Below are 112,401 nucleotides of genomic sequence, written 5' to 3'. Positions count from 1 at the left end.
CCTTCATAGGTGCCGGCGGGATAGACGCCGCTCAACACCTTCATCAGCGTCGACTTGCCGGCGCCGTTTTCGCCGACGAGCGCGTGGATCTCGCCTTCGCGGACCTTGAAGCTGACATTGTCCAGCGCCTTGACGCCCGGGAACGTCTTGGTGATGCCCCGCATTTCAAGAATGATATTGTCCATGTTCAGTCATTCCAGCGGCAGTCTGCGAGAGAGTACCGGCTCCGTCTTCTGGATAAAAGGGCCCGCGCGCTTGCACGGGCCCTTCCCGTTGAAAAAGATCAGTTGTTGATCTGGTCTTCGGTGTAGTAGCCCGAGCTGACGAGCACGTCCTTGACGTTGGACTTGTCGACGGCAACCGGCTTCAGCAGGTAGGACGGAACGACCTTGACGCCATTTTCATAGGTCTTGGTGTCGTTCACCTCAGGCTCCTTGCCTTCCATGATCGCGTTGACCATGCCGACCGTTACCTTGGCGAGTTCGCGCGTGTCCTTGAAGATCGACGAATACTGTTCGCCGGCAAGGATCGACTTGACCGACGGCAGCTCGGCGTCCTGGCCGGTGACAACCGGCATCGGCATGTCGCCCGAGCCGTAGCCGACGCCCTTCAGCGCCGAGATGATACCGATCGAGAGGCCGTCATAGGGCGAAAGCACGCCATCGACCTTGGCGTCGGTGTAGTTCGACGACAGCAGGTTTTCCATGCGGGCCTGGGCGACAGCACCGTCCCAACGCAGCGTGCCGACCTGGTCCATGCCCTTCTGGCCGGACTTGACGACGATCTTGCCGCTGTCGATCAGCGGCTGCAGAACCGACATCGCGCCGTCGTAGAAGAAGAAGGCGTTGTTGTCGTCAGGCGAACCACCGAAGAGCTCGATGTTCTTGGGCTCGGTTGCGCCATCGAGCTTGAGGCCCTGCACCAGCGACGTCGCCTGCTGCACGCCAACCTGGAAGTTGTCGAAGGTGGCGTAGTAGTCGACATTGCCAGAGTCACGGATCAGACGGTCATAGGCGATAACCTTGACGCCGGCGTCATGGGCCTTCTGCAGGATGTCGGAGAGCGTCGTGCCGTCGATGGCGCCGATGACCAGAACCTTGGCACCCTTGGTCACCATGTTCTCGATCTGGGCGAGCTGGTTCGGGATGTCGTCGTCAGCGAACTGCAGGTCCGGGGTGTAGCCGGCTTCCTTGAACAGCTTCTCCATCGTCTCGCCGTCGGAAATCCAGCGGGTCGACGTCTTCGTCGGCATGGAAATGCCGACCGTGCCCTTGTCCTGCGCAAATACGGGCGCAGCGAAGGACGCGATCGAAATCGCAGCGGCTGCGAGAAGCGAAGTCATCAATTTCATCAGTTCTCTCCCAAAAAAGTTGAAGCCGGCAGGCAGAGCCTTTCCGTCTATGCGCAGCAATCCGCGGACCGGGATCTCGTCTCCGGCCGCGGATCAAGGTGAAGGAGAGGCCTCCCCGCCTCGCATGCTCCTACATGCGCTGGCACATGAGCAAAAACTGGAATCAAAACATATAACTGTCAAATACAATATTACTTTGAACGCATACCAAAATTGTTATAGCACGTGCGAACAGTGTGATTTTTGAAAATATTTGAAAACCAAAAAAACCACAGGGGTTGGAAATGCGTGACCAGAAGGCAAGCGCCACCGGGACGGCCGGCGAACTCTTCGATTCAGCACTCTTTCGCTCCGGCTTGAAGATCAGCCACCTCCGGCTGATTCTTGCAATTGACGACCACAGGCGCATCAGCGCCGCCGCGGAAGCTCTCGGGATTTCGCAGCCGGCAGCCTCGCGTATGCTGTCGGAAATCGAGACGATGCTGAAGGCGCCGGTCTGCGAACGCATTGCCCGTGGCGTCGAACTGACGCCTTACGGCGAAGCGCTGGCACGGCGGGCGCGCACGATCTTTCTGGAGCTTCGAGAAGCCTCGCGCGAGATCAACGAGCTCAAGACGGGCAGCGGCGGCTCGGTCTCTCTGGGTTCCGTCACCGGCCCGGCGCTCAATCTCGCCGTCCCCGCCATTCGCCAGGTGATCACCGCCTATCCCGGCATCGAGATCAACGTCCAGATCGAAAACAGCAACGTTCTGGCAAGGGAGTTGCTTGCCGCGCGCCACGATTTCATCATCGGGCGCATCCCCGACGACCAGCCGCCGCGGCTCTTCAACATGGTGGAGATCGGGTTTGAAGAAGTCTGCCTGATCGTGCGCGACGGCCATCCGCTGCTCGACAAACCTGTGGTCGGCGCCGAGGACCTGCCCTCCTACGACTGGGTGTTCCAGCCGCCGGGCACGCTGCTCAGGCGCGCCGTCGAGGATAGTTTCGTGGCGGCCGGCGTGAGATTGCCGGCGACCGTCATCAACACCTCTTCGATCATCCTGACGCTGTCGATCGTGCGCCACACCAATGCGATCGCGCCGGTGGCGCTCGACGTCGCCAACCTGATTGCCGGCAACGGCACACCGGCCGGCGAAATCCGCATCCTGAAGACCGAGATCCCGATCCGCATCAAGCCCTATGGCCTGATCACGGCCGAGGGACGCGCGCTGCCGCCGAGTGCCAAGCTGCTCTACGATCTCATCCTGAAGCAGGGCCGTGCGTGATCAGCCCGGCATGATCGAAACGTTCAGCCCGGCATGATCAAGTGATCAGCCCGGCATGATCATGTGATCAGCCCGGGATAACCTCCGCCTGTCATGGTTTCCTTCCAATTGGAGGCGTCATGTTCGGAATGTCGGTGTTTCAGTCGGTGCTCGAACGGCTGAAGACGGAAGAGGAATACGAGCCGGATCCGGCCGAAGCGTCCCGTGTCACGACGCCGTACGCGCCGGTGTTTGCCAGCGCTCTTTCGGCCGAAAGCGTCGGCGCGGCCTCCTTCGGCGCGGTCGAGCGCGCCTATCTCGATGCGGCTTTCGTCGAGCCGCCGCCTCCGCCGGTCATGCCTGACTATCTCAATCGCACTGGCCTTGCAGAGGTGGCCGAAGAACTGGCGCTTGCCGACGGCGAAACTCAAGTGACGCTCGCGGCAAAGCGGCGTGCCTTCGCCGCCCTGAACCATCCGGACCGCCTGCCGGCCGCCTTCCGCGCCAATGCGACCGTGCGTATGAAACTCGCCAACATGCTGATCGACGAAGCCTCGCAGCAGATACGCGCAATCAACCCGGCGGCGTGATCGTCAGCCCGCGGCGCCGTCCCCGTCGCTCTTGCCTTGCTCTTCGTCCGCGGCTTTATCCACGCTCTTCTCGCTCGGCTTATAGAAGACCAGCAGCGCTGCCGAGGCATAGGCCGTCATGGCCAGGAAGATCATGCCCCACATCGCCTGTTCGCCCAGGAACTCGACCACCGTCCAGACGGCGCAGAAGGCCACGATCAGCAGGCGGACCCATAGCGGGCGGTAAAAGGGGTGGTCCGGGTCGATGAACTTGAGCATTCTGTCCTCTGGTGGCCTTATCATGTGCGCCCCATTTACGGGATATTCATTGAAGACAGCAAGTCCAGCGGTCCTCACGCCCCTTGACGGACGCAACTAAAATGGAATAAAAATTCCGAAATGACCCGCGTCGGCTACTTCATTCCAAATGAATGGACGGGCCGACTGGGTGCGGAGGTACCAAGGGAGAGGCGCCGGCGCAGCGTTCCAACACGCGATTTTTCGTGGCAATTCTCCGATCGATTCGCGGAATCAGTGTTCCGCGGCGCCTTTGCGCGATGAGCGCCGATCATCACGCCCCTTCCCGGTCGCGAGCCGGAATTCGAGAGAAACTGAGATGACAGTCAGATTTGGTCTTCTGGGCGCCGGACGCATCGGCAAGGTTCACGCGAAAGCCGTCAGCGGCAATCCGGATGCCGTGCTCGTCGCCGTTGCCGACGCCTTCCCTGCCGCCGCCGAAACCATCGCCAAGCAATATGGCTGCGATGTGCGCACCATCGAGGCGATCGAAAAGGCTGACGACATCGACGCCGTCGTCATCTGCACCCCGACCGACACCCACGCCGACCTGATCGAGCGTTTCGCGCGCGCCGGCAAGGCGATCTTCTGCGAAAAGCCTGTCGATCTGGATGCCGAGCGCGTCAAGGCCTGCCTCAAGGTTGTCAACGAGACCAAGGCCAAGCTGATGGTCGGCTTCAACCGCCGCTTCGACCCGCATTTCATGGCCGTCAAAAAGGCGATCGACGCCGGCAAGATCGGCGACGTGGAAATGGTGACCATCACCTCGCGCGATCCGGGCGCCCCGCCGGTCGATTACATCAAGCGTTCGGGCGGTATCTTCCGCGACATGACGATCCATGACTTCGACATGGCCCGCTTCCTGCTCGGCGAGGAGCCGGTCTCCGTGACGGCAACCGCCGCCGTTCTCGTCGACAAGGCGATCGGCGAAGCCGGCGACTATGACAGCGTCTCGGTCATCCTGCAGACGGCTTCCGGCAAGCAGGCCATCATCTCCAACTCCCGCCGCGCCACCTATGGCTACGACCAGCGCATCGAGGTGCACGGCTCGAAGGGCGTCGTCTCGGCTGAAAACCAGCGTCCGGTCTCGATCGAGATCGCCAATGGCGAAGGCTACACCCGCCCGCCGCTGCACGACTTCTTCATGACGCGCTACACCGAAGCCTATGCCAACGAGATCGAGAGCTTCATCGCCGCGATCGAAAAGGGTGCGGAAATCACGCCGTCGGGCAAGGATGGTCTCGCCGCACTGGCCCTCGCCGACGCCGCCGTGAAGTCGGTTGTCGAGAAGCGTCAGATCAGCGTCGCCTGAGGCTACGGCCGGTAACACATCAAATGGAAAAGCCGGGCGCCACACGCCCGGCTTTTTTCATGTCACCACTCTGGCAAACCGGCATCCGCGCAGGTGCCTCAGCCCTCAGCGCATACCGGCATCTTCTCCCATCGCGGCGCTTCCCGGCCGGTGCTGGGCGCAGCGCCCGGTCGGCCGGAGAGATACCCTTGGATCTGCAGGCAGCCCTCCTCCACCAGGATCTGCCTCTGCCGTTCGGTTTCGACGCCTTCGGTCACGACCGCGAGCCTGAGGCTGTGGCCGAGCGCGATGATGGCGCGGACGATCGCCTGTGCGGAAGGGTCCTTTTCGAGGGCAGCGGTGAAGCTGCAATCAATCTTCAGCTTGTCGAAGGGGAAGGTCTGCAGGTTGCTCAGCGAAGAATGTCCGGTGCCGAAGTCGTCCATGACGATCCGGACGCCGAGGACGCGCAGGCGAACCAGCACCGCCAGCACATCCTCGCGATTGTGCATCAGCGCCGCCTCGGTGATTTCGAGCTCCAGCCGCCAGGGATCAAGGCCAGTCCGACGCAATATGCTCGCGACCTGATCGAAGAGATTGGGCAGAAGGAACTGGACCGGCGAGATATTGACGGAAATCGGCAGCGGCTCGTTCCATTTTGCCGCTTCCGTGCAGGCCTGTTCCAGCACCCACTCGCCGATCTGGATGATCGAGCCGCTTTCCTCCGCGATCGGGATGAACACGTCAGGGCCGATCAGCCCGCGCTGCGGATGGTTCCAGCGCAGCAATGCCTCGTAGCCGATGATCCTGTCGCTCTGGACTTCGACCAGCGGCTGGTATTCTAGAAAGAACTGGCGGCGAAGCACCGCATGGCGCAGGTCGTTCTCGATCTGCCGGCGGGTGCGAACCGCCTCATCCATTCCCCGGTCGAAGAAGCAGGCGATGCCCTTGCCGCTCTGCTTGGCGCGGTAGAGTGCCGTGTCGGCATTGTTGCGCAACTGATCTGCCGTCTGCCCGTCGACCGGATAGAGCGCAGCACCAATGCTGACGCCGACGGCGGTCGGATCGCGATTGGTATCCATTTCCGCGGCAAACAGCGCCAGGATGCGGTCCGTCAATTGGCGCGCCGCCGCCGGCCGCTTGCCGCCCACGTGGATGATTGCGAACTCGTCACCGCCGAGCCGGGCGACCGTGTCGTGCTCTCCGGCAGCCTGGCGCAGGATATCGGCAACCTTCTTCAGGATGCGGTCGCCTTCGCCGTGGCCGAAGATATCGTTGACTGCCTTGAAGCGGTCGAGGTCGAGGCAGAGGATTGCCAACTCTTCGCCCCGCGCAGAGGCCGCCGCCAGCGTCTGGGCCAGCCTGCGGTCGAAGAAGGCGCGGTTCGGCAAATCGGTGAGCGCATCATGATGGGCCAGATGCTCGATCGTGCGCTCGGCTTCCTTCCGTGCCCTCAAGTCGCGCACGAAGATCACTTCGCATTCGCGGCCACGATACTCGATCGTCCGGCACATGAATTCCACCGGAATGGTGCGCCCATCGGCGTTGAGAAGATCGATCTCGCCGGGACCATCCCCGCGCCTGTGTCCCTCGAGCCCTTCCTCGCCGAAGACGAAGATCTCCGACGGGCGGCGCACGGACAGATCGGAAAACGTCCGACCGGTGAGGCCGGAGAAGCGCTCGTTGGCTTCGACGATGACGCCATCGAAAACGATCGCCATGCCTTCGAGCGAGGCGTTGGCGAGCCCTCTGAGATCGGTCAGCTGCCGATCGACGAAGAGGGCGCCGAAGGCGAGCACGATCAATGTCGTGGAGGCTGCGATGACCCCGCCGGCGAGCCAGGCGGGATGAATGGTGCCGGCGACAGCCACATTGGCCTCCGGCATGAGCGTCACGCCGCTCATCGACGTGAAGTGCATGGTGCAGATTGCCAGCACCAGCAGCAAGGAGGAGACGACCAGCCGCCGCATGCTGCGCAAGGCATGAAAAGCATGAAGCGCGGCACCCGCCAGCAGCGTTCCCACGACGAGCGCCGAAACAGTCGCTTGCGGATCGTAGCTTATGTGCCCGTGGATCTCGATCGCCTGCATGCCGGTGAAATGCATCGCCGCGACGCCGGCGCCAAGCACGAAGCCACCGCAGGACATCGAGAGACGTGAACCACCACCGAGGCCGATTGCAAAGGCGACCCACGACGCGGCTATGGCGACGACCACCGACAGAGCGGTGCCCCAGAGGCCGTAAGCAACCGGCACACCACCATCATAGGCCAGCATGGCGATGAAATGCGTCGACCAGACACCGACACCGCAGGCAAAACCGCTGGCCGCGATCCAGAGGCTGCGCTGGCTACCTTCGCTTCGCCGGGCGCGCAGCAGCAGCAACATCGTTGCGACACTGCCCGCCAGGCAGACGATCGCGGCGGCCACGATAAGGCGCCAGTCATGGTCATCACGTATGCATGCAATCACTGAAAACATGAGTGTCTCCCGCGTCACAGCCACATTGACAAGGAGTCGCTAAATAACTGTAAATTGCATTACTAGAGGTGCTCACCTTCGATACAACCCCAAAAAAAGGTTGCGTCAGGCGATGCACTTCAACCGTGCATCAGGAAACGCCGGTGGCGGTAATATCGGCGTCGATCGCGCCCAGCGCCCGCTCCAGATGTCCCTCGAAGACGAGGCGTTGCTCGTCGGGCGCGACCGATATTTCGGGAGCGCCCTGAAGGCGGACCTGCATGGACTGGGCAAGTCCTTCTTCGATCCCCGGCAGCATGAGATCGAAGTATCGGATGCCGGGCCCGGTGACGTGGACAGGCATGCGCTCGTAGAGGCTCAGCATGCGCGAGATGCCGTTGCCGAGCGCAATGCCCGCCTGGCGGAACGCGTAGCCGGCCATGCGATGTCCCTGCCGCGCGCTGGCCGCGATCTTGTCGAGCTCGGCGACGGGAACGAACTTGGCGGGGATGGTATCCGCCGGCACCTCGAAGGCGGCACGCAGAATCCCATAGAAACCGGCTGCCGCCTCGATGCAGCCATAGGCGCCGCAACGGCAGAGGCCCGCTGACGGCGCGTGCAGCATGTGGCCGAAATTCGGCGCGCTGACATCCATCTCGCCGCTCTGGCTCTTGCGGGCAACGCCAAGGCCGATGCTGTGGCCGAGAGAGATCGCCGCAAGCGCCCTGAACCCACCTTCCGGTTTGCGTTCGGCTTGTGCTGCAAGCGCCTGCGCGACCAGCAGAGTCTCATTGCTGAGCATGACTTTCGCGCGCCATTGCGGCGCAAGCAGTGCAGCGAAATCCAGCTCTTCCCGACCGAAGACCGGCGACCACAAAAGCCGCGCCGTGTCGCTGTCGACCAGCCCCTTGCTGCTGATCGAAACGGCGAGCACGCGATCCCGCTCCAGCCTTGAGCGCTGCAGCAGACGTTCGAGCGCGTCCACGAATGCGCGAGCGAAAGGGATCGTGCCGCGCTCGTCGTGGTTTCGCGATTCGTCGAAGCGGTCGAGAAGCGTGCCGCCGTAATCGATCAGCGAATATTGCACGATGTCGGAGGAGATCCTGACGACCACGAGATGGCCGTAGTCGCGCCGCGGCGTGAAGAGGACACGCGGCCGCCCTCGCCCACCCTGCACCTGGTGCTCGGCCTTGGCGAGCACCCCCGCCTTTTCCAACTCCGCCGTGATCGCGGAAACGGTCGCCGAGGCAAGCCCCGTATCAGCAGAAATTTCCGTATGGGAGAGATTGCCGGCGCGCCTGAGCGCCGCAAGGACCAGCGCGCTGTTTTGCTGACGCACGAGCTCAGTGCTGGACTTGGTCAGCATGAGACGTCCCTGTCAGTGGCGGATCCTTCGAACACATGCCCCTCCCAAAGCATCTGTTGAACGGCAAGACAAGGCGCCGGACGCCTTGTCGACAGCCTTGTGGCACGGATTTTGTCGGCGGCCGAGAAACAACGGACGCGACCGCTCGCTAAGCACCTTGTTGATGCCGCAACCACCGCATTCACGCCGTGTTGACAGCCTCAAAAATCCATGACATTCATTTTCTCGACTGTCGAGAAAATAATTCCGCACGGTGTAGCGGCACGATCTACGACAGCGTTCCAAGGCTGGCGGAGGATGTGCGGGAGGTTCGCACGCTCAGCCGGCCCTCACTCGGGAGGATGAAATGAAATCCGTTTTGAAGCTGATGGCAGGTGTTGCCGTCATCGTTTCCCTGCATTCCGTTGCCCAGGCAAAGGACCTGGTCGTCGGCGTGTCCTGGTCCAACTTCCAGGAAGAGCGTTGGAAAACCGACGAAGCCGCCATCAAGGCAGCACTCGAAGCATCCGGCGACAAGTACATCTCCGCTGACGCACAGTCGTCGGCCGCAAAGCAGCTGACCGACATCGAGTCGCTGATCGCCCAGGGCGCCAATGCACTGATCGTGCTTGCCCAGGACAGCGACGCCATCGGCCCGGCAATCGAAAAGGCCGCTGCCGAAGGCATCCCGGTCGTCGGCTACGACCGCCTGATCGAAAACCCGGCCGCCTTCTACATCACCTTCGACAACAAGGAAGTCGGCCGCATGCAGGCCCGCGAAGTGTTCAAGGTGAAGCCGGAAGGCAACTACGTCTTCATCAAGGGTTCTTCGGCTGACCCGAACGCCGACTTCCTCTTCTCCGGACAGATGGAAGTGCTGAAGGAAGCCGTCGATGCCGGCAAGATCAAGAATGTCGGCGAAGCCTACACGGATGGCTGGAAGCCTGAAAACGCCCAGAAGAACATGGAGCAGTTCCTGACCGCCAACGACAACAAGGTCGATGCGGTCGTCGCCTCCAACGACGGCACCGCCGGCGGCGCGATCGCAGCCCTCGATGCGCAAGGCCTCGCAGGCTCGGTCCCGGTCTCCGGCCAGGATGCAGACAAGGCGGCGCTGAACCGCGTTGCCTTGGGCACGCAGACCGTTTCGGTCTGGAAGGATAGCCGTGAACTCGGCAAGCGCGCCGCAGAAGTCGCCGTCGAACTTGCCGGCGGCAAGAAGATGGAAGAAGTCGCCGGCGTCACCACCTTCAACGGCGGACCGAAGGGCGTGGCCATGCAGTCGGTCTTCCTTGCACCGCTGCCGATCACCAAGGACAACCTGAACGTCGTGATCGACGCAGGCTGGATCTCCAAGGAAGAAGCCTGCCAGGGCGTCAAGGGCGACGTCGCGGCTTGCAAATAAACCGCATCAGCAGAACTGAGCGCTGACGTCAGACAAGCGCCGCAACGCAACCCGTTGCGGCGCTTGCGCAAGGTGCGTGCCGGGCGGACAATGCCAGACGCACAACCAGCGCAGCTCAACGAAAACGCTCGATCTCTGCCGTCGCACCGGACTTGTCGCGTCGATCCGGCTCTTGGTGCCACCTGACGCGACGACATCAACACAAAAAGTGGGGGAAGGCACGTCCATGGCCGACATCACACAAGGCAACACGCAGGGCGCACAAGCAAACCGCGCCCGCACAGCGGACGAAAACCCGGTGAAGCGCTTCTTCCGCGCCACCGAAATCGACACCCGGCTGCTCGGCATGGTCGGCGCGCTCGTCATCATCTGGATCGGCTTTCAGATCATGACCGGCGGCCTGTTCCTGACGCCGCGCAACCTGTGGAACCTGACAGTTCAGACGTCTTCCGTCGCCGTGATGGCGACCGGCATGGTGCTGATCATCGTCACCCGCAACATCGACCTTTCCGTCGGCTCCGTGCTGGGCTTCTGCGGCATGGTCATGGGCGTCATGCAGGTAAAATTCCTGCCGCAGTATCTCGGCCTGGAACATCCGGCCATCTGGATCATCACGCTGTTGAGCGGCATCGCCGTCGGTGCCGCTATCGGCGCGCTGCAGGGCTCGATCGTCGCCTTCCTCAACGTGCCCGCCTTCATCGTCACGCTCGGCGGCCTGCTCGTCTGGCGCGGCGCCACCTGGTTCGTGACCAGCGGCCAGACGGTCGCACCGATGAATACCACCTTCCGTCTGATGGGCGGCGGCACCGAAGGCTCGATCGGCGCGACGGCAAGCTGGATCGTCGGCATCCTCGCCTGCATTGCCATCGTCGCTGCCATCCTCAATTCGCGAAAGCAGCGCAAGCGCTTCCGCTTCCCGTTGCGCCCGGTCTGGGCGGAGTACTTCCTGGCGATCCTCGGCTGTATCCTGGTGCTGGGCGCAATCACCGTCGCCAATAGCTACTACTGGCCGACCAACATCGCCCGCAAATATGCCGACGCCAACGGCATCGCCTGGCCGGAAGGCGGACTGCAGATCTCGCACGGCATCGCCATTCCGGTTCTCGTCGCCATCGCCGTCGGCATCGTCATGACCTTCATCGCCACACGGCTGCGCTTCGGCCGCTACGTATTCGCGCTCGGCGGCAACCCGGAAGCAGCCGAACTTGCCGGCATCAAGACGCGCTGGGTCACCGTCAAGATCTTCACGCTGATGGGCATACTGTGCGCCATCGCCGCGGCAATCTCGACCGCCCGCCTCAATGCGGCGACCAATGCGCAGGGCGAGCTCGACGAGCTCTATACGATCGCCGCCGCGGTCATCGGCGGCACCTCGCTTGCCGGCGGCGTCGGCACGATTGCCGGCGCCATGATCGGCGCGCTCGTCATGCAATCACTACAGTCGGGCATGGTGCTCCTGGGGATCGACAGTCCGTTCCAGCGCATCGTCGTCGGCGTGGTTCTCGTCGTCGCCGTCTGGCTCGACACCATCTACCGCGCCCGCGCCAAGTAAGGAGTACGATCCATGAAAGACCAACGCACTCCGCTCGTGGAAATGAAGAACATTTCCATCTCCTTCGGCGGCATCCACGCGGTGGACAACGCCTCCGTCGATCTCTACCCCGGCGAAGTCGTGGCGCTGCTCGGCCACAACGGCGCCGGCAAGTCGACCCTGATCAAGATCCTCTCCGGCGCCTACAAGCGCGATGCCGGCGAGATCCTGATCAATGGCGAGGCTGCGGACATCAACAACCCGCGCGACGCCAAGAAATACGGTATCGAGACGATCTACCAGACGCTCGCCGTCGCCGACAATGTCGATGCCGCCGCCAATCTCTATCTCGGTCGCGAGCTCAGGACCCCCTGGGGCACGCTCGACGACGTGGCGATGGAGGCCAAGGCCCGCGAAGTCATGGGGCGCCTCAATCCCAACTTCCAGCGCTTCAAGGAACCGGTGAAGGCGCTTTCCGGCGGCCAGCGGCAATCGGTGGCGATCGCGCGCGCGATCCTCTTCGACGCCCGCATCCTGATCATGGACGAGCCGACGGCAGCGCTCGGGCCACAGGAAACCGCCCAGGTCGGTGACCTCATCAAGCAACTGAAGCGCGAAGGCATCGGCATCTTCCTGATCAGCCACGACATCCACGACGTCTTCGACCTCGCCGACCGTGTATCGGTGATGAAGAACGGCCAGGTCGTCGGCCAGGCCCGCACCGAGGACGTGACCAAGGACGAGGTGCTCGGCATGATCATCATGGGCAAGGTGCCGCCAAAGGCGATCCCCGGCCCCGGCGCCATGCAGGTGGCATGAACCAATACTCGGCGGCGCGCCTCACGCCCGCCGCCGAGCCCTTTTTGTCGACCGGCAGAAGCAGGGCAAGCAGTTGCATTTTCAGCAGCAACCACAAATTCCCCTGCGAACTCCGCCTTTTCACCATTGATGCGGCGCCAAAGCTAAGCTATGAACCGCTCACAGCCTGCTTCGGCGGCCCTGCCGCCAACGGATGCACCCGTAGCTCAGCTGGATAGAGTGTTGGATTCCGATTCCAAAGGTCACAGGTTCGAATCCTGTCGGGTGCGCCATTTTTGCCGAATTTACGACTTCTCGCGATCGGCTACGCGCAGGCCATCTGACAAAATTCGTTGTCGCATGAAAGGCGATGTTCGGCGGCGAAGGGCGTTACTCTGCTCTTCCTGAGCGCTTCGCGCCTGTTCTATTCAAGGGCCTACTGCATGTTTCCTTTAATCGTAGCCGATTGAAGGACAAAAACATGCAGCAATTCAAAGTGCTACAGCGACCTTTGCGCGTCAGTAAGACGCGTGGCGCTGTAGGGCCCGCCGCAGGCGAAAGACGCGCTTCGCCCGACATAGCAAGTTTGAAAAACACCGGCAGCGGCTTAAACTCGGCGACCGAGCTTCCAGCAGGAAGTTCGTCCGCCCTTTCCTGACCCGCCGGCCGAACATACGGATGTCGTTCGGGAAAGTTGCTTCCCCTGGAGGTGTGGCATGCCCAACAAACCCAGCATTGTCTTCGCACATGGCCTCTGGGCCGACGGATCCTGTTTCAGCAAGGTCATCGAACTGCTGGTTGCCGACGGCTACGAAGTGATCGCGACGCAAAACCACTTGAATACCGTCGCCGACGACGCCGCGGCAGTTCGCACGTCGCTGGGCCGTGTGCGCGGTCCGGTTGTTCTGGTCGGACATTCCTATGGAGGTACCGTCATCACCGCTTCGGGCACCGATGATCGCGTCAAGGCGCTCGTCTATATCTGCGCGCTGGCGCCGGAGAACGGTGAAACGACGGCGGCCGACCAGACAAAATTCCCCCAGGCCCCCGTCTTCCAGCATATCGAGGTGGCGGACGGCCGGCTGTTTCTTCGTCCTTCGGGGATCCCGGAATTCGCCGGCGATCTGCCTGAAGCAGAACAGAGGCTCGTCTGGGCCACGCAGATGGGGCCACTGGCAGACCTGTTCGATCAACCCGTTCCGGGGGGCGTGGAAAACAAAGCCGACATACTACATCGTCGGTACCGAAGACCGGACAGTTCAGCCCGACCTGCAACGCTTCCTCGCCAAGCGCATGAATGCAAAGGTGACGGAACTGGCCTCTAGCCACGTCCCGATGCTGTCTCAACCCCGCCGCGTCTACGAGGTGATCCGCGAGGCCGCCGACAGGGTGCAGCAATCGGCCGGATAATGTCTGCCTGCCGTTCCGTTCGATTGATACGCTCTGGACCAGTCAAGCGGGCGCCGTCGAATGACGGCGCTGTTGGCGACTGGATCGATGGTGAGGCTGGCGAGGTTAGTCTCGCGCACGCATCGGCAAGGCGACGTTCCCGCCGCGTGCGAATACTGGGACGCAACGGGTACGATCACCTACGGCGGACTTCGTTGAAGGGGTATCGCGACGCTGTGTCGATCGCAGTCGGACACATCAACTACCTGCATTGGGAGCCCGAAACGATCGCCGTGCGGGTGCACGGAGACTCGCCGTGATCCGCTATTGCGCGCAGCTTGAAGTGATCTTCGGCGGGCACAAAGTGCCGCTCAGTGCCTACTGGCACACGGACACGTATGAATGCAGAGACGGGCAATGGATGGTGGTCTGGTCGCAGGCAACTGCCGTTCAATAGCGAACGGCCCACCTGTTCCTCAAGCCTCTGCCATGAACGCGAAGGGTCCGATTTCGGCTGGCCAAGAGACGCCGAGGCGACGCGCGATCAAATCGCGTCGCGCTCCGTGCGCAGATTGGAGACGACGCGGCGGTTCTGTACCTTGCAGGAGCGCTCCGTGCAGTCGCGCACCTCGCGGTCGTTTCCATACCCCTTGGCCCACATGCGGTTTGGGTCCACGCCCTTCGAGGCGAGATAGGCCATCGCTGCATCGGCGCGCTGCTGCGACAACGTCGCCATCTTCGATGCGGAGCCGCTGTCGTCGGAAAAGCCCTGCAGCTTGACGAGCCAGCGCGGGTTGCTGTTGAGCCAGATGGCCTGCTTGTCCAAGGTTGCCTTGGCGACGGGATCGAGCGTGGCCGAGTCCTGGGTGAAATAGGTCCGGCGGCCGACATTGAGGATGAAATCCTCTTCGCTGCCGGCCGAGACAGTCTCGAAGCCGGGCGCCGGATCGTCGGTTTTTCCGGTCATCGGCACCACGGTCGGTTCTTCGACCGCGGCAATCTCGGTGGTGTTGCAGGCGGTCAGCGTCAGCAGAATGGCCGCAGCAGAAAGCAGCCTCGTATATCCGGGCGTAGCGGGCATCGGGGTGGTATTCCTCATTCGACCTGGGTTGCGACCGGGGTTGCTTGGCTGACCTCGGGGGCCTTGTCGGCAATGTGCGGCAGGACTTGCACGGCGGTGCCGATGGGGCACCGCTGATAAAGATCGATCGCGTCCTCGTTGAACATGCGGATGCAGCCGCTGGAAGCATCCTTGCCGATGCTGCCCGGCTCCAGCGTACCGTGGAAGCGATAGCCGGTATCGACGCCATCACGAAGCAGGTACATGGCGCGCGGGCCAAGCGGGTTCTTCGGCGAGCCTCCCTCGACGAACTCAGGCAGTTCGGGGTGACGCTCGCGCATTTCCGGCGGCGGCGTCCAGCGCGGCCAGAGCGATTTGCGGTCGATCGTAGCGCGGCCATACCATTTGAAGCCCTCGCGCCCGACGCCGACGCCATAGCGGATAGCTGTCTTGTTCTCCATGATCAGGTAGAGAAAATGGTGCCGGGTATCGACGACGACCGTGCCGATCGGCTCGGTGCTGAAATACTTGACGACCTGACGCTGCCATTTCCTGTCGATCTTGGCGAAATTCGTGCTTCGGTAGGTCACGCCATTATCGACTGCGGGGTCGGAAAAATAGGACGCCGCGGCAGCGAAGGCCGGTTTCTGGGCTGCGCCTGCGCTAAGCAGCGCCAAACCACCAAGCATAATATCCCTGCGGGTGCATTCCATCGGCAATATCCCCCGAAAAGCCAAGCAGCGAGCCGCAGTAAATCAGATTTTTCATTTGCCACAACGGAAAATTATCAGGCACCGATTCTTTCAATGACTGTTTTGCAAGAAGCGTTTCGCCGATAGTTGCAGACTATCACGCGATTTTGCCTGCTCTGCAGGTCTAGGGGATAGGGTCTATCGCCGGATCGATCGCCCCCGTGAGCAACACCGGCAAGTGACGCTTGCGAAGCGCCATAATCGATTGGCTCTTCTCAGTAGTCGCAACAATGGCACATTGGTTATTGTCGAATTTCACAACATTGGGTGACGACAATTGGGCGAACATACCCTCGCGGCATCTTGGGAACCAAGGCAGCGGTTGTCGATCATGTCACCTGCAACAGGCTCGTTGGCGAGCGCGGTCCTAAAGCCTGTCGCGCAAAAGTGCGCAGCGGTTTTGCGATAACGACACGCGAAATATCAAAAACTTAAAGCGCAAGGAGCGAATCTGAAAGATCGCGACGCGCTTTAGTTGGCCCTGATGTCCCGCGCCTGGCCCGATTCTCTCAGCTCTTCGACCGTCTTGCCGAGGCAGCTTCCGCCCTGTTCGGTGCCCACGGCCTTTGCCCCTCCGCCCAGGGTAATCGTCCCGGCGAAGTTGTCCGAGGCCAAGTAGGTCGCCGTGCCATCGGCCGTTACCTTCGACAGGTAAAAGGCATGCTGCGTGCCCTTGTATTCGCAGGCGACAGCGAACGGAAACTGATCGAACAGATTGCCCTCCGCGAGGGCAACGGATCCGAAAGCTGGAGCGCTGGCCGCAACCAGCAGCAGTGTCAGAGACTTGGACATATTCGTAGAGCGTATGCGCACCATCGATCCCCCCAACCCGGTATAGATAAGGTGTCCGTCGAAAAGGATGGTGACGCCAAGCCCCCGCTTTGACAAGCCCGACAGGCTGCATTCGAACTCGGCAATGTTCGACCGCAGGTGGGCTGTCATCTCCGACCCAAGAGAACGGCGCGCGAAGGCGGCCGCCGGCGAACCGCCGGCTTGGCATATTCTCTGAGCGGCCGTCAGGCCGGGTGGCTGAAGCGGGCGATCTGCGCACCCTTCATCAGGTTGCGGAAGTTCGATCCGCTCATGTGCACCAGCGTCCTGTGGTCGCCGCCCTCGAAGTAGACGTCGTTTACGTCGCCCAGACTTTCGTCGAGCAACACCGGCACGTCATAGGCCGAGCCGATCGGCGGCACCGCGCCGATATCGCAATCGGCGAAGAGGTTGCAGACTTCCTCTTCCGAAGCGAGACCGAGGCGCCGGTCCATCACGTCCTGCAAGGTGGAGAGCTCAACCCGGTGCGTGCTCGGCACAACGGCAAGCACGTACCCCATCTCGTGGTGAACGACCACGGACTTGGCAAGCCTGCTGCCGGGCACATGTGCCGCTCTCGCCGTCTGGCTGGTGGTGGCTGTGCGGTGATGGGCGACGGTGTCATAGGCGACACCCGCACCATCGATATAGTCTTGTAGTTTTCTGGCGATCGTCATCGTCGACACCCCTTCTTCCGTGGTGGCGCGGAAAGGTTATTGTCCTCCCATCCACCACGAAGTCAACGACGGACGGGACCGACGATCAGCGCTCGTCCTTCAGCATCGCGAAGGCCTGGTCACGCGCCGACATCTGGGCCACCGGCAACGGCCAGGCGATCGCGAGCCTCGGATCCAGGGCATTGAGCCCGCCCTCGGCATCGGGCGCATGGGGCTTGTCGTGCAAATAAATCAGCTCACAATCAGCGGAAAGCGTCTGGAACCCGTGCGCGAAACCGCCGGGGATCATCATCGACCGGCCGTTTTCAGCGCTCAGGACCTCGCCATGCCACTGAAGATAGGTCAGGGAGTCCGGCCGCATGTCGACGGCGACATCGAAGATTGTGCCCGCGAGACAGGAGACAAATTTCGTCTCGTCATGCGGCGCGCGCTGGAAATGCATGCCGCGAACCGTGCCTGCCACCCGCGTAAGCGTATGATTGATCTGGGCAATAGAGCCGCCGGCGCCAAAATCGGCGAGTTCCTCGCGGCAGAAGAAACGTGAAAAGAAGCCGCGATCGTCGCCAAAGCGCTGGCGTTCGACAACAACGAGACCCGACAGGGGTGTAGGAATACGGTCAAAACGCGACATTGAAACTTCCACGAGTGAGCGAGGCGCCCCCGCTTTCCCCCCTTAAGAAACCGGCCTTGACCGTATTTGCAATTGTCGACATGAAAGCGTTCACAGGAAAGCGTTACGAATCGACGAGGCTTCAAGATCGCGAATCGTGACCTGCGGCGTATCCGAATAAAGGGTAGCAGTTATGGCAGCAGCAGACGATCGTCTCGCATTCGAGGCTCACAAGAAGGAAATGTCGCTCGCGCTCGGCAAGGACGAGGACGCCTTTCGCCAGTCGCTCGAGACATTGGTGACGCTCGACAAATACGACTATGCCTATCTCTGGTCGTTCATGGGCGTGCCGATCATCCAGATGCCGGCCGATGTCATGGCAACCCAGGAAGTGATCTGGAACAGCAAGCCGGACGTCATCATCGAAACGGGCGTCGCCCGCGGCGGTTCGGTGATCTTCATGGCCGCGATGCTGCAACTGATCGGCAAGGGCAAGGTCATCGGCGTCGATATCGACATCCGTGCGCACAATCGGGATTCGATCGAAAAGCATCCGATGTCGTCGCGCATCACACTGATCGAAGGCCCCTCGACGGCGGCCGAGACGCTGGCGAAGGTGAAGGCGGAAATTCCTGAGGGCGCCTCGGTCATGGTCGTGCTCGACAGCGACCACAGCCGCGACCACGTGCTGGATGAACTGCGCACCTATGGCCCGCTGGTCACCGAAGGCCAGTACATGGTGGTGGCGGATACGGTCCTTGGATGGGCCGATTCATCGCAAACACCCACCAAACGCTCGAAAATCTGGCGCGCCGGCGACGAGCCCTATGCGGCGCTCAAGGCGTATATGGAAGAATCGACCCGCTTCGAGACCGATGAGGCCCTGAACGGCAAGCTTGTCCTTTCAAGTTCGCCGCGCGGCTATCTTCGCTGCATCGAAAAGTAGGGGCACGAAAAGAGCGGCTCGACCAGGCCTTCGTGCCGCTCGCCAACTCTCGATCGCGAAAACACGAACACTAGGCAAGTACCGGATGACTCGGAATATTGTCATCTCACAATCCATGTACTTTCCTTGGGTTGGGATGCTGGAGCAGATCAAACTGGCGGACGTGTTCGTCCACTACGACGATGTGCAGTTCTCGCGCGGCAGCTTCACAAACCGCGTACAGATCAAGACCCAGAACGGCGTCCGCTGGCTGACCGTGCCCTTGAAAGACCTTCGCATGGGGCAGCGGATCGATGAAGTGCTGATCGACAATCGAGACGACTGGCGGGCCCGCCACCGCGATATCCTCCGGCAGGCCTATATGAAGGCCCCCTTCGCCAAGGATATGCTGGAACTGGTCGACGATGTGTTCGCAAAGGACGCATCGACGATTGCGGATGTTGCACGCAATTCCATGCTCGCGCTTGCTGCCTACTTCAATCTGGACAGACCGAAGTTCGTCTCGTCGGACACGCTGACCATTGGCGGTGCGAGCAGCGAGAGAGTATACGACATCACTGCGCATCTCGAAGGGACGGTTTACATCACCGGCCACGGCGCACGGAACTATCTCGATCACGATCTCTTCAATCGCAACGGAATATCGGTTCAGTACATGAACTACGAACGTACACCCTACCCGCAGATGCACGGAGAGTTCACCCCTTATGTGACGGCATTGGACCTCGTCGCCAATTGCGGTACCAAGGGCGCAAGTGTCGTGCATTCCGGAACTGTCGATTGGAGGGAGTTTACCAAGTGAAATCCGAGAACCTGGATAACGTGGCGTCGGAATATCTTCCAAACGCAGTCACATCGATCGAGAACAATCTCATTCTCAACTGGTATCCGCAGCGCATGGTCGAACGCTTTGGCAAATGCCAATCGCTGCTCGATCTTGGAATTGGCCACGGCTACACCCCTCACCTTTTCAACAAGGTCTGCGACCGCCACGTAATCGTGGAAGGCTCGCAGTTCGTCATTGATCTTTTCAAGAAGAACAGCCCGGACTTTTCCGGCGAGATCGTCTTCTCCTATTTCGAAGACTTCGAAACGGAAGAGCGCTTCGACGTCATCATCATGGGTTTCGTTCTCGAGCATGTCGACGATCCGGGCCTCGTCCTCGACCGGTTCCGGCGCTTCCTGAAACCCAATGGCCGTCTGTTCGCCGCGGTGCCGAATGCCAAGTCGTTGAACAGACGACTGGGCGTGGAACTCGGCAAGATCGACGACATCTACAGCCTGAACGCCAACGATCTGGCGCTCGGCCACAAGCGCCAATATTGCCGGGACACTTTCCGCGCCGAACTCGAAAATCATGGCTTCCGCGTGGTGCACGAGGAAGGCATCTATCTGAAGCCTTTGCCATTGCCCGTGTTGCAGACGCTGCCCGATTTCGAGGCCAATCTGCATGCCATGCTCAAGGTCGGCATTGAGTTCCCCGATCTTTGCGTCGGCCTGTTGATGGAAGCAGAACTGGCATGAAGACCGCCGCCATCATCGGCACGCGCTCGATGTTGGGGGGCCAGCTTGTCGCGCGCCTGCGGAACATGGGCGTCGAGACCATCAGTGTCGGCCGGGCGAAGACAGATGACATCTTCTTCGACATCGAAGGCGGCTCGGCAAAGGCACCGGATGGCCTGACCGCGGACGTGCTGTTCCATTGTGCAGCGAGCTTCGCCGACGACGGTCCATCGGGGACACAGCAAAACTTTGCGGCAAATGCCGCAAGCGCGCTTCACGTCGCCGAGCTCGCCAAACGGCTGCAGACCAGGGCGGTCATATACGCCGGATCGCTTTCCTCGGACGCGACGCTGGATGCGGCACCCCTGACATCCTACGGACTCACCAAGCAACTGGCAGAGCAAATGCTGGAATGGAGCTCGCAGAAACTGGGCTTTCGCTTCTGCAGCCTTCGCTTCTCGCAGCTTTATGACGTGGAGGGCCGCTGCTGCGCCCACCAGCCGTGGATGGGGCGTATCATCGCCTACGCGTCCCGTGGGCTCGACCTTCGCATGCCTGCTTCCCATGGTGTGCGCAACTTCCTGCACGTGCAGGACGCGGCAGATATGATGATCCGCGCGGCCGAAACGGGCATATCCGGTGTTTGCAATGCGGTTCACACGGAGGCGATGACCTGCGACAGGATCGCTGAAATCGCCTATGAAACCTTTGGGCTCGGGGGCAATGTCGTGATCGCGGCGGAGAAGGCTCCCTTTCGGAAGGTGAATTTTCCTGATGGTGCGGAAACACTGGCCGAGTTGGGCATGCCGCCTCTGATCACGATGCGAGACGGGATTGCCATGATCAAATCAGCCGGAACCGCCGAAGCATTCGGCCCGATGGACGTCAAGTAATGCACGACGACACAAAGCAATCGAAACAGCCGATTACGGTCGTGGTGACTGCGGTAGGCGCAATCATCGGCCAGGGTATCGTCGCGTCGCTCCGCCGATTGGAAGCACCGATCCGTATCATCGGCATCGATCGTGATGCCAATGGCATCGGTCGACACTTCTGCGACGACTTCGTCGCCAAGCCATCATGCGATGAGACCTCTCCCGTATATCTGGAGTTCTGGCTGGAACTGCTTCGGCGAGAAAACGTCGCACTGGTGCTACCCGGCCTGGAACTCGATGTCCTGTTCTTCAATGACAACCGTGCATGCTTCGAGGCGACCGAGACGCGCGTCGTCTTGAACAGCTCGCCGCTGATCGCGCTGGCGCAGGACAAATGGGACATGGGCGAGGCACTGCTGCAAGCGGACCTTCCGGCCATTCCGAGCACGCTTAGCCGCAGCCTGGAAGCTTGCACCCGCGAGCTCGGCCCCTTGCCGCTGCTGCTGAAGCCCCGTCGCGGCAACGGCTCCCGGGGAATAGCACTCCTGCGGGACGCGGCCGATTTCGATTATTGGACCCTGAAGAGCGCGGACGATTTCCTCATCCAGAAATTTGTGGGCAGCAACGACCAGGAATACACGGTCGGCGCGTTCGGATTTGGTGATGGCACGACGCTGCCGCCGATCGTCTTCAAGCGCAAGCTGTCCGTCGCCGGCAACACCCAATATGCCGAAGTCGTCGACGAGCCGCTCCTGACCGAGGCCGTGCGCAGGCTATCGCAACACTTCAAGCCGCTCGGACCGACGAACTATCAGTTCCGGCTGGAAGGCACGATCCCCTACCTGCTCGAAATCAATCCTCGCTTCTCGAGCAGTACCTCACTGCGTGCCGCCTTCGGCTACAACGAGGCGGCGATGGCGCTCGACTACTACGTTTACGGGAGAAAACCCGAAGCACCGGAGATCAAGACGGGCCGGGCCTGGCGCTACTCCGAGGACCTGGTGGTTCTATGATCGCCATCATTTCCGATATTCATGGCAACCTTCCCGCACTCGAGGCGGTGCTCGCACGCATCGACGAACTCGGCTGCAGCTCGATCCTGTCGCTGGGTGACGTCGTCGGATACTACGCTCAGCCGGGCGAGTGCGTAGACGTGCTGAAAGCACGCGGCATCGCAAACATCCTGGGCAATCACGATTATTACATCGTCAGCGGAGAAGGCTGCCCGCGATCGAAGATAGTCAATGACATCATCGAGTACCAGAGAGGCATCATTTCGGCCGATCAACGCGCCTGGCTCGCCGGATCGCAAACCTACGTCGTCGATGGATCGACCTATTTCGTTCACGGCAGCTGGCAGGATCCGATCGACGAATATCTCTACAAGGTTTCGGAGGCGCAGTTTCCCGACGGCTGCGAACGGCTTTTTGCCGGACACACCCATGTGCAGGTGCGCCTGGAGATCGGCGGCAAGGTCTTCTGCAATCCCGGCTCGGTCGGGCAACCGCGCGACGGCGACCCGCGCGCCGCCTTTGCGACGCTCTCGCCGGCAGGCATCGAACTCCACCGTGTCGCCTACGACATCGACAGGACGGCCCACCACATGCGGCAGGCGGGCTTCCCGGAGCGCTTTTACGAAAACCTCTATCTCGGCGCGCAGATCGGCGGCCGGATTGACAAGATCGTTGCCGCAGACGCAACCAACGACCGATCGGCTTGAGCACAGGCGACCCACATGACGAAACCTCGCATTCTCTACACCAAGCCCTCAATCACCGAACGCGAAGTCGCCTATGCCACCGATGCAGCGGCGAACGGCTGGGGCGAGCGCTGCTACGATTACATCAATCGCTTCGAGTCTGCCTTTGCCGCACATCTCGATGTCACCCATGCGATTTCGACATCGAGCTGCACCGGCGCGCTGCACATGGGCCTTGCCGCTCTCGGCGTCGGGCCGGGTGATGAAGTCATCCTGGCTGACACGAACTGGACCGCATCCGCCGCCCCGATCGTCCACCTCGGAGCAAAACCGGTCTTCGTCGATGTGCTCGCCGACAGCTGGTGCATCGACCCTGACAAGGCCGAAGCGGCCATCACGCCGAAGACCAAGGCGATCATGGCCGTGCATATCTACGGCAATCTCTGCGACATGGACCGCCTGCTCGAAATCGGTACGCGGCACAACATCCCCGTTGTCGAAGACGCAGCCGAAGCACTCGGATCGGAATGGCGCGGACGCAAGGCCGGTTCGCTCGGCGCCTTCGGCGCATTTTCCTTCCACGGCACCAAGACCATGACGACGGGCGAAGGCGGCATGTTCGTCACCAGCGACAGCAAGCTCTATGAAAAGGTGCTGACCCTTTCCAATCACGGCCGGGCACGCGGACAAAAGAAACAGTTCTGGCCGGACGAAGTCGGGTTCAAGTACAAGATGTCGAACCTTCAGGCGGCCGTCGGCCTGGCGCAGATCGAACGCGTCAACGAACTGGTCGAGCGCAAGCGCGAGATCTTCTACGCCTACAGGGAACAGCTCGCGGGCGTGAACTCCATCTCCATGAATCCGGAACCGGAAGACACGAAGAACGGCTTCTGGATGCCGACGGTCGTCTTCGCGCCGGAAACCGACGTCACGCGCGAGAAGCTTCAGGGTGCTTTCGCCGCCGAAAACATCGACGCCCGCGTCTTCTTCTGGCCGCTGAGCTCGCTGCCGCCCTTCGAAGGTGTGTCGGCAAACACCGTTGCCTATGACCTTCCCGGCCGGGCGATCAATTTGCCGAGCTATCACGACATGACGTCTGACGAGATCGGCCGGGTCGTGCAGGTCCTGCGCGACTGCGCAGCACATTGATGGCCGAACTCAGCGAAGCGATAAGGCAGACCGGAATTTCTGCCTGAGCGCCCGTTTGTGCGTCTTGAACCAGGGGGCGACCCGGAGGTCCATGTGCAGCTCAAGCGCGCGCTTCATCGCCTTCAGCTCGGCGGCCGACCATTGTCGTTCTGCAATCATCTCAAGTGCAATTCGTTTGTAGCGCCTGCGCGCTTCCAGCAGGTCTAGCGGCGGCAGGTGGTAGTCGGCCTGGCGCTTGATGCGCTGAATGAAACGCCCTTCCTGTGACAGGGCGACCGCATTGTCGAAAATCGCAGGCAGCAGCGCGAGATGGTCCGCAGCCCACGCGAACCCGTAGTCGGGAAGACGCCGCAGGGCCACGCCTGTGGCCTCTCGGCGCCATAGGCCGTAGAACCAGCTCGGGTGGCAGCCGAGAAGGATGTCGCGAATGCGCAGCGCTCGCTCCCCCGATAGCTGAGACGGCAGGCCGTAAAGTCGCTCGATCCGCTCCGGCAGCTCTACTATCCTCAACACCGGCGAAACGGCAAGCGAGGCATGCGGCTCCCTGTCCAACGCCGCGACGAGACCGGCAATGTGGATCGGATCGGCAAGGTCATCGTCGGCACGCCAGCAGAAATAAGGAGCGCTGCTCATAGCGTGCGCTCTGTGGAAGTTCTCAGTTGCCGAAACCGTCTCACGGTAGAATACATGCCGAAACCGCGTGTCGGTCTTCACGAAATCCGCGCAGATGTCGGAGGTGCCGTCGGTCGATCCGTTGTCCGAGATGAAGACCTCAAAATCCTCGAACGTTTGGTCCCGAAGGCAGGCGAGGCACTCAGCGATGAAATCCGCGCCGTTATACGTTGGCAGCCCGATACCCACCCGCGCCATTTCCGTATCCTTCCCGGCAATTGATTGAGCCGGCAAATCGTGCAATGAACCGTGCGCGTCCGCCCCGAAAGTCGCGTTTCCGGCTGTGATAATTCGATCGCCTGGATTGTCAACATCGCACGAGCGATCCACGCGCAAGGTAGCATGGGTTATCTCAACGGGAGGAATGCGTCGCGCGCTGTACGCGCGTCACTGTGAGGTAGCTGCATGAAAGTCGTCATACTCGCCGGTGGTTACGGCACGCGCATCTCGGAAGAGAGCCATCTGAGACCCAAGCCGATGATCGAAATCGGCGGGCGGCCGATCCTCTGGCACATCATGAAGATCTATAGCCACTACGGCTTTTCGGATTTCGTGATCTGCCTCGGCTACCGCGGCTACATGATCAAGGAATACTTCTCCAACTACATCCTGCACTCTTCCGACGTCACCTATGACATGGCGACCGGCGAGACACTCTTCCATTCCAACAAGGCCGAGCCGTGGCGCGTGACGCTCGTCGACACCGGCACGGACTCAATGACCGGCGGGCGCCTGAAGCGCGTCGCCGATCACCTGGGCGATACCTTCTGCCTCACTTACGGCGATGGCGTTGCCGACGTGAACATCAAGGCGCTTACCGATTTCCATCGCAGCCACGGCCGCGAAGCGACCGTGACCAGCGTCGTTCCGCCGGGGCGTTACGGCGCGCTTGCCGTCAGCGACGGGCGGGTTCAGAGCTTCATCGAGAAGCCCGCCGGCGACAACAACCGCATCAATGGCGGCTTCTTCGTCCTCAACCGGTCCGTGCTCGATCGCATCGAGGGCGACCACACCTCGTTCGAAACCACGCCGCTCGAAGGCCTGGCCAGTGACGGCCAGTTGATGGCCTTCCCGCATGACGGTTTCTGGCGACCGATGGACACGCTGCGCGACAAGAACCAGCTCGAAGAACTCTGGCAACACGGTTCGGCGCCCTGGAAAGTCTGGTCATGAGCCGGCTTGCCAACCCCGCCTTCTGGGCCGGCAAACGCGTGCTTCTGACGGGCCACACCGGCTTCAAGGGAAGCTGGGCGCGGCTCTGGCTGGCGCAGATGGGCGCCCGCGTTGCCGGCTATGCCTTGCCGCCTGCCGCTGAGCCGTCTCTGCACGCCCTGCTCGGGCCAAGCGAAACCGCAGGCGAACATCTGAGCGATATCCGCGACGGCGATACGCTTGCGACGGCCATCCGCCAGTTCGACCCGGAAATCATCCTGCATATGGCGGCCCAGCCGCTGGTGCGCGAAAGCTACCGGACACCGGCCGAGACCTTCGATGTCAACGTCATGGGCACGGTGCGCCTGCTGGAGGCGGCCCGCACGGCGCCCGCGCTCAGAACGATCGTCGTCGTGACCACCGACAAGGTCTACCGCAACGACGAAAGCGGCCGGCATTTTCCGGAAGAGGCCGCACTCGGCGGCCATGACCCCTACTCCGGCTCGAAGGCTGCCTGCGAACTGGTCGTTTCGACCTGGCGGGATTCGTTCCTGCGCGAGCGCGGCATCCGGGTCGCGACCGCCCGCGGCGGCAATGTGCTGGGCGGTGGCGACTTCTCCGTCGACCGATTGGTCCCCGATATCGTCCGAGCTGCACTATCGGGCGAGATGCTCGATATCCGCAGCCCCATGGCGACCCGGCCCTGGCAGCACGTGCTCGATTGCCTCAACGGTTACTTCGTCTATGCCGAAGCGCTGCACGAGGGCCAAACCGATGTTGCAGCACTGAATTTCGGCCCCTCCCCCGCAGAACGGCAGATCCCCGTGCGCGATGTCGCCGGCGCAATCCAGATCGCCATGGGTCTGCAGACAGGATGGCGCGACAGTTCGTCTGAGGATCGGCCCCGCGAAATGCAGACGCTCGGCCTCGATCCGGCCCTTGCGCTGAAGGCCTTGTCCTGGACCGCGCGGCTCTCGCAGGATCAGGCGATCGCCTGGACCGCGCACTGGTATGACGGCTGGCGTCGCGGCGGCTCCGCCCGCGACCTGACGCTCGGCCAAATCGACGCTTTCATGAGAGGCTAACGACTTCGATGCCCCACAACTGCCGTTTCTGTTCGACGCCGCTCACGACCGTCGTCGCCGACCTGGGATCGACGCCCTGGTCGAATTCGTTCCTGGAGCCGACAGAGGAAGCAATCGCGCGCGAACGCTCGTTTCCTCTGAAGGCCATGGTCTGCTCCGAATGCCTGCTGGTGCAGACAACGGAGACCGTGCCGGCCGACGAGATCTTCACCGACGGTTACGCCTATCTCTCGTCGTTCTCGACCAGTTGGCTGGAGCACGCCCGCCGTTACGCCGAGACCATGACCGAGCGCTTCGGACTCGGCAACGCGTCACAGGTGGTTGAGATCGCCTCGAATGACGGCTACCTGCTGCAATATTTCGTCGCCAAGGGCGTGCCCGTGCTCGGCGTCGAGCCCGCCGCCAATGCGGCACGGATCGCCGAAGACCGCAACGTTCCGACCGAGGTGGCCTTCTTCGGCCGCGAAACCGCGACGGCGCTCGTCAATCGCGGCATCCGCGCCGACCTGACCGCCGCCAACAACGTGCTGGCCCATGTGCCCGATATCGCGGATTTCGTCGGCGGCTTCGCCATCCTGCTGAAACCCGATGGCGTGGCGACGTTCGAGTTTCCGCATCTGTTGCGTCTCATGGAAGGCGTGCAGTTCGACACGATCTACCACGAACACTATTCCTACCTGTCGCTGGCCGCCGTCGAACGGATCTTCGCAAACGCCGGCCTGAAGGTCTTCGACGTCGAGGAACTCGCGACCCACGGCGGTTCGCTGCGGGTCTTTGCTCAACTGGCCTCCGGTGCGCGCGAAGCGACCGAAAGGCTAGCAGCTGTCCGCGAGAAGGAAGCCGCAGCCGGCCTGATGCGGATGGAAACCTACGCTGCCTTCGACGACCGGATCGCCGCCGTCTGCAAAGGATTTCAAGAGTTCCTGGCGCGTGCCAAGGCCGAAGGCAAGACGGTGGCCGCCTATGGCGCCGCCGCCAAGGGAAACACTTTCCTCAATGTCTGCGGCGTAAAGCCGGGCGACATTGCCTTCGCGGTCGACCGCAACGATCTGAAGCAGGGCAAGCTGTTGCCGGGCACCCATATCCCGGTGCACGCACCGGCCCACCTGCAGGTTGCGAAGCCCGATTATCTCGTCATCCTGCCGTGGAACCTGACCACGGAAATCGTTGCGGACAATGCCGCAATCCGCGACTGGGACGGACAGTTCGTCGTTGCAATTCCGGAGCTGAAAATCTTCTGATTCCCGGCGCCGGGCGGAGAAAATGTGGACATGCTTCCGCCCGGACCCCACACCAAGCAGCGAAAATCCATAATGTATATCGCCTGGGGTTGGTCTGCCCCAAATTTGACGTGTTCAGATTGAAATTCGGCGATGGCGTGGGTTCCAACAGTTGCAAATTAGCACCCTAAGGAGGTGCAATGTCCACTATTGACCTATGCCTTGTCGCCACCCGGCGACCGGACCTGCTTGCCCAGACGCTGGCCAGCTTCCGGGACAGGATCTTTCTCAGGCTCGAGCTGCGCGGCGCCTATCTCAACCTTGATCCGATCTTCGGATCGCCCGAGGATCACAGCACTTGCGTGGAGATCTTCCGCAGCCACTTCCCCGACGGCATCGTCTTCCAACCGGAGAACCCCGGCTTCTGCGCGGCTGTCGCGAGACTCTGGTCGTCGACCAGCGCCGACTGGGTCTTCCATCTGGAAGACGACTGGATTGCCCTGAGGGACATGGGAGAGGAATTGCTGGCACCCTTTGCCGATCCGGCGATCACCCAGGTGTCATTCCATACGGCGGACCAGAACTGGGATATCCGCCGCAAGGGTCACTTCCACCGGCGAAACGAGTATGCGCGTTTCCTCGGGATCAAGATCCCGCTGTTTCGCACCTTCCCGAAATTCACAACGTCTCCCTCCATCCTTCGCGGCGGCTTTGCGCGCCATTGCGCCGGGCTGATGGATTTTTCTCGTGACCCCGAGAAGCAGTTCTATTCCGGCGTAAATCCGGCAATGGAAACCTACGTCGCCCGGTGCCGGAACTACATCTTCTCGCCGGAGGCCCGCCCGGTCATCAAGGACATCGGACGGGAATGGCGCGAACAGCGCCGCATCCGGAAGGTGATCACCGACTCGGCCTCGATCTGGCGGCAAAGCGCGTAAACGTGCCGGCTCTACTGCATGTTTCCTTCAATCGTACCCGATTAAAGGACAAAAACATGCAGCACTTCAAAGTGCTACAGCGACCTTTGCGCGTCTGATAAGACGCGCGGCGCTGTAGGGCGCGGTTCCCCCCAACAAGGGTTACGCAAGCGGGATGCTCGTCCCGCTTGCGCTGGTACCGTCACGCGGTCGCGGCAGCGTCCTTGCGCTGGAACCCCTTGCTCGCCACCATCAGGCTGCGCGTATAGTCCTCGCCGATCCGCCCGGCGACGAGATCGCCGGAAGACAGGTACTCGACGACGCGCCCGCCCTGCATGACCGCCAGCCGGTCGCACATATGGGTGACGACGCCGAGGTCATGGCTGACCATGATGAAGGTGAGCTTGCGGTCGCGCCTGACCTGCTCCAGTAGGTTCAGGACCTCTGCCTGCACCGAAGCGTCGAGCGCCGACGTCGGTTCGTCGAGAAGCAGGGTCGAGGGCTCGAGGATCAGCGCCCGGGCAATGGCGATACGCTGGCGCTGCCCACCAGAAAGCTGATGCGGATAGCGGAAGCGGAACCCCGACCCGAGACCGACTTCGTCGAGCGCCTTGAGGATGCGGCGTTCGCCGTCCGCCACGCCGTGGATAGCCAAAGGCTCAAGCAGTTGCCGGTCGATCGTCTGGCGCGGGTGCAGCGAGCCGTAGGGATCCTGGAACACCATCTGCACGGCGCGATAGAAGGCCTTGTCGCGCTTGGCACCCTTGAGCACCCGATCATGGACGCGGATGGTACCGCCCGTAACAGGCGCAAGACCGGCGATTGCCCGGAGCAAGGTCGACTTGCCCGATCCGGACTCGCCGACGAGACCAAAGGACTCGCCCGGCGCAATCTCGACGCTAACGTCGTTCAGCGCCTTGAATTCGTCATAGGTGACGGAGAGATTCGAAACGGAAACGGCTGATGTCATTGAGCCCACTCCGGCTTGCGGTCGAGAACCGGCAGGGGATGGCGATCGGATCCGATCGCCGGCATGCAGTTCAGCAAACCTTGCGTATAGGGATGCTTGGCGTTGGCGAGTTCGGACGCAGCCAGTTCCTCCACGATCCTGCCGGCATACATGACAATCACCCGGTCGCAGAAGGACGAGACGAGCCTGAGATCGTGCGAGACGAAAATCAGGCCCATGCCGCGCTCGGCAACCAGCTTGTCGAGGATACCAAGCACTTCGAGCTGCACGGTGACGTCAAGCGCCGAGGTCGGTTCGTCGGCGATCAGCAGTTCCGGTCCGGCAACCAGCATCATCGCGATCATCGCGCGCTGGCCCATACCGCCCGAAACCTCGTGCGGGTAGAGATCGTAGACACGCTTCGGATCGCGGATCTGCACGGCCGCGAGCATGTCGAGCGCCCGCTCCCGGGCTTCGCCGCGGCTGACACTCTCATGCTGCCTGAGCGTCTCGACGATCTGCCGGCCGATGCTCATGACCGGGTTCAGCGAATATTTCGGGTCCTGCAGGATCATCGCGATGCGCTTGCCCCGGAGGTCCCGACGGACCTTTGGCGATGCCGAGAGCAAATCGATACCGTCGAAGGACAGTTGCTTGGCCGTCACCTGCGCATGGCCCGGCGTCAACCCCATGATCGCCCGGCCCGTCTGCGACTTGCCGGAGCCGCTTTCGCCGACGATGCCGAGGCGTTCGCGGCCGAGCGTGAAGGAGACGCCACGTACCGCCTCGATGAGGCCGGTACGGGTCGGGAACGAGACCTTGAGGTCTTCTACCGTCAGCAGCGTACTCATTGGCCGCTCTCCCGGGGATCGAGCGCGTCGCGCAGGCCGTCGCCGAGCAGATTGAAGCCGAGGCTGACGATCAGGATCGCAATGCCGGGCATCGTTGCAACCCACCACTGATCAAGGATGAAGCGGCGGCCCGAGGCGATCATCGCACCCCATTCCGGCAAGGGCGGCTGGGCGCCGAGGCCGAGGAAGCCGAGGCCAGCGGCCGTCAGAATGATGCCGGCCATGTCGAGCGTGACGCGCACGATCAGCGACGACATGCACATCGGCATCACGTGCCGGAAGACGATGCGGATCGGCGACGCGCCCATGAGCTGCACCGCCGAGATATAGTCCGAGTTGCGAACCGTCAGCGTCTCGGCGCGGGCAATGCGTGCATAGGGCGGCCAGGAGGTGATCGCGATCGCGATGACAGCGTTTTCGATCCCCGGTCCGAGCGCCGCGACGAAGGCGAGCGCCAGCACCAGCTTCGGGAAGGCAAGGAAGATATCGGTGATGCGCATCAGCACCGCATCGACCCAGCCACCGGCATAGCCGGCGACCGCGCCGACGATCAGGCCGATCGGCGCTGCGATAACAGCGACCAGCAGCACGACGGCAAGCGTCAGCCGCGAACCATGGATCAGCCGCGAAAGGATGTCGCGACCGAGATCGTCGGTGCCGAGCAGGTAGCCGGGGCTTCCTGGTGGCTGCAGCCGGGCGTTGGCAAGATCGCCGATATAGGGCGAGTGCGGCGCCAGGACATCGGCGAAGGCCGCAACGAAGACCAGCGCCAGCAGGATGATGAGGCCTAGAACGGCAAGCCTGTTGGCGGCAAAGCGCTGCCAGGTCATGTAGGCGCGGCCGAGACGGGCCTGGGTGCGCGACTGCGGGCGATCGGACAGCAGCCATTCGCGCCGCGTCATCGGGCGTGTCGGGGGACGTGTTTCGGTAACGGTGCTCATCGCTGGCGCGTCCTCGGGTCGAGCGTCCGGTAGAGAAGATCGGACAGGAGATTGATGCCGATGAAGACCGAACCGATGACGATGGTGCCACCAAGCACGGCGTTCATGTCGGCATTCTGCAGCGAGTTGGTGATGTACAGGCCAAGGCCCGGCCAGGCGAACACGGTTTCTGTCAGCACCGAGCCTTCGAGCAGGCCGGCATAGGAAAGCGCAATCACGGTCACGAGCGGCACCGCCGCGTTTCTGAGCGCATGACCCCAGATGATACGGGTCTCGGAAAGGCCCTTGGCGCGCGCGGCGACGATATATTCCTGCTGCAGCTCATTGAGCATGAAGCTGCGCGTCATGCGGCTGATATAGGCGAGCGAGAAGTAACCGAGCAGCGACGCCGGCAGGATGATGTGGCGGAAAACGTCCCACAGCACGTCCCACTGCCGCTGCCAGAGCGCGTCGAACAGGTAGAAGCCGGTGATCGGCGTGAACGTATATTCGAAGACGATGTCGATGCGGCCGGGATAGGCGACCCATTTCAGCCGCGCGTAAAAGACGAGCAGCGACAGGAGCGCCAGCCAGAAGATCGGCACCGAGTAGCCGACGAGGCCGATGACGCGGACGATCTGGTCGGCGATGCTGCCGCGCTTGACGGCGGCGAGAACGCCGAGCGGCACGCCGAAGATGGCGCCGATGAGGGTGCCGAGCGTCGCAAGCTCCATGGTCGCCGGGAAGACGCGGCGGATGTCGGTCATGACGGGGTTCGTGGTCAGCACCGAAACGCCGAAATCGCCGGTCAGCGCCTGGCGGACATAGATGAAGAATTGTTGGTAGAGGGGCAGGTTCAGCCCCATCGCCTCGCGCGTCCTTTCGACGACGTGCGTCGGCGCCCGGTCGCCGAGAACGGCCAGAACCGGGTCGATCGGGATCACCCGGCCGATGAAGAAGGTGACGGCCAGAAGGCCGAGATAGGTGGTGACGACAACGACAAGAAAGCGCAGCACGGCTGACACGATCTTGCCGGGACGGGCGCGTTTGCGCCCGTCCACTGTCCCTGTTGCGCTCATGCTCAAGGGAACGATCCTTTCGGTTTATTCCTTCGAGACGGCTTATTCTTTCGAAATTCCGGCGACGAAGTTGGTGTCGAAGCTCGGACCAAGCTTCAGGCCCTTGACGTTGCCGCGGTAGCCGGCGACTTCGGTCTGCTGGAAGATGATGACGAACGGGCTTTCGCCCAGAACGGTCTTCTGCAGTTCCTTGTAGGTCTCGGCACGCTTGGCGCTGTCGCGCTCGAGCAGAGCGTCCTTGGTCTTCTTCGTCAGCTCCGGAACGTCCCAGGCATTGCGCCAGGCAAGCGTCTTGTTCTTGCCTTCGTCGGAATTGTCAGGGTTGCTGGTGAAGGTTTCAGCGTTGGAGTTCGGATCGAAATAGTCCATGCCCCACTGGCCGATATACATGTCGTGGTTACGAGCACGATACTTCGTCAGCGTCTGCTTCCCGTCGCCCGGGATGATTTCGAGCTTCACCCCGGCCTGGCCTAGCGTCTGCTGGAAGGATTCGGCAATACCGGTGACCGGCTGGCCGTTGCGAACGTCCATGGTGACGGTGAAGCCGTCGGCAAGGCCGGCCTTCGTTAGCAGTTCCTTCGCCTTGGCGACGTCGAGCTTGTAGGGGTTCTCGTCGAGGGCACCCAGAACGCCCTTCGGCAGGAAGCTCTGGTGGATCTCGCCGATGCCCTTGATGAGCGTCGAGCCGATCGCATCATAGTCGACCAGATACTTGAAGGCTTCACGCACTTCAGGCTTGGCGAGGTTGGCGTTCTTCTGGTTGAGGCTGATGTAGTAGACCGTGCCCTTCGGCGCATTCGTCGTGGCGAGGTCGGCGTTCTTCGAAACGGCGTCGTAATCGCCCGGCTCGAGGTTGCGTGCGACGTCGATATCGCCCGCTTCGAGCGCCAGGCGCTGGCCCGAGCTTTCCTTCATGTGGCGATAGATGACGCGGGCGAGCTTGGCCTGTTCGCCATAGTAGTTGTCGTTGCGCTCGAGCACGATAACCTCGTTGGCGCGCCACTCGCGCAGCTTGAACGGACCGGAGCCGGCGTAGCCGGTCTTCAGCCATTCGTTGCCGAAGTCGTTGTCGTACTTGAAGTCGTCGCTCGGCGTGACCACTTTGACGTGTTCGAGAACGAGTTTCTTGTCGAGGACTGCGCCCACGGTCGCCGTCAGGCAATTCAGAACAAAGCTCGGAGCATAGGGCTGGTCGACGGTAAAGACGAAGGTCGTCTCGTCGGTAGCCTTGGCCTTTTCCGTCACGTTGTCGCCGTTGAGGCCAAACTGGGTGAGGATAAAGGCGGGGCTCTTGTCGAGCTTGACGGCGCGCTCGAACGACCAGGCGACGTCCTCGGCGGTTACCGGGTTGCCGGAGGCGAACTTAAGGCCGGACTTCAGCTTGAACGTATAGGTCAGGCCGTCATCGGACACGGTCCAGCTGTCGGCGAGGTCGCCGACGACCTTGGTTGTGTCGTTGATGTCGAGGCGCACCAGCATGCTGTAGGTGTTGCCGGTGATTTCGGCCGCGGTCAGCTCGAAGGCTTCGCCCGGATCCATGGAGATGACGTCGTCGATCGCAAAGGCTTCGACCAGCGTGTCCTTCGGCGTTTCGGCAAAGGCCGGTGCGGTCGCGGCCATCACCATGGCAAGCGCCGCAGAAGCGGTCAGAAGACGAAGACGTCCATTGAGCTTGTGCATCATTTTTTGCAGTTCCCTCGTTTGCGCCCTTTTGGGCCCTTCTTCATGGGTTCAGGCGGCCTCGTGCCAAGCCTGCCCCAGAACTCTCCACCAGTTCTCCCGGCATATCTTTGCCAGTTCGGCGTCACCATATCCGGCGCCTCTCAACGCAGTAACGAGCGCATGGTTACCGGCTGCGTCAGCGATCCCCACGGGGATCGTTGCGCCATCGAAATCCGATCCGAGCGCCACGCATTCGATGCCCATGCGCTCGACCATGTAGTCGACATGGCGAACCATGTCGGAAAGCGGCGTCGCGGCATTTTCCTGGCCGTCGGCGCGCAGCATCGTTGTCGCATAGTTGAGCCCGACGAGCCCCTTGCTTTCGCGGATGGCGTCCAGCTGCTTGTCCGTCAGGTTGCGCGCAACCGGCGTCAGCGCATGCGCGTTCGAATGGCTGGCAACCAGCGGCTGGTCCGTGGTTTTCGCGACGTCCCAGAAGCCCTGCTCTGTGATGTGGGCGAGGTCGATCAGGATGCCCAGCCGGTTGCAGGCACGCACGAGTTCGAAACCCGCATCCGTCAGCCCCGGCGCTGTGTCCGGCGACTTCGGATAGGAGAACGGCACGCCATGGCCGAAGACGTTGTGGCGGCTCCAGACCGGCCCAAGCGAGCGCAGGCCGGCGGCATAGAAGGTTTCGAGCGCCGACAGATCCGCACCAATCGCCTCGCAGCCTTCCATGTGGAGCACCGAGGCGAAGACACCTTTCTCGACCGCTCCGCGGATTTCGGCGGTCGAGCGGCAAAGCTTCCAGGCCCCTGCCCGGTCGAGGCGAACGGCGATGTCGGCGAGCTCGATGGCGATCGCCAGCGACGGCAAGTGTTCGAGGGGCGCGGAGAGCGGCGTTTCGTAATGGCCGTTTTCATCCGGCGGCTGCAGGACCAGATCGCCCGAGGGCACGTAGATCGCCGAAATGCCGCCGATGAGGCCGCCCGCTTTGGCGCGCGGCGCGTCGATGTGGCCCTCGCCGATACCGTCGACGAATTCGCGGACCGGGTCAGCCCCCTTTCGGGCGTTCTGCCACAGGCGCAGAAGCACGTCGTTATGGCCATCGAAAACCGCCTGCATTCCTGAATTCCTTCATCATTTCAGGGAGATCGAACGGAGCACCTACGGCCGCGTCCGGGGAAAGGTTGTGGCGATGCTAGTGAAAGGCCAAAGCCTTTTCAATGAATATCAGGGGGTTTTACCCAGGGCTGCCTGTAGCGAAATGTTGCATGATTGTCGCAATCTCGCCGTCAAACACAGCGGCGACAGGTGTGCAATGCCGATCAAGGGATGAAAATCTGGCGTTTCTAATGCAAGGAATTGGCTCGGTCCCGCTCGCAGGGATGTCGCACCGCATGATGCGGTACTGGGGGTTTGGTTGCTGCGTCCGTTTTCACTCGCAGGTTCGCAAGGGCATTGGAGCCGCATCGCCGCCACGCTCCTCCTCGCCGTAACCCTTGCGGCCTGTGCCGGCCGGCCGGTCGGCGTGCTCGTTCCTTCGGGCACGACGGGTGGCGCCTCCCAGGTCGACCTGATGATCGCGACAACGCGCGCGCCCACGGCGGAACCGGGCGTGCTTTTCAGCGGCGAACGGTCGGACCAGCTTTCCCTGACGGAAATCGTCGTTTCAATTCCGCCGGAGAAAAACCGGCAAGTCGGCCAGGTGCAATGGCCGAAGAAGCTTCCGGCCAATCCGGAGCGCGACTTCTCCACGGTCAGCGTCACGCCATTGCGTGAGGGCAACGACGTCCAAAGCTGGCTGAAGGGTAACCTGCCGAAGAGCCGGCGCGTGCTGATCTTCGTTCACGGTTTCAACAACCGCTACGAGGACGCGGTCTACCGCTTTGCCCAGATCGTCCACGATAGCGGCACGGACGTCGCCCCCGTCATCTTCACCTGGCCCTCGCGGGCCAGCATCTTCGACTACAATTACGACAAGGAAAGCACCAACTATTCGCGTGACGCGCTGGAGGAACTGCTTCGGCGTGCGTCGAGCAATCCTCAGGTCGGCGAAATCACCGTCATGGCCCATTCGATGGGCTCATGGGTGACGGTCGAAGCTCTGCGCCAGATGGCGATCCGCGACGGACGCATCGCGCCCAAGATCACCGACGTCATCCTAGCCTCGCCCGATCTCGACGTCGACGTCTTCGGCCAGCAGATCCGCGCCATGGGCGACAAGCGCCCGAAATTCACGCTGTTCGTGTCGCGCGACGACCGGGCGCTGACGCTCTCCAGGCGCATTTCCGGCAATGTCGACCGTCTTGGCCAGATCGATCCGACCGCCGAGCCCTATCGCACACAACTCGAACAGGCAGGTATCAGCGTCATCGATCTGACGGCGCTGAAGGGCGGCGACAAGCTGAACCATGGCAAGTTCGCCGAAAGCCCGGAAGTCGTGCGCCTGCTTGGCAACCGGCTGATCGCCGGCCAGACCGTGACCGATTCCGATGTCGGGCTCGGCGAACGTCTGGGCGCCGTCACGCTCGGCGCAACGCAGACCGTCGGCAGTGCCGCAAGTCTCGCGGTCTCGACGCCGATCATGATCTTCGATCCCAACACCCGCAAGAACTACGACGCGCAGCTGCGCCGTCTGGGTCAATCGATGGAAAACACCGTCGGCTCGGCAGTGACCCCTTGGGTACCGCCGGAGGGCGGTGAAGCTGCCAAAAGCAGCTCCCCCGACCGTCACTCACGTTAGACGGGCAGCTCGCGCCGCTCGGCTTCCGTCACCATCGCGAGGTCGAGCACCTTCTGCAGGTTCGCCGCGTGACGAAACCCGGGCTCTTCGGTCTTGCCCTCGCGGACTGCCGCAACGAAGCGCTCATAGTTGGTCAGAACCGTACCCGCGTCGACATCGCGCCAAGTCGCGGTTTCAACGTCAGTGCCGAGGCAGGCCCGGAGCGTCGAGCCATCGGGCGTGTGCACCACTTCGAGCGCACCCTTGTCGCCGTGCAGCCTGAGCCTGAGCTCGTTCAAGTGCCCGGTCGCCCATCGGCTGGCATGGACGACGCCCATGGCGCCGTTGCCGAACTCCGCCGTCATGACGAAGCTGTCATTGGCATCGAGATCATACTCGCCGATGCGGTTATCAGGTGCCTTGTCGAAGGTCTTCAGACGGGCGAAAACCCGCGACGCGTCGGTGCCGGCGCCGTAGCCGGCGAAGTCGAGAATGTGGATGCCGACATCGCCGAGCACGCCGTTCGAGCCGTGCTTGGTCGAAAGTCGCCACAGCCATTGCGATTCCGTTGCCCAGTCGCCCCAGGCCTTGGAGACGAGCCAGCTCTGCAGATAGGACGCCTCCAGATGCCGCAACTGGCCGACATCACCTGCGAGCACCATCGCCCGTGCCTTCTGCAGCGGCGCGACATTGCGATAGGTGAGGTTCACCATCGTCACCAGGCCGGAACGCTCGGCCGCGTCCGCCATCTCCGCCGCCTTGGCGTAGTTTTCCGCAAGCGGCTTTTCGCAAAGCACGTGCTTGCCGGCGGCAAGCAATGCTAGCGTCGTCGGGTGGTGCGCCTTGTCGGGCGTCACGTTCGTCGCCGCATCGAACTTGCCCCAAGCGATCGCCTCGTCGAGCGAGGTGAAGGTCTCGGCAATGCCGTGCTTGTCGGCAAAGGCACGCGCACGCTTGGGGTCGACATCGACCGCGCCGACCATCTCGACGCCTTCGATTTTGGCAAAGGCCTGGGCATGGCTGTTCGCCATGCCGCCGGTTCCAACTACAAGAAGACGCATGATGCTCACCTGTATCCTGCTTCGCCGGCCTGGTGCAGCCGGGGGCCACGCTCGACGATCGGCTCCAGCGCCTTTTCGACCGGCACGTTCGGCGCATCGTGGATCGCCGTGTAGCGGTTATCGGCGTTGTAGGCCCACTTCACCGAATTGCGCAGCACCTTCTGGACATTGGCGTCGTGATAGGTCGGGTAGGTCTCATGACCGGGGCGGAAATAGAAGATGTTGCCGGCGCCACGGCGCCAGGTGAGCCCCGAACGGAACACTTCGCCGCCGGCAAACCAGGAGATGAACACGGTTTCGAGCGGCTCGGGCACCGAGAACTGCTCGCCATACATCTCCTCGTTCTCAAGTACGAAGTTCTCGTCAAGCCCCTCGGCGATCGGATGGCGCGGGTTGATCGCCCAGACGCGCTCGCGTTCGCCTGCCTCGCGCCACTTCAGTGCGCAGGGCGTTCCCATCAGGCGCTTGAAGATCTTGGAGAAGTGGCCGGAATGCAGCACGATCAGACCCATGCCTTCCCAGACGCGCTTGGCGACCCGCTCGACGATTTCGTCGCTGACGGCGCCGTGGTCCTTGTGACCCCACCACAGAAGCACATCGGTATTGGCAAGGCGCTCGACACTCAAACCATGCTCCGGCTCCTGCAGCGTCGCCGTCGTCGCCTCGATCGCGCTTTCCGTGTTCAGCGCCGCCGCGATCGTGTTGTGCATCCCGTTCGGATAGATGCTGCGGACCACCTCGTTGGTCTGCTCGTGGATATTCTCGCCCCAAACAACTGTTCTGATAGGCACGTTCATTCTCCTTAGCGTTTGCCCTCACGGGCATGTCGTCCTGCGATTGATGGGGTCGCCAGGAATTGGCGACCCCGAAGCTCCAGGTTCGCCTGAGCTTTCAGGCAGCCCCTCTCATGGGCGCACGACCCAAAGCCAGCCCCGCCGCATCGAAGCGGTGAATGTTGTCGCCGACCGGCGAGATCTGCACTGTGTCTCCCGGCTGGTGGTGCGAGGTGCCGCCTTCCCGGACGATGACCGGTTCCGCGGCACCGATGTCGAGATAGATATAACTGTCGGATCCCAGCATCTCGGAGTGCACCACCGTCCCTGACCACCTGCCGTCGCCCGACCTGATCTCCAGATGCTCGGCCCTGATGCCGATCGTGTGGGCGTCATAGGGAGCAGCAAGAGCACCAGAGAGAAAGTTCATCTTCGGCGAACCGATGAAGCCGGCGACGAAGACCGAGTTCGGGCTCTCGTAGAGTTCGAGCGGCGTGCCAATCTGTTCGACCCGGCCATCTCGTAGCACGCAAATGCGATCAGCCAGTGTCATCGCCTCGACCTGGTCGTGGGTGACATAGATCATCGTCGTGTTGTGCATGCTGCGATGCAGTTTCGCGATCTCGATCCGGGTCGCAACCCTAAGCGCTGCATCGAGATTGGAGAGCGGCTCGTCGAAGAGAAAGACCTTGGGATCGCGTACGATCGCACGACCGATGGCGACGCGCTGGCGCTGGCCACCCGAGAGCTGCCGCGGCAGCCGCTGGAGATAGGGGGTCAGTTGCAGCATCTCCGCTGCCGCCTCGACGCGTTTCCTGCACTGCTCCTTATCCTTGCCGGCGAGTTGCATGCCGAAGGACATGTTCTCGAAGACGGTCATATGCGGGTAAAGCGCATAGGACTGAAACACCATCGCGATGCCGCGCTTGGACGGCGTCAACTGATTGACCACCTGTCCGTCGAAGGAAAGCGTGCCCGAAGAGATGTCTTCAAGCCCGGCGATCAGGCGCAGCAGCGTGGACTTGCCGCAGCCGGAAGGTCCGACGAAGACCATGAACTCGCCGGCCCGGATATCCATGCTGACGCCCTTGATCACCTCGAAGGCACCGAAGGACTTGCGGATGTTGCGCAATTGAAGCTCTGCCATGTTTTTTCCCTTTATCCTTTGACGCCGCCGGCCGTGAGCCCGGATATGATCCGCCGCTGAAAGATCAGCACGAGGATAACCAGTGGCACGGTGACGATGATCGATGCGGCCATGATGTTGCCCCAAGGGACTTCGTACTCACTGCTGCCGGACAACAGCGCGATCGCGACCGGCACGGTGCGCTGGCTGTCTGATGACGTGAAGGTCAGCGCGAACAGGAACTCGTTCCAAGCGGCGATGAAGGCGAGCAGCCCCGTCGTCACCAGTGCCGGCCACATCAGCGGCATGAACACGCGCGTGATGATCACCCAGGGCGTCGCACCATCGACGATCGCCGCCTCCTCGATCTCGACCGGCAGATCGCGCATGAAGGTGGTCAGCACCCAGACGGTGAAGGGCAGCGTGAAGATCATGTAGGAAAAGATCAGCGCCAGGGGGGTGTTGAAGATGCCGACGGCGCGGATCAACTCGAACAGGCCGGCAAGCACCGCAATCTGCGGAAACATCGACACCGACAGGATCGTCAGGAGCAGAAGTCCGCGCCCGCGAAACCGCACCCGCGCCAGCGCATAGGCGGCGGTAACCGCAAGCAGCAGCGACACGCAGACTACGATGGTCGCGACCATCAGCGAGTTGGCGAGGTTGCGCAGGAAGCCGCTGCTCGTGACGATGCCGGCGTAGTTGTCGAAGGAGATCTCGGTCGGCCAGTAGTCGACCCGGAACAGCGCCGTTCCGGATTTGAAGCTCGTCAGCACCGCGTAGTAGAACGGGAAGACGGCCATGATGATGATGGCGGCGACGAGAGCGTAGAACGCCGTGCGCTTGGCAAAGGTGGCAACCATCAGCGCTCTCCCCCTTCGAGGTTGACGCGGCCGAACCACATGTAGGCGACGGTGATCGCCGCAATGATCAGGAACAGCATCGTCGAGGCAGTGGCGCCATAGGCGAACTTGTCGAAGTCGAACAGGTTCTCGCGCGCCAGCACCGACATCGTCTTGGTCTGTGCGTTGTTGGGCGTCAGCACGTAAATGAGATCGAAGATGCGCAGCGCATCAAGCATGCGGAAGATCACGGCGACCATCAGCGCTGGCCGGATCAACGGCAGCGTCAGCCGCCAGAAGACCTTCAGCGGATGCACGCCGTCGATCTTGGCCGCCTCGTAAATATCCGTTGGCACCATCTGCAGGCCGGCAAGGATGAGCAGCGCCATGAACGGCGTCGTCTTCCAGACGTCGACGATCAGCACCGCGACCATCGCGGTCTCCGGATTGGCCGTCCAGGCGATCTTCTGGCTGATCAGGCCAAGGCCGAGCAAAAGGTCGTTGAGAATGCCGAACTGGTCGTTGAGCATCCAGGCCCACATCTTGGCGGAAACGATGGTCGGGATCGCCCAGGGGATGAGGATCGCCGCCCGCACCAGCCCGCGCCCCGGGAAATTAGCGTTCAGCACCAGGGCGACGATCAGCCCCAGCACCGTCTCAATGGTGACGGACATCGCCGAGAACTTCAGCGTGTTCCAGACGGCATTCCACCAGGCCGGATCGGCAAGCAGGCCATTATAGACCGTGCGCCCGCTCTTCAGCGTGATCCAGCTCAGATAATTCTTGAAGCCGACGAACTCGGCACCTTCAAGATTGGTCAGCGACGCATTGGTGAAACTGAAATAGACGGTGCGTATGAGCGGCCAGCCGGCGACGAGCGCGAGCACCAGCAAGGTCGGCGCGAGAAAGATCCAGGCGGAGCGAATGCGGCTGGCGTTGAGGTCGGAACGGATCCCTGCCTGTTGTCCGAGGACGGAAGGGGGATCTGCGAGTGAAAGATCGGTCATTGTCTTGGCTCACTCTTGCCATTCGGCGCGCGGCCGAGCGGTTGGCCCGAGAGGAACGACGCCACCAGGCAATTCCAGGAAAGTGTGAAGCGTTTTCCCATCCAGAATTGCTTGCTTTCAAAGCACTTGTTCAGAGCGCTGGGCGTCGTCGGCGATTGCTCGGTGGAGCGAGGGAAGGCCCGGAGGCGCTCCCCTCGCCCCCGGGAGGATTACCAGCTATCGCCCTTCATCTCGGTGAGCTCGACTTCGAGCAGTTCCAGGTTTTCCGCAGCCGTGCCGTTGCCGGAGAGCGAGTTATGGACCGCATTCCAGAACTTGGCCGAAACCTCGTTGTACTTGACCTTGGTGACCGCCGACGGGCGCGGCACGGCGCTCTCGAAGATCGGCTTCCAGGCCGGCATGAACGGCTGGGCCTTGGCGACCTCCGCGTCGTCGTAGAGTGCGGCAATCGTCGGCAGATTGGAGAGCTCGATCGCCCTGCGCTTCTGCACCTCTGCCGAGGAGAGGAATTTGGCAAGCGCGATCGCTGCTTCCTGGTCGTCGGAATATTTGGAGACGGCGACGTTCCAGCCGCCGAGCGTCGAGGACGGCTGATCGCCATCGGTCGCCGTCGGCAGCGGCGTCACGGCAAACTTGCCTTTCACCGCGCTGTCGTCACCATTGCCGAGCGCATAGGCATAGGGCCAATTGCGCATGAAGACGGCATTGCCCGTCTGCCAGACGCCGCGTGATTCCTCTTCCTGATAGGCGAGCACGCCCTGCGGCGAAATCGTGCCGACCCACCCCTTGATGCGGTCGATCGCTGCGGCCGCCTTCTCGTTGTTGATCGAGATCGTGCCATCAGGCTCGACGATCTGGCCGCCGCCGGACGATTTGATCCATTCGAGCGCATTGCAGGTCAGCCCTTCATAGGCGTTGCCCTGGAAGACGTAGCCCCAGAGGTCGGCCTGGCCGCCGGCGCGTTCCTTCTCCTGGATTTCCTTGGCGGTCGTCGCCAGTTCATCCCAGGTCTTCGGCGGCGCCTTGCCGTACTTTTCCAAGAGGTCTTTGCGATAGAAGAGCGCCGGCGCATCGGTGAAAGCAGGCAGGGCCACGAGACGGCCGTTGACCGTCTGCGAGGCGATGATCGACGGGAAGTGCTGTCCGGCGACATCCTTCGCCGCCTCCGTCAAGTCGACGAACTGGTCGGCAAGCTGCGGCGCCCAGACGACGTCGGTCTGGTAGACGTCCACATCCTTGTTTCCGGCGGCGAGCCATAGACGGTACTGGCTGAACTGCTCGCTGCTCGACGGCGGCATGGTGACCAGGCTCACCTTGTGCCCCGTCTGCTTCTCGAAGATGGCGAGCTGCTCGCGGATGAAATTGACGTTCTTGCCGGTCGTGTTGGCGGCGAGCGAGAGCTCGGCGGCGCTGGCCGTTCCGGCTGCAACGATTGCGGCACAAAAACTCAGGGCATTGAGCATGGTTGTCATTGGGTCGACTCCTCCTGTTCCCCCTCCACCGCACGAAAGCTCCTCAGCAAATTCGAAAGCGGTTTGGATTGAAAAAAGTTGGCAGAAGACGGAAAAACTGTCAATCCATACATCAGAAAAAGTCGTTCGGCCGTAAATCATTTAAAATAATTATTTAATTTCAATATTATAACGGCTGAGGAGAAATTTCACCCGCACCTAACAACAACCCATAAAATCAAAGGGGAACTGCATTAATTTAAAACGGTTTGGTAAAATTCCATCGCGGTTCGAGGCGCTGCATGCACGCGACAAACCGATTGTTACCGGCAACGAAGGTGTATACTTCTGGGACCGGGCTAGGCTGAGGAAACGCATACCGAATGAAACTGAGGGAGTTCGCACAACAACTGGGCCTTTCGCCGACCACCGTCAGCCGAGCGCTGAGCGGCTATCCCGAGGTCAGCGAAAAGACTCGCAAGCGCGTGGCCGAAGAGGCAACTCGCCTTGGCTATCGTCCGAACATCAATGCCGTGAGGCTCGCTACCGGTCGCGCCGGTGCGATCGGCGTCGTCATGGGGCGCTCCGGCGAATTCCATTTCTCCGAATTCATGGGCGGCCTGGCCGAGCGGCTCGGCACCGAGGACATCGACATCCTCGTCAGCCCGATGGATGACAAGAACCCTACGGGCGAAATCCAGCTTTACAGCCGGCTCGCCGTCAGCGGCCGCGTCGACGCCGTGATCGTGCATTCTCCCGAGCCGAACGACGAGCGCATCGCCCTCCTGCATAAGCTCGGCATGCCCTTTCTCGTGCACGGCCGATCCGATATCGACGTGCCGCATGCCTGGCTCGATATCGACAATGAAGGCGCCATCCGCCGCGCGACCTCGCACCTCATCGATCTCGGCCATCGCCGCATCGCCATGATCAACGGCAGGCAAGGACGCACCTTCTCGCTTCACCGCGACAAGGGCTACCGCGACGCGCTCCAGGCGCGCGGGCTCCCGTTCGATCCGCGCCTCGTTGCCCACGGCAACTTCACCGACGAACTCGGCTTCCGCTTCGCACGCTCCTTCCTGGAACAAACGCCGCGGCCGACGGCCTTCGTCGCAGGCTCGATGATGACGGCCCTCGGCATCTATCGGGCGGCGCGGTCCATAGGCCTGGAAATCGGTCGCGAAGTCTCGGTCATCGCCCATGACGACGTGTTCCCCTACCTCACCGCGGAGAACATGGTGCCGTCACTCTCGGCGACCCGGTCTTCGATGCGCGCCGCCGGCGCACGCTCGGCCGATCTCGTGCTGCAGCTTCTCTCGGGCCGGCCGACCGAGGAGGTTCACGAACTCTGGCCAGTGGAACTGATCTTGCGGGAATCGACCGCACCCCCGCCAGAGAGCGCCTGAGGACAGGCTGCTGACCGCCTCAGTGGAAGGTGGATTTGGAGAACAGGTTGAGCACAACCACGCCGGATATGATCAGGCCCAGTCCCAGGATCGCCGCCAGGTCGAGTTTCTGCCCAAAGGCGAAGTAACCGACGAGCGAAATCAAGACGATCCCGAGCCCGCTCCAGACCGCATAGGCGATACCGACGGGGATGAAGCGCAGCGTATAGGACAGGAAGAAGAAGGCGATCGCGTAGCAGACCACCATCAGGACCGTCGGCCCCAGGCGGGTGAAATGCTGCGCTGCCTGCATCGCCGAGGTGCCGAGCACTTCGAAGACGATCGCCGCAACCAGGACGGTATAGAGCATGGCGGGGTTCATCGGGGACTCCATCCGGGTTACTGCGCCGAAAGCGCCTTGAGATTTTCAGCCAGACCGGCCCGCGCCTCGGCATCGAGATCGTGGCTCTGCATCAGATCCGCCAGCCAGACGCCGTCGCAGGCAAAGCGGGCAAGCACGCAGCCGGTCGAGGCGTCCGTTTCTGCGAACTCCGCCGAACGCCGGCTGACCCAGTCGCGCCAGCGGCTCTTCAGATGCGGCTCGGCAATGAGCGCGATTGTCAGCATGCGCCAGCCCGGCACGTCGGTCGTCGGATCAAGCGCGAAGCAGACGTCGATATAGGCACGGGTAAACCGCCCCTTCGCCACCGGATCGTGCGCCATCGCCGCCTCGATCTCACGATCGAACCGCGTCACCAGGTCGTCGAACAGCCCATCGAGCAGAGCGAGCTTGTTCGGGAAGTGGTGCAGCAGCCCACCCTTGCTGACGCCCGCCGCCTGCGACACGGCATCGAGGGTGATGCCTGCCACCCCCTGCTCATGCGAAAGGCGTGCAGCAACCTCCAGCAATTGCTGGCGCACCTGTTCCGGTTGTTTCTTGCGGCGATGAGCTTCGGTCATGCCTCATAAAGATACCGTCTGGACGGTTTGTCAAGAGGGACCTTGATCGACCGCGATGAAACGCCGCAAACCGGTACTCTGAAAATCGTTGTCCGCCCCGTCGCCGCACGCTAGGACCGCAGGGAATGAAGGACGCGAGCATGGCGGAAACGGAAACCACGACCCTCTACGAAGCGATCGGCGGCGACCCGACGGTTCGCGCGCTGACCCGCCGCTTCTACGAGCTGATGGACACGCTGCCGGAAGCGGCACGATGCCGCGCCGTGCATCCGCCCGACCTTTCGGGCAGTGAAGAGAAATTCTACGAGTACCTGACCGGCTGGCTTGGTGGACCGCCTATTTATGTCGAGAAGCGCGGCCATCCGATGCTGCGCCGCCGCCATTTCGTCGCCGAGATCGGCCCCGAGGAGCGTGACGAATGGCTGCTCTGCTTTACCCGAGCGCTTGAAGAAGCGATCGCCCATCCGAAGCTGAGGCAGATCATTCTCGACCCGATCACCCGCCTCGCCCTTCATATGCAGAACAAGGAATAGCCGTGATGTCGCACAGCGGATTTCGCGCAACGACGCTTTTTGTTGCCGGTTTGATGGGCCTGACCGGCGTTGTCAGCGCGGCCGCCGCTTCGCACGGCGACGATCCAAGATTGCTCGCCGGCATTTCCGCGATGTGCCTGGCGCATGCCCCGGCCTTGATCGCGCTCTACGCAGCCTGGCCGAGCTTTCGCACGGCGGCCGCTGCGGCCTTGCTGATTGCAGTTGGAACGGCGCTGTTCTCGGCGGATCTCGCCATGCGCCACATCTCGGGTCACGGCCTGTTCCCGATGTCCGCTCCGCTCGGCGGCACGACGATTATGGCGGGCTGGCTTGCCGTTTCCCTCGGCGCCTTCCTGCCGCAAAAGTCAGCCTGAGAAAAAATTCACCTCCCGAATGGACCCATTTGGGAGGTAAATGGCATGTAAAATCAAAACATTACGCGGCAGATCGCGCGCGAGGCCGCCTGATCAGGCGCCTTCGACTGCCGAAAAACCTTCGAACTTCGGCGGACCGAGATACATCGCCTTGTTCTCGCCGGCATTCCTGTGCGCCGCGCGAAAATTCTCCGACTTCGTCCAGGCTGAAAACGAATCCCTGTCCTTCCAGACCGAATTCGAAACGAAGAGTGTGTAGCCCTCCTCCGGCACGCTGTCGCCGCGCAGCAGGTGGAAGGAAACGAAACCGGGCATCTCAGACAGGCTGGAATCGCGCCCTTTCCACACGGCCTCGAAGGCCTCTTCATGGCCGATGGCGATACGGAAACGATTCATGGCTACGAACATCATGCTCTCCTACAGCGACCTTTGAACTACTGCATAATTCCGGACGGAAAACCGCTTCGCACTTTTCCTGGAGCTGCTCTTAGGCGCTTTCCCTCTTGCGGGCGGCATCGTTTGCAGCCCGCGGAAAGGCGAGAATAGTTCCTTCCTTCGGCTCTGCAAGACCGAGAGGGTCGCGAACCGGCGGGCGCGTCTGCCAGGTTGGAAACTCGGCGACGTTGGCGTCGTCCAGCATGCGCGCGCGGCGCGTCAGGATCTCGTAGAGTTCAGGCACCAGGCCATCGCCATGCTGCGCCGCCAGCTTGTGCAGACCGATCATCATGCACAGGTCAGGACGTTCTTCGTTCATTGTGCAAACTCTCGTCTTGTCTTGGGAGGGTTACCGCTCGTCGCGGCTGGCGGTGAGGTCCTGAAGTGCCCGCTCCAGGCTCGATTTCGAGCCGTTGCGCAGCGGCACGAAGGCCTTGCCCCACTTCTTGCAGCCGGTCTTCACGCGAAGACATGCGTCATGGCTGATGCAGTCGATCGGGCAGAAGACGCAGTCGACCGATGGCAGCACCCGGTCGATCCGCGAGACGGCTTCGCGCAGACCGCCATCATGGTGAAGCAGCTCGGCGCCAAAGGAACTGGCGATTTCGCGCAGATGCGCCACCTGACAATCGCGGCCGCCGACATAGAGAAAACTGCGCCCTTCGAGCGTTGCCTTGCCGGCCTCCTGGCGGGCTTCGGTCGGTTCTGAACCCGAACGACCCTTGCCATTTTTCGCCGCATTCTGGTGACGCTTGCCGCGCATGCAATCCTCTCCGCGTGATCGTGCGACAAGGGCCTTCACAGGCAGCCGGTCGCATCGGGACATCATCTCGACACACGCCCTTCGGCTGCGTGACGAGGGCAACCTATTAAACTTGATAATCCGAGTAAAGTATAAACATGAGTTTTTTCATCATATTTCTTTCGCCAAATCCCGGCCCGCACGACAAGGCGTACGGAACGGCGCCCGCCTCAGCGGACGCTGGCAACCATCGGAACGATGAAGGATTTGGAGCTCGGCCCCCCGGCAGGAAAGGCCGGGAACGGCGCCGCATTGCGCACGGCATCGACGGCTGCGTCGTCGATGGCGGGAGAACCTGAGCTGCCGGCGACGTTTACCCGCGTCAATTCACCGTTGGCGGTCAATGTGAAGCGGACGGTCGCCGTGCCGGAAACGCCTTCGCGCCTTGCCGAAGACGGCACCTTGAATCTCCGCATGATCTTCCTGCGGACCTTGCCGTCATAATTTTCCATATTGGCATTGCCGACCTCCGATGCGCGGCTATTGCCGGTCGCGGCTGCGGCACTGCCGCTTTCCTGGCCGTCCTGCTTGCCCTTGACCTGGTTCTGCGCCTGCTCGCCCTTGTCACCCGTCTTCTTGCGGGTCACTTTCTTCTTCTTGACCGGCTCCTTCTTCGGTTCCGGCTTTTCAACCTTCTCCTTCTTGGGCTCTTCGATCTCGGGCTTTTCTTCAGGCACCACGGTTTCGACCGGCGCAACACTCGCCGTCACGACGGCCTCGGCGACCTGAAGGGTCGGCATCTCTTCAGCCGGCAAAATCACGTCAGCCTCGGTCGCGGTCAGATCATGCGGCTGTTCGGCAACGATTTCCTGAGTTGTCGACGTGAGATCTTCGAGGGGCGATATCTCCTCCGGCTTGACCTCATCCGGAACGTCCTCGGTCGGCTCGACGATCTCCGCGGGATCGCCGGATTGTAGTGTCTCTTCAAAGGCATCGCCAAGGATCGCGACCTCGGTCGCCTCTCCGCCGAGCATGAGGGCATGCTCTTTTTCCGGCGGCCTTGGGCCAAACAAGGTAGCAAGCACGACGCCATGCGTTGCAAGCGAGATGATGGCGGCCCCAGCCCAGATGACGATACGCTTCATTACAGCCTTACCTTCGCCGCACCGGGCGGCGCAAACTTCACGCTCCGAAGGAGCGGCTTAGCCCTTGAGTTCCACCGCCGATTTCGAGCCGGTCTTGATCCCGCTCATGCAGGCGCCCGGCTGCACGCCGTTGCCGACGCAGGCCGGCGCATCATTGATCAGCAGGCTCTTCACCGCATCGCAGTTGGTGCCGGGGAGATCAAACTGGCGAACCTTGGTCTTGCCGGCAGGCAGATCGCGGAAGTCAAGCACGGCCACGCGCTCGACGAGGCCCTTCTGATCGAAGATCACGAACTCGAAGGAAACCTTGCTCAGCGACAGCGCAAGCGCGTTGCCGGCGACAAAGGTGAGCTTGCAACCCTTCTGCGACGGCGCGACGTCGTTCAACTCGATCGTCAGCCCGGCGGCGGGCACAGCCTCCTGGGCGTTGACACTGCCCGCAGCGATAAGGGCCGCAAGAGCAGCGGAAACAACTGGAAGGCTGGAAAACTTCATATCGACATCACCCCAAAGGTTGCAGCGAACCACCGAACGAGGTCCGCACGCCCTTGTCCACAAGCCGGCAATAACTAACTTGAGTGCATAAGTCCGGTATTGCGTCCATAAATAAATATGAGTAATGAAGTCAAGATAGTAAACGAATTGCATGGCAGGAAATGCTGGAAAAACAGCGCGGCCTGCCCTCTCGAAACGGCCAAACGCAGTGACCAACGACAGTGACCTTGCACGCCCATCCGAGCCGCCGATCCTGGCCGGGCGCACGCAGCGGATTATCGAAAGTCGCGAACTTTTCGGCAGCGAAAACGAGATCCTCATTTCCCACGACGGCGCGATCTACCGCATGAAGATCACCCGCCAAGGCAAACTGATCCTGAACAAATAGGCAGATGAAAATGACCGAGAGCCTCCGCCCCACTGCTTCCGAAATCCGCGCCTACCGCGCCGAGAACCCGAAGATGCGCGAGCGTGATATCGCAGCCCAGCTCGGTGTTTCCGAAGCCGCTCTCGTTGCTGCCGAATGTGGGCTGACCGCCGTGCGCATCGATGCCGATGCCAACCGCTTCCTCTCTCGCGTCGAGGAACTCGGCGAAGTCATGGCGCTGACCCGCAACGAAAGCGCGGTCCACGAGAAGATCGGCGTTTACGAGAAGATCACCACGGGCGAGATGGCGAGCATCGTGCTCGGCGAGCAGATCGACCTCCGGGTCTTCCCGAGCGCCTGGGCACACGCTTTCGCCGTGACGAAGACAGACGACCAGGGTGAAGCCCGCAAGAGCCTGCAGTTCTTCGACAAGTGGGGCAATGCCGTGCACAAGGTGCATCTGCGCCCGGAATCGGATGTTGCGGCCTATGACAAGATCGTCTCGGACTTCCGCCTTGCCGACCAGACGCAGGACTTCAGCGCCGACGTGAGCGTGCCGGCAGCCGACGACAAGCCGGAAACCGTGGTCGATGTCGTCGAACTGCGCGACCGCTGGACGAAGATGACGGACACGCACCAGTTCCACGGCATGCTGCGCAAGCTGAAGATCGGCCGTCGCCAGGCGCTCAGCAACATCGGCGAGGATTTCGCCTGGCAGCTCGACCCCTCCAGCATCGAAGCGATGATGCGCGCGAGCGCCGAAATCGAACTGCCGATCATGTGCTTTGTCGGCAACCGCGGCATGATCCAGATCCATTCCGGTCCGATTGCCAAGATCGCGCCGATGGGCCCGTGGCTGAACGTCATGGACCCGACTTTCCATCTGCATCTGCGCACCGATCACATCGCCGAACTCTGGGCCGTACGCAAGCCGACGGCCGACGGCCATGTCACTTCGATCGAGGCGCTCGACGCCAAGGGCGAGATGATCATCCAGTTCTTCGGCAAGCGGAAAGAGGGTCTCGCGGAACGGCCGGAATGGCGCTCCATCGCCGAAGGCCTGCCGCGTCTCGACACGACTGTCGCCGCCTGAGGACAGGATAGGACACTCAGATGATCAAGGGTCTCGACTTCCGTCGCCTTCGCCGCTGGGAACTGGTGCTCGCCGCCTTCGCGCTTTCGGCTCCCTTCCTGTTGCCAGCGGTGGCACCCGGTGCCCCCTCCTTCATCCGGCCGGCGATGGCCGAGGACATGCAGAAGGCCGACGTCTCGCGCGTCGTATCGGTCGGCGGAGCGATAACCGAGATCATCTATGCGCTCGGCGAGGAAGGTCGCCTCGTCGGTCGCGATTCCACCAGCACCTATCCGGAAGCGGCAAAGGCGCTGCCGGATGTCGGCTACATGCGCCAGCTCGCACCGGAAGGCATCATCGCTGCCAACCCGAGCGCAATCATCGCCGTCGAAGGCAGCGGTCCGCCGGAGGCGTTGGCGGTGCTAAAGGAAGCGAACATCGCCTTTACCAGCGTGCCCGAGGCCTTTGACAAGGCCGGCATCCCCGCCAAGATCCGTGCGGTCGGCACCTTCCTCGGTGTCGAGGAAAAGGCCGAAACCCTGGCAAAGAGCGTCGAAGCCGATCTCGATGCGGCAGTCTCCGAGAATGCCGCCCGTCCGGAAGCCGAACGCAAGCGTGTGCTCTTCATCCTGAGCACGCAGGGCGGCAAGGTCATGGCATCGGGACAGGGAACCGCGGCCAACGGCATCATCGAGCTCTCGGGCGCCATCAACGCGGTCGGCACCTTCCCCGGCTACAAGGCCCTGACCGACGAGGCGATAATCGAGGCCAAGCCAGATGTCGTCCTGATGATGGACCGCGGCGGCGAACATTCCGCCGAGGCGGACGAACTCTTCGCCCTGCCGGCGCTCAGCCTTACCCCTGCCGCCAAGAACAAGGCGCTGATCCGCATGGACGGCCTGCACCTGCTCGGCTTCGGCCCGCGCACCGCAAGCGCCGTCCGCGAACTGAATGCCGCAATCTACGGGAAGAAGGCCAATGCCTCGCAGTGAGGCATTGGCCCGCGGCATGCGCCTGACCGCTTTTGCCGCCGATATCCGCAACGAGTGGCGCTCGGGCAACCGGTCCCGGCTGGCACGTCTCGTCATCGTCGCCCTCATCGCGCTTGCGGTCGCGACCTTCGTCGGCTCGATCATGACCGGTGCCGCCGATGCATCGCTCGCCAACGTCTGGCGCTGGCTGATGGGTGAGGCCGATCAGGCCCTGAGCATCCGCGACCGCATCATCATTCTCGATATCCGCCTGCCGCGCGCCGTGCTCGGCATGCTCGTCGGCGCTTCGCTCGCGGTTTCCGGCGTCGTCATGCAGGGCCTTTTCCGCAATCCGCTGGCCGATCCCGGCCTCGTCGGCGTGTCCTCAGGCGCGAGCCTCGGCGCCGTGCTGCTGATTGTGCTCGGAACCGCCGCCTTCGGGCCGCTCTTCGCGCTGTTCGGCTTCTATGCGTTGCCGGTAGCAGCCTTCGTCGGCGGCCTCGTCACGACGCTGCTGCTCTACCGTATCGCCACCCGCGGCGGCCAGACGTCGATTGCCACGCTGCTGCTCGCCGGCATTGCGCTCGGCGCGCTGACCGGTGCGGTCACCGGCGTTCTCGTCTTCAGAGCCGACGACAAGCAATTGCGCGACCTGACCTTCTGGGGGCTCGGCTCGCTGGCGGGGGCCAACTGGACGAAGATCCTGGCTGCAGCGCCGATCATCCTCGCTTCGCTCGCGGTTACCCCTTTCCTGGCGCGCGGGCTGAATGCCATCACGCTCGGCGAAGCGGCCGCCTTCCATATGGGCATTCCTGTCCAGCGGCTGAAGAACATTGCGATCGTCAGTGTCGCCGCGGCGACCGGCGCATCCGTTGCGGTCAGCGGCGGCATCGGCTTCGTCGGCATCGTGGTTCCGCACCTGCTGCGGCTCGTCATCGGTCCCGATCATCGCTACCTGCTGCCCACCTCGGCGCTGCTCGGCGGCACGCTGTTGATCCTCGCCGACATGATCGCCCGCACCATCGTCTCTCCGGCGGAACTGCCGATCGGCATCGTTACCGCCTTTATCGGCGCGCCGTTCTTCCTCTGGATCCTGCTGCGCGGCCGTTCGAACATGGGACTCTGAGCGAAACCATGATCAACGTTTCCAATCTCTCCGTTCGCCTTGGCGGGCGACCCGTCATCCACGGCGTCTCGCTCGAGGCGCTGCCCGGCGCACTGACCGCCATCGTCGGCCCGAACGGCTCCGGCAAGACCACGACGCTGAAGGCGATCTCCGGGGAGCTTTCGCCGTCGAGCGGAACGATCCGCATCAATGGCCGCGACCTGCGGGGGCTGAAGCCATGGGAGCTCGCGCTGATGCGCGGCGTGCTGCCCCAGTCTACGGTCATCTCCTTCCCCTTCACCGTGCGCGAGGTCGTGAGATTGGGTCTTGCCGCCGGTGCCAATGTGGATCCCGCCGTGCACGACCGGGTCACGGCCGAGGCGTTGGAAGCGGTGGACCTGGCCGGCTTTGCCGGACGCTTCTACCAGGAACTGTCGGGCGGCGAGCAGCAGCGCGTGCAGCTTGCCCGCGTCCTCTGCCAGATCACCGATCCGGTCATCGACGGCGAGCCGCGCTACCTGCTGCTCGACGAACCGGTGTCGAGCCTCGATATCCGCCACCAGCTCGGGATCATGCAGCTCGCCCGCAAGTTCTGCGAACGCGGCGGCGGGGTCGTCGCAGTGATGCACGACCTCAACCTGACGGCCATGTTCGCCGACCGAATGGTGATGATGAAAGCCGGCAAGGTCCGCGCCTGCGGCACGCCGCGCGAGGTTCTGACCGACGAGACGATGGAAGCCGTCTTCGGCTGCCGCATGCAGGTGGGTGTCGCACCGGCGCCGCACGTGCCGTTCGTCCTGCCGCAGACAGCATCGCTCTGACGCCACGCCCGAGGACCCGGTAGATGCCTGTTGGGGCTTCCGGATTTCTCAAGCCTCAACACCAAGATTTATCGAAACAATTTCCGCACTTGTGCGTTGTTCTCCCGAAGCGCCGGCAAGGGCCTCTAGTTGTGCTCGCCGGTACCGTCAGACTGCGCCGACCGTTCGCGGCCGGCGCATGCGTGAAAGGGAGTATCCATCATGGCGCCTAGCCTCTTCTCCGGCTCGAGCTCGCGATCGACAAAAAGCAACGGCAAGCTCGCCGATATCTCCATCGAAGAACAACTGGGCGAGTTGCGCAGTGATGTGGCAACGCTCGTCGCATTGCTGGCCGATCGTGGAGCGGCCGCCTCAAAGCAGGCACGTGGCAAGGCACAGGACGCCCGTGAACAGGCCGAAGCCGGCATCAGCGAATTGCTGGCAAGCGGCGAAGACCTGCTGGCCGAACTTCGCGACCGTTATGCCGGCACAGAAAAACAGGTCCGCCACGCCGTTCGCGAGCATCCCATCGCCACGCTCGGCGCCGCCGCCCTGATTGGGCTCGCGGTGGCGGCGCTGCTTCGGCGCTGATTTGCAGTCGGTCGAACCGGACCCGCGGGCAACGGCTCGCGGTTTCGAACGAGATGAGGAAAAACAGATAGGTTTTCCGCCCGTATCCCGACCTAGCCTAAGAGGCCCTATCACGACGGGGAGTAACGCATGGGACCATTGACGGCCGCCCTGGCCAGCCTCTTGGCCGCCGATATCAGCGCCGCCGCCTCTCGTGTGAAGCGCAACGCAGCCCTATGGAGCGTCATAGGGCTGTTGCTCGTCACCGCCTATGTCTTCGCGCTAGCCGCCGCCTTCCTTTATCTCAGCGCGCGCTATTCCCCGGTCGCGGCCGCGGCTGCAATCGCCGGGGCGCTTGTCGCCACCGCGCTGGTGCTGGTTGGCATCCTCATGTCTCTGCAGAACCGTGACCGGCGGCGCCAGGAAGAACGCCGCCGTCGCACGCAAATGCAGACCAATCTGACCCTGCTCGCGGCCGCCGGCATCCTGCGCAAACAGCCGCTTCTCGCCGTCGCGACGGCTGTTGCGATCGGCGCGCTTCTCGGCACCGGCAAGCGACGCGGACGCAAACACGACGACTGATGCACGCAGCAAGTCAGTCGTCTCAATGGCGGGTGCGATCCCGTTAGAGCGGCAACCGGATCAGCGCTGTGACCCCGGCGGGGAGATACTCCACCTTCACCGAACTACCCAGCACCTTGTCGAGGCTGCGCTCGATGAGGATGGAGCCGAAGCCGCGCCGCTTTGGCTCGCGCACCGGCGGCCCACCAACCTCGGTCCAGGTGAGATGAAGAACGGTGTCGCCGTCTTCGACGACGTTTCGCGCCGTCAATACCACCTTGCCTTTCGGCACCGACAGCGATCCGTATTTCACGGCGTTGGTTGCAAGCTCGTGCAGGACCAGCCCGAGGCCGACGGCCTGGTCGGGACCAAGCGACACTTCGTCCTTGTGCAGTTCGATCTGGTCCGCATAGGCGCTCACATGCGGCAGCAGTTGCTTGGCGATCAGGTCGGCAAGCCGGATGGTGCCCCACTCGTGATCAGAGAGCAGACCATGCGCCTCGGAGATCGCCTGCAAGCGGCCGGCAAACGCGGTCATGAATTCGGCCGGGTCGCTCGTCTGGCGAAGCGTCTGGCGCGCAAGCGATTGCAGCATGGCCAGTGTGTTCTTGACCCGATGATTGAGCTCCTTGAGCAGGAGCCGAGTGCGCTGCGCCGAAGCCTGCTGGTCGGTGACATCGATCGTCACGCCGATGAACGTAAGCGGATTGCCCTTGCCGTCACGGTCGTGCACGCGGCCGCGGCCAAGCAGCCAGCGGCCGGTATCGCCAATGCGGAACATGCCGTCATATTCATCGTCAGCCTTCATCGCCTGGCGAAGCTTGGCGAAAGTCGCGCCGCGGTCGTCGACGTGGATCGCGCCGAAGATGTCCCGGACGCCAACCGAACGCTCGGCCGAAAGTCCGAACATACGTTTCAATGCGCTGTTGCCGGCGATCGCACCTGAGCGGATATCCCAAAGCCAGCTGCCGATGTTGGCCGCTTCGAGCGCCATCGCGTGCCGCTGCTCCTCGCGCGACAACGCCGCCTCCTTTAGAGCGCGCCGACGGGCTTCGTCCTTGACCTTGAAGAGCGAGGCTGCGAGCGCGGCAAGCCGGCATAATTGGTGGATGAGCGGTTGCGACACCTCAGCGCGCGGCTTGTCGTCGAACACACAAACCGTGCCCACTGCCTGCCCGTCGAGCACGATCGGCGCACCGGCATAGAAGCGCAGAAATGGCGGCCCCTTGACCTGTCGGTGGCGCGCGAACCGCGGATCGGTCGAAGCGTCGAGCACGACGAGGCTGGCGTCGGCCGCCGCCGTCACATGCGGGCAAAACGCCTCTTCGGAGGGAGCACGGGTCTCGTCGGTACCGACGGCCGCCTTGAACCACTGCCATTCGCGGTCGATCAGCGTCACCAGTGCGATCTGAGCGTCGAAAAGCCCGGCAGCAATTTCGACGATCCCGTCGAAATCCCGATCCGGGATGGCCATGTCGGGGACGGTCGCATGCAGAACGCCAAGACGCTCGGGCGCGTCGAGCAGCTTCGTCACGGGCGGGTCCGTTTTCTCTGTCCTCACGTGCATACGGTCTCAATTCTCAATCTGAACGAGATGAGGAAGCCCTGGCGATCCACCCGCATCCCGCTCGATTCTGGAGCGTCTCGCCCCAAAATCGTCATCACTGCGCATTCGTCAGTCGATGCCAGCCGTCACGGCGTGTCCCCCTTGGGCTCAAGCCGCCAGTGAAAGCAGGACACCGCCACTTTTGCAACGGTGTCCTGCCCGAAATTCTTCCCTCAGGAGATGAAGGCCCGCGACGTGATCGGAGCCGAGGTTTCATCCGGCCCGTAGTCGTTTTCACCCTTCACCTGCAGGATATCCTGCAGCCGCTGACGCGCGCGGTTGACCCGGCTCTTGATCGTGCCAAGGGCACAGCCGCAGATCGTCGCCGCCTCCTCGTAGGAGAAGCCGGAAGCTCCGACCAGGATGATCGCTTCGCGCTGGTCCGGCGGCAGCATCTCGAGCGCGCGCCGGAAATCCTGCAGGTCGAGCGAGCCGTATTGCTCGGGATGATGGGCCAGCGACTCGGTGAAGTGACCGTCGGTGTCCTGCACCTCGCGCCCGCGCTTGCGCATCTGGCTGTAGAGCTCGTTGCGCAGGATCGTGAAGAGCCAGGCCTTCATATTGGTGCCCATCTCGAAATGGTCCTGCTTCGCCCAGGCCTTCATGATCGTGTCCTGCACCAGATCGTCGGCACGGTCGTGGCGACCGATCAACGACATGGCGAAGGCACGCAGGCTCGGCAAGGCGGCAAGCATCTCTCGCTTGAAATCATTTTTTTCGGACGACATTCTGGCACTTACTCCCTGCCCTGCAGCGCCGATTGCTGCTCGGCTGCGTCGAGCTTTTCCAGAAGATCGAGAAAACGCGCGGGTATCGCCTCTTCCTGCACGGACTGATAAAGCGCTTTCAGCTTTGCTGCGATCTGCGCATTTGGGTCTTCTGTCCGTAAGGTCGTGCCGGTAGTCCGCCCTGCCCCTGTTTTATATTTCATTGTCAAACTGTCGCCTTCGAGTGTCCATAGCCGCCATAACGCAGCAGAAAATTGAAATGTTCCCTCGCGGAACCTTTTTTTACGTCCGGCGTTCTCGCAACGTCACCGTAGAAAGATACCCGAGGGAGTTCCCCTATGACATTGTCCACGCGGATAGCACCGCTTCTGCCGTATCTGCGCCGCTATTCGCGCGCGCTGACCGGCTCGCAGACATCAGGCGACGCCTATGTCGCTGCCGTTCTCGAAGCGCTGATCGCCGACACGTCGATTTTCCCGGAAGCGAGCAATGATCGCGTTGGCCTGTTCCGGCTCTTCACCTCACTTTTCGGTTCCTCGTCCGTGCTTGTGCCGGAACCGATCTCGCCTTTTGCCTGGGAACAGCGCGCATCGATCAATCTCGCAACCGTTTCGCCCCTTGCCCGCCAGGCCTTCCTGCTGGTCTCGGTCGAAGGTTTCCGTCCCGAGGAGGCCGCCGAGGTTCTCGACGTGTCCACCGATAAGGTCGGCAGCCTGCTCGACCGCGCCTCGCAGGAAATCTCGCGCCAGGTCGCGACCGATATCATGATCATCGAGGACGAACCGCTGATCGCCATCGATATCGAACAGATGGTCGAAAGCCTCGGCCATCGGGTCACCGGCATCGCCCGGACGCGCGACGAAGCGATCGCCCTCTACAAGAGGACGCGGCCAAGCATGGTGCTTGCCGATATCCAGCTCGCCGACGGCAGCTCAGGCATCGACGCGGTCAACGACATCCTGAAGACGAGCGCCATTCCGGTGATCTTCATCACCGCTTTCCCGGAACGGCTCCTGACCGGCGAGCGGCCGGAACCGACCTTCCTGGTCACCAAGCCGTTCAACCCGGATATGGTCAAGGCACTGATCAGTCAGGCGTTGTTCTTCAACGAATCGACCAAGGCGGCGGCCTGAGTGCAACCTGCATGTTCCCTTTGATCGCAGCCGGTTAAAGGCAAGAACATGCAGGTCATTCAAAGGGCTACAGCGTCGCGCGTCACACAGGGCCGCGACGCCGTAGTCCATTTTACCGTTTCGTCGAAGCGGCGAATGGCCGGTTTTCCCGAAATCAGCCGTTCCTGATATTTGCGCCACTTCCCGATATTCGCGCGGAGGCACACTCGCCGGCGCGACTTCATGTCAGCCGGCCTCACCCCGCCGTTTCACATTTCCCGCAGCATCTCTTTGGCTTACCCCGGAAACACGACAGCCAGTGCCGAGGGAAGGCACTGGCTGGTATGTGCAACTCACTCGGGGAGTGTGAGTTGTAGGCCGGCGGTCTGCCTCCGGCGCGGCATTGGGGGCTATGCGCGCCACCGTCCGGTCGCAAACAGAATGCGCGACGGGGCAAAAGGTTCCAAGCACCCGCCCTGACCGTTTCGGCCTACCGCTTCACTGCATCCTGTCGAGTTCGTCACGATGGCGGTAGAGCGCCAGGAAGCGGCGGTAATCGCGGTCATAGGTGCCGCGAGCACTTGCGTTCGGCAGGCGCTCGTGCCCCTCCGACGCCATTTCCGCCCCTGCGGCGGCGAGATCCCGGTGGATGCCGCCGGCAACCGCAGCTGCCATCGCCGTACCGAGCAGCACCGCGTCCGGTGCCTGCGGCGCAACCACGCGGCAGCCGGTCACATCGCAGTAGAGCTCCATCAGAAGCGCGTTGCGCACGTGGCCGCCGGTGACGTGCAGCGTGTCGAGCTGGTAGCCGACCTCGCGCATCATCTCCAGGATGTGACGGATGCCGAGCGCGATCGCGACGCAGGTGCGCCAATAGAGACGGCAGAGCGCATCGAAGGAGGAATCGAGCGGCAAGCCGCTGATAACCCCGAGCCCATGCGGGTCGGCGAGCGGAGAGCGGTTGCCGTGGAAATCGGGAAGCACATGCAGGCGATCGGCAAAAGCGGCGCCCTGCTCGGCGCGCAGTTCCTGCACCCGGGCGATGATCCAGCCGTGGGTCTCTGCCGTCGGTTCAATGCCGCCGCCATGCAGCCGCACGATATGGTCGAGCAGCGCACCTGTCGCCGATTGCCCGCCCTCGATCAGCCAGGCGCCCGGAAGAACCGCTTCGTAATAGGGGCCCCACATGCCGAAGCCCGGCTTCATATCCTTGGAAAAGGCGACAATGCAGCTCGATGTACCGGCGATCAACGCGAGTTGTTTTTCGAGCTTCTCCGGCTTCCCGATAAACTCGCCGACGACGCCGAGCGCACCGGCATAGGCGTCGATCAGACCCGGCGCCACCTGGCAGGCTTCGTCGAGCCCAAGCTCTGCGGCGGCCGCAGCGCTCAAATGACCGATCGAGCTTCCGATCGGCAGCGTTTCTTCCGGTAGTCCGCCGCGTTCGATGAGATCTTCAAGCCCGATCTTTTCGAGATAGTCCGGCTGCCAGCCGCGCTTCTCATGCGCCAGATAATTCCACTTCGCTGTCAGCGTGCAGCGCGAGCGAGCAGCGCTTCCCGTCGCTCGCCAGGAAAGATAGTCGGCCAGGTCGAAGAAGAAACCCGCCTTCTGCCATTGTTGCGGCAGGTTGCGCTTCAGCCACATCAGCTTCGGCATTTCCATTTCCGGCGACATGACGCGGCCGGAGAAGTCGAGCACCGGATGGCCGGTCGCCGTACAGAAATCTGCCTCGGCGAGCGCCCGATGGTCGAGCCAGACGATCGTGTCCCAGCGCGCCTCGCCCTTGCGGTTGACGGATAGCGGCTCGCCTTCGCTGTCGCGCACCACCAACGAGCAGGTGGCGTCGAAGCCGATCGCGGCAACGCTTTCAGCGGCGATCCCGGCCTTGTCCTTGGCCGCCTTGACCGCGCCGCAGACGGCGCGCCAGATATCCTCAGAATCATGTTCGGCGTGGTTTTCTTCCGGCCGGTTCATGGCAATCGGCAGGTCGGCACGCGCAAGCAGCGTGCCCTTCCGGTCAAAGATACCGGCGCGCGCACTGCCGGTGCCGACATCGACCGCAACGACGAATTCACGCATCAATGAAAGTCCCGCCCCTCTTGTCCCTGCTATCGGCGGACAAACTGTAACAATTCGCCCATGTCGTCAAACAGCACGTCGGGACCGAGATTCGCGAGACTTTGGCGGTGCCTGTCGGATCGGGCATGGCTGCCGCCGGCAAAGGCGAAGACCCGCATGCCCGCCGCCTTCGCCGCTTCGATACCCGCCGGACTGTCCTCGACGACGACGCAATCCCTGGGCGCGAAACCCATTACGCGGCTCGCATGCAGGAAGAGATCAGGCGCCGGCTTGCCGTGTTTCACCATGGTGGCGGAGAAGATATTGGGCTCGAAGAGGTCAATGAGCCCGGTGACGGTCAGCGACAGGCGGATGCGTTCCGGCTGGCTGGACGAGGCGACGCAGCACGCGCCCTCGAGCCCTTCGACCGCTTCGCGAATTCCTGCAATCGGCTGCAATTCGGTGCGGAAGCGCTGATAAAGACGAAGGCGCATGCCCTCGAGGAAGGCATCGTCGGTGGCGAGGCCATATTCGTCGTGGAGGATCGCCGACATGCTTTTCAGGCTGCGCCCGAGAAATCGTTCCGTCGCCTCCTCGGCGGTCATCGGAACGCCGGCGGCCGAGAGCACGTCCACCAGCACTTCCAGCGAGATCGGCTCGCTATCGACAAGCACGCCGTCGCAATCGAAAATCACCAGCCTGGACGCTGTGTCCGCCATCGCACCCTACCCCTTACAGCTACGCGCGATATAAGGCGCCAAGGTCGCTGTAACGCTTTGAATTGGCGCATAATCTCGTCCCTGGTTCGATGTGATCCAGGGAATTATGCGGTGAGCTTGTCGTCCAGATAAAGCTGGAGCGTAGCGCGCGTACCCCTTTCCCAGAGGGTTTTCAATGCATGGCTGAAACGGCGGCGGAAGAGATCGGAGCGCGCGACATCGCCGAAGATATCGCCGAACTCCAGGAAGGCCACCGGATCGTTCTTGGCAGCAAGCGCCGCCTTGTTCAGCCGGTCGGCGCTCTGGTCGTTGAAGACGATCGCCTTGCCGCTGTCGGACGTGCCGGCGAAGTAGCGGCACCACAGTGCCGAAACCAGCGACAGACCGACGACATCTTCGCCGCGCGCTAGGCGATCGGCCGTCGACGGCAGGATGAATTTCGGCTGGCGGTTGGAACCGTCCTGCGCCAGACGCGGGATCGTGTCACCGATCTTCGGATTGGCAAAGCGCGTCTCGATCAGCTTGTAGTAATCGCCGAGATCGGTGTTCGGCACGGGCGGAATGACCGGAATGATCTCGTCATGTTCAAGCTTGGCAAGAAAGGCACGGATCAGCGGCTCTTCCATCGCCTCATGCACGAAATGAATGTCGAGCAGAGCCGCCGGATAGGCGATCGCCGCATGGCCGCCGTTGAGGATGCGGATCTTCATGTGTTCGTACGGCGCGACGTCGGGCACGAACTGGACGCCGACCTTCTCCAGCGCCGGACGGCCGAGCGGGAAATGGTCTTCAAGCACCCATTGCTTGAATTCCTCGCAGAACACCGGCCAGGCGTCCTCTATGCCGTAATCGTCGGCGACAATGCCGATTTGACGTGTGCCGGTTGCCGGCGTGATCCGGTCCACCATGCCGTTCGGGAAAGCGACATTGGCATCGATCCAGTCAGCGAAATCAGCATCGACGAGCCGAGCAAGGCCGGAAACAGCGGCATGCGTGACCTCGCCATTGCCGGGAATGTTGTCGCAGGACATCACGGTGAAGGGCGGAACGTTCTTGTCGCGGCGCGCTTTCAGGCCGGCGACGATCAGTCCGAACACGGTCTTCGGAGCAGCCGGGTTCTGCGCGTCGGCGACGATTGCCGGATGGGTCGGGTTGAATACACCCGACGCCGGATCGATGAAATAACCGCCTTCGGTGATCGTCAGCGACACGATGCGGATCGCCGGATCGGTCAGCCTCGCGATGATCGCCGGGATGTCGCCTGGTTCCAGGTAGTCGATCATCGCGCCGGTGATATGGGCGCCGGTGCGGTTGTTGTCCTGCTCGACGACCGTCGTCAGGAAATCCTGCGCCGCGAGTTTCGCCCGCATCGTTGCATCGGAGGCAAGTACGCCGGCACCGATGATGGCCCAATCCCGGTCGTGGCCGGCATTGAAGAGATCGTCGAGATAGACGGCCTGGTGCGCCCTATGGAAGTTGCCGACGCCAAAATGCACGATCCCCGCCGTCAATTGCGACCGGTCGTAGTTCGGCACGCCGGCCTTGGCCTTGATCGTGTCGAGGGCGGCAAGTGAGAGTTTGGTCGTCATGATCCCGTATCCTTTCGAGGCTTCACCGGCTGCGCAGGCTCAGCTCATCCAGTTGCCGCCGTCGACGTTGTAGGTCTGCGAGACGACGTAGTCGCTCTCGGCTGAGGCGAGGAAGATCGCCATTCCGGTCAGGTCCTCGGCCGTTCCCATGCGCCCATAGGGCACCTCCGCGCCAACCAGCTTCTTCTTTTCGCCGAGCGGGCGGTTTTCGTATTTGGCAAACAGCGCGTCGACGCCGTCCCAGTGCTCGCCGTCGACCACACCGGGCGCGATCGCGTTGACGTTGATGCCGTGCTTGATGAGGTTGAGGCCGGCCGACTGGGTAAGGCTGATGACCGCCGCCTTGGTGGCGCAATAGATCGCGACCAACGCTTCACCGCGGCGGCCCGCCTGGCTCGCCATGTTGATGATCTTGCCGCCCCTGCCCTGGGCGATCATCTGCTTTGCGGCCGCCTGCAGCGCGAACAGCGTGCCGGCAACATTGATCGAAAACAGCCGGTCATAGCTTTCGCGGGTGATTTCGACGATCGGCGCAAGGTCGAAGAGTGCTGCATTGTTGACGAGGATATCGAGGCCGCCCGCTTGCCTGACGACCGCTGCGATCGCAGCATCGATCGATGCCTGCTGCGTCACGTCCATCTCGACCGCGTAGGCGCCGGCACCGATCTCGGAGGCCGTCTGCCGTGCCCGTTCGATATTGATGTCGGCGATCGCGACCGTGGCGCCTTCGCGGATATAAGCCTCCGCGAAGGCACGGCCGATCCCCCGCGCAGACCCGGTGATCAGCGCGCTTTTACCTTCGAGCCTTCTCATCGCACTGCCAACCCCTTGTCGTCGAACCTGTGGACGCGCTGTGGGTCCGGCGTCAGGAACACGCGATCGCCGTGGGTGACGGCAAAGTCGCCGCTGACGCGCGCCGTCACCGTGCCGATGCCGTCGTCGACATTGACGTGCAGGAAGGTGTCGGAGCCGAGGTGTTCGGCGACGCCGACCGTGCCCTGCCAGCTGCCACTATCTTTGGAGAGCGCCAGATGCTCGGGGCGGATGCCCATCGTATGCGCCTGATAGGCAGAAGCCGCAGGACCAGTGACGATATTCATGCGCGGCGAACCGATGAAGCCCGCGACGAACAGATTGTCCGGCTTGTGGTAGAGGTCGAGCGGCGAGCCGACCTGCTCGATGCGCCCACGATTGAGCACCACGATCTTGTCGGCCATGGTCATGGCCTCCACCTGATCGTGGGTGACGTAAATCATCGTCGTCTTCAGGTCCTGGTGCAGCTGGCTGATCTCCAGCCGCATGTTGACGCGAAGCGCTGCATCGAGGTTCGACAGCGGCTCGTCGAACAGGAAGGCCTTCGGCTGGCGCACGATCGCCCGGCCGATCGCGACGCGCTGGCGCTGACCGCCGGAAAGCTGCCGCGGCTTGCGGTCGAGATAATCGGTAAGGTTCAGCACGCGCGCCGCATCCGACACCTTCTTGTCGATGACGGCCTTGTCCTCGCCCGCCATCTTCAGCGGAAAGGCGATGTTCGAGCGCACGCTCATGTGCGGATAGAGCGCGTAGGACTGGAACACCATCGACAGGCCGCGCTGTGCCGGCGGCAGTTCGGTGGCGTTCTTGCCATCGATGACGATGTCGCCGTCGCTGACATCTTCCAGGCCGGCGATCAGCCTGAGCAGCGTCGACTTTCCGCAACCGGACGGGCCGACGAAGACGACGAACTCGCCATTGTTGATGTCGAGGTCGATCGAGGGGATGACGGCATGGGCGCCGAAGACCTTCGAAACCTTGCTGAGTGTAATGCTTCCCATTGTCGTATCCCTTATTTGACCGCGCCGAAGGTGAGGCCGCGTACGAGCTGTTTCTGCGAGAACCAGCCGAGTATGAGGATGGGGGCGATCGCCATGGTCGAGGCGGCCGAGAGCTTGGCGTAGAACAGGCCTTCGGGGCTCGAATAGGAGGCGATGAAGGCAGTCAGCGGCGCGGCTTTCGCGGCACTGAGGTTCAGCGTCCAGAACGCCTCGTTCCAGGCGAGGATGATGTTGAGCAGAAGCGTCGAGGCGATGCCGGGGATCGCCATCGGCGTCAGCACATAGATGATCTCCTTGGAGAGCGAGGCGCCGTCCATGCGGGCGGCCTCCAGGATTTCGCCGGGGATCTCCTTAAAGTAGGTGTAGAGCATCCAGATGATGATCGGCAGGTTGATCAGCGTCAGCACAATGACGAGGCCGGTACGGGTGTCGAGCAGGCCGGTGTTGCGGAACATCAGATACATCGGCACCAGCACGCCGACCGACGGCATCATCTTGGTGGAGAGCATCCACATCAGGACGTCCTTGGTGCGCTTGGTCGGCGAGAACGCCATCGCCCAGGCGGACGGAATGGCGATGATCAGGCCGATCAGCGTCGAGCCGAAGGAGACGACGACCGAGTTCATGAAGTGCAGGAAGTAATTCGATCGGCTCTGCACCTCGTGATAGTTCTCCGTCGTCCAGTCGAAGAAGAACAGGGACGGCGGCGAGGCGATCGCCTCGGCCTCGGTCTTGAAGCTCGTCAGGAACGTCCAGAGGATCGGGAAGAAGATCAGGATGCCGATCGTCCAGGCGACGACGGTAACGACGATCTTTCTTTGGGTGGAGACATTGCGTGCCATGGTTCTCAAGCCTCCAGCGTCTTGCCGATCATGCGCATCAGGAAGAATGCGACGATGTTGGCGAGGATGACGGCGATGATGCCGCCGGCGGATGCGCCGCCCACGTCGAACTGCAGCAGGGCCTGCGCATAGACGAGGAAGGTGAGGTTCGTGCTCTGCGTACCCGGCCCGCCATTGGTCGTCACCAGGATCTCGGCGAAGACCGAGAGCAGGAAGATCGTCTGGATCAGGATCACCACGGTGATGGCGCGCGAGAGATGCGGCAGCACCAGATAGATGAAGCGGCTCCAGGCGCCGGCGCCGTCCATCTGTGCGGCTTCCTTCTGCTCTTCATCGAGCGACTGCAGGGCCGTCAGAAGGATCAGCGTCGCAAAGGGCAGCCATTGCCAGGCGACGATCAGGATCACCGACATCAGCGGTGCATTGGCGAGAAAGTCGAAGGGCTGCAGCCCGAAGAGCTTGGCCACCCAGGCGAAGAGCCCGTTGACCGGATTCATGAACATGTTCTTCCAGACGAGTGCGGCGACCGTCGGCATGATCAGGAACGGCGCGATCACCAGGATGCGCACGATCCCCTGCCCGAACATCGGCTGGTCGAGCAACAGCGCCAGTGCGATGCCGCCGACGACGGTGATGAACAGCACACCGAGCACGATCGCGAGCGTGTTGAAGATCGCCTGGAAGAAGGCGGGATCGGTGAGGAAGTAGCTGTAGTTCGAAAAGCCGGCGAACTCCTCCATCCCCGGCATCAACAGATTGTAGCGCAGGAACGAGAAGTAGATGGTCATGGCCAGCGGAACGATCATCCAGGCCAGAAGCAGAAGCACCGAAGGCGCGATCATCAGCCGCGCGGCGGAGCGGGTGTGCAAGGTCGCCATGGCGTCCCCCCAATGAAGGAATTCAATGCTGTTTCGAGATCGGGCCGGGCCGGCGCGTTTGTCCGCACGAGCCCAGTGGCCGCCTCCGGGAATTACCGGGGCGCCAGCCATTTGCGGCCGGCACCCCGGGCCCTTGGGAGCGCTATTTGATGTAACCGGCCTTGGTCATTTCGCGTTCGGTCAGCTTCTGGGCGCTGGCAAGCGCATCGTCGACGCTCATCTGACCGGCAAGGGCCGCCGAGAACTGCTGGCCGACCGCCGTGCCGAGACCCTGGAATTCAGGGATCGCCACGAACTGCACGCCGACATAGGGCACCGGCTTGACGGCCGGGTTCTTCGGATCGGCCGCGTTGATCGAGTCGAGCGTCATCTTCGCGAACGGCGCCGCCTTCTGGTACTCGGGGTTGGCGTAGAGCGAGGTTCGCGTGCCCGGAGGTACGTTCGCCCAGCCTTCCTTGTCAGCCACGAGCTTCAGATAGTCCTTGCCGGTTGCCCAGGCGATGAACTTCTCGGCCGAAGCGACCTTCTGCGAGCCGGCGGGGATCGCGAGGTTCCAGGCCCAGAGCCAGTTGCCGCGCTTGCCGAGGCCGGTGTCCGGAGCGAGCGCGAAGCCGACCTTGTCGGCAACGGTCGATTCCTTCGGGTTGGTGACGAAGGAGGCCGCAACCGTCGCATCGATCCACATGCCGCACTTGCCGGTCTGGAACAGCGACAGGTTTTCGTTGAAGCCGTTCGAGGAAGCGCCGGGCGGTCCGGCGTCGTTCATCAGCTTGACGTAGAAGTCGAGTGCGTTCTTCCATTCCGGCTGATCGAACTGCGGCTTCCAGTTCTCGTCGAACCAGCGGGCGCCGAAGGCGTTCGCGGTCGCCGTCAGGAAGGCCATGTTCTCGCCCCAGCCGGCCTTGCCGCGCAGGCAGATGCCGTAGAGTTCATTGTTCTTGTCGGTGATCTTGCGCGCCGCGTCGGCAATGAAGTCCCAGGTCGGCGCGTCGGGCATGGTGAGCCCCGCCTTCTCGAACAGGTCCTTGCGGTACATCACCATCGAGCTTTCGCCGTAGAACGGCGCAGCATAGAGCTTGCCGTCGATGGTCAGGCCGGAGCGGATCGCCGGCAGGAGGTCGTCGACGTCGTAGTCGGCGCCGAGATTGTCGAGCGGCAGCAGCCAGCCCTGCTTCGCCCAGATCGGCACTTCATAGGTGCCGATCGTCATGATGTCGTACTGGCCGCCCTTGGTGGCGATGTCGGTCGTCACGCGCTGGCGCAGCACGTTTTCCTCGAGCGTCACCCACTCGAGTTGAATGTCCGGATTCTTGGACGTGAAATCCTCCGTCAGCTTCTGCATCCGGATCATGTCGCCGTTGTTCACGGTCGCGATCGTCAGGGTTTCTGCTTGGGCCAGACCCGACAGCGCGACTGCCGAGCACGTGCCCAGCAGGAAAGTTCTCAAGTTCATCGACTTCCTCCCAGAAGAATTGAGCATTTGCCTCGCTCATGGGCAATTACTCACTTCTCGTGACAAATTGTCAATGCGCAATCGTTGCTGCGCCGCACACAGAAACATTAGAAGATTGTTTTGATTGCCGATTTTTTCTTTACGCAAGTGCGAAAGGCCGGCGCTGGGCCGGCCTTTTTAACGGACGCGCTCTTTGCGATCAGGCGTTGAGCAGATAGCGCGCCGTCGCCTCATCGGTGATAAGACCGTTGATGATTCCACCCTTCACGGCCGCCCACAGCGCTTCGTACTTGCGCCGCCCCTTGGCAAGGCCGATCACCGACGCCTTGTCCCGCGAGGGAAGCGGCACCGAAGCGACGCGTTCGTTGAAGCTGCCGGAGAGCAATACGCCGTCATGGTCGAACATCCAGCCGCAGATTTCGCCGGCCGCGCCAGCTCTGGTAAGACCGGCCATCTCGTCCTGCGCCAGGAACCCGTCCTGGCAAAGCGGCGCGTCCGGGCCGAGTTCGCCGACGCCGACGAAGGCGACATTGGCTTCTGCGCCGAGCTTCAGGGCCACCTGAACCAGGCTCTGGCTGTGCAGCACTTCCCTCTCCTCCGGCGAGGCGGCGAGCACGGGCAGCGGCATCGGAAAATGCCGCGCCTTGACCGCATCGGCCATGCTGAAGATGACGTTGTAATAGGCGGCCGAGCCGTCGAGGCCGATATTGCCGGTGAGCGAAACGATGCGGTGCTGCGGACATTCCATCGGCGGCAGCTGGTCGACCGCCGCCTTCAGCGTGCGTCCGGTACCGATCGCCAACACCTGCGGCTCCGGCAACTTCAGCCAGCGCTCGATTTCGGCAGCACCCGCCTCGGCAATGCCGACGGTCGTCGAGGTCGACCCCGGATCGCTCGGCACGACCTCCACATGCTTCAGCCCGTATCTGTCGCGCAGGCCCGCCGCCGCCTCCAGACATGCGGCGATCGGATGGTCGAGCCGAACCTTGATCAGCCGCTCGGACATGGCGAGAGAAACGAGCCGCTGCGCCGATTGGCGCGAAATCCCCATGACGGTCGCGATCTCGTCCTGGGTGCGGCCGGCGACATAGTATAGCCAGCCCGCCCGGGCGGCATCATCAAGCCTGTTGTTCGCCTCGCCCCTGCGCGCCATGCCTGTTCTCCGTTCCCCCGAATGACGATGATTTTGGGTCGAACTCCCCAAAGACATCGTGATCGATTCTCTTAAGTTAGAGCGGGGAGCGGCCGAAAAACCGCAAACACCATTCCTCATCCCGCTCTAATTTGCTGCCACTATTTGTCCTGTCCTGTCAAACATCGGCCAAGAACAATGGCTTGGCGCGCCGGCAGAAAAGCCCGGGATCACAAGGCTTTCCGGTGATTTCGACCGCAAACTTTTACCGTTTGATAAAAAAATAAAGCGTGTTACCGTTCCATCATCCTGAGAAAACATTGGGAGCCAAAAATGGGAACGACACAATCTGGGATCCTCGGCGGCCGCCTGCCGCTCGGGGAGTACGAGAGCAATTTCTCCGACCTCCATCCGCCGCTCGACAAGCACGAGGCCCTCGTCGCTTCCGACCGCTGTTATTTCTGTCATGACGCGCCGTGCATGACAGCCTGTCCCACCTCCATCGATATCCCGCTGTTCATTCGGCAGATATCGACTGGAAACCCGATCGGATCGGCCAAGACGATCTTCGACCAGAACATCCTGGGCGGCATGTGCGCCCGCGTCTGTCCCACCGAAACGCTCTGCGAACAGGCCTGCGTTCGCAACACCGCCGAGGAGCGCCCGGTCGAGATCGGCCGCCTGCAGCGCTATGCGACCGACGTGGCGATGAAGGAGAACAAGCAGTTCTACACCCGCGCCGCTTCCTCCGGCCGTAAGGTCGCCGTCGTCGGCGCCGGACCGGCGGGACTGGCGGCGGCCCATCGGCTCGCCGTCAAGGGCCACGACGTCGTGATCTACGACGCCCGTCCGAAGTCGGGCGGCCTCAACGAATACGGCATCGCCGCCTACAAGTCGGTCGACGACTTCGCCCAAAAGGAAGTCGACTACGTGCTGTCGATCGGCGGCATCGAGGTTCGCAACGGCCAGGCACTCGGCCGGGAGTTCAGTCTTGCCGAGCTCTCCGAGCAGTATGATGCCGTCTTCCTCGGTCTCGGCCTCGTCGGCGTCAATGCCCTGCGCATGGAAGGCGAAAACGCCGAGGGCGTCGAAGATGCCGTCGACTTCATCGCAGCGCTGCGTCAGTCGAAGACGAAGGCCGACATCCCCGTCGGGCGCCGTGTCGTCGTCCTCGGCGGCGGCATGACCGCGATCGACGCCGCCGTCCAGGCAAAGCTGCTCGGCGCCGAAGAGGTAACGATCTGTTATCGCCGCGGCAAGGAGCACATGAACGCCTCCGAGTTCGAGCAGGATCTCGCCACCTCCAAGGGCGTCACCATCCGCCATTGGCTGCAGCCGAAGCGCATTGCCGAAAAGGACGGCAAGGTCGCAGGCATCGAGCTGGAATACACCACGCTTGAAGACGGAAAGCTGACGGCGACCGGCGAAACGGGTATCATTGCCGCCGATCAGATCTTCAAGGCAATCGGCCAGAGCTTCCTCGGAAGCGGCCTTGGCGCCCTGCAGCTTGAAGGCGGCCGTATCGTCACCGATGCCGAAGGGCGAACCTCGATCGACAACGTCTGGGCCGGTGGCGACTGCGTGCTCGGCGGCGAAGACCTCACCGTCTCGGCCGTCGCCATGGGCCGCGATGCGGCTGAATCGATCAACCAGGCCCTCGCCGCGGCAGCGCCGCATGCGAGCGCAGTTGCCTAAAGGATCGGGAGGAGAAACCAATGGCTGATCTTCGCAATAACTTCGTCGGCATCAAATCCCCGAACCCGTTCTGGCTGGCATCCGCCCCGCCGACGGACAAGGCCTATAACGTCGAGCGCGCCTTCAAGGCGGGCTGGGGCGGCGTCGTCTGGAAAACGCTCGGCGAAGAAGGACCGCCGGTCGTCAACGTCAACGGACCGCGCTACGGCGCGATCTGGGGTGCCGACCGCCGGCTGCTGGGCTTCAACAATATCGAGCTCATCACCGACCGCGACCTTTATGTGAACCTGCGCGAAATGAAGCAGGTCAAGATGAACTGGCCGGACCGGGCCCTGATCGCCTCGATCATGGTGCCCTGCGAGGAAGAGGCGTGGAAGGCGATCCTGCCGTTGGTGGAAGAAACCGGCGCCGACGGCATCGAGCTCAACTTCGGCTGTCCGCACGGCATGTCCGAGCGCGGTATGGGCGCTGCGGTCGGCCAGGTGCCGGAATATATCGAGATGGTCGTGCGCTGGTGCAAGCAGTACACGCGCATGCCTGTCATCACCAAGCTGACGCCGAATATCACCGACATCCGCAAGCCTGCCCGCGCCGCCAAGGCCGGCGGCACCGACGCCGTGTCGCTGATCAACACGATCAACTCGATCGTGTCAGTCGATCTCGACAACTTCGCCCCGAACCCGACGGTCGGCGGCAAGGGCACTCATGGCGGCTATTGCGGCCCGGCGGTCAAGCCGATCGCACTCAACATGGTCGCCGAAATCGCCCGCGATCCCGAAACCTATGGCCTGCCGATCTCCGGCATCGGTGGCATAACCACCTGGCGCGACGCGGCCGAATTCCTGGTGCTTGGCGCCGGCAACGTGCAGGTCTGCACCGCGGCGATGACCTACGGCTTCAAGATTGTCCAGGAAATGATCTCCGGCCTTTCCGACTGGATGGATGCCAAGGGTCACCGCGACCTCGACGACATCACCGGCCGCGCCGTGCCGAATGTCACTGACTGGCAGTACCTCAACCTCAACTATATCGCCAAGGCCAAGATCGATCAGGATTCCTGCATCAAGTGCGGCCGCTGTCACATCGTCTGCGAGGACACCTCGCACCAGGCGATCACCCAGTTCGTCAACGGCGTGCGCCACTTCGAGGTAATGGAAGACGAGTGCGTCGGCTGCAACCTCTGCGTCAGCGTCTGTCCGGTCGAGAACTGCATCACCATGGAAGAACTGCCGGCCGGCACGATCGACCAGCGCACCGGCAAGCCGGTCGACCCGAACTACGCCAACTGGACGACGCACCCGAACAATCCGATGGCCCGCGAGGCCGCGGAGTAAGGGCGGCCAAGCGGGTTCGCCCGCGATCGCATCGCGCAAAGCCGCCGGAAAACCCATCCGGCGGCTTTGTCTTTCAACCCTGGAATTCGACGACGACTTTGCCGAACGGCCCGCGATCGAGATGCGCCAGCGCCTCGGGCAACTCTGCGAACCGGTAGCGGGCATCGATGACCGGCCTGATCCCGGTCCGGTCGATGGCGCCGACCAGATCTTCCAGCGCCCGGCGATGGCCGACGCCGATGCCCTGGATGACCGGCGACTTCAACAGCACAAATGGCGCCGGCGCCGAGATCTCGCCGCCTTCGAGCACGCCGATGACAGAGATCCGCCCCTGCATGGCCACCGCCTGCAGCGATTTGCCGAGATTGGCGCCGCCGGCAAGCTCGAGGATATGGTCCGCGCCATGATCGCCGGTAATCGCGAGAACACGCTCCGCCCAGTCTTCCGACAGCCGGTTTACGCCATGATCGGCTCCAAGCGCACGCGCACGTTCGAGCTTTTCCTGACTGGCTGATGTCACGATCACTTCGGCCCCGTGCGCCTTGGCGATCTGCAGCCCGAACAGGGAAACACCGCCGGTGCCCTGCACGACGACGCGGTCGCCGGCTTTCGGATGTCCCCTCTCGACCAGAGCGAACCAGGCGGTCAGACCGGCGCAGGGCAAGGTACTCGCCTCGCCATCGTCGAGGCTCTCAGGTGCCTTCACGAACCAGCCTTCTGGGAAGGCGACATATTCGGAGGCAACACCCGGGTTGAGGCCCCCAAGCGCAAACGACGTCGGATGACGGGCGGTCCCCGGCTTCTGACCATCAATCCAGGTCGGATCGAAGACGGAAATCACACGATCGCCCGGCTTAAACCGCGTGACGCCGCGGCCGACCGCTTCGACCACGCCGGCCATGTCGGAACCCGGCACGAAAGGGAAGGCAAGCGGCATACCCATGCCGTTTTCCAGCACCAGCTTGTCGCGGAAATTGAGCGACACGGCGGTCGTGCGAACGAGCACCTCGCCCGCACCCGGCTCAGGAACGCGCCGCTCCGTGACCTTCAGGTTCGAGGCGCCGAACGTATCGATCGTCCATTCCTTCATCAGTCTTGCCATGGTCTTTCCTTTCATCGGTTTGATCTGATGAAGAAACCATAGCGTTGAATTTATCTCTCCAGTTGCGATATGATTTCGCCATATTGGTTCCACCAAGGATACAAAAATGAGCTACCTGAACGGAGTTTCAGTGTTCGTGGAAGCGGCCGACGCCGGCGGCTTTTCTGCAGCGGCCGAAAGGCTCAACCTATCGCGCTCGGCAGTCGGCAAAACGGTCGCCAAGCTGGAACAGAGGCTGGGCGTTCGCCTCTTCCATCGCACCACCCGCACCCAGTGCCTGACCGACGAAGGCCAGCTCTTCTACGAAAACTGCCTGAGGGCGCTCGGCGAAATCAAAGCCGGAGAGGCGCTGCTGGAATCGGGCAAACAGGAGATCCAGGGCCGCCTGCGCCTGTCGATGCCTGTGCATTTCGGCCGCCAATGCATCATGCCGCTGCTGTCGGAACTGCTGCGGCTGCACCCGCGCCTGGAATTCGACCTCAACTTCAGTGATCGCAACGTCGACCTGGTCGAGGACGGCTTCGATCTTGCCATCCGCACCGGACCACTGCGCAGCGAACCCGAGTTGATGACGCGAACGATCGCCGACCAGCGGATGACCGTGTGCGCCTCACCGGCCTATCTTGAAACAAACGGCACGCCTGAAACGATCGATGACCTGATGTCACATCAGGCGATCCTCTATCGGCGCAGCGGACAGCCGCTCGCCTGGTCCTTTCCAGTAAAGACGGGTCAGGTGCGAACCATCACGCCGCCGGCGCGGCTGCGGCTCGACGATCTGACCTCAATCGCCGACGCGGCAGCCGACGGCTTCGGCATCGCCTGGCTGCCATGCTGGCTCGCGGGCAATCGCATCGCCTCAGGCTCGCTCGTGCGGATTCTCGCCGATGCGCCGGCGCTCTCCTATGGCACCTACGTCGTCTGGCCGAAAACCCAATACATGCCGCCAAAGTTGCGCCTGCTCATCGATACCCTTGCGGCGCGCCTGCCGGCCATGATGGAATGAAGCAAGCGGTAGCCGCTGTTTCCGGTGCTGCCATCACAAGCCAAAAGCATGGGGAGTTCGACATGCAGGCCAACCCGATCGAACTCTGGCACCGAACCCCGCTGAATAGCGTTCCCCGCCGATAACGAACAGGACACGAAAACGAAACAGATTGTGTAAAAATGGTAAGTTGTCGGCCCGCGCGATCTGGATAATAAGGGAGAACTCACACGGGGTGCGTGACGTTCGATCAGGGATCGGCGACGCATCTTCCGACGGTTTTGAAACTGCGGCCGGACAAAGCTCCGGCAGAGCCGGACTTTTGCTTGACGATCATTTCGGCCAACCGACGCAAGCGAATGCACCTCGTCTCCGGGGCGATACTCGGTTCGTTCGTGCTGGCCCATTTCTTCAACCATTCGCTCGGTCTCATTTCCATCGAAGCGATGGAAACCGCCCGTAAGGCCTTCAATCTCATCTGGCATAGCGTCCCCGGCACGGTGCTGCTCTACGGCGCCCTGCTGGTGCATTTCGCCATGGCGCTCGAAAGCATCTACCGCCGGCAGACGCTCAGAATGCCGGCGCGCGAAGCGCTGAAGATCATCTTCGGTCTCAGCCTGCCGTTTTTGCTGATCGGCCATGTCACCGCCGCGCGCGTCGAACCGCTCTTCACAGGCGTCGATACGGATTACCCGGACATGCTCCGGATACTCTGGTCGAACTCGGTCAACGCCATCAGGCAATCGGTCGCCCTCTTGCTCGTCTGGGGCCATGGTTGCCTTGGCGCCTGGTTCTGGATGCGCGGCCGCGCCTGGTTTCCGCGCTATGAAATCCTGCTTTACACAGTCGCAATCCTCTTGCCGATCTTCGCGTTGCTCGGCTTCGTCAGCGGCGCCCGCTCGATCGAGAGCAATTATGAAGAACACGGTGGCTACGGCGACAGGGCCTACACCAAGCCGGCGGTCGATCTCACGCTTCTCGAGGACATCCGCCTCGGCCTCTATCTCGGTTTCGGTGGGCTGATCGGTGGCACCTTCCTGCTGCGGGCCATGCCGAAGGGTGGCCGCATTCGCGTCCGTTATCCCGATGGCCGGACCGCGACCGTCAATCTCGGCTTCAGCGTTCTGGAAGCAAGCCGCGCCGCCGGTATCCCGCATGTCTCGGTCTGCGGCGGCCGCGGGCGTTGCTCGACCTGCCGCGTCCGCGTCATCCAGGGCTTGGAAGACCAGCCTGCTCCTGAGGACGCCGAGCTTGCGACGCTGACCCGTATCGGCGCGCCCGACAATGTCCGTCTCGCCTGCCAGTTCCGCCCTGTGCACAACGTGACGGTCGTGCCGATCCTCGACAGCGACAGCCTCGGCATCAAGAAACAGATCGGACGCGAGGGCGGCGAAGGCCGGGAGCGACGCATCGCCGTGCTCTTCTGCGATATGCGCGGCTTTACCAGCATTGCCGAACACAAGCTGCCCTTCGACACAGTGTTCCTGCTCAACCGCTACTTCGAGATGGTGGGCGAAGCGGTCGAGGATTCCGGCGGCGTCATCGACAAGTTCATCGGCGATGGCGCGCTCGCGATCTTCGGCCTCAAGAGTTCCTACACCGAGGCCTGCCGGCAGTCGCTCGCCGCCGCCGTGCGGATCTCCAAGGGCATCGAGACGCTCAACCAGACCTTCCGCGGCGAACTCGACGAACCGCTGCGCATCGCGATGGGGCTGCACTCCGGCCCCGCCATCATCGGTGAGATCGGCTATGGCCAGGCGACGTCGCTGACGGCGGTCGGCGACACGATCAACACCGCCAGCCGCTTGGAGGGCCTCGCCAAAGAGCACGACGTGCAGCTCGCCGTCTCCGCCGAACTCGTCAATCGGGCGGGTCTCGTGATCGAAGGACACGAGCGGCTGGACATCGGCCTGCGCGGCCGGCAGGCGACACTCGAAACCTGGATCGTCGAGGATGCCGCGCGAATCTCCGCGGCCTTGCAACCAACGCCGTCAAACGCTTAGGTTGGTATCCCCGCCCTCATACTCCCCGGAATCGTGAATGAAGCAGGACGTATCCCCGAAAACGCCCCATCAGGTTCACGCCAAAGGCATCGAGAAGCTGAGGGCACATCTGGCGATGATGAGCTTTTCCATTTTGATCGCCGGTTCCTTCTCTTTCGGTGGTCTTGCAACCCAGCACATGGGCGCCGGACCGCTGACGCTCTGGCGCTATCTGCTGACTGTCATCGTGCTGGGGCTGATGACCTTCGGCTATGCGCGCGTGCCTTTTCACTTCCCCAAGCAATCGTGGCGCTTCGTGATCCTCGGCGGCCTGATCGCCGTCTACATGCTGACGATGTTCAAGGCGCTGGAATTCACCAACCCGGTTTCCACCGGCGCGGTCTTCACCCTGATGCCGTTGCTCAGCGCCGGTTTCGCCTATCTGCTGCTCGGCCAGCGCACGCGCCCGGGCGTGCTCGCGGGCCTCATCATCGCAGCCCTCGGCGCCGTCTGGGTGATCTTCCGCGCCAATATCCAGGCGATCCTTGCCTTCGATATCGGCCAGGGCGAGCTAATCTTCTTCGTCGGCGTCGTCTGCCACGCGATCTATGTGCCGCTGATCCGCAAGTTCGGCCGACAGGAAAACCCCTTCGCCTTCGGCTTCTGGGTCGCGGTCTTCACCGTGCCCTGGCTGCTGGTGCCCGGTGGCATCGGTCTCATCACCACGGACTTTACAGCGCTTCCCGCGATCGTCTGGGTCGCCGTCCTCTATCTCGCCGTCGTCACCACCGCCATCACCTTCCTGCTGCTGCAATATGCTTCGATGCGGCTGCCGGCATCCAAGGTGCTCGGCTATGGCTATTTGACGCCGAGCTTCATCATTCTGCTCGAAGGGCTGCTCGGCCACGGCTGGACCAGCCTGCCGGTTCTTGCCGGCGCGCTGACCACGGCCTGCGGCCTGCTCCTGATGGCGCTGCTGCCCGATTGAAGATGTGCGGGCGGCTCAGGCCGCCGGCTGCTCGCTGACCTGCAGCCCGTCGACAAAGAGCCGCTCCAAAAAGCGCGCTGCGTCTTCGAACCGTCCCTCGCCGGCATTGCCCTGGCCAAGCACGGCGCGTACCTGCACGTCGAAGTCGGCATAATGCTGGGTCGTTGACCAGATCGCAAAGATCAGGTGGTAGGGGTCGCATTTGGCGATCTTGCCGGCTTTCGCCCAGGCGCGGATCACCTCCGCCTTCTCGTCGACCAGCGCCTTCAACGGCCCCTTGAGCTCGTCCTCGATATGCGGAGCACCCTGCAGCACCTCGTTGGCGAAGAGCCGGCTTTCGCGCGGATAGTCGCGGGCCATTTCGAGCTTGCGCCGGATGTAGCTGCGGATCTCGGCGACCGGATTTCCCTCGGCATTGAACTCGCGCAGGGGATCGAGCCAGGTATCGAGCACCCGGTCGATCAGCGCCCGGTGCATCGCTTCCTTCGTGCGGAAATAATAAAGCAAATTGGGCTTCGACATGCCCGCCACTTCGGCGATCTGGTCGACGGTCGCGCCGCGGAAACCATTGGCGGAGAAGACTTCAAGCGCCGCTTCCAGAATGCGCTCTTCTTTCTCTTCCTGGATGCGTGTCCGCCTCTGGGTCCTGGCCGCTCTCGGTAGTACCATCTGTCCCCCTGGCGATCCCCGCGCGCCTCGCCGCGCAAGAACCGATCTGCCCAATTTCCGGCCTCGCCATCTTCTTGGGCAACAACTTCGTTTTTTTGCTTTTCCGGCTTGAGTGCCGCAATGGAAGTTGTAATGTTTACCAACCGGTCAAATTATCAGCCAGTTCACCGCCAAAGGCAACGGCTGATCGAAGGGCACCAGAAAAAACCAAGCCTGGATTTGACCAAGGGAACATAAGGGCGCGCCGATTGAGGCAAGGCCCTGAAAAGATGAGGAGACCGCCGTGGCTGCACCTGGCGAGAACATGCGTGTCAATGCCGACCGCCTGTGGGATTCACTTATGGAAATGGCCAAGATCGGCCCTGGCGTTGCTGGCGGCAATAACCGCCAGACATTGACCGACGCGGACGCCGAAGGGCGCCGGTTGTTCGAGTCCTGGTGCGAGACGGCCGGCCTCACCATGGGCGTCGATAGTATGGGCAACATGTTCTTCACACGCGCCGGCACCGACCCGGACGCTCTGCCCGTCTATGTCGGTTCGCATCTCGACACCCAGCCGACCGGCGGCAAGTTCGACGGTGTGTTGGGCGTGCTCTCCGGCCTCGAAGTCATTCGCTCGATGAACGACCTCGGCATCAAGACCAAGCACCCGGTCGTCGTTACCAACTGGACGAACGAGGAAGGCGCACGCTTCGCGCCGGCCATGCTCGCCTCCGGCGTCTTTGCCGGCGTGCACAGCCAGGACTTCGCCTATGGCCGCAAGGATCCGGAAGGAAAGACCTTCGGCGATGAATTGAAACGCATCGGCTGGGTCGGCGACGAAGAGGTCGGCGCCCGCAGGATGCATGCCTATTTCGAATACCATATCGAGCAGGGCCCGATCCTCGAAGCCGAGGGGAAGGACATCGGCGTCGTCACCCACTGTCAGGGCCTCTGGTGGCTGGAGTTCACGCTGACGGGACGCGAAGCCCATACCGGCTCGACGCCGATGAACATGCGCGTCAATGCCGGCCTCGCCATGGCCCGCATCATGGAAATGGTCCAGAGTGTTGCCATGGTGAACCAGCCGGGTGCCGTCGGTGGCGTCGGCCAGGTGGTCTTCTCCCCCAATTCCCGCAACGTTCTGCCGGGCAAGGTGGTCTTCACCGTTGATATCCGCTCGCCCGACAAGGAGAAGCTCGATCGCATGCGCGCCAGGATCGAGGCCGAAGCGCCAAAGATCACCGAGCCGCTCGGCGTCGGCTGTTCCATCGAGGCGATAGGCCACTTCGAACCGGTGACCTTCGACCCGAAACTGGTTACCGCCGTGCGCGATGCCGCCGAACGGCTCGGCTACAGCCACATGAACATCATCTCGGGCGCCGGCCACGACGCCTGCTGGGCCGCCAAGGTGGCGCCGACGACGATGATCATGTGCCCTTGCGTCGGTGGCCTCAGCCACAACGAGGCGGAGGATATCTCCAAGGAGTGGGCCAGCGCCGGCGCCGACGTCCTCTTCCACGCCGTCGTCGAAACGGCTGAAATCGTCGAATGAGTTTGCGGGCGGGACGAAAGTTCCGCCCTTTTTCGTGGCGGCCGCCTACTGCATAATTCCTTAAATCGGGATCGATTTAAGGGGAAATTATGCAGCAAATCTAAAATGCTACAGCGACCTTAGCGCGTATTAAAACACGCGCGGCGCTGTAGGCGCCGGAAGCGCAATCGCGAGGATCAAGTACCATGAGCACTGTCATCAAGGGTGGAACCATCGTCACGGCCGACCTGACCTACAAGGCGGACGTCAAGATCGAGGGCGGCAGGATCGTCGAGATCGGCCCCAATCTTTCCGGTGACGAGACGCTGGATGCGAGCGGCTGTTTCATCATGCCGGGCGGCATCGACCCGCACACCCATCTCGAAATGCCCTTCATGGGCACCTATTCCTCGGACGATTTCGAAAGCGGCACGCGTGCGGCACTTGCCGGCGGCACGACCATGGTGGTCGATTTCGCGCTGCCCTCCCCCAACCAGTCGCTGCTCGAAGCGCTCACCATGTGGGACAACAAGTCTACCCGCGCCAACTGCGACTATTCCTTCCACATGGCGATCACCTGGTGGAGCGAGCAGGTCTTCAACGAGATGGAGACCATCGTTAAGGACAAGGGCATCAACACCTTCAAGCACTTCATGGCCTATAAGGGCGCGCTGATGGTCGACGACGACGAGATGTTCTCGTCCTTCCAGCGCTGCGCAGCCCTCGGCGCGCTGCCGCTCGTGCACGCGGAAAACGGCGATGTCGTCGCCCAGCTCCAGGCGAAGCTGCTTGCCGAAGGCAACAACGGTCCGGAGGCACACGCCTATTCGCGGCCGGCCGAAGTCGAGGGCGAAGCAACCAACCGCGCGATCATGATCGCCGACATGGCCGGCTGCCCGGTCTATATCGTGCACACCTCCTGCGAGCAGGCGCATGAGGCGATCCGCCGGGCCCGCGCCAAGGGCATGCGCGTCTTCGGCGAGCCGCTGATCCAGCATCTGACGCTGGATGAAACCGAATATTTCAACAAGGACTGGGACCATGCGGCCCGCCGCGTGATGTCGCCACCCTTCCGCAACAAGCTGCATCAGGACTCACTCTGGGCCGGTCTCGCCTCGGGCTCGCTGCAGGTGGTCGCGACCGACCATTGCGCCTTTACAAGCGAACAGAAACGCTCCGGCCTCGGCGACTTCACCAAGATCCCCAACGGCACCGGCGGTCTCGAAGACCGCATGCCGATGCTCTGGACCCATGGCGTCAACACCGGCCGCATCACCATGAACGAGTTCGTGGCGGTCACCTCGACCAACATCGCCAAGATCCTCAACATCTACCCGAAGAAGGGCGCGATCCTCGTCGGCGCCGATGCCGACCTGGTCGTCTGGGACCCGAAGCGCACCAAGACCATCTCGGCCAAGAACCAGCAGTCGGCGATCGACTACAACGTCTTCGAGGGCAAGGAGGTGAAGGGCCTGCCACGCTACACGCTGACCCGCGGCGTCGTCGCGATCGAGGAAAGCACGATCAAGACCCGCGAAGGCCACGGCGAATTCGTCCGCCGCGATCCGTTCCCGGCCGTCAGCTCCGCTCTTTCTACCTGGAAGGAAGTCACGGCACCGCGCGCCGTCCAGCGCACCGGCATTCCGGCGACCGGCGTCTGAGGCCTCATGTTTCGCGGCTTGCACGTCTTCGCGCCGCTCTGTCCCACCGGACATGCCCTGCCAGATCGGCGGGGCACTTCGGCGCGGGTGGCGTCAGGCATGCACGAGCGCGTCGAGCTCGGGCAGAAGCATGACGCTTTCCAATTGCTTCGGGTCCGTGCGCGCAATGACGGCCGAACAGGGCTCATTCGAACGGTTCTCCGGCAGGTGTGGCATGCCGGCGGGGATATAGACCATGTCACCGGCCCGGGCGACGACGTGTTCCTCCAGCTTCTCGCCAAACCAGGTCCAGGCCTCGCCCGAAAGCACATAGATCGCCGTCTCGTGGCTCTCGTGCAGATGCGCCTTGGCGCGCGCGCCGGGCGGGATCGTGACGATATGCATGCTGAGGCCAGTCGCACCTACGGTCTCCGCCGCAATGCCCTCGAAATAGTTGAGCCCCTGCTGGCCGGCCTGCACGCCTTCAGGACGAACCACGCGACAGCCCGGATTGGATGATCGAGACATGACTGTTCTCCAGAATTCCCTGAAAAACCAGCAACAAACGGCTCCGCACCCAAATCCGCGATTGCATGTTGCCGGTCCGGATAGCAGTCTGACACAGACCAGCCAGAATGAGTATTCGCCGATGACGTCCAATACCGCATCCGTGGTTTCGGCCCGGGACCTCTGCCTGACTTTCGAAACCGCCGATGGACCGGTGCATGCGCTGACCGGCGTCAATCTGGACGTCGCCAAGGGTGACTTCGTTTCCTTCATCGGCCCGTCCGGCTGCGGCAAGACGACGTTTCTCAGAGTGATCGCCGATCTCGAAAAGGCGAGCTCCGGCAAGATCAGCGTCAACGGTATGACGCCCGAGGAAGCGCGCAAGCAGCGCGCCTATGGCTACGTGTTCCAGGCGGCAGCGCTTTATCCCTGGCGCACGATCGAGAACAACATCGCCCTGCCGCTGGAGATCATGGGCTATTCGAGGGAAGAGAAGAAGGCGCGCATCGAGCGCACGCTCGACCTCGTCAACCTCACGGGCTTCGGCAAGAAATATCCCTGGCAGCTGTCTGGCGGCATGCAGCAGCGCGCCTCGATCGCCCGTGCACTCGCCTTCGATGCCGATCTGCTTTTGATGGACGAACCCTTCGGCGCGCTCGACGAGATCGTCCGCGATCACCTCAACGAACAGCTGTTGAAGCTCTGGGCCCGCACCAACAAGACGATCTGTTTCGTTACCCACTCGATCCCCGAGGCCGTCTACCTCTCAACCAAGATCGTGGTGATGAGCCCGCGTCCCGGCCGCGTCACCGACGTCATCGAATCGACGCTGCCGCGCGAACGCCCGCTCGGCATTCGCGAGACGCCGGAATTCTTGGAGATTGCCCATCGCGTTCGCGAGGGCCTGCGCGCGGGACACAGCTATGACGAATAGTGCCGTGATCCGCCCGGCCGAACGGACCGACATGGCCGCCTGCGCCGGCATCCTCAACCGCTGGATCGACGCAACACCGTGGATGCCGCGCGTGCACGATCATGCCGACGTCGAGCGCTACTACGCCGACACGGTGTTTGCCGAACGCAGGGTGATCGTGGCGGAGCGGAAGAACGACGTCGCCGGCTTCCTTGCGCTTTCCGACGACCGCTACGTCACGGCGCTCTACATCGACGCGCCTCACCGCGGCACCGGCATCGGCTCGCAGCTCGTGCAGGCCGCCAAGGACTTGTCTCCGGAAGAACTCAATCTCTGGACCTTCGAACACAATCGTGACGCCCAGCGCTTCTACCAGCACCAGGGCTTCGAAGTCGTGCGGCGCACGGACGGCGACAACGAAGAGAAGCTGCCGGATATCCACTATCGCTGGCAGGCCAAGGAGATGCAGGCATGAACCTCGCCTTTGGCCTCTGGATGCTCTTGGCAACGACGATCTTTCTCGGCGGCGCGACCGCCTCGCGCGCCTATGTTTCGAATAATCACCTCGGTATGCTCGTCCTCGCGCTTGGGCTCTACGTCATCGGCAACATCATCATGGTGAAGCTGATGCGCGAAGGTGGCCTCGGCCTCGCAATTTCGCTTTCGGCGCTCGTACAGCTCGTGCTCGTCAACATCATCGCCTTTGCGGTCTTTGGTGAACGGTTGAGCCTCACACAGGCCGCCGGTGTCCTTCTCGGCATCGTCGCCATGGGTCTGATGTTGTTGCCCGCAAGCGGAAAGGCGTGACAATGCAGGAACCAAGCTTCCTCAGGGACAAGTTGCTGCCGGTCGGCACCGTCGTCGTGCTGCTGATCGCGCTCTGGTACGTCGCAGTCGTCTTCCTGAACGCGCCCTTCGAGCGCGACACGGCCGCGCGTGCCGGCACCGAAATCACCTTCTCCGAGATCATGCGCAACACCATGGCGCAGGAACGCCCGGTGCTGCCGGCGCCGCACCAGGTGATCGCCGAGATCTGGGACACGACATTCAACAAGGCAATCACGTCGAAACGCAGCCTCGTCTACCACGCCTGGATCACGCTTTCGGCGACCCTGCTCGGCTTCGGCATCGGTGCAGCACTCGGCATCCTGCTCGCGGTCGGCATCGTGCACAACCGCGCCATGGATCGTTCGCTGATGCCGTGGGTGATCGCCAGCCAGACGATCCCGATCCTCGCCATCGCGCCGATGATCATCGTCGTCTTGAACGCCATCGGCATCTCGGGCCTGCTGCCGAAGGCGCTGATTTCCACTTACCTTTCCTTCTTCCCCGTCGTCGTCGGCATGGTGAAGGGGCTACGTAGTCCGGAAACGATCCAGCTCGATCTGATGCACACTTATTACGCCTCATCGGCACAGACCTTCTGGAAGCTGCGCTGGCCGTCGTCCATGCCCTATCTCTTCACCTCGCTGAAGGTTGCCGTTGCCATCTCGCTGGTCGGCGCGATCGTTGGCGAGCTGCCGACCGGTGCTGTCGCCGGCCTCGGCGCCCGCCTGCTCGCCGGTTCCTATTACGGCCAGACGGTGCAGATCTGGGCGGCCCTCTTCATGGCGGCAGCACTCGCCGCTGTCCTCGTCATGATCGTCGGCTTTGCCCACACCGCCGTCCTGAAGCGCATGGGAGCCAAGCCATGAACCTGCCAGTCCTTGCAGCAGCGATCATCTTCTGGCTCGCCGCCTGGGCCTTCAACGAGTGGCTGGTGCGCCAAAAATTCCAAAGCGACGTCGCCAACAGCGCCGCACGATTTGCCGTGCCCTTGCTCTTCGGCATCACCATCCTGGTTCTCTGGGAAGGCATCGTTCGCGGCTTCTCCGTGCCGTCCGTGCTGCTGCCGGCACCCTCCATGATCTGGCAGAAGCTGATCAATTCGCTGCCGACGCTTGGCGCCGACTTCCGCCAGACCTTCCTGAAGGCGGTGCTGATTGGCTACGCGCTCGGCTGCGGCCTCGGCTTTGCCGTCGCGATCCTCATCGACCGCTCGCCGTTCCTGCAGAAGGGCCTCTTGCCGCTCGGCAACTTCGTCTCGGCCCTCCCCGTCATCGGCGTCGCGCCTATCATGGTCATGTGGTTCGGCTTCGACTGGCAGTCGAAGGTCGCGGTCGTCGTCATCATGACCTTCTTCCCGATGCTGGTGAACACGGTCGCCGGCCTTGCCGCCGCCAGCCACATGGAGCGCGATCTGATGCGCACCTATGCGGCGTCCTGGTGGCAGACGCTCGTCAAGCTGCGCCTGCCGGCCGCCTGGCCGTTCATCTTCACCGCGCTGAAGATCAATTCGACACTGGCGCTGATCGGCGCCATCGTCGCCGAGTTCTTCGGAACCCCCATCGTCGGCATGGGGTTCCGGATTTCCACGGAAGTGGGACGCATGAATGTCGACATGGTCTGGGCCGAGATCGCCGTCGCGGCGGTCGCAGGCTCCGCCTTCTACGGGGTGGTCGCGCTCATCGAGCGCGCTGTCACCTTCTGGCATCCTTCCATCCGCGGAGGGCGCGCCTGACGCATACTGCCTGAGCAATTCCAGAAAAAGTGTGAAACGGTTTTCCGTCCGGAATTGCGCAGTTGAAAGAAAATGAAACAAAAACAAGAGGGAACTGACATGAACAAAAGACTTGCATCGCTTCTCGCCGCAGGCGTCTTTTCGCTGGCAGCGTTCCAGGCTGAGGCCGCCGAGAAGGTGACACTGCAGCTGAAATGGGTGACCCAGGCGCAATTTGCCGGCTACTACGTCGCCAAGGACAAGGGCTATTACGAGGAGGAAGGTCTCGACGTCGACATCAAGCCCGGCGGTCCTGATATCGCACCGGCACAGGTGATCGCCGGCGGCGGCGCCGATGTGATCGTCGACTGGATGCCCTCTGCCCTTGCCACCCGCGAAAAGGGTGTCGCGCTCGTCAACATCGCCCAGCCCTTCAAGAAATCGGGCATGATGCTGACCTGCCTCAAGGAAACCGGCGTCACCAGCCCCGACAAGTTCAAGGGCCAGACCCTCGGCGTCTGGTTCTTCGGCAACGAGTATCCGTTCCTCTCCTGGATGGCGCATCTGAAGATCCCGACGGATGGCGGCCCGAACGGCGTCACGGTCCTGAAACAGGGCTTCAACGTCGACCCGCTGATCCAGAAGCAGGCCGCCTGCATCTCGACCATGACCTATAACGAATACTGGCAGGTCATCGACGCCGGCATCAAGCCGGACGACCTCGTTACCTTCAAATACGAGGACCAGGGCGTGGCGACGCTCGAAGACGGCCTCTACGTGCTTGAAGACAAGCTCAAGGACGCCGCCTTCAAGGAAAAGATGGTCAAGTTCGTGCGCGCCTCGATGAAAGGCTGGAAATTCGCGGAAGAGAACCCGGATGAAGCCGCAGGCATCGTGCTCGAAAACGACTCCACCGGCGCCCAGACGGAAAAACACCAGAAGCGCATGATGGGCGAAGTGGCCAAGCTCACGGCCGGCTCGAACGGCGCGCTGGATGAGGCCGACTACAAGCGCACGGTGCAATCGCTGCTCGCGGGCGGCTCCGATCCCGTGATCTCCAAGGAGCCGGAAGGCGCCTGGACGCACGAGATCACCGATGCCGCACTGAAGTAGACATCGCCAAATCGTCAGAAGAGGGTCGCACGATCGTGCGGCCCTCTTCCGTTTTCTCGGCGGCCGTTCGCATCCGCCAAATTGCTGCCGGGTACCGGGCGTGGGGGTGGTAACCCTGGAAGCAACGGCGCTACCCTTGCTTGCCATTGTCAAGATCGTGTCAAGATCGCAACCATAACCGCAGAACAGGTCGAATATTGAGGCACCATCGCTTCATGCGCACTTGTAAGCGTCGAAGGCCGAGATTACATAGGCCCCGATGTTTGTTGGAGGCAGGCATGGTGGAGGGCACCCTTTTCCCGATGTTTTGCCTGCGGTAACCGGTCCCAGTTCCGCCCGCGTCTACGGTCTGATACCGTGCACGCGGAGCGCGAAATGAGGAAAGCGCAGTCTCCTGTCCCCGCGCAATCCGCCGGGGCGAGATGTCGGCGTGATAAAATCGCCTGATTGCCCGTGGATCCTGCATCGAGCGGTGATCCGCTCGATGTTGTTTCCATTGCCGGGACTGTGAAGCCGATGGCTCTAAAAGTACTGCCCGTTCTCAGCGTGTGCGCTGCGATGACCTTTGGTTCGCTTTCGTCCGTCTGGGCGGAGGAAGCGACGCAACCGAAGCCGACGCAAAACCTCCCCTCCATCGTTGTCACCACAGCGGTCGACCAATCGATCAGCGACCGCGTCGTTGCGACCGGCACCATCCAGGCGGTCGAGCAGGTCTACGTCGCCCCCATGGTCGAGGGCCTTTCCATCCGGACACTCAATGTCGATGTCGGCGACAAGGTCGAAGCCGGCAGCGTGCTCGTGGTCCTGAACGACGACGCCCTTCGCCTGCAAAAAAGCGAACTCCAAGCGTCGCTTGCCAAGGCGGAGGCCGGGCTTGCTCAACTGAACGCACAGCTCAGCGAAACCAGGGCGAACGCTGACGAGGCCAAACGCGTCAGCGACCGCGCTGCGGGACTTTCGAAGAACGGCACGGTTTCGACGGCTGAGGCCGACCGGGTGCGGGCGCTCGCGATTGCGACGCAGGCACGCGTCCTTTCGGCGGAGCAGGCCGTCGCCGTCGCCAATGCCGACATCAAGGTGGCCGAAGCGCAGATCGACGACATCGACCTTCGCCTCGCTCGTACCGAGGTAAAGGCGCCCGTCGCCGGCGTCATCTCCGCCAAGAACGCCAAGGTCGGCGCGATCGCCACCGGCAATAGCGAACCGCTCTTCGCCATGATCCGCGATGGCGCGATCGAGATGAAGGCAGATGTTGCCGAAGCCGACATCATCAAGCTCGCCGTGGGCCAGCCGGCAACCGTGACGCTCGCCGGCGGCAACACCAAGGTCGAGGGCACCATCCGCCTGATCGCCCCGACCGTCGATCCCGTCAGCCGCCTCGGAACCGTCTTCATCAACCTGGCGGATACCGAGAAGGCACGCGCCGGCATGTATGCAAGCGCGCTGATCACCGCCCAACAGAAGCAGACAGTGGTCCTGCCGCAAACGGCCGTTACCAATGAGAATGGCCGCACGATCGTCCGCAAGGTCGAAAACGGCGTCATCCGCATCCTGCCAGTCAAGACAGGGATTTCCGACGGCAAGTTCATCGAAGTCCTCGAAGGCTTGAAGGCTGGCGAGGAAGTGGTGGCGAGGGCCGGAGCCTATGTCCGCGACGGCGACCGCATCAACCCCGTCAAGTCCGCTGAACCAGCGACCAACTGACAGGAACCGTGACCATGAACTTCTCAGCCTGGTCCATACGCAATCCGATCGCACCGATCCTTGCCTTCGTCGTTCTGATGGTGCTCGGCTATCAGTCCTTCGTATCGCTGCCGATCACCCGTTTCCCCAACATCGATGTGCCGATCGTCTCGATCAACGTGACGCAGAGCGGCGCATCGCCGGCCGAGCTTGAAACGCAGGTCACCAAGGAAATCGAGGACGCGGTCGCGAGCGTCACCGGCGTCGACCATATCCAGTCGACGATCAATGACGGCACGTCGACGACCGCCGTCATCTTCCGCATGGAAGTGCCGACGACCCAGGCGGTGCAGGACGTCAAGGACGCGATCGACCGCATCCGCAGCGATCTCCCCACCTCGATCGAGGAGCCGATCGTCTCCAAGGTCGACGTCGAGGGCCAGGCGATCCAGACCTTCTCCGTCTCCGCCCCCGGCATGTCGCTGGAAGAGCTCTCCTGGTTCGTGGATGACGTCATCAAGCGCGAGATCCAGGGCAAGAAGGGCATCGGCCGTGTCGACCGCTATGGTGGCGCCGACCGCGAGGTTCGGGTCGAGCTCAACGAAGACAAGCTGAATTCGCTCGGCATCACCGCCGCCGACGTCAACGGCCAGCTCCGCCGCATGAACATGGACCTCGGCTCCGGCCGCGGCCAGGTCGGCGGCAGCGAGCAGGCTATCCGTACCCTCGGCGACACCCGCAACGTCGACCAGCTCGCCAACACGATGATCTCGGTGCCGAGCGGTCGCTTCGTGCGCCTCTCTGATCTCGGCACAGTCACCGACACCTATGAGGAGCCACGCTCCTTCTCGCGCTTCAACGGCAATCCCGGCGTGACCTTTGCGGTCTTCCGCGCCAAGGGCGCTAGCGAAGTGAGCGTCGCGGAGACCGTCGCCAAATCGCTCGAAAAGATCCGTGCTGCCAATCCCGATGTCACCATCGAGATGGTCGACGATTCCGTCTACTTCACCTACGGCAACTACGAGGCAGCGCTGCACACGCTGATGGAGGGCGCACTGCTCGCCGTCATCGTCGTCATGCTCTTCCTGCGCAATTGGCGCGCCACGCTGATCTCGGCCGTGGCGCTGCCGCTCTCGGCGATCCCGACCTTCTGGATCATGGACCTGCTCGGCTTCTCGCTGAACCTCGTCAGCTTCCTCGCGATGACGCTCGCAACCGGTATCCTCGTCGACGACGCGATCGTCGAGATCGAGAACATCGAGCGGCACATCCACATGGGCAAGTCGCCCTATCGCGCGTCGATCGAGGCAGCGGATGAGATCGGTCTGGCGGTTATCGCGACGACCTTCACGATCATCGCCGTCTTCGTGCCTGTGTCCTTCATGCCGGGCATTCCTGGCCAGTACTTCATCCAGTTCGGTCTGACGGTTGCCGTCGCAGTGTTCTTCTCGCTGCTCGTCGCCCGCCTGATCACGCCGGTTATGGCGGCCTACCTGATGCGTCCCTCGGACGCAGGCAGCAGTCGCCACGACGAAGACGGCTTCATGATGTGCAACTACACGCGTCTCGTGCGCGCCACGACACACTACTGGTACACGCGCTACCTGACGCTGCTTGCCGCGATCGCCTTCTCCGTTGGGTCGGTATTCGCGCTGATCCTCTATGTGCCCGGCAGTTTCCTGCCGCCGGAAGACGCCTCGCGCGTCAGCCTGTCGATCGAGCTGCCGCCGGACGCCATGCTCGAGGACACCGACCGAACGACCACGGAGATCTACAACCGGGTCAAGAATATCGAAGGGGTCGACAACATATTCGTCCTTGGTGGCGCTTCGCCGAAGGGCGACCTGGAATTGCGCCGCGCGACCGTGACGGTGCTTCTGAAAAAGCTCGACCATTCGCTCGTAAACAAGATCGTCAACGACGTCATCGGCCGCACGCCACTGATCGGCCCCTACCTACCGAAGATGGCCCCCGCTGGTCGCATCATCCCTCAGTCGCAGATCGAGAAGGAAATCTTCGCCCGCGTCCGTGACATACCGGACGTCCGGGTCATCAAGCTCAACGACCGCGGTGAGCGCGATCTCTCCTTCAACCTGCTCTCCAACAACGAGGCCGATCTCGACCAGGCGGTGGCGACGTTGGAAGGCAAGCTGCGGAGCGACCCGCTGCTGGCCAATGTCAGCCCAGACGGGGCGCTTCCGCGCCCGGAACTGCAGATCCGTCCGCGTGACGAGCAGATGTCGCGCCTCGGCATCACCACGGCGCAGATCTCCGAAGTGATCCGTGTGGCCACCATCGGCGATATCGATGCGGCTTTGACCAAGATCGCGCTCGACGGCCGCCTGATCCCGATCCGCGTTCAGATCAACCGCGATTTCCGCACCGATATCGCCGCCATCCGCAACCTGAAGATCACGACCGCTTCGGGCACGACGGTGCCGCTCTCGAGTGTTGCCGACATCAACTATTCGGAAGGTCCGAGCTCGATCAAGCGCTACGACCGCAACCGCGTCGTGACGCTTGGGGCGGACCTGCCGGTCGGCGTCGCACTGAATACCGCCTCGGACCGCTTCAAGCAGATCGCCGGCCAGGCCGGTTTGCCGAAGTCCGTCGAGTTCCTCGAAAGCGGTGACGCTGAGGTTCAGGCGGAGATGCAGCAGAGCTTCGGCAACGCCATGCTGCTTGGGCTGATGCTGGTGCTGGTGGTGCTGATCCTGCTGTTCAAGGACGTGATCCAGCCGTTCACCATCCTGTTCTCGCTGCCACTCGCGATCGGCGGCGTTGCTGCGGCGCTGATCCTGACGCAGAACGCGCTGTCCATGCCGGTGCTGATCGGCATTCTGATGCTGATGGGCATCGTCACCAAGAACGCGATCCTGCTCGTCGATTTCGGCATTGAGATGATGCACCACGGCATGGACCGCCAGATGGCAATGATCGAGGCCGGCCGCAAACGCGCCCGTCCGATCATCATGACCTCGATCGCCATGTCGGCGGGCATGCTGCCCTCCGCGCTTGGCGTCGGCGAAGGCGGCTCGTTCCGCGCGCCGATGGCGACCGCCGTGATCGGTGGCATCATCGTTTCGACGGTGCTGAGCCTGGTGATCGTGCCGTCGTTCTTCCTGATCATGGACGACCTCTCGCGGCTACTCGCCCGCCTCTTCGGGCGGTTCGTCGGCCAGAAGGACGAAGAGAACCTTCCGCTCGACCGCGAAGCCCTGACGGGTCTGGTGCATGAGCAGAGCAAGACGATCGAAGGCCTGGAAGACCGGCTGAAGACGCTGGAATCGGACCAGAGCAAGGGACGACCCGGCGGCAAGGTCATCAACCATCCGGCGCTCGCCGCCGAATAGGCCAGGTCTGAAGCGGCGCTTCGCCCGGGACTGTCACAATCCAGGAACGAGCCCGCGCCCTGCAAGCGCGGGCTTTTTGTCATTCTTATTTGATCGAGGTCAAACCACCTTCCGCCAAGCTTTATTACCTTGCACTTGGATCTTACTCAGGACGGGTGTGATGAAGACGTTGCGATTGAACTCGAACGATAGGGCGGTGCTGCTCGGTTCTTGCTTCTTCGGGAAGCTGCCGATGGCGGCAACGAACGCAATTCTGGAGGATGTGGTCGTTTCAACCCACGAGGAGCACGACATCCTCTTTGGCCAAGGCGAGCCGCTCGATCACGTCTTTTTCGTTCTTTCCGGCCTGGTGCGTCTCTACCGGCTGGGCAAGGACGGACGCGAGGCGGATATCGCCGTGTTTCCGCGAGGTGAGCTTTTCGGTGAAAGCGCCATGTTCCTCGGCAACCGCGCCACGGCCAACGCCCAGACGATCGAGACGACGATGCTCGCCCGCATCGACAGCCGCAAGCTGCGCAAACTCGCCGAGCAAACGCCTGAAGTCGCCGACGCGTTGATGCTGCTACTGTGCCGGCACGCGCAAATGGCGGAAGATTGCCTGGCGGAAGACCGGCTGCTGACGGCCCCGCAGCGGGTCGCGAGCTATATTCTCGGGAACTGCCCGGACGGCATCACGAACTTTTCCTTCCGCCTGCCCTTCCAGAAGAATGTGCTGGCCGGCAAGCTCGGCCTGGCGCCGGAAGCACTCTCGCGCGCTTTCTCGGCACTTCGCCGCTCGGGCGTGACGGTCAAGGGCCGCGTGATCGAGATTCACGACCGGCAGGCGCTCGAACGCTTCTGACGCGCCGACCAAGATTCGGCTGTCAGAAGCCTGGCGGCATCACAGCCCGCCGTGCAGCGTCAGGAAATCGACGATTCGGTTGATGCCGTCTCCGCGTTTCATGTCCGTGAACACGAAGGGCTTTTCCGCCCGCATCCGCGTCGCATCCCGCTGCATGACGTCGAGATCGGCCCCGACATAGGGAGCCAGATCCTTCTTGTTGATGACGAGCAGATCGGACTTCGTGATGCCCGGCCCGCCCTTGCGCGGGATCTCCTCGCCCTGGCAGACGGAAATGACATAGATCGTCAGATCGGCAAGGTCGGGCGAAAAGGTCGCCGCGAGATTGTCGCCGCCGGATTCGATGAAGACGACGTCGAGATCAGGGATACGCCGGTTGAGATCGGCAATTGCCTGCAGGTTGATCGTCGCGTCCTCGCGGATCGCCGTGTGCGGGCAGCCGCCGGTCTCGACGCCGACGATGCGGTCGGACGGCAGGGCCTGCATGCGCACCAATGCTTCGGCATCTTCCTTGGTATAGATATCGTTGGTGACGACGGCGACGGAATACTTCTCCCGCATCGCCTTGCAGAGCTTGTCGGTCAGCGCCGTTTTGCCCGAGCCCACCGGCCCGCCGATGCCGATACGAAGGGGACCGTTCTTCGATGCCATCTGGATGTCCTTTCAAGGGGTCTCTTCCTAGGATCGGAAGAGCCGAGAATGCAGGGTTTCGTGTTTCAAGGCCGAAATATCCGCCATGATCGTGGCCGAACCCAGATCGTCGAGCGAGGCGTTGGCCGCTTTGCCTGCCGTCGCCGCGATGATCGGTTCGAGCGCCGCGATCACGCCGACGCCATCCCGCTGGCCGATGACGCCGCAGCGGATCACCACCGAAACGGCATTCGAAACGGCGGCGTTGAGAAAGGCGGCAAGCGCAGGTTCGAGGCCCGTTTCATGGGCGCCCGCGACGGCACCGACCGCCACGGGATAGACGGTCTCCGGGAGCGCATCAAGAACCGGGTGCGGCCATGACCGCGCAGCCACCAGAAACGCCTGGCCCTGCAACGTGGTTTCCGTATGCCGCTCGCGGCTTCCCGCCAGAGCTTCGGCAAGGTCTGCGACCGCGGCCAGCCGGACGCTGTCATTGACGGCACGATAGCTCTCGGCAAAAAGCAGCGCATCGTTCCAGCCGGAGCCGTGGCAAAGGACTGTCTCCAACCAGGAGCGAAGCTCCTCCGCATCGGTGATGAGGCGATCATGAACCGCCTGTTCAAGCCCGCTGGAATAGGAGAAGGCACCGACCGGGAAGGCCGGAGACATCCAAGTCACCAGGCGAAGCAGAGCTTGCGTATCGAGCCGCTCAGCCATGATGGTGATGGCTGTGGCCATGGTTGTGACCGCCGGCGTGGTAGGCGCCGCGCAGCGGCTGGAAGGGTTCCGAAACCTCGCTCACCTGCGCGCCCAAGCCTTCGAGCATCTGGCGGATGACCGGATCGCGGGCAATCAGAATGCGGTTCGGCTCGATCTGCGCAGGCAGATGGCGATTGCCGAGATGCCAGGCGAGTTCGATGAGATGCAGCGGATCACGCGGACAGATTTCGAAGAGCATTTCTGGTGCGGCAACGATCCGGATATAGCCGCCGCCTTCGAGCACCAGAAGGTCGCCATCGGCGAGCATCACCGCTTCCTTGAGGTCGAGCATCACCACATCGTCGTTTTCGAGGTGCAGCAACTTGCGGCGAAGATGACGGGCGTCGTGCGCAAGCGTCACGCTGTGAAGCGGAGTCGTGCCGGCTGGGCCCGGCGAAAGCACCTGGGTGGAGCGGTACGGCATCTTCAGAGCACCTCGACCTTTTCCGGCGACACAAGCTCGATGCGCGCCTCGATGAGCAGATCGGCCATGGCTGCCTGGAAGGCTTTCAGATGCGGCTCTTCGAAATGCGCATCGACAGCCGCCTTGTCCTTCCAGGTCTCGACGAACACCAGCGCGTCCGGATCGGCAGGCTTGCGGTAGAGGTCGTAGCTGATGCAGCCGGCCTCGCGGCGCGTGGCCTCGATCAGCGGTGCTGCCAGCGACACGACGTCATCTCCCTTGCCCTTGTGCGCGGTCAGGTAGGCGATAATGTAAACCATTGAACCCTCGATATCTTTTGTGCCCGCCAGTGTATCAAGAATTCGCTTCTGCGCCAGTCGCAGAGCCGGTTTTCAACCATCTGGCATGCAGCTCCCGAACAACAAAAAGCCCGAAGACCGGATCCGATTTTCGGGCTTTTTCAATTCAGAAAAAGAAGCGTTCTGGCCGCATCAGGCAGCAAGCTTCTGAGACTTCAGCGTCTCCAGAATGTTCTGCGGCGAGGAAACGCCGTAGGGGTCGCTGTCGCAATTGTCGGAGTAGCCTTCTTCCTCGAACCACTGCTCCACGACGCCGTTGTTGACGACGGCGGCGTAGCGCCAGGAGCGCATGCCGAAGCCGAGATTGTCCTTGGCAACGAGCATGCCCATCTTGCGGGTGAACTCGCCCGAACCGTCCGGGATCAGCTTGACGTTTTCGAGGCCCTGCGACTTGCCCCAGGCATTCATGACGAAGGCGTCGTTGACCGAGATGCAGTAGATTTCGTCAATGCCTTCGGCGCGGAAGTCGGCCGTCAGCTTTTCGAAATCAGGCAACTGGTAGGTCGAGCAGGTCGGCGTGAATGCGCCCGGCAGCGAGAACAGCACGACGCGCTTGCCGGCGAAGTAATTGTCGGAGGACACGTCCTCCCAGCGGAACGGATTCGGGCCGCCAACGGCCTCGTCGCGAACGCGGGTGCGGAACGTTACAGCGGGTACTTTTCTGCCAAGCATCGTCATCTCCTTTGGATCACGATGAATGTGGACCGGCTCGACCCAAAACCATGAACGTGATCACATCCATCAAGTTAGAGCGGGATGCCGGCGGAAAACCGCAAACACGTTTCCGCATCCCGCTCTCGTTCGGCTCTCGGTCGGCAGGTCTTGGGAGGATTTCTGACAACCGAGAACGATCAGCCGCTTTCCTATCGGATATTGCGCTGCGGCGCAGCACGAAAGGCCTCGATTCACATGCGGGCATGGCAGCCATGCGATGATCGCATGGCTGCGTGACACCTCAATTGTGGATGCGCAAGGATAGTCCGAGGCTCGGCGGAACCGGGTTCCATAGGCCGGTTCTCAAGCCCGCCTCACGCAGCGCCCGCGCTGTCCATGTGTTGCAGCCGAAGAGCGCGTTGAACCTGCCCTCGGCTTCGAAGAAGCGGTCATTGCCATTGTAGGAGAAGCCGTCGACCGGAACGACAGTCCCGGCGTCGCGTATGAAACTCTCGGCAATGAAGCCAAGCAGTCGTTCATATCCGGCCGCGTCCAGTTCGAAGCTGGCAACGGAGGCTTGCGGCTCGACGATCCGGCCGGCGATATCCACATGCATGACCGAGCGGTCGAGCGTCAGCGCCTTGAAGACCGGCATGGCCTTCAGCTCCGACCAGGTCGGCGTTTCCAGATAGAAGGAGCGCCCGCCCCAGCCGAAGATCAGCCATTGTGCCTGCGGATGATTGAGCGGCACGCCGGCCGCTTCGATGAAGCCGAACCGCGCCCTCGTTTCCTCCGTCAAGGGCACGGCGATATCCGTGTGGATGGGGCCCGAGAGCACCAGGATGCGCGTCGTCCCTGCTCCCGCCGCAGCGGCGGAAACCGGCAAGAGCGGCCGCGGCAGCAGCGTTCCGAGAACGACCGCCAGGACCGCAGCCAGCAGGCCGAAGAAGGCCCATTTCAGGCCGCGCTTCATCCTCCGTCTCTGCTTGCTCAAAACAGGAAATAGCGCTGCGCCATCGGCACGATCGTCGCCGGCTCGCAGGTCAGCAACTCGCCGTCGGCGCGTACCTCATAAGTCTCCGGATCAACCTCGATATGCGGCGTCAGGCTGTTGTGGATCATGGACGCCTTGCCGATACCGCCGCGGGTGTTCCTGACGGCCACCAGCTGCTTTGCAACGCCGAGCCTGGCGGCAAGACCGGCATCGAGCGATGCCTGCGACACGAAGGTGACCGACGAACTCGTGCGGTTCTTGCCGTAGGCGGCAAACATCGGCCGGTAATGTACCGGCTGCGGCGTCGGGATGGACGCGTTCGGATCACCCATCGGCGCCATGGCGATCGAGCCGCCGAGCAGCACGAAGTCCGGCTTCACGCCAAAGAAGGCCGGGTTCCAGATGACGAGATCGGCGCGCTTGCCAACCTCCAGCGAACCGATCTCGTGGCTGAGCCCGTGGGCAATCGCCGGGTTGATCGTGTATTTGGCGATATAGCGCTTCACCCGGAAATTGTCGTTGTCGCCGGTTTCCTGCGGCAAGGGCCCACGCTGGCGCTTCATCTTGTCGGCGGTCTGCCAGGTGCGGATCGCCACCTCGCCGACGCGGCCCATGGCCTGGCTGTCGGAGGAGATGATCGAGAAGGCGCCGATGTCGTGCAGGATGTCTTCGGCGGCAATCGTTTCCTTGCGGATGCGGCTTTCGGCAAAGGCGATATCTTCGGGGATCGACGGCGACAGGTGATGGCAGACCATCAGCATGTCCAGGTGTTCGGCGAGCGTATTCTTGGTGTAGGGCCGCGTCGGATTGGTCGAGGACGGAATGACGTTCGGCTGGCCGCAGATCTTGATGATGTCAGGCGCGTGGCCGCCCCCGGCGCCTTCGGTGTGGAAGGCATGGATCGTGCGGCCCTTGATCGCCGCGATCGTGTCCTCGACGAAACCGCTCTCGTTCAATGTGTCGGTGTGGATCATCACCTGCACGTCGTATTCGTCGGCCACGCCCAGGCAGCAATCGATCGCCGCCGGCGTCGAGCCCCAATCCTCGTGCAGCTTCAGCGAGGTGGCACCGGCCAGCACCATCTCGACCAGCGCGCCCGGGCGCGACGCATTGCCCTTGCCGGCAAAAGCGATGTTCATCGGGAAGCCGTCGGCCGCTTCGATCATGCGGGCGAGATGCCACGGGCCGGAGGTGCAGGTGGTGGCAAGCGTGCCATGTCCCGGCCCGGCGCCGCCGCCGAGCATGCAGGTGAGCCCGCTGACCAGCGCTTCCTCGATCTGCTGCGGGCATATGAAGTGGATGTGGCTGTCCATGCCGCCGGCGGTGACGATCTTGCCTTCGCCCGCAATCACTTCCGTTCCTGGGCCGACGACGATGGTGACACCCGGCTGCGTATCCGGATTGCCGGCCTTACCGATCCCCGCAATCCGCCCGTCCTTGAGGCCGATATCCGCCTTTACGATGCCCCAGTGGTCGACGATCAGCGCATTGGTGATGACCGTATCGACGGCGCCCTCGGCGCGCGTTGTCTGGCTCTGCCCCATGCCGTCGCGAATGACCTTGCCACCCCCGAACTTCACCTCCTCGCCATAGGTGGTGAAGTCCTTCTCCACCTCGATGAAGAGCTCGGTGTCCGCAAGCCGCACCTTGTCACCGACCGTCGGGCCGAACATGTTGGCATAGGCCGCGCGCGACATCTTGTAGGGCATGGTTCAGGCTCCTTGGGACGAAGAAGAAAGTGGGTGGAGGCGGCGAAGGCGACCGCTCGCCGCCAGCGCGTCGACATAGCGGCGCTCGGCGGCAAAGGGATGCCATTGCCACCCGACATGGCCGAAGCCGGCAACAACGACGTCGTCACCGGCCATCGCGATATTGGACAGGATATCGGCAATGACGATCAGGCCGCTGGATGGGACGACGTAGGGATCAGGTGAGAAGCCGCCGAGATCGTGATCCAGCTGGTCATGCACTGCCACCGGAACGACGCGAAAACCGCGGTTGGTCGAGCGGCTGAAACTTTCGAAACCGATGGTGTAGTCGTCACAGAAATCGTCGAGATCCGGATTTGTTTCGGCAAGCCCGGCCCGCATCGCGGCGAACTTCGCGCCGGATCGGACGCACCAGATTTCGCGGGCCTGGCGCACCGCCGCACTCGTCTTCCAGCGGCCACCGCCGAGCATGGAGAGACCGGGGCGCCCGGTGTTGCAGACGGCGACGATATCGGTCTTGTGGCCACCGGGGCCGACGGAACGGCAATCGTTGAAACGCACGACGATATCGGCGGCATCGATCACCGTGCCAGCTCCGTCAGGCACTTCGCCATTGCCCACGATCATGATGATGCGGCCGCCGCTCAAGGTCTAGTTTCCGTCAGGCTCGACAATGGCCTGGAGTTCCTTCGTCCGGGCCCTGGTTAATTCGGTGAGGCAACCGGAGACGAGCATCGGCTCCATCGAGCCCCCGCGGGCCTCGAAGCCCGAAAGCTCGCATTGGCCGTCACGGTAACCGATCCAGGCGCGCTGCGCCTTCTTCAGGGCCTCTTCCGCGCCAACGTAGTTCGCATCGATCTCGGCGAGTTCCTTGTCCTGCTGCTTTGTCGCTGCCAGTGCCAGCTTGTAGACCTTGTTCAGTTCCGTGTCGGCCGCCTCGTAGTCCTTGTTGGCGCAGATGTTCATGTCCATCTGCGTCACCGCATTCTGGCAGTCGACCTTGTCCTCCTGCGCCAGAGCCGGCGCAAACGGCAAGACCAGAGCGATGGCAAGTACAGCGAGGCGGTTCATAGCTTGCCCATCACCTGCTGGCGGAAGCCATAGACTTCGCGCTTGCCGGAAAGAGGGATCAGCGTCACCTGACGCGTCTGCCCCGGTTCGAACCGCACGGCGGTGCCAGCCGGAATGTCGAGCCGTTGGCCGTAGGCGGCCTTCCGGTCAAACTTCAGCCCGGCATTGGTTTCGGCGAAATGGTAGTGGCTGCCGACCTGGATCGGGCGGTCACCGGTATTGGCAACCTCGATGGTTGTCGTGTCGAGGCCGGCATTGAGCTCGATCTCTCCGGCAGCCGCGATGATTTCTCCTGGGATCATGGTTCTCTCCTCAAGCCGCCTTCGAACCAGCGCAGCCCTGCGGTTTCAGCACCCGCTCGGTGGAGGCCGGATATTTTTCAAGCAGGGCCGCCGGGCGCACCGGCCGGCTGGTGAATTCGCCGCCGCAATTCGGGCAGGTGCCACCGAGCTTTCCGTCGACACAATCGACGCAGAAGGTGCATTCGAAAGTACAGATCATCGCCTCGCGGCTATCCGGCGGCAGATCCTTGTCGCAGCACTCGCAATTGGGGCGCAAAGCCAGCATGCTTGCCTCCTGAGATCAGGGTTGGAGGGATACGGCCGGAAAGGGCCGCGTTTCCTTCGTTTAGCGGATCGGTTCGTGAACGGTGACGAGCTTGGTACCGTCGGGGAATGTCGCTTCGACCTGGATGTCGTGGATCATCTCGGGGATGCCCTCCATCACCTGATCGCGCGTCAGCACCTGGGCGCCCGCCTCCATCAGCTCGGCGACCGAGCGCCCGTCGCGAGCGCCTTCGACGACGAAATCGGTGATCAGCGCGATCGCCTCGGGATGGTTGAGTTTCACGCCGCGCTCCAGGCGCCGGCGCGCGACCATGGCCGCCATGGAAATCAGCAATTTGTCCTTTTCGCGCGGAGTAAGATTCATGCGTCGCCACCGGTTGTTCGTGAAGCAATTCCCAGGAAATCTGCGAAGCGATTTTCCGCCAGGAATTACAAAGTTTCAACGTGTTAGATCATTTCACTGTTTCAATAAAAATGTGAAATGACCTAGAGAACCCAGACTTTCGGCACAGTCTTCTGCTTGCGCAAGTGCGAAATAACGGGGATGAGGATTTTTCTGAGCGCGAACCCATCCGGCGCCACGAAACGGGCGACCAGCTTGTCACGGCCATCGACCTGAAAATGGCTGATGCCGACGCCAGCCTCGCCGTCAATGAGCGATCGAAGACGCGGCAACAAGGGCTCGCAATCGGGGCCGACATAGAGGAGCGTGGCAAAGGCGGCTGCGCCATCGAGCACCGCCCGGCGCTGGCCGAGACTGGCGATCTCTCCGGCAAGTGCCAGATTGTCCGCATGCAGCAGCTTGCCGTCGGCGCGGATGCGCCAGCGATCGCGGAAGAGCCCGGTTTGCACCACCTCGCCCCTCGCCTTGCGGCCGAGCAGAACGGCCTCCACCGCCAGGAAAGTCGCGTCCGCGGCAAGCTCCACCTCCAGCGAACGCGACAGGGAGGCGCGGTCGAAGAGGATCGTCTCCTGTGGCAGCCAGTCGACGCGCGCGCCGGCGGCAACCTCGATACGCGTGGCCACCTCGACCGTATCGGCGCTCGCCTTATAGATCTTCTCGCAGGCCTGCGTCGTCACCGCCACATCGGTTCCGGCCCTTGCCGCAACCTCCCAGACCATGCGGTCGCCGCCGGTGAGGCCGCCGGAGGAATTGATCAGCACCGCTTCCATGGAGGCGTCGAAGGTCTTCGGCAGCCGGATCTTGGCGCAGCCTTCCTGATAGAGCTCGGCAATGCGGCTTTGGCCGAGCGCCGCCTTGGCGACCAGCCGCCCCTTCCCCCAGGCCCGTTGCGGGGCGATGCTTGCTGCCTTGTTCATGTTTCGACCGCCGAGCGGTGTCCTTTAATTCCTGGCGCTGCACCCATTGGGTCGGTCGCCTTGCCTTCGCGCTATCGTCCGCATCGCGGAACGACAAGTCAAGTTATTGTTTTGCAAAGAAAATCGCCAGGATGCTGCATTTCCATGCAGGCGCTGCGCAGAAAACAGGCAGCCGCTTACGCCACGCGATCCGGTGGCTCGCGGCCCTCGAAGAAAGCGGTGACGTTGACGACCACCTTCATACCCATGGCAACCCGCGTTTCCTCAGTGGCACTGCCGAGATGCGGGAGCAGCACGACATTTTCGAGCCTGCGCAGACGCTCCGGCACATTCGGCTCCGCCTCGAAGACATCGAGGCCGGCACCGCGAATGACGCCGTTTTCGAGAGCGGCAACCAGGGCCGCTTCATCGATGACATCGCCGCGCGCCGTATTGACGAGGTAGGCGCCCGGTTTCATCAGCGCCAAGCGTTCCGCATTGATCAGATGCCGATTTTCGCCACCACCGGGGCAGTGCAGCGAGACGAAGTCCGAAGCTTTCAGTACATCCTCGACGGTGTCCAATTGACGGGCGCCGTAGCGGCTCGCTTCCGCCGGGTCGATGCGCGAACGGTTGTAGAAGACGACATCCATGTCGAAGCCGAAGTGGCAGCGTTTGGCCATCGCCTTGCCGATGCGGCCAAAGCCGATGATCCCGAGCGTCTTGCCGGTGACCTTGCCGCCGATCATGTGGGTCGGGCGCCATCCGGTCCATTCGCCGGCGCGTACCTGGCGTTCGCCCTCACCCGCCCGGCGCGCGACAGCAAGCAGCAGCGTCATGGCAATGTCGGCGGTGCAATCGGTCAGAACACCCGGCGTGTTGGTCACGACGATCTTGGCGGCCTTGGCGGCCGCGACGTCGATGTGGTTGTAGCCGACGCCATAATTTCCAAGGATCTTCGCCCGGAGGCCGCCGCCGGCGAAGAGTTCGGCCGGAAGCCGATCGGAAACGGTTGGGAGAACGGCGTCATAGGTCCGGAGCGCATCGGCAAGCCCTTCGGCCGTCATCGGCACGTCCCCTTCGTTCAAGGTGACGTCGAACCGCTCGGCAAGCACCTGTTCCACCGCCCCCGGCCAGCGACGGGTGACGAGAATGCGGGGTTTCGAGCTCATGCCTGCCTCCGGAACAGAATCGTCGAGAGATAGTGCACGAAACGGCGCGACGCGACAGCCATCTCGACACGCGAAACACCTATCACGAAAAGCGAAGAAGAGGCGCCGTTGCAGGCGCCTCTTCCCGTGACTTCAAACGCATCAAGCCTTGGCGAAGGCGAGCAGGTCGGCGTTGAGCTGATCCTTGTGCGTGTCGGTGATACCATGCGGCGCACCGGCATAAACCTTGAGCTCGGCATGCGGGACAAGCGTCTTCGAGGCCCGTGCGGCCGCATCGATCGGCACGATCTGGTCGTCGTCGCCATGGATGATCAGCGTCGGCACGTCGAACTTTTTCAGATCTTCGGTAAAGTCGGTCTGCGAGAAGGCGACGATCGAGTCATAGGTGTTCTTGTGACCGCCCATCATGCCCTGCAGCCAGAAACTGTCGATCATGCCTACAGAGGCAACCGCGCCCGGGCGGTTGAAGCCGAAGAACGGGCCCGAGGCGATATCGCGGTAGAGCTTCGAACGATCCTTGAGGCTTGCCGCCTGCAGGCCGTCGAACACTTCCTTCGGCAGGCCGCCGGGATTGTTGTCGGTCTTGACCATCAGCGGCGGTACCGCCGAGATCAAACCGGCCTTGGCGACGCGGCCCGTGCCGTGGCGGCCGATGTAACGGCTGATCTCGCCGCCGCCGGTGGAAAAGCCGGCAAGGAAGATGTCCTTCAGATCCAGCGCGTTGATCAGATCGGCAAGGTCGTCGGCATAGTGATCCATGTCGTTGCCGTCCCAGGGCTGCGACGAGCGGCCATGGCCACGGCGGTCATGGGTGATGACGCGGAGGCCATTGTTGGCGAGGTGGAAGGCCTGCGCTTCCCAGCTGTCCGACGACAGCGGCCAGCCGTGGCTGAGCACGACGACCGGACCATCCTTCGGGCCCCAGTCCTTGTAATAGATCTCGACGCCATCGCGGGTGATGATGCGGCTGCCCGAAATCCCCCCACCTTGCGAACCGGCGCTCGACTGGTTGTTACTTGCCGCTGACACGTCGGCGGCCTTGGCCGGGCTGTTGACGGCCGATACGGCTGCAGCGGTCGCCGCAGCGCCGAAAGCGGCCGAGAGGACATCACGGCGGGAGATGCTGCTGGTTTCGGTCCTGCTGACTGCCTTGCTCATGGAGACGCTCCTTCTTCCCTGCGGTCATGCCGCGTTGCCGATAAATAATTAACGATTAGATCGTGCGCGATATATTCGAACTTAAATCGCCATCGATTAGATCGTGCACAAAGCTTTATAATGCGGTCGCACACCTGTCAATGCCTTGCGATTATATCGCGAACGATTTATTTTGAGGAAATGACAGGAGAGAACGATGACTGGCACCGAACTCAAAGATGACGATGCGATGCTGACGCTCGATAGTTTCCTCTGCTTTGCGGTCTATTCCGCAAACCACGCCTTAACGCGCATCTACAAGCCTCTGCTGGAGGAACTCGACCTCACCTACCCGCAATATCTCGTGATGGTGCTGCTGTGGGAAAAGGACGACCAGACCGTCGGCAGCCTCGGCGAACGGCTCTTCCTGGAATCGAGCACACTCACCCCGATGCTGAAGCGCCTCGAAGCCGCCGGCTACATCGCCCGCGTGCGGGATAAGACAGACGAGCGGCAGGTCCGAGTGCAATTGACCGATATGGGCAAGGCACTGCGCCGGAAGGCGGTCGATGTGCCGCGCGGCCTCACTGAGGCAACCAAACTCGGCGCCGATGATCTCGAGCGGTTGCGCGCCGAAGTCTCGTCACTGCGAGACACCTTGCTGAAGTAGCCAATCGCTGCGCCAAAGCCCCATCGCTAGTCTAGATGAACGCAGAAGGGATGCTTGGCCTTTGTTTCTAGAGCGCCGAGCGTTCAGACGAACGCACAAAGGACGCTCCACAGCGCCGCGCGTCTTATCAGACGCGCAAAGGTCGCTGCAGCACTTTGAATTGCTGCATGTTTTTGTCCTTTAATCGGATACGATTAAAGGAAACATGCAGTAGCACTTCGATTGTAGAGCATCTTTCCGCCTCCAGCGGCTCCACTTGAAAGCGGGATACTCTCGGCATCGCCAAAAAGAAAAGCCCGGCGATCGCTCGCCGGGCCTAACAGATCGGACGCGAGGTCCGAAATCAGAACTACTCGTTCTGGAAGTAGGTGTACTTGCCGTCGTCGCCCTTCTTCCAGGTGTACATGACGTAGTCCGGGCGGGTGATGTCGCCCTTTTCGTCATAGCCGAGTTCGCCGATCGCGGTCTTGAACGGACCCTTGGCCTTGATCGCTTCGGCAACCGCCTGCGCATCGGTCGTGCCGCCAGCCTTCGCAGCTTCTGCGATGACCTGGAGAGCTGCGTAGGAATAGAGCGTATAGGCTTCCGGCTCGAAGCCGGCAGCACGGAACTTCTCGACGAGTTCCTTGGAAGCGGGGTTCTTGCGCGGATCCGGCGCGAAGGTCATCAGCGTGCCGTCGACGGCGTCGCCGGCGATCGAGGCCAGTTCGTTCGAAACGATACCGTCACCCGACATCATCGTTGCCTTCAGGCCCTGGTCCTTCATCTGGCGCATGATCAGGCCGGCCTCGGTGTGCAGACCGCCCCAGTAGACGACCGAAACGCCGGCTTCCTTCATCTTGGCGATCAGTGCGGAGAAGTCCTTGTCGCCGATGTTGACACCTTCATAGAGGGCTTCGGTGAGGCCGGCTTCGTTCATCGCCTTCTTGGTTTCATCAGCAAGACCCTGACCATAGGGGGTCTTGTCATGAATGACGGCGATCTTCGCGTCTTTATGGTTGGCGGCGAGGAAGGCGCCGGCAACTGCGCCCTGCTGGTCGTCACGGCCGCAGGTGCGGAACGTGTTCCACATACCGCGCTCGGTGAACTGCGGGTTGGTAGCAGACGGCGTGATCTCCAGGATGCCGTTTTCGGCATAGACTTCCGATGCCGGGATCGACACACCGGAGTTGAAGTGACCAACGACGAACTTCACACCGTCAGCGACGAACTTGTTGGCGACCGAGATGCCCTGCTTCGGGTCCGAAACGTCGTCGCCGAGCACAAGCTTGATTTGTTCCCCGTTGATACCGCCAGCGGCGTTGATGTCGGCAGCGGCCTGTTCGGCACCTTTCTGGAGCTGCGCACCGAAGGCGGCGTTCGGGCCAGTCAGCGGGCCGGCGACACCAACGAGAATATCAGCCCAGGCCGTGCCGCTGAAGGCGACCATTGCCGTCAGCGCAACGGCCGACAGAAGAGATTTTTTCATTCTTGTTACTCCCAAATATTCGAGCGGGTCTCGTTATCAACCTGCGCAATGCCCACCATAGTTGCGCCGGTGTTTCCTTCGCACCGGCCGCGGCGGACCGGCACGCGCTGTTCCCTTTATTTGGTTTTCCAGGAGAAGGGTGAAGCCTTCTCGTAGAGCCAGTAGTAGATTTTGGTCATTTGCTTGGTCCGGTAGTACCGGAAAGCTACGGTAGCAAACAACAAAAGCACGATCGTGTCCACGATATAGTATTGCAGGCTGAACATCGTGCCGCCGAAGAGGGCGTGATGGATGAAACGGATCGCCAGCCCGAGCAACGCCACGTAGAGCAGCAGCCGCGGAACGTTATGCCAACTTTCGGCCACGCTCTTGCCCGTGCGCCAGGCGGTCCAGCCGCCAAGCACGCAGCTTATGAAAAGAAACTGCCAGATCGACGCTTCTTCGTAGAGAATTCCCTGCATGTCACTTGCTCCAGATGCGGCCGATCAATGACGGCCGCCTTCGAGATAGGCCGCGCGCACTTCCGGATTGGCGAGCAGATCCCTGCCGCTGCCGCTCATCGTCACCCGTCCGTTGACCATCACATAGCCGCGGTCCGAAAGCTTGAGCGCGCCGAAAGCGTTCTGCTCGACGAGGAAGACGGTCAGGCCTTCCTCCTTGTTGAGTTTCTTGATCGCTTCGAAGATGCCCTTGACGATCAGCGGCGCGAGACCAAGCGACGGCTCGTCGAGAAGCAACAGCTTCGGCCGTGCCATCAGCGCGCGGCCGATCGAGAGCATCTGCTGCTCGCCGCCTGACAGCGTGCCGCCGCGCTGCGCCTTACGCTCCTTGAGCCGGGGAAAGAGCCTGAAGATCTTTTCCACGTCCTCGTCGAAATGCTTCAGGTTGTCGAGGCTCGCCCCCATCTGCAGGTTTTCGAAAACCGTCATGCGCGGGAAGATGCGGCGGCCTTCCGGCGACTGGGCAATCCTCATACGCGCGATTTCGTGGGTCGGCAGGCGCGTGATGTCATGGCCGTCGAACATCACCGTGCCGGTGCGCGCCTGCGGGCTGCCGCAGATCGTCATCATCAATGTCGACTTGCCCGCGCCGTTGGCACCGATCAGCGAAACGATTTCTCCGCGATGGACCTCGACATCGACGCCGCTCAGCGCCCGAATGTTGCCGTAGTAGGTTTCGACGGCTTTCACTTGCAGCAGCGGCGCAGTCATTGCTTGGTGCCTCCCTGCCCGCCTTCGATTTCCTCGATTTGTTCGATCACCTGTTCAACCTCTTCATCCTCGACACCTAGATAGGCCGCGATGACCCTTGGATCGTTCTTCACGAAATCCGGGGTGCCGTCGGAGATCTTCTGCCCATATTCGAGCACGACGACATGGTCCGATATCTCCATGACCACGGACATGTCATGCTCGATCAGCAGGATGGAGGTGCCGGTGTCGCTGCGGATGCCCTGCAAAAGTTCATTGAGGGCATGCGATTCGCGCGGATTGAGGCCAGCCGCAGGCTCATCGAGGCACAGCAACTCCGGTCCCGTGCACATGGCACGAGCAATCTCCAACCGCCGCTGCGCGCCGTAGGGCAAGTCCCCGGCAGGGTCGTCTGCCCGGTCGATCAGCGATGCCTTTTCGAGCCAATGCTTGGCGAGTTCAGTCGCCTCCCTGGAGGCCTGCCGGTAGGCAGGAAATCCAAGGAGCCCGAGCACGGTATAGCCCGACGCCAGCATCAGTTTGTTGTGCTGCGCGACCAGCAGGTTCTCGAGCACGGTCATGCCGGAGAACATCCGGATGTTCTGGAACGTACGCGCCACCTTTGCATGCTTGGTGATCTCGAAGTCCGGCAGCCGCTCGAGGAGATACTCCTTTCCGGACTTCTGCTTCATCGTGATCATACCCATCGTCGGCTTGTAGAAGCCGGTGATGCAGTTGAATACCGTCGTCTTACCTGCCCCGTTCGGGCCGATCAGCGCGGTGATGTCGCCGCGATAGGCCTCGAAAGAGAAGTCGTTGATGGCCATCAGACCGCCGAAGCGCATCGACAGGTGCTCAACCTTGAGAATGGGATCTTGTGTCATTGTCATCGTCGTGGTCTCGAGGGCCATCAGCCATGCCCTTCCTTGGTAAAGCTGCCGGAGACGGCCTTGCGTTCGCGCAGGAACGCGGTCGGTTCACGCGATCCAACGAAGCCGCGCGGCTTCCAGACCATGACGACGACCATGGCCAGGCCAAAGATCAGCATGCGGTAGAGTTCCGGCGTGAAGTTCGGTCCGAAGACGGCCTTCAGGAAGTCAAGCTCACGCAGAATTTCGGTACCGCCGATCATGACGATCGCTGCGATCGCAATGCCCGTCAGCGACCCCATGCCGCCGAGGACGACGATCGCGAGGATCACTGCGGATTCGAGGAACACGAAGGATTCGGGCGACACGAAGCCCTGGCGTACTGCGAAGAAGGACCCGGCGATGCCGCCGAACATGGCGCCCATGGCGAAAGCCGTCAGCTTGGTGGTAACCGTGTTGATGCCAAGCGACTTGCAAGCGATCTCATCTTCGCGCAGCGCTTCCCAGGCGCGCCCGATCGGCATCCGACGCATGCGGATCGTCACGAAAGCCGTGATCAAGCAAAGACCGAGGATCAGGTAGAATAGGAAGATCTTGTAGTAGACCGACGAGATCGGCAGCCCCATCAATGCGGCAAAGCCATCCTTGGAGGCATCGAACTTGATGCCGAACAGCGTTGCCTTGGCAATGCCGGACACGCCGAACGTACCTTTGGTGACCTCGGTCCAGTTGATCAGGACAAGACGGATGATTTCGCCAAAGGCGAGCGTGACGATCGCCAGATAGTCTCCGCGCAGACGCAGCACCGGGAAGCCGAGGACCACGCCCCAGCAGGCGGCGAGGAGGCCGGCCACCGGCAACAACACCCAGAAGGACAGGCCCAGATAGGTGGAGAGCAGCGCGTAGGAATAGGCACCAACTGCGTAGAAAGCGACGTAACCGAGGTCCAGCAGGCCGGCGAGGCCGACGACGATGTTCAGGCCCCAGGCGAGCATCACATAGATCAGGATCTGGATGCCGAAATTGTCCACCCATTTCAGCGAGCCCTGAACACCGGTTAGCGCGACGATGACCGGCGGATAAAGGATCAAGGCAAGTATCGCAATCGTCGAGAAATTGCGGCTGAAGAAGCTTTCCTCCTTGGCAACTTCCGGCGCCGCCGCTTTGGCAGCCTTTCGCTGGGCAAGCCGCGGCTGGACATAGGCGACCATGAGGAAGCGGCCAACCATGGCGATGATCACGAAGATCGCCAGCAGGCCCCAACGTTGTGTCAGGATCAGCTCGTTGCGGATGTTCTGGTCGGTCTTGAGGCCGACGAACAGCACGAACAGTCCGAGCGTGATGAGGCCCGCGAAGACAGACTCGCGCAGGGCCCGCGCCGTCACCTCAGTGCCGGCGCTTGCAGTTGTAGAAGCAATGTTTGCCATTGAATTATACCTTCTCGACTTCCGGTCGTCCGAGAATACCCGACGGCTTGAAGATCAGAACGATTGCGAGAATGGAGAATGTCGCAACGTCCTTGTAGTCGATGGTGAAATAGGCCGACCACAGGGACTCGATCAGGCCGATCAGAAGTCCGCCCAAAACAGCGCCCGGCAGCGAGCCAATGCCTCCGAGAACGGCGGCGGTGAATGCCTTGACCCCGGGAACGAAGCCGTCGGTAAAAACGACCACGCCGTAATACATCAGGTACATGGTTCCCGCGACAGCAGCGAGTGCCGCACCCATGATGAAGGTCACCGAGATCGTACGATCGACGTCGACGCCGAGCAGAGCCGCCATCTTGCGATCCTGCTCGGTGGCGCGCTGTGCACGACCAAGCGGCGTCCTGTTGACGATGTACCAGAAGACGGAAAGCAGGATCGCCGTGATGATGATGATGATGATCTGCTTCAGCGAAATGGAGATGCCGAAAACCTCATAGACGGACGAGACGAGCGGCGGGATCGGCTTGTTGCGCGGTCCCTGCGTCACCTGGATGAAGTTCGACAACACGATCGACATGCCGATTGCGGTGATCAGCGGCGCCAGCCGGAATGACCCGCGCAGTGGCCGGTAGGCCACCTTCTCGATCGTCCAGTTCCACAGCGACGCCGCGAGCATAGCCACGACCATCATAAGCAAAAGCGCAAGTACAACCGGCACGCCTGCTATAAATGAGGTGAGAAGCAGAAAGACAATCAAAGCAGCAAAGCCGCCGAGCATGAAGATATCGCCGTGGGCGAAGTTGATCATGCCAATGATGCCGTAGACCATGGTATAACCGATTGCGATCATACCATAAATAGACCCAAGAGTCAGCCCGTTGACGAGCTGCTGGACGAAATACTCCATCAATCTTCCCCTGGACCAGATCCTTGAAGGTCCGGTCTCTTGTTTTTTGAGCTCATTTTGAGCGCTGTGTTTGATCGATTCCATACCTTTTTCAAACAAAAAGGAAAGCTAAAAAACGCGACTTCGGCAAAAACTTCCCCGATAAAATCGATTTGACGCTTTTAGAGCCAGAAAAACCAAAACTTCCGCAGCTTTCGCCCGCAAAATCATCAACTTTAGCCGTAAATGCCCGGGGATTCGCCTAGAGGCCTAGCCACCAAATGGCCAGGCCGGTGCGCTGCTTCGCCGCTCAGGTGCGCATCCGCTGCCCGTTTGCGTCGAACAAGGGATTCGCCTGGAGGCGTGCCGGCAGAATCTCGCCCAGGAGTTCGATCGACCAGCCATCGCTGCGATCGGCGATCTCCTTCGATACGTAACCCATGGCCACCGAAACGCCGCTCGTGTGCGCATAACCGCCCGATGTCACCCATCCGCGCACGACTCCGTCGAGATAGATCGGCTCGTCGCCGATGACGTCGGCATCCCTGGCCTCGAGGACGAAGGTCCTGAGACGCAGGGCGCCACCGTCCGCCTTCTCCTTCATTGCAGCCACCTTGCCGATAAAGTCCGCGTCCTTGCCGGTCGCGATGAAGCGGCCGAGGCCGGCCTCGACCGGGCCATAGAGCGGACGGTACTCGCGCGCCCAGCTGCCGAAGGATTTCTCGACGCGCAGCGCATTCAGCGCCCTGAGGCCGAACAGCCGGATCTCGGACGCTGCCCCCTTCTCCATCAGCAGCTCGAAGAGATAGCGCTGGTATTCGGGCTTCATCCAGATCTCGTAGCCGAGATCGCCGGTGTAGCTCACACGGCCGACGATCACGGGCGCCATGCCGAGGTCCATCCGGCGGATGTCCAGGAATGGAAAGGCGGCGTCGGAGACGTCGAGATGGGTGAGACCGGCAAGCACGTCGCGCGCCTTCGGCCCGGCGATCGACAGGCCAACCAGTTCCAGCTTCAGCGCCTTCAGCGAAACCGAGCCGTCCTCAGGCAGATGCGCCTCGAACCAGCGCATGTGATAGTCCTCGGCGATGCCGGAGCCGATCAGCAGGAAGTCTTCCTCCCCGAGCTTGGCAAGCGTGAAGTCGCCGATCAGCTTGCCGTCGTCCTTCAGCATCGGCGCCAGCGTCATGCGCCCCACCTGCGGAATACGGCAGGCCAGCAGCCGGTCGAGCCAGGCTTCAGCGCCCTCGCCCGTGATCGCATATTTGGCAAAGCCCGACGTCTCCATCAGGCCGACGCCCTCACGCACGGCGCGCGCTTCCGCGCCAACCGTCTCGAAATCCGTCGAGCGCCGCCAGGAGAAGGCGTCCTTCACCCCTTCGGGCGCAAACCACAGCGGCGTTTCGAGCCCATAGGACGCGCCGAAGACCGCGCCAGCCGCCTTCAGCCTGTCGTAGATCGGCGTCGTCAGCAGCGGCCTTGCCGCCGGCAGCTCCTCGTTCGGATAACGGATCGAGAAGCGACGTGAGTAGTTCTCGCGCACCTTGGCATTGGTATAGGCAAGCGTGGCGAAATCGCCGTAGCGCGAGACGTCCATGGCAAAGACGTCGAAGCCGGGGTCGCCATGGATCATCCAGTTAGCAAGCGCCAGCCCAACGCCGCCGCCCTGGCTGAAGCCGGCCATGACGGCGCAGGCCGACCAGAAATTCCTCAAGCCCCGCACCGGGCCGACGAGCGGGTTACCGTCCGGCGAGAAGGTGAAAGGGCCGTTGATGATCTTCTTGATGCCGGCTTTGTTGAAGGCCGGGAAATGCCTGAAGCCGACTTCGAGTTCCGGCGAAATGCGGTCGATATCCTCTGCCAGCAGCTCATGGCCAAAATCCCAGGGCGTGGAGATCGGCGACCACGGACGGCACGCCTTCTCATAGGTGCCCATCAGCATGCCCTGACGTTCCTGGCGCAAGTAGATTTCGCCATCAAAATCGACGCAGTGCATCAGCTCCTTGCCGCGCGTCTGGTTGAACTCGATGACCTCTGGCATATCCTCGGTGATGAGATACATGTGCTCCATAGCGAGCACCGGGAGTTCCAGCCCCACCATGCGCCCCACCTCGCGGGCCCAGAGGCCGGCGGCGTTGACGACGTGTTCGGCGACAATCTCGCCCTGGTTGGTGATGACCCGCCAGCAACCGTCTTCCCGCTGCACCAGATCCTCGACCTTGGTGTGCAGATAGATCTCCGCACCGTTCTTCTTCGCCGATTTGGCATAGGCATGCGTCGTGCCATAGGGATCGAGATGGCCCTCGACCGGATCGAAGACCGCGCCGACGAACTGGTCAGGATCGAGCAGCGGCATCAGGTCGTGCGCTTCCCTGGGCGTCAGCAGCTCGGCCTCGAGCCCCATGTAGCGCCCCTTGGCGAGGATCGACTTCATCCAGTCGAAGCGCTCCTTGGTGGCCGCCAGCATCATGCCCGATGTCATGTGCAGGCCGACGTCCTGACCGGAATACTCCTCAATCTCCTTGTAGAGCTCGACCGTATATTTCTGCAGCTTGGCGACGTTCGGGTCACCGTTGATCGTGTGCATGCCGCCGGCCGCATGCCAGGTGGAGCCGGACGTGAGCTCCGACCGTTCGAGCAGGACAACATCGGTCCAGCCGAACTTCGTCAGATGATAGAGCACCGAGCAACCGACGACACCGCCTCCGATAACGACGACCTTGGCATGGCTTTTCATGCGTACACTCCGTCTTTCCATGCTCCGGCGGAGGCATGGCCAAATTGTCAGGAAGAAAATCAAGACCGCTTACCTTCCGGACAGAAGCGCAGGCGGCGAATGGTGGCAGCCTAGTCAGAAAGGCGGCGCCGATAAAGACACGGCTGCGAAGGGCGCTTGTCCATTTCCGCCGTTTGCTGGCGGATCGGCGACCCGATTGCGGCATTTCATGCCGCATTTGTTTTCAGCCTCACGAAAGAGGCTGTTCAGTCTGAAAAAGCGGCGGTGAGATCGAACGCCCGCCCCATCCGCATCAGGTCGTCGAAGAGCGATTCGGCGTAGCTTCGCGGCACGATCAGTTCAAACGTATCCTCGTCCGTCCGGGCGAGATTGACCGGGATGTGGCCGCACAGAACATTGGCACTCCCCCCAAGCGAGAAGGTCGCGGGATGGACGTCGAGGCCGATACCTTTGGCAAGGATGCTGCGCACGTTCGGGCCGGTGAGGCGGAAGACGACGCGCCCGTCGCTTTGGTCGACGACATAGGCGCCCCCGTCGCAGAGCTCTTCGAGGCGACGCACGAGCCCGCTCGGCGCCTCCACCTCGGAGACCACCAGCCATTCCCCGGGGCCTGAGAAACGGAGCGACAGCTCGGGCACCGAAGCAATCGACTGCCGCACTGCCTCGGCCTGCCCGGCACGGGCAAGAACCGTCGCCATCGCACGCCAATGGCCGACCATCAGGTGATCGGCGGCCGCGGGCCTCGGTGCAGAGCGCAGTTTCTGTTCCAGTGCGTGGCGGTTGTTGTAGTCGCGAACCATCGCCGCCTCCTCAGGCCTTCAGCTTTGCGTTTTGCGGATCGAC

General features: G+C 62.2%; 116 protein-coding genes and 1 tRNA gene (2 of these 117 only partly in view). 48 read left to right on the top strand and 69 right to left on the bottom strand.

Features of this window, described 5'->3' with window-relative positions; translation table 11 throughout:
- Positions 1-185, bottom strand: partial view of a multiple monosaccharide ABC transporter ATP-binding protein gene (gene mmsA / locus ASE60_RS07535; RefSeq protein WP_057249118.1) — the 5' end (the start) only. It extends 1,351 nt beyond the left edge of the window; only the first 185 of its 1,536 coding nucleotides appear in the window; its start codon is at positions 183-185; its stop codon lies off the left edge, out of view.
- Positions 186-283: 98 nt separating this feature from the next.
- Positions 284-1,351 carry a multiple monosaccharide ABC transporter substrate-binding protein gene (gene chvE, locus ASE60_RS07530; RefSeq protein ID WP_057249117.1) on the bottom strand — a complete coding sequence of 356 codons (1,068 nt, stop codon included), beginning with the start codon at positions 1,349-1,351 and terminating at the stop codon, positions 284-286.
- Positions 1,352-1,635: 284 nt separating this feature from the next.
- Between chvE and ASE60_RS07525 the strand changes: the two genes are divergently transcribed.
- Positions 1,636-2,616, top strand: coding sequence for a LysR family transcriptional regulator (locus ASE60_RS07525; RefSeq protein WP_057249116.1), 981 nt, complete (start codon positions 1,636-1,638; stop codon positions 2,614-2,616).
- A 119-nt stretch (positions 2,617-2,735) separates the two neighbouring features.
- Positions 2,736-3,185: a hypothetical protein gene (locus ASE60_RS07520; protein WP_057249115.1), complete on the top strand. Its 450-nt coding sequence runs from the start codon at positions 2,736-2,738 to the stop codon at positions 3,183-3,185.
- A 3-nt stretch (positions 3,186-3,188) separates the two neighbouring features.
- Here ASE60_RS07520 and ASE60_RS07515 read toward each other — a convergent pair whose 3' ends face one another.
- Entirely contained in the window at positions 3,189-3,443 is a 255-nt protein-coding gene (locus tag ASE60_RS07515; protein WP_057249114.1) for a hypothetical protein, read from the bottom strand.
- A gap of 337 nt (positions 3,444-3,780) precedes the next feature.
- Between ASE60_RS07515 and iolG the strand changes: the two genes are divergently transcribed.
- Entirely contained in the window at positions 3,781-4,773 is a 993-nt protein-coding gene (iolG, locus tag ASE60_RS07510; protein ID WP_057249113.1) for an inositol 2-dehydrogenase, read from the top strand.
- A gap of 98 nt (positions 4,774-4,871) precedes the next feature.
- On the opposite strand, the gene ASE60_RS07505 is transcribed toward iolG, so the two are convergent.
- Both ASE60_RS07505 and ASE60_RS07500 read right to left on the bottom strand, forming a co-directional pair.
- Entirely contained in the window at positions 4,872-7,232 is a 2,361-nt protein-coding gene (locus ASE60_RS07505) for an EAL domain-containing protein (protein ID WP_057249112.1), read from the bottom strand.
- A 130-nt stretch (positions 7,233-7,362) separates the two neighbouring features.
- Entirely contained in the window at positions 7,363-8,577 is a 1,215-nt protein-coding gene (locus ASE60_RS07500) for an ROK family protein (RefSeq protein WP_057249111.1), read from the bottom strand.
- A gap of 346 nt (positions 8,578-8,923) precedes the next feature.
- Here ASE60_RS07500 and xylF point away from each other — a divergent pair, with 346 nt between their 5' ends.
- The 5 genes from xylF (at position 8,924) to ASE60_RS07475 (ending at position 13,615) form a co-directional block, all read left to right on the top strand.
- A complete protein-coding gene (xylF, locus tag ASE60_RS07495; RefSeq protein WP_057249110.1) occupies positions 8,924-9,961 on the top strand; it encodes a D-xylose ABC transporter substrate-binding protein in 1,038 nt (345 codons plus the stop codon).
- A gap of 226 nt (positions 9,962-10,187) precedes the next feature.
- Positions 10,188-11,513: a sugar ABC transporter permease gene (locus ASE60_RS07490; protein WP_057249109.1), complete on the top strand. Its 1,326-nt coding sequence runs from the start codon at positions 10,188-10,190 to the stop codon at positions 11,511-11,513.
- Positions 11,514-11,525: 12 nt separating this feature from the next.
- Positions 11,526-12,311 carry an ATP-binding cassette domain-containing protein gene (locus ASE60_RS07485; RefSeq protein ID WP_034793927.1) on the top strand — a complete coding sequence of 262 codons (786 nt, stop codon included), beginning with the start codon at positions 11,526-11,528 and terminating at the stop codon, positions 12,309-12,311.
- Between the two features lie 195 nt (positions 12,312-12,506).
- Positions 12,507-12,583 (top strand) — tRNA-Arg (locus tag ASE60_RS07480).
- A 423-nt stretch (positions 12,584-13,006) separates the two neighbouring features.
- Entirely contained in the window at positions 13,007-13,615 is a 609-nt protein-coding gene (locus ASE60_RS07475) for an alpha/beta fold hydrolase (RefSeq protein ID WP_348272220.1), read from the top strand.
- Between the two features lie 608 nt (positions 13,616-14,223).
- On the opposite strand, the gene ASE60_RS07470 is transcribed toward ASE60_RS07475, so the two are convergent.
- From ASE60_RS07470 to ASE60_RS07450, 5 genes are all read right to left on the bottom strand, one after another.
- Entirely contained in the window at positions 14,224-14,778 is a 555-nt protein-coding gene (locus ASE60_RS07470) for an OmpA family protein (protein ID WP_057249108.1), read from the bottom strand.
- Positions 14,775-15,452: a L,D-transpeptidase gene (locus ASE60_RS07465; protein WP_057249107.1), complete on the bottom strand. Its 678-nt coding sequence runs from the start codon at positions 15,450-15,452 to the stop codon at positions 14,775-14,777. The genes ASE60_RS07470 and ASE60_RS07465 overlap by 4 nt, the downstream gene beginning before the upstream one ends.
- Positions 15,453-15,962: 510 nt before the next feature.
- Entirely contained in the window at positions 15,963-16,433 is a 471-nt protein-coding gene (locus ASE60_RS07460) for a hypothetical protein (protein ID WP_306341285.1), read from the bottom strand.
- 74 nt (positions 16,434-16,507) lie between these two features.
- Positions 16,508-16,978: an aminoacyl-tRNA deacylase gene (locus ASE60_RS07455; RefSeq protein ID WP_057249136.1), complete on the bottom strand. Its 471-nt coding sequence runs from the start codon at positions 16,976-16,978 to the stop codon at positions 16,508-16,510.
- 85 nt (positions 16,979-17,063) lie between these two features.
- On the bottom strand, positions 17,064-17,609 hold the full coding sequence (locus tag ASE60_RS07450) for a dTDP-4-dehydrorhamnose 3,5-epimerase family protein (RefSeq protein ID WP_057249106.1): 546 nt from the start codon (positions 17,607-17,609) through the stop codon (positions 17,064-17,066).
- 172 nt (positions 17,610-17,781) lie between these two features.
- Between ASE60_RS07450 and ASE60_RS07445 the strand changes: the two genes are divergently transcribed.
- The 7 genes from ASE60_RS07445 (at position 17,782) to ASE60_RS07415 (ending at position 23,760) form a co-directional block, all read left to right on the top strand.
- Positions 17,782-18,534, top strand: coding sequence for a CmcI family methyltransferase (locus tag ASE60_RS07445; protein WP_057249105.1), 753 nt, complete (start codon positions 17,782-17,784; stop codon positions 18,532-18,534).
- An 85-nt stretch (positions 18,535-18,619) separates the two neighbouring features.
- A complete protein-coding gene (locus ASE60_RS07440; RefSeq protein WP_057249104.1) occupies positions 18,620-19,336 on the top strand; it encodes a WbqC family protein in 717 nt (238 codons plus the stop codon).
- Complete coding sequence (locus tag ASE60_RS07435; protein WP_057249103.1) at positions 19,333-20,058, top strand: class I SAM-dependent methyltransferase; 726 nt, start codon at positions 19,333-19,335, stop codon at positions 20,056-20,058. The genes ASE60_RS07440 and ASE60_RS07435 overlap by 4 nt, the downstream gene beginning before the upstream one ends.
- Positions 20,055-20,930, top strand: coding sequence for an NAD(P)-dependent oxidoreductase (locus ASE60_RS07430; protein ID WP_057249102.1), 876 nt, complete (start codon positions 20,055-20,057; stop codon positions 20,928-20,930). Before ASE60_RS07435 ends, ASE60_RS07430 begins: the two co-directional genes overlap by 4 nt.
- A complete protein-coding gene (locus tag ASE60_RS07425; RefSeq protein ID WP_057249101.1) occupies positions 20,930-21,925 on the top strand; it encodes an ATP-grasp domain-containing protein in 996 nt (331 codons plus the stop codon). The genes ASE60_RS07430 and ASE60_RS07425 overlap by 1 nt, the downstream gene beginning before the upstream one ends.
- On the top strand, positions 21,922-22,632 hold the full coding sequence (locus ASE60_RS07420) for a metallophosphoesterase family protein (protein ID WP_057249100.1): 711 nt from the start codon (positions 21,922-21,924) through the stop codon (positions 22,630-22,632). Before ASE60_RS07425 ends, ASE60_RS07420 begins: the two co-directional genes overlap by 4 nt.
- Positions 22,633-22,647: 15 nt before the next feature.
- Positions 22,648-23,760 carry a DegT/DnrJ/EryC1/StrS family aminotransferase gene (locus ASE60_RS07415; RefSeq protein WP_057249099.1) on the top strand — a complete coding sequence of 371 codons (1,113 nt, stop codon included), beginning with the start codon at positions 22,648-22,650 and terminating at the stop codon, positions 23,758-23,760.
- 9 nt (positions 23,761-23,769) lie between these two features.
- Here the strand turns inward: ASE60_RS07415 and ASE60_RS07410 are convergent, their stop codons facing one another.
- A complete protein-coding gene (locus ASE60_RS07410; protein ID WP_057249098.1) occupies positions 23,770-24,630 on the bottom strand; it encodes a glycosyltransferase in 861 nt (286 codons plus the stop codon).
- Positions 24,631-24,837: 207 nt separating this feature from the next.
- On the opposite strand from ASE60_RS07410, the gene rfbF reads away from it, so the two are divergent.
- The 4 genes from rfbF (at position 24,838) to ASE60_RS07390 (ending at position 28,827) form a co-directional block, all read left to right on the top strand.
- A complete protein-coding gene (rfbF, locus tag ASE60_RS07405) occupies positions 24,838-25,605 on the top strand; it encodes a glucose-1-phosphate cytidylyltransferase (RefSeq protein ID WP_057249097.1) in 768 nt (255 codons plus the stop codon).
- A complete protein-coding gene (rfbG, locus tag ASE60_RS07400; RefSeq protein ID WP_057249096.1) occupies positions 25,602-26,669 on the top strand; it encodes a CDP-glucose 4,6-dehydratase in 1,068 nt (355 codons plus the stop codon). Before rfbF ends, rfbG begins: the two co-directional genes overlap by 4 nt.
- 8 nt (positions 26,670-26,677) lie before the next feature.
- Complete coding sequence (locus tag ASE60_RS07395; protein ID WP_057249095.1) at positions 26,678-27,910, top strand: class I SAM-dependent methyltransferase; 1,233 nt, start codon at positions 26,678-26,680, stop codon at positions 27,908-27,910.
- 179 nt (positions 27,911-28,089) lie between these two features.
- Positions 28,090-28,827, top strand: a complete 738-nt coding sequence (locus ASE60_RS07390; protein ID WP_244495560.1) for a glycosyltransferase — start codon at positions 28,090-28,092, stop codon at positions 28,825-28,827.
- Between the two features lie 181 nt (positions 28,828-29,008).
- Here the strand turns inward: ASE60_RS07390 and ASE60_RS07385 are convergent, their stop codons facing one another.
- Genes ASE60_RS07385 through ASE60_RS07360 form a run of 6 tightly spaced genes read right to left on the bottom strand, consistent with a single transcriptional unit; the run spans position 29,009 to position 35,392 of the window.
- Positions 29,009-29,776, bottom strand: coding sequence for an ABC transporter ATP-binding protein (locus ASE60_RS07385; RefSeq protein ID WP_057249094.1), 768 nt, complete (start codon positions 29,774-29,776; stop codon positions 29,009-29,011).
- The gene (locus tag ASE60_RS07380) at positions 29,773-30,606 is read right to left on the bottom strand and encodes an ABC transporter ATP-binding protein (RefSeq protein WP_057249093.1); all 834 of its coding nucleotides are present in this window, start codon (positions 30,604-30,606) and stop codon (positions 29,773-29,775) included. The genes ASE60_RS07385 and ASE60_RS07380 overlap by 4 nt, the downstream gene beginning before the upstream one ends.
- The gene (gene nikC, locus ASE60_RS07375; protein ID WP_057249092.1) at positions 30,603-31,547 is read right to left on the bottom strand and encodes a nickel transporter permease; all 945 of its coding nucleotides are present in this window, start codon (positions 31,545-31,547) and stop codon (positions 30,603-30,605) included. Before nikC ends, ASE60_RS07380 begins: the two co-directional genes overlap by 4 nt.
- Positions 31,544-32,605 carry an ABC transporter permease gene (locus tag ASE60_RS07370; protein WP_057249091.1) on the bottom strand — a complete coding sequence of 354 codons (1,062 nt, stop codon included), beginning with the start codon at positions 32,603-32,605 and terminating at the stop codon, positions 31,544-31,546. The genes nikC and ASE60_RS07370 overlap by 4 nt, the downstream gene beginning before the upstream one ends.
- 42 nt (positions 32,606-32,647) lie before the next feature.
- On the bottom strand, positions 32,648-34,288 hold the full coding sequence (locus ASE60_RS07365) for an ABC transporter substrate-binding protein (protein WP_057249090.1): 1,641 nt from the start codon (positions 34,286-34,288) through the stop codon (positions 32,648-32,650).
- Positions 34,289-34,336: 48 nt separating this feature from the next.
- On the bottom strand, positions 34,337-35,392 hold the full coding sequence (locus ASE60_RS07360) for a dipeptidase (RefSeq protein ID WP_057249089.1): 1,056 nt from the start codon (positions 35,390-35,392) through the stop codon (positions 34,337-34,339).
- A 301-nt stretch (positions 35,393-35,693) separates the two neighbouring features.
- Here ASE60_RS07360 and ASE60_RS07355 point away from each other — a divergent pair, with 301 nt between their 5' ends.
- Entirely contained in the window at positions 35,694-37,013 is a 1,320-nt protein-coding gene (locus tag ASE60_RS07355) for an alpha/beta hydrolase (protein WP_057249134.1), read from the top strand.
- Here ASE60_RS07355 and ASE60_RS07350 read toward each other — a convergent pair.
- The 6 genes from ASE60_RS07350 to ASE60_RS07325 form a co-directional block, all read right to left on the bottom strand.
- The gene (locus ASE60_RS07350; protein WP_057249133.1) at positions 37,010-38,053 is read right to left on the bottom strand and encodes a Gfo/Idh/MocA family oxidoreductase; all 1,044 of its coding nucleotides are present in this window, start codon (positions 38,051-38,053) and stop codon (positions 37,010-37,012) included. The two genes, ASE60_RS07355 and ASE60_RS07350, sit on opposite strands and share 4 nt — an antisense overlap.
- A gap of 5 nt (positions 38,054-38,058) precedes the next feature.
- On the bottom strand, positions 38,059-38,844 hold the full coding sequence (locus ASE60_RS07345; protein WP_057249132.1) for a ThuA domain-containing protein: 786 nt from the start codon (positions 38,842-38,844) through the stop codon (positions 38,059-38,061).
- Positions 38,845-38,944: 100 nt separating this feature from the next.
- Positions 38,945-39,973, bottom strand: a complete 1,029-nt coding sequence (locus ASE60_RS07340; RefSeq protein ID WP_057249088.1) for an ABC transporter ATP-binding protein — start codon at positions 39,971-39,973, stop codon at positions 38,945-38,947.
- A gap of 11 nt (positions 39,974-39,984) precedes the next feature.
- Entirely contained in the window at positions 39,985-40,815 is an 831-nt protein-coding gene (locus ASE60_RS07335) for a carbohydrate ABC transporter permease (RefSeq protein ID WP_057249087.1), read from the bottom strand.
- Positions 40,815-41,801: a sugar ABC transporter permease gene (locus ASE60_RS07330; protein WP_057249086.1), complete on the bottom strand. Its 987-nt coding sequence runs from the start codon at positions 41,799-41,801 to the stop codon at positions 40,815-40,817. Before ASE60_RS07330 ends, ASE60_RS07335 begins: the two co-directional genes overlap by 1 nt.
- Before the next feature lie 209 nt (positions 41,802-42,010).
- A complete protein-coding gene (locus ASE60_RS07325) occupies positions 42,011-43,273 on the bottom strand; it encodes an ABC transporter substrate-binding protein (protein ID WP_057249085.1) in 1,263 nt (420 codons plus the stop codon).
- Positions 43,274-43,635: 362 nt separating this feature from the next.
- On the opposite strand from ASE60_RS07325, the gene ASE60_RS07320 reads away from it, so the two are divergent.
- The gene (locus ASE60_RS07320) at positions 43,636-44,658 is read left to right on the top strand and encodes a substrate-binding domain-containing protein (RefSeq protein WP_057249084.1); all 1,023 of its coding nucleotides are present in this window, start codon (positions 43,636-43,638) and stop codon (positions 44,656-44,658) included.
- A gap of 19 nt (positions 44,659-44,677) precedes the next feature.
- Here ASE60_RS07320 and ASE60_RS07315 read toward each other — a convergent pair whose 3' ends face one another.
- The gene (locus ASE60_RS07315) at positions 44,678-45,019 is read right to left on the bottom strand and encodes an SMR family transporter (RefSeq protein WP_057249131.1); all 342 of its coding nucleotides are present in this window, start codon (positions 45,017-45,019) and stop codon (positions 44,678-44,680) included.
- A 17-nt stretch (positions 45,020-45,036) separates the two neighbouring features.
- A complete protein-coding gene (locus ASE60_RS07310; protein WP_057249083.1) occupies positions 45,037-45,597 on the bottom strand; it encodes a TetR/AcrR family transcriptional regulator in 561 nt (186 codons plus the stop codon).
- A 140-nt stretch (positions 45,598-45,737) separates the two neighbouring features.
- Here ASE60_RS07310 and ASE60_RS07305 point away from each other — a divergent pair, with 140 nt between their 5' ends.
- Positions 45,738-46,130 (top strand): globin, encoded by a 393-nt coding sequence (locus tag ASE60_RS07305; RefSeq protein WP_057249082.1) that lies wholly within the window; start codon positions 45,738-45,740, stop codon positions 46,128-46,130.
- 5 nt (positions 46,131-46,135) lie between these two features.
- A complete protein-coding gene (locus ASE60_RS07300; protein WP_057249081.1) occupies positions 46,136-46,504 on the top strand; it encodes a DUF423 domain-containing protein in 369 nt (122 codons plus the stop codon).
- A 93-nt stretch (positions 46,505-46,597) separates the two neighbouring features.
- On the opposite strand, the gene ASE60_RS07295 is transcribed toward ASE60_RS07300, so the two are convergent.
- The 5 genes from ASE60_RS07295 to ASE60_RS07275 form a co-directional block, all read right to left on the bottom strand.
- The gene (locus ASE60_RS07295) at positions 46,598-46,912 is read right to left on the bottom strand and encodes an antibiotic biosynthesis monooxygenase (protein ID WP_057249080.1); all 315 of its coding nucleotides are present in this window, start codon (positions 46,910-46,912) and stop codon (positions 46,598-46,600) included.
- A 79-nt stretch (positions 46,913-46,991) separates the two neighbouring features.
- Positions 46,992-47,258: a hypothetical protein gene (locus tag ASE60_RS07290; protein WP_057249079.1), complete on the bottom strand. Its 267-nt coding sequence runs from the start codon at positions 47,256-47,258 to the stop codon at positions 46,992-46,994.
- A 30-nt stretch (positions 47,259-47,288) separates the two neighbouring features.
- Positions 47,289-47,702 (bottom strand): DUF2325 domain-containing protein, encoded by a 414-nt coding sequence (locus ASE60_RS07285; RefSeq protein WP_057249078.1) that lies wholly within the window; start codon positions 47,700-47,702, stop codon positions 47,289-47,291.
- A gap of 209 nt (positions 47,703-47,911) precedes the next feature.
- Positions 47,912-48,826, bottom strand: a complete 915-nt coding sequence (locus ASE60_RS07280) for a cell envelope integrity protein TolA (protein WP_057249077.1) — start codon at positions 48,824-48,826, stop codon at positions 47,912-47,914.
- Between the two features lie 57 nt (positions 48,827-48,883).
- Positions 48,884-49,321 (bottom strand): hypothetical protein, encoded by a 438-nt coding sequence (locus ASE60_RS07275; protein ID WP_057249076.1) that lies wholly within the window; start codon positions 49,319-49,321, stop codon positions 48,884-48,886.
- Positions 49,322-49,571: 250 nt separating this feature from the next.
- Between ASE60_RS07275 and hemP the strand changes: the two genes are divergently transcribed.
- The 7 genes from hemP to ASE60_RS07240 all read left to right on the top strand — a co-directional run bounded on the left by hemP (position 49,572) and on the right by ASE60_RS07240 (position 54,788).
- Entirely contained in the window at positions 49,572-49,709 is a 138-nt protein-coding gene (gene hemP, locus ASE60_RS35550) for a hemin uptake protein HemP (RefSeq protein WP_244495561.1), read from the top strand.
- 10 nt (positions 49,710-49,719) lie between these two features.
- Positions 49,720-50,781, top strand: coding sequence for a hemin-degrading factor (locus ASE60_RS07265; RefSeq protein ID WP_057249129.1), 1,062 nt, complete (start codon positions 49,720-49,722; stop codon positions 50,779-50,781).
- Positions 50,782-50,801: 20 nt separating this feature from the next.
- Entirely contained in the window at positions 50,802-51,752 is a 951-nt protein-coding gene (locus tag ASE60_RS07260; protein ID WP_057249075.1) for a hemin ABC transporter substrate-binding protein, read from the top strand.
- The gene (locus tag ASE60_RS07255) at positions 51,739-52,857 is read left to right on the top strand and encodes an iron ABC transporter permease (RefSeq protein WP_057249074.1); all 1,119 of its coding nucleotides are present in this window, start codon (positions 51,739-51,741) and stop codon (positions 52,855-52,857) included. Before ASE60_RS07260 ends, ASE60_RS07255 begins: the two co-directional genes overlap by 14 nt.
- 8 nt (positions 52,858-52,865) lie before the next feature.
- On the top strand, positions 52,866-53,657 hold the full coding sequence (locus ASE60_RS07250) for a heme ABC transporter ATP-binding protein (RefSeq protein WP_057249073.1): 792 nt from the start codon (positions 52,866-52,868) through the stop codon (positions 53,655-53,657).
- A 201-nt stretch (positions 53,658-53,858) separates the two neighbouring features.
- Positions 53,859-54,227: a DUF883 family protein gene (locus ASE60_RS07245; protein WP_057249072.1), complete on the top strand. Its 369-nt coding sequence runs from the start codon at positions 53,859-53,861 to the stop codon at positions 54,225-54,227.
- A gap of 129 nt (positions 54,228-54,356) precedes the next feature.
- The gene (locus tag ASE60_RS07240; RefSeq protein WP_057249071.1) at positions 54,357-54,788 is read left to right on the top strand and encodes a hypothetical protein; all 432 of its coding nucleotides are present in this window, start codon (positions 54,357-54,359) and stop codon (positions 54,786-54,788) included.
- A gap of 43 nt (positions 54,789-54,831) precedes the next feature.
- On the opposite strand, the gene ASE60_RS07235 is transcribed toward ASE60_RS07240, so the two are convergent.
- The 3 genes from ASE60_RS07235 to rsiA1 form a co-directional block, all read right to left on the bottom strand.
- Entirely contained in the window at positions 54,832-56,334 is a 1,503-nt protein-coding gene (locus ASE60_RS07235) for an HWE histidine kinase domain-containing protein (protein ID WP_057249070.1), read from the bottom strand.
- A 212-nt stretch (positions 56,335-56,546) separates the two neighbouring features.
- Positions 56,547-57,101: an RNA polymerase sigma factor gene (locus ASE60_RS07230; protein ID WP_057249069.1), complete on the bottom strand. Its 555-nt coding sequence runs from the start codon at positions 57,099-57,101 to the stop codon at positions 56,547-56,549.
- Positions 57,102-57,109: 8 nt separating this feature from the next.
- A complete protein-coding gene (rsiA1, locus tag ASE60_RS07225; RefSeq protein ID WP_057249068.1) occupies positions 57,110-57,304 on the bottom strand; it encodes an anti-sigma factor RsiA1 in 195 nt (64 codons plus the stop codon).
- Between the two features lie 135 nt (positions 57,305-57,439).
- Here rsiA1 and ASE60_RS07220 point away from each other — a divergent pair, with 135 nt between their 5' ends.
- Positions 57,440-58,234 (top strand): response regulator, encoded by a 795-nt coding sequence (locus ASE60_RS07220; protein WP_057249067.1) that lies wholly within the window; start codon positions 57,440-57,442, stop codon positions 58,232-58,234.
- 477 nt (positions 58,235-58,711) lie between these two features.
- On the opposite strand, the gene ASE60_RS07215 is transcribed toward ASE60_RS07220, so the two are convergent.
- The 9 genes from ASE60_RS07215 to ASE60_RS07175 form a co-directional block, all read right to left on the bottom strand.
- Positions 58,712-60,295, bottom strand: a complete 1,584-nt coding sequence (locus ASE60_RS07215; protein WP_057249066.1) for an FGGY-family carbohydrate kinase — start codon at positions 60,293-60,295, stop codon at positions 58,712-58,714.
- A 29-nt stretch (positions 60,296-60,324) separates the two neighbouring features.
- A complete protein-coding gene (locus ASE60_RS07210; RefSeq protein ID WP_057249065.1) occupies positions 60,325-60,993 on the bottom strand; it encodes an HAD family hydrolase in 669 nt (222 codons plus the stop codon).
- A gap of 104 nt (positions 60,994-61,097) precedes the next feature.
- The gene (locus ASE60_RS07205) at positions 61,098-62,582 is read right to left on the bottom strand and encodes a mannitol dehydrogenase family protein (protein ID WP_057249064.1); all 1,485 of its coding nucleotides are present in this window, start codon (positions 62,580-62,582) and stop codon (positions 61,098-61,100) included.
- A gap of 39 nt (positions 62,583-62,621) precedes the next feature.
- Positions 62,622-63,395 carry an L-iditol 2-dehydrogenase gene (locus ASE60_RS07200; protein WP_057249063.1) on the bottom strand — a complete coding sequence of 258 codons (774 nt, stop codon included), beginning with the start codon at positions 63,393-63,395 and terminating at the stop codon, positions 62,622-62,624.
- The gene (locus ASE60_RS07195) at positions 63,392-64,396 is read right to left on the bottom strand and encodes an ABC transporter ATP-binding protein (protein ID WP_057249062.1); all 1,005 of its coding nucleotides are present in this window, start codon (positions 64,394-64,396) and stop codon (positions 63,392-63,394) included. Before ASE60_RS07195 ends, ASE60_RS07200 begins: the two co-directional genes overlap by 4 nt.
- Positions 64,397-64,407: 11 nt before the next feature.
- Positions 64,408-65,238: a carbohydrate ABC transporter permease gene (locus tag ASE60_RS07190; RefSeq protein ID WP_057249061.1), complete on the bottom strand. Its 831-nt coding sequence runs from the start codon at positions 65,236-65,238 to the stop codon at positions 64,408-64,410.
- A gap of 5 nt (positions 65,239-65,243) precedes the next feature.
- Complete coding sequence (locus ASE60_RS07185) at positions 65,244-66,116, bottom strand: sugar ABC transporter permease (protein ID WP_057249060.1); 873 nt, start codon at positions 66,114-66,116, stop codon at positions 65,244-65,246.
- A gap of 142 nt (positions 66,117-66,258) precedes the next feature.
- Positions 66,259-67,569, bottom strand: a complete 1,311-nt coding sequence (locus ASE60_RS07180) for a sugar ABC transporter substrate-binding protein (RefSeq protein ID WP_057249059.1) — start codon at positions 67,567-67,569, stop codon at positions 66,259-66,261.
- A 199-nt stretch (positions 67,570-67,768) separates the two neighbouring features.
- On the bottom strand, positions 67,769-68,722 hold the full coding sequence (locus tag ASE60_RS07175) for a sugar-binding transcriptional regulator (protein WP_057249058.1): 954 nt from the start codon (positions 68,720-68,722) through the stop codon (positions 67,769-67,771).
- A 312-nt stretch (positions 68,723-69,034) separates the two neighbouring features.
- Between ASE60_RS07175 and ASE60_RS07170 the strand changes: the two genes are divergently transcribed.
- Together ASE60_RS07170 and preA are read left to right on the top strand one after the other, a co-directional pair.
- Entirely contained in the window at positions 69,035-70,396 is a 1,362-nt protein-coding gene (locus ASE60_RS07170; protein WP_057249057.1) for an NAD(P)-dependent oxidoreductase, read from the top strand.
- 20 nt (positions 70,397-70,416) lie between these two features.
- Positions 70,417-71,730, top strand: coding sequence for an NAD-dependent dihydropyrimidine dehydrogenase subunit PreA (gene preA, locus ASE60_RS07165; protein ID WP_057249056.1), 1,314 nt, complete (start codon positions 70,417-70,419; stop codon positions 71,728-71,730).
- 73 nt (positions 71,731-71,803) lie between these two features.
- Here the strand turns inward: preA and ASE60_RS07160 are convergent, their stop codons facing one another.
- Positions 71,804-72,832 (bottom strand): NAD(P)-dependent alcohol dehydrogenase, encoded by a 1,029-nt coding sequence (locus tag ASE60_RS07160; protein ID WP_057249055.1) that lies wholly within the window; start codon positions 72,830-72,832, stop codon positions 71,804-71,806.
- A 106-nt stretch (positions 72,833-72,938) separates the two neighbouring features.
- Here ASE60_RS07160 and ASE60_RS07155 point away from each other — a divergent pair, with 106 nt between their 5' ends.
- The 3 genes from ASE60_RS07155 (at position 72,939) to ASE60_RS07145 (ending at position 76,787) form a co-directional block, all read left to right on the top strand.
- A complete protein-coding gene (locus ASE60_RS07155) occupies positions 72,939-73,838 on the top strand; it encodes a LysR family transcriptional regulator (RefSeq protein WP_057249054.1) in 900 nt (299 codons plus the stop codon).
- 305 nt (positions 73,839-74,143) lie between these two features.
- Positions 74,144-75,820 carry an adenylate/guanylate cyclase domain-containing protein gene (locus ASE60_RS07150; RefSeq protein ID WP_057249128.1) on the top strand — a complete coding sequence of 559 codons (1,677 nt, stop codon included), beginning with the start codon at positions 74,144-74,146 and terminating at the stop codon, positions 75,818-75,820.
- A gap of 37 nt (positions 75,821-75,857) precedes the next feature.
- A complete protein-coding gene (locus tag ASE60_RS07145) occupies positions 75,858-76,787 on the top strand; it encodes a DMT family transporter (RefSeq protein WP_057249053.1) in 930 nt (309 codons plus the stop codon).
- A gap of 15 nt (positions 76,788-76,802) precedes the next feature.
- Here the strand turns inward: ASE60_RS07145 and rutR are convergent, their stop codons facing one another.
- The gene (gene rutR / locus ASE60_RS07140) at positions 76,803-77,456 is read right to left on the bottom strand and encodes an HTH-type transcriptional regulator RutR (RefSeq protein WP_057249052.1); all 654 of its coding nucleotides are present in this window, start codon (positions 77,454-77,456) and stop codon (positions 76,803-76,805) included.
- A 283-nt stretch (positions 77,457-77,739) separates the two neighbouring features.
- On the opposite strand from rutR, the gene ASE60_RS07135 reads away from it, so the two are divergent.
- Together ASE60_RS07135 and hydA are read left to right on the top strand one after the other, a co-directional pair.
- The gene (locus tag ASE60_RS07135) at positions 77,740-78,990 is read left to right on the top strand and encodes a Zn-dependent hydrolase (RefSeq protein ID WP_093234882.1); all 1,251 of its coding nucleotides are present in this window, start codon (positions 77,740-77,742) and stop codon (positions 78,988-78,990) included.
- A gap of 185 nt (positions 78,991-79,175) precedes the next feature.
- A complete protein-coding gene (gene hydA, locus ASE60_RS07130) occupies positions 79,176-80,630 on the top strand; it encodes a dihydropyrimidinase (RefSeq protein ID WP_057249050.1) in 1,455 nt (484 codons plus the stop codon).
- A gap of 93 nt (positions 80,631-80,723) precedes the next feature.
- Here the strand turns inward: hydA and ASE60_RS07125 are convergent, their stop codons facing one another.
- The gene (locus ASE60_RS07125; RefSeq protein ID WP_057249049.1) at positions 80,724-81,137 is read right to left on the bottom strand and encodes a cupin domain-containing protein; all 414 of its coding nucleotides are present in this window, start codon (positions 81,135-81,137) and stop codon (positions 80,724-80,726) included.
- 121 nt (positions 81,138-81,258) lie between these two features.
- Between ASE60_RS07125 and ASE60_RS07120 the strand changes: the two genes are divergently transcribed.
- The 9 genes from ASE60_RS07120 to ASE60_RS07080 all read left to right on the top strand — a co-directional run bounded on the left by ASE60_RS07120 (position 81,259) and on the right by ASE60_RS07080 (position 91,558).
- Entirely contained in the window at positions 81,259-82,050 is a 792-nt protein-coding gene (locus tag ASE60_RS07120) for an ABC transporter ATP-binding protein (RefSeq protein WP_057249048.1), read from the top strand.
- Positions 82,040-82,504: a GNAT family N-acetyltransferase gene (locus tag ASE60_RS07115; protein WP_057249047.1), complete on the top strand. Its 465-nt coding sequence runs from the start codon at positions 82,040-82,042 to the stop codon at positions 82,502-82,504. Before ASE60_RS07120 ends, ASE60_RS07115 begins: the two co-directional genes overlap by 11 nt.
- Positions 82,501-82,836, top strand: coding sequence for a hypothetical protein (locus tag ASE60_RS07110; protein WP_057249046.1), 336 nt, complete (start codon positions 82,501-82,503; stop codon positions 82,834-82,836). The genes ASE60_RS07115 and ASE60_RS07110 overlap by 4 nt, the downstream gene beginning before the upstream one ends.
- 2 nt (positions 82,837-82,838) lie before the next feature.
- On the top strand, positions 82,839-83,723 hold the full coding sequence (locus tag ASE60_RS07105; RefSeq protein WP_057249045.1) for an ABC transporter permease: 885 nt from the start codon (positions 82,839-82,841) through the stop codon (positions 83,721-83,723).
- Complete coding sequence (locus ASE60_RS07100; RefSeq protein WP_057249044.1) at positions 83,720-84,589, top strand: ABC transporter permease; 870 nt, start codon at positions 83,720-83,722, stop codon at positions 84,587-84,589. The genes ASE60_RS07105 and ASE60_RS07100 overlap by 4 nt, the downstream gene beginning before the upstream one ends.
- 99 nt (positions 84,590-84,688) lie before the next feature.
- Positions 84,689-85,681, top strand: coding sequence for an ABC transporter substrate-binding protein (locus tag ASE60_RS07095; protein ID WP_057249043.1), 993 nt, complete (start codon positions 84,689-84,691; stop codon positions 85,679-85,681).
- Positions 85,682-86,197: 516 nt separating this feature from the next.
- Entirely contained in the window at positions 86,198-87,385 is a 1,188-nt protein-coding gene (locus tag ASE60_RS07090) for an efflux RND transporter periplasmic adaptor subunit (RefSeq protein WP_057249127.1), read from the top strand.
- A 14-nt stretch (positions 87,386-87,399) separates the two neighbouring features.
- A complete protein-coding gene (locus ASE60_RS07085) occupies positions 87,400-90,717 on the top strand; it encodes an efflux RND transporter permease subunit (protein WP_057249042.1) in 3,318 nt (1,105 codons plus the stop codon).
- 160 nt (positions 90,718-90,877) lie between these two features.
- On the top strand, positions 90,878-91,558 hold the full coding sequence (locus ASE60_RS07080; protein WP_057249041.1) for a Crp/Fnr family transcriptional regulator: 681 nt from the start codon (positions 90,878-90,880) through the stop codon (positions 91,556-91,558).
- A 39-nt stretch (positions 91,559-91,597) separates the two neighbouring features.
- Here ASE60_RS07080 and ureG read toward each other — a convergent pair whose 3' ends face one another.
- From ureG to ASE60_RS07005, 15 genes are all read right to left on the bottom strand, one after another.
- Positions 91,598-92,209 (bottom strand): urease accessory protein UreG, encoded by a 612-nt coding sequence (ureG, locus tag ASE60_RS07075; protein WP_057249040.1) that lies wholly within the window; start codon positions 92,207-92,209, stop codon positions 91,598-91,600.
- A 27-nt stretch (positions 92,210-92,236) separates the two neighbouring features.
- The gene (locus ASE60_RS07070) at positions 92,237-92,905 is read right to left on the bottom strand and encodes an urease accessory protein UreF (protein ID WP_057249126.1); all 669 of its coding nucleotides are present in this window, start codon (positions 92,903-92,905) and stop codon (positions 92,237-92,239) included.
- On the bottom strand, positions 92,898-93,371 hold the full coding sequence (gene ureE / locus ASE60_RS07065; protein ID WP_057249039.1) for an urease accessory protein UreE: 474 nt from the start codon (positions 93,369-93,371) through the stop codon (positions 92,898-92,900). Before ureE ends, ASE60_RS07070 begins: the two co-directional genes overlap by 8 nt.
- 2 nt (positions 93,372-93,373) lie before the next feature.
- Positions 93,374-93,670, bottom strand: coding sequence for a putative quinol monooxygenase (locus ASE60_RS07060; RefSeq protein ID WP_082615759.1), 297 nt, complete (start codon positions 93,668-93,670; stop codon positions 93,374-93,376).
- 171 nt (positions 93,671-93,841) lie between these two features.
- Complete coding sequence (locus ASE60_RS07055; RefSeq protein WP_057249037.1) at positions 93,842-94,381, bottom strand: peroxiredoxin; 540 nt, start codon at positions 94,379-94,381, stop codon at positions 93,842-93,844.
- 283 nt (positions 94,382-94,664) lie between these two features.
- On the bottom strand, positions 94,665-95,336 hold the full coding sequence (locus ASE60_RS07050) for a TIGR02117 family protein (RefSeq protein WP_057249036.1): 672 nt from the start codon (positions 95,334-95,336) through the stop codon (positions 94,665-94,667).
- Positions 95,337-95,353: 17 nt separating this feature from the next.
- Positions 95,354-97,066 carry an urease subunit alpha gene (ureC, locus tag ASE60_RS07045; protein WP_057249035.1) on the bottom strand — a complete coding sequence of 571 codons (1,713 nt, stop codon included), beginning with the start codon at positions 97,064-97,066 and terminating at the stop codon, positions 95,354-95,356.
- A 3-nt stretch (positions 97,067-97,069) separates the two neighbouring features.
- Positions 97,070-97,714 (bottom strand): Urease operon accessory protein, encoded by a 645-nt coding sequence (locus ASE60_RS07040; RefSeq protein WP_093234875.1) that lies wholly within the window; start codon positions 97,712-97,714, stop codon positions 97,070-97,072.
- Positions 97,715-97,717: 3 nt separating this feature from the next.
- Positions 97,718-98,137 (bottom strand): lysozyme inhibitor LprI family protein, encoded by a 420-nt coding sequence (locus ASE60_RS07035; RefSeq protein ID WP_057249034.1) that lies wholly within the window; start codon positions 98,135-98,137, stop codon positions 97,718-97,720.
- Positions 98,134-98,439 carry an urease subunit beta gene (locus ASE60_RS07030; protein WP_057249033.1) on the bottom strand — a complete coding sequence of 102 codons (306 nt, stop codon included), beginning with the start codon at positions 98,437-98,439 and terminating at the stop codon, positions 98,134-98,136. Before ASE60_RS07030 ends, ASE60_RS07035 begins: the two co-directional genes overlap by 4 nt.
- A gap of 10 nt (positions 98,440-98,449) precedes the next feature.
- Complete coding sequence (locus ASE60_RS07025; RefSeq protein WP_057249032.1) at positions 98,450-98,704, bottom strand: DUF1272 domain-containing protein; 255 nt, start codon at positions 98,702-98,704, stop codon at positions 98,450-98,452.
- A 60-nt stretch (positions 98,705-98,764) separates the two neighbouring features.
- On the bottom strand, positions 98,765-99,067 hold the full coding sequence (locus ASE60_RS07020) for an urease subunit gamma (protein ID WP_057249031.1): 303 nt from the start codon (positions 99,065-99,067) through the stop codon (positions 98,765-98,767).
- A gap of 122 nt (positions 99,068-99,189) precedes the next feature.
- Positions 99,190-100,023 (bottom strand): urease accessory protein UreD, encoded by an 834-nt coding sequence (locus ASE60_RS07015; RefSeq protein ID WP_057249030.1) that lies wholly within the window; start codon positions 100,021-100,023, stop codon positions 99,190-99,192.
- Between the two features lie 176 nt (positions 100,024-100,199).
- Positions 100,200-101,174 (bottom strand): D-glycerate dehydrogenase, encoded by a 975-nt coding sequence (locus ASE60_RS07010; RefSeq protein WP_057249029.1) that lies wholly within the window; start codon positions 101,172-101,174, stop codon positions 100,200-100,202.
- A gap of 141 nt (positions 101,175-101,315) precedes the next feature.
- On the bottom strand, positions 101,316-102,332 hold the full coding sequence (locus ASE60_RS07005; RefSeq protein ID WP_057249028.1) for an alpha/beta hydrolase: 1,017 nt from the start codon (positions 102,330-102,332) through the stop codon (positions 101,316-101,318).
- Positions 102,333-102,528: 196 nt separating this feature from the next.
- Between ASE60_RS07005 and ASE60_RS07000 the strand changes: the two genes are divergently transcribed.
- A complete protein-coding gene (locus tag ASE60_RS07000; RefSeq protein ID WP_057249027.1) occupies positions 102,529-102,981 on the top strand; it encodes a MarR family transcriptional regulator in 453 nt (150 codons plus the stop codon).
- Positions 102,982-103,330: 349 nt separating this feature from the next.
- On the opposite strand, the gene ASE60_RS06995 is transcribed toward ASE60_RS07000, so the two are convergent.
- The 9 genes from ASE60_RS06995 to ASE60_RS06955 form a co-directional block, all read right to left on the bottom strand.
- The gene (locus tag ASE60_RS06995) at positions 103,331-104,449 is read right to left on the bottom strand and encodes a branched-chain amino acid ABC transporter substrate-binding protein (RefSeq protein ID WP_057249026.1); all 1,119 of its coding nucleotides are present in this window, start codon (positions 104,447-104,449) and stop codon (positions 103,331-103,333) included.
- Between the two features lie 116 nt (positions 104,450-104,565).
- A complete protein-coding gene (locus ASE60_RS06990) occupies positions 104,566-104,910 on the bottom strand; it encodes a DUF6867 family protein (protein WP_057249025.1) in 345 nt (114 codons plus the stop codon).
- A gap of 24 nt (positions 104,911-104,934) precedes the next feature.
- Entirely contained in the window at positions 104,935-105,660 is a 726-nt protein-coding gene (locus ASE60_RS06985) for an ABC transporter ATP-binding protein (protein WP_057249024.1), read from the bottom strand.
- Entirely contained in the window at positions 105,657-106,550 is an 894-nt protein-coding gene (locus tag ASE60_RS06980; RefSeq protein WP_057249023.1) for an ABC transporter ATP-binding protein, read from the bottom strand. Before ASE60_RS06980 ends, ASE60_RS06985 begins: the two co-directional genes overlap by 4 nt.
- Positions 106,550-107,935: a high-affinity branched-chain amino acid ABC transporter permease LivM gene (gene livM, locus ASE60_RS06975; RefSeq protein WP_057249022.1), complete on the bottom strand. Its 1,386-nt coding sequence runs from the start codon at positions 107,933-107,935 to the stop codon at positions 106,550-106,552. The genes ASE60_RS06980 and livM overlap by 1 nt, the downstream gene beginning before the upstream one ends.
- 4 nt (positions 107,936-107,939) lie before the next feature.
- A complete protein-coding gene (locus ASE60_RS06970) occupies positions 107,940-108,842 on the bottom strand; it encodes a branched-chain amino acid ABC transporter permease (RefSeq protein WP_053248038.1) in 903 nt (300 codons plus the stop codon).
- A 289-nt stretch (positions 108,843-109,131) separates the two neighbouring features.
- On the bottom strand, positions 109,132-111,558 hold the full coding sequence (locus ASE60_RS06965; RefSeq protein WP_057249021.1) for an FAD-dependent oxidoreductase: 2,427 nt from the start codon (positions 111,556-111,558) through the stop codon (positions 109,132-109,134).
- A 245-nt stretch (positions 111,559-111,803) separates the two neighbouring features.
- Positions 111,804-112,358, bottom strand: a complete 555-nt coding sequence (locus ASE60_RS06960) for a sarcosine oxidase subunit gamma family protein (RefSeq protein WP_057249020.1) — start codon at positions 112,356-112,358, stop codon at positions 111,804-111,806.
- Positions 112,359-112,368: 10 nt separating this feature from the next.
- Positions 112,369-112,401, bottom strand: the final stretch of a protein-coding gene (locus ASE60_RS06955; protein ID WP_057249019.1) for a sarcosine oxidase subunit alpha family protein. It continues 2,925 nt past the right edge of the window; the window shows 33 of its 2,958 coding nt (coding positions 2,926-2,958); its start codon lies beyond the right edge, outside the window; the stop codon is at positions 112,369-112,371.

Origin of the sequence: Ensifer sp. Root278, from assembly GCF_001429285.1 — a bacterium.
Lineage (GTDB): Bacteria > Pseudomonadota > Alphaproteobacteria > Rhizobiales > Rhizobiaceae > Ensifer.
Note: the sequence above shows the minus strand (reverse complement) of the source record. Positions and strands in the feature narration are given on the sequence as shown.

Coding starts and splice junctions, on each gene's coding strand:
- xylF (WP_057249110.1), top strand. CDS start 8,924: ATGAAATCCGTTTTGAAGCTGATGGCAGGTGTTGCCGTCATCGTTTCC.
- ASE60_RS07490 (WP_057249109.1), top strand. CDS start 10,188: ATGGCCGACATCACACAAGGCAACACGCAGGGCGCACAAGCAAACCGC.
- chvE (WP_057249117.1), bottom strand. CDS start 1,351: ATGAAATTGATGACTTCGCTTCTCGCAGCCGCTGCGATTTCGATCGCG.
- ASE60_RS07445 (WP_057249105.1), top strand. CDS start 17,782: ATGGCAGCAGCAGACGATCGTCTCGCATTCGAGGCTCACAAGAAGGAA.
- ASE60_RS07350 (WP_057249133.1), bottom strand. CDS start 38,053: ATGCGTCTTCTTGTAGTTGGAACCGGCGGCATGGCGAACAGCCATGCC.
- ASE60_RS07385 (WP_057249094.1), bottom strand. CDS start 29,776: ATGACATCAGCCGTTTCCGTTTCGAATCTCTCCGTCACCTATGACGAA.
- ASE60_RS07430 (WP_057249102.1), top strand. CDS start 20,055: ATGAAGACCGCCGCCATCATCGGCACGCGCTCGATGTTGGGGGGCCAG.
- rutR (WP_057249052.1), bottom strand. CDS start 77,456: ATGGTACTACCGAGAGCGGCCAGGACCCAGAGGCGGACACGCATCCAG.
- ASE60_RS06980 (WP_057249023.1), bottom strand. CDS start 106,550: ATGGCCCTCGAGACCACGACGATGACAATGACACAAGATCCCATTCTC.
- ASE60_RS07205 (WP_057249064.1), bottom strand. CDS start 62,582: ATGACGACCAAACTCTCACTTGCCGCCCTCGACACGATCAAGGCCAAG.
- ASE60_RS07215 (WP_057249066.1), bottom strand. CDS start 60,295: ATGCGTGAATTCGTCGTTGCGGTCGATGTCGGCACCGGCAGTGCGCGC.
- ASE60_RS07195 (WP_057249062.1), bottom strand. CDS start 64,396: ATGGGAAGCATTACACTCAGCAAGGTTTCGAAGGTCTTCGGCGCCCAT.
- ASE60_RS07050 (WP_057249036.1), bottom strand. CDS start 95,336: ATGAAGCGCGGCCTGAAATGGGCCTTCTTCGGCCTGCTGGCTGCGGTC.
- ASE60_RS07235 (WP_057249070.1), bottom strand. CDS start 56,334: ATGCACGTGAGGACAGAGAAAACGGACCCGCCCGTGACGAAGCTGCTC.
- ASE60_RS07240 (WP_057249071.1), top strand. CDS start 54,357: ATGGGACCATTGACGGCCGCCCTGGCCAGCCTCTTGGCCGCCGATATC.
- ASE60_RS07025 (WP_057249032.1), bottom strand. CDS start 98,704: ATGCTGGCTTTGCGCCCCAATTGCGAGTGCTGCGACAAGGATCTGCCG.
- ASE60_RS07200 (WP_057249063.1), bottom strand. CDS start 63,395: ATGAGAAGGCTCGAAGGTAAAAGCGCGCTGATCACCGGGTCTGCGCGG.
- ASE60_RS07125 (WP_057249049.1), bottom strand. CDS start 81,137: ATGTCTCGATCATCCAATCCGGGCTGTCGCGTGGTTCGTCCTGAAGGC.
- ASE60_RS07265 (WP_057249129.1), top strand. CDS start 49,720: ATGACCGAGAGCCTCCGCCCCACTGCTTCCGAAATCCGCGCCTACCGC.
- ASE60_RS07300 (WP_057249081.1), top strand. CDS start 46,136: ATGTCGCACAGCGGATTTCGCGCAACGACGCTTTTTGTTGCCGGTTTG.
- ASE60_RS07500 (WP_057249111.1), bottom strand. CDS start 8,577: ATGCTGACCAAGTCCAGCACTGAGCTCGTGCGTCAGCAAAACAGCGCG.
- ASE60_RS07310 (WP_057249083.1), bottom strand. CDS start 45,597: ATGACCGAAGCTCATCGCCGCAAGAAACAACCGGAACAGGTGCGCCAG.
- ASE60_RS06985 (WP_057249024.1), bottom strand. CDS start 105,660: ATGACTGCGCCGCTGCTGCAAGTGAAAGCCGTCGAAACCTACTACGGC.
- ASE60_RS07465 (WP_057249107.1), bottom strand. CDS start 15,452: ATGGAATGCACCCGCAGGGATATTATGCTTGGTGGTTTGGCGCTGCTT.
- ASE60_RS07010 (WP_057249029.1), bottom strand. CDS start 101,174: ATGAGCTCGAAACCCCGCATTCTCGTCACCCGTCGCTGGCCGGGGGCG.
- ASE60_RS07275 (WP_057249076.1), bottom strand. CDS start 49,321: ATGAAGTTTTCCAGCCTTCCAGTTGTTTCCGCTGCTCTTGCGGCCCTT.
- ASE60_RS07060 (WP_082615759.1), bottom strand. CDS start 93,670: ATGGTTTACATTATCGCCTACCTGACCGCGCACAAGGGCAAGGGAGAT.
- ASE60_RS07085 (WP_057249042.1), top strand. CDS start 87,400: ATGAACTTCTCAGCCTGGTCCATACGCAATCCGATCGCACCGATCCTT.
- ASE60_RS07080 (WP_057249041.1), top strand. CDS start 90,878: ATGAAGACGTTGCGATTGAACTCGAACGATAGGGCGGTGCTGCTCGGT.
- ASE60_RS07295 (WP_057249080.1), bottom strand. CDS start 46,912: ATGTTCGTAGCCATGAATCGTTTCCGTATCGCCATCGGCCATGAAGAG.
- ASE60_RS07420 (WP_057249100.1), top strand. CDS start 21,922: ATGATCGCCATCATTTCCGATATTCATGGCAACCTTCCCGCACTCGAG.
- preA (WP_057249056.1), top strand. CDS start 70,417: ATGGCTGATCTTCGCAATAACTTCGTCGGCATCAAATCCCCGAACCCG.
- ASE60_RS07335 (WP_057249087.1), bottom strand. CDS start 40,815: ATGGTTGCCACCTTTGCCAAGCGCACGGCGTTCTACGCTCTCGTCGCC.
- ASE60_RS07290 (WP_057249079.1), bottom strand. CDS start 47,258: ATGAACGAAGAACGTCCTGACCTGTGCATGATGATCGGTCTGCACAAG.
- ASE60_RS07285 (WP_057249078.1), bottom strand. CDS start 47,702: ATGCGCGGCAAGCGTCACCAGAATGCGGCGAAAAATGGCAAGGGTCGT.
- livM (WP_057249022.1), bottom strand. CDS start 107,935: ATGGCAAACATTGCTTCTACAACTGCAAGCGCCGGCACTGAGGTGACG.
- ASE60_RS07170 (WP_057249057.1), top strand. CDS start 69,035: ATGGGAACGACACAATCTGGGATCCTCGGCGGCCGCCTGCCGCTCGGG.
- ASE60_RS07440 (WP_057249104.1), top strand. CDS start 18,620: ATGACTCGGAATATTGTCATCTCACAATCCATGTACTTTCCTTGGGTT.
- ASE60_RS06990 (WP_057249025.1), bottom strand. CDS start 104,910: ATGCAGGGAATTCTCTACGAAGAAGCGTCGATCTGGCAGTTTCTTTTC.
- ASE60_RS07055 (WP_057249037.1), bottom strand. CDS start 94,381: ATGCTTGGCAGAAAAGTACCCGCTGTAACGTTCCGCACCCGCGTTCGC.
- ASE60_RS07260 (WP_057249075.1), top strand. CDS start 50,802: ATGATCAAGGGTCTCGACTTCCGTCGCCTTCGCCGCTGGGAACTGGTG.
- ASE60_RS07105 (WP_057249045.1), top strand. CDS start 82,839: ATGCAGGAACCAAGCTTCCTCAGGGACAAGTTGCTGCCGGTCGGCACC.
- ASE60_RS07250 (WP_057249073.1), top strand. CDS start 52,866: ATGATCAACGTTTCCAATCTCTCCGTTCGCCTTGGCGGGCGACCCGTC.
- ASE60_RS07455 (WP_057249136.1), bottom strand. CDS start 16,978: ATGACGATCGCCAGAAAACTACAAGACTATATCGATGGTGCGGGTGTC.
- ASE60_RS07390 (WP_244495560.1), top strand. CDS start 28,090: ATGTCCACTATTGACCTATGCCTTGTCGCCACCCGGCGACCGGACCTG.
- ASE60_RS06970 (WP_053248038.1), bottom strand. CDS start 108,842: ATGGAGTATTTCGTCCAGCAGCTCGTCAACGGGCTGACTCTTGGGTCT.
- nikC (WP_057249092.1), bottom strand. CDS start 31,547: ATGAGCACCGTTACCGAAACACGTCCCCCGACACGCCCGATGACGCGG.
- ASE60_RS07525 (WP_057249116.1), top strand. CDS start 1,636: ATGCGTGACCAGAAGGCAAGCGCCACCGGGACGGCCGGCGAACTCTTC.
- ASE60_RS07415 (WP_057249099.1), top strand. CDS start 22,648: ATGACGAAACCTCGCATTCTCTACACCAAGCCCTCAATCACCGAACGC.
- ureG (WP_057249040.1), bottom strand. CDS start 92,209: ATGGCATCGAAGAACGGTCCCCTTCGTATCGGCATCGGCGGGCCGGTG.
- rsiA1 (WP_057249068.1), bottom strand. CDS start 57,304: ATGAAATATAAAACAGGGGCAGGGCGGACTACCGGCACGACCTTACGG.
- ASE60_RS07340 (WP_057249088.1), bottom strand. CDS start 39,973: ATGGCAGAGCTTCAATTGCGCAACATCCGCAAGTCCTTCGGTGCCTTC.
- ASE60_RS07155 (WP_057249054.1), top strand. CDS start 72,939: ATGAGCTACCTGAACGGAGTTTCAGTGTTCGTGGAAGCGGCCGACGCC.
- rfbG (WP_057249096.1), top strand. CDS start 25,602: ATGAGCCGGCTTGCCAACCCCGCCTTCTGGGCCGGCAAACGCGTGCTT.
- ASE60_RS07450 (WP_057249106.1), bottom strand. CDS start 17,609: ATGTCGCGTTTTGACCGTATTCCTACACCCCTGTCGGGTCTCGTTGTT.
- iolG (WP_057249113.1), top strand. CDS start 3,781: ATGACAGTCAGATTTGGTCTTCTGGGCGCCGGACGCATCGGCAAGGTT.
- ASE60_RS06965 (WP_057249021.1), bottom strand. CDS start 111,558: ATGAAAAGCCATGCCAAGGTCGTCGTTATCGGAGGCGGTGTCGTCGGT.
- ASE60_RS07325 (WP_057249085.1), bottom strand. CDS start 43,273: ATGACAACCATGCTCAATGCCCTGAGTTTTTGTGCCGCAATCGTTGCA.
- ASE60_RS07190 (WP_057249061.1), bottom strand. CDS start 65,238: ATGGCACGCAATGTCTCCACCCAAAGAAAGATCGTCGTTACCGTCGTC.
- ASE60_RS07520 (WP_057249115.1), top strand. CDS start 2,736: ATGTTCGGAATGTCGGTGTTTCAGTCGGTGCTCGAACGGCTGAAGACG.
- ASE60_RS07030 (WP_057249033.1), bottom strand. CDS start 98,439: ATGATCCCAGGAGAAATCATCGCGGCTGCCGGAGAGATCGAGCTCAAT.
- ASE60_RS07505 (WP_057249112.1), bottom strand. CDS start 7,232: ATGTTTTCAGTGATTGCATGCATACGTGATGACCATGACTGGCGCCTT.
- ASE60_RS07115 (WP_057249047.1), top strand. CDS start 82,040: ATGACGAATAGTGCCGTGATCCGCCCGGCCGAACGGACCGACATGGCC.
- ASE60_RS07070 (WP_057249126.1), bottom strand. CDS start 92,905: ATGGCTGAGCGGCTCGATACGCAAGCTCTGCTTCGCCTGGTGACTTGG.
- ASE60_RS07370 (WP_057249091.1), bottom strand. CDS start 32,605: ATGAGCGCAACAGGGACAGTGGACGGGCGCAAACGCGCCCGTCCCGGC.
- ASE60_RS07020 (WP_057249031.1), bottom strand. CDS start 99,067: ATGAATCTTACTCCGCGCGAAAAGGACAAATTGCTGATTTCCATGGCG.
- ASE60_RS07035 (WP_057249034.1), bottom strand. CDS start 98,137: ATGAACCGCCTCGCTGTACTTGCCATCGCTCTGGTCTTGCCGTTTGCG.
- ASE60_RS07110 (WP_057249046.1), top strand. CDS start 82,501: ATGAACCTCGCCTTTGGCCTCTGGATGCTCTTGGCAACGACGATCTTT.
- ASE60_RS07485 (WP_034793927.1), top strand. CDS start 11,526: ATGAAAGACCAACGCACTCCGCTCGTGGAAATGAAGAACATTTCCATC.
- ASE60_RS07005 (WP_057249028.1), bottom strand. CDS start 102,332: ATGAGCAAGGCAGTCAGCAGGACCGAAACCAGCAGCATCTCCCGCCGT.
- ASE60_RS07470 (WP_057249108.1), bottom strand. CDS start 14,778: ATGAGGAATACCACCCCGATGCCCGCTACGCCCGGATATACGAGGCTG.
- ASE60_RS07015 (WP_057249030.1), bottom strand. CDS start 100,023: ATGAACAAGGCAGCAAGCATCGCCCCGCAACGGGCCTGGGGGAAGGGG.
- ASE60_RS07280 (WP_057249077.1), bottom strand. CDS start 48,826: ATGAAGCGTATCGTCATCTGGGCTGGGGCCGCCATCATCTCGCTTGCA.
- ASE60_RS07120 (WP_057249048.1), top strand. CDS start 81,259: ATGACGTCCAATACCGCATCCGTGGTTTCGGCCCGGGACCTCTGCCTG.
- ASE60_RS07000 (WP_057249027.1), top strand. CDS start 102,529: ATGACTGGCACCGAACTCAAAGATGACGATGCGATGCTGACGCTCGAT.
- ASE60_RS06960 (WP_057249020.1), bottom strand. CDS start 112,358: ATGGTTCGCGACTACAACAACCGCCACGCACTGGAACAGAAACTGCGC.
- ASE60_RS07360 (WP_057249089.1), bottom strand. CDS start 35,392: ATGCAGGCGGTTTTCGATGGCCATAACGACGTGCTTCTGCGCCTGTGG.
- ASE60_RS07410 (WP_057249098.1), bottom strand. CDS start 24,630: ATGGCGCGGGTGGGTATCGGGCTGCCAACGTATAACGGCGCGGATTTC.
- ASE60_RS07100 (WP_057249044.1), top strand. CDS start 83,720: ATGAACCTGCCAGTCCTTGCAGCAGCGATCATCTTCTGGCTCGCCGCC.
- ASE60_RS07475 (WP_348272220.1), top strand. CDS start 13,007: ATGCCCAACAAACCCAGCATTGTCTTCGCACATGGCCTCTGGGCCGAC.
- ASE60_RS07395 (WP_057249095.1), top strand. CDS start 26,678: ATGCCCCACAACTGCCGTTTCTGTTCGACGCCGCTCACGACCGTCGTC.
- ASE60_RS07160 (WP_057249055.1), bottom strand. CDS start 72,832: ATGGCAAGACTGATGAAGGAATGGACGATCGATACGTTCGGCGCCTCG.
- ASE60_RS07210 (WP_057249065.1), bottom strand. CDS start 60,993: ATGGCGGACACAGCGTCCAGGCTGGTGATTTTCGATTGCGACGGCGTG.
- ASE60_RS07305 (WP_057249082.1), top strand. CDS start 45,738: ATGGCGGAAACGGAAACCACGACCCTCTACGAAGCGATCGGCGGCGAC.
- ASE60_RS07090 (WP_057249127.1), top strand. CDS start 86,198: ATGGCTCTAAAAGTACTGCCCGTTCTCAGCGTGTGCGCTGCGATGACC.
- ASE60_RS07460 (WP_306341285.1), bottom strand. CDS start 16,433: ATGACAGCCCACCTGCGGTCGAACATTGCCGAGTTCGAATGCAGCCTG.
- ASE60_RS07380 (WP_057249093.1), bottom strand. CDS start 30,606: ATGAGTACGCTGCTGACGGTAGAAGACCTCAAGGTCTCGTTCCCGACC.
- ASE60_RS07365 (WP_057249090.1), bottom strand. CDS start 34,288: ATGATGCACAAGCTCAATGGACGTCTTCGTCTTCTGACCGCTTCTGCG.
- ASE60_RS07145 (WP_057249053.1), top strand. CDS start 75,858: ATGAAGCAGGACGTATCCCCGAAAACGCCCCATCAGGTTCACGCCAAA.
- ASE60_RS07245 (WP_057249072.1), top strand. CDS start 53,859: ATGGCGCCTAGCCTCTTCTCCGGCTCGAGCTCGCGATCGACAAAAAGC.
- ASE60_RS07515 (WP_057249114.1), bottom strand. CDS start 3,443: ATGCTCAAGTTCATCGACCCGGACCACCCCTTTTACCGCCCGCTATGG.
- ASE60_RS07425 (WP_057249101.1), top strand. CDS start 20,930: ATGCACGACGACACAAAGCAATCGAAACAGCCGATTACGGTCGTGGTG.
- ASE60_RS07180 (WP_057249059.1), bottom strand. CDS start 67,569: ATGAACTTGAGAACTTTCCTGCTGGGCACGTGCTCGGCAGTCGCGCTG.
- hydA (WP_057249050.1), top strand. CDS start 79,176: ATGAGCACTGTCATCAAGGGTGGAACCATCGTCACGGCCGACCTGACC.
- ureE (WP_057249039.1), bottom strand. CDS start 93,371: ATGCCGTACCGCTCCACCCAGGTGCTTTCGCCGGGCCCAGCCGGCACG.
- ASE60_RS07255 (WP_057249074.1), top strand. CDS start 51,739: ATGCCTCGCAGTGAGGCATTGGCCCGCGGCATGCGCCTGACCGCTTTT.
- rfbF (WP_057249097.1), top strand. CDS start 24,838: ATGAAAGTCGTCATACTCGCCGGTGGTTACGGCACGCGCATCTCGGAA.
- ASE60_RS07230 (WP_057249069.1), bottom strand. CDS start 57,101: ATGTCGTCCGAAAAAAATGATTTCAAGCGAGAGATGCTTGCCGCCTTG.
- ASE60_RS07185 (WP_057249060.1), bottom strand. CDS start 66,116: ATGGCGACCTTGCACACCCGCTCCGCCGCGCGGCTGATGATCGCGCCT.
- ASE60_RS07320 (WP_057249084.1), top strand. CDS start 43,636: ATGAAACTGAGGGAGTTCGCACAACAACTGGGCCTTTCGCCGACCACC.
- ASE60_RS07175 (WP_057249058.1), bottom strand. CDS start 68,722: ATGGCGCGCAGGGGCGAGGCGAACAACAGGCTTGATGATGCCGCCCGG.
- ASE60_RS06995 (WP_057249026.1), bottom strand. CDS start 104,449: ATGAAAAAATCTCTTCTGTCGGCCGTTGCGCTGACGGCAATGGTCGCC.
- ASE60_RS07095 (WP_057249043.1), top strand. CDS start 84,689: ATGAACAAAAGACTTGCATCGCTTCTCGCCGCAGGCGTCTTTTCGCTG.
- ureC (WP_057249035.1), bottom strand. CDS start 97,066: ATGCCCTACAAGATGTCGCGCGCGGCCTATGCCAACATGTTCGGCCCG.
- ASE60_RS07330 (WP_057249086.1), bottom strand. CDS start 41,801: ATGACCGATCTTTCACTCGCAGATCCCCCTTCCGTCCTCGGACAACAG.
- ASE60_RS07315 (WP_057249131.1), bottom strand. CDS start 45,019: ATGAACCCCGCCATGCTCTATACCGTCCTGGTTGCGGCGATCGTCTTC.
- ASE60_RS07220 (WP_057249067.1), top strand. CDS start 57,440: ATGACATTGTCCACGCGGATAGCACCGCTTCTGCCGTATCTGCGCCGC.